This is a genomic window from Streptomyces sp. NPDC004667, from assembly GCF_040609475.1.
In the GTDB taxonomy this organism is placed as follows: Bacteria; Actinomycetota; Actinomycetes; order Streptomycetales; family Streptomycetaceae; genus Streptomyces.
Genome location: NZ_JBEXKC010000011.1, coordinates 1 through 114,472, shown reverse-complemented (window position 1 = coordinate 114,472; position 114,472 = coordinate 1). Strand labels below are relative to the sequence as shown.

Below are 114,472 nucleotides of genomic sequence, written 5' to 3'. Positions count from 1 at the left end.
CGGGCAGGCCCCCCCGCGCGGGCCCGCGCCCGTCCCGGTCGACGTGCCGCCGAAGCAGATCCGCGTCCAGGTGGAGAACGGGACCCGGATCGACGGGCTCGGCGGGCGCGTGGACGCGGCCCTGCGCGCCACCGGCTTCGACACCACCCAGGCCCCGGCGGCCGGCGCCAGCCGCGAGGTCCGGCGCACGGTGATCGCGTACGACCCGCGCTGGGACCGCACGGCGCGGACGGTGTCCGCGGCGCTGCCCGGCAGCGAGCTGCGCGCGGTCGCCGGACAGGGCCGCACGGTGTTGGTGATCGCGGGCACGGACTTCGGGAAGGTCGTGCCGGTGCGGGCCGAGGACCCGTACCAGGGCGAGTTCGGCGTGGTCACCGGGGACCAGGTGGTCTGCGGGAGCTGAACCCCGGCGGTCTCAGCCGGTCCGCTCCAGCAGGGACACGTGCAGTCCGCGCACCTCGGTCGTCGAGGCGACCCGGTAATGGGCCTTCAGCGCCCGGACCTGCTCGGCCGGCAGCCGGTTGTACGGGTCGTCCTTGCCGGTGTCGCGGGTGACGAGCCAGATCCGCCGGGTGTCGCCGAGGCACTGCTCGGGCCGCTCGCACTCCTGCGGGAAGAGGTCGTCCGCGTCCAGCGCCGAACGGGCCGCGAACACGTCGCGGAGGTGGACCCGGCCGGGCAGGTAGTACTCGATCTGGAAGTCGACCATGTACACCCGGTCGGCTCCGCGGACGGGCACGAACCCGTCGCCGGGCCGGTAGCCCTGCGCGATGACCCGCGCAGCCGCCCGGCCGTCGGAGGTCTCCTTGGCCTGCTCGGTCCGCAGGTGGCGCTGGTCGGGCACGCCGAGCAGGATCAGCGCGGCCAGCCCGGCCGCCCCGGCCGCGCGGGGCTTCAGGGCAGCCAGTCCGGCGGCCGCCAGCACCGCCCAGGCGGGCACGGTGAACAGGACGTAGCGGTCGATGAAGTACGAGGTGGCGCCCTGCGAGACCAGGTAGACGGCGACGATCGGCACCGCGCCCAGCAGCAGCAGCTCCACGGCGGGCCGCCGGCCCCGGCTCCAGGCCAGCGGCAGCAGGGCCAGCGCGGCGATGCCGAGCCCGACGAGCGGGGAGGCGAAGAGGTTGTCCCACAGCCCCGCGATGTCCCGCAGCCGCGGGGTCTTGATCCAGCTGATCTGCCGGCCGACCTGCTCACGTCCCAGCAGCACCAGCGGAATCACCGGCAGCAGCCCGGCGACGACCGCCAGGGTGAAGGAGAGCACCGTGCGCCCGCGCCGGTCCCGCCACCAGCGCAGCGCCACGACCATGGCGTGCGGCAGCAGGAACAGCAGGGCCACCATGTGCAGCAGCCCGGCCAACGCGACGGCCGCGCCGTACCCGGCCCAGCGCGCCGGGCCCGGCCGCTCCAGCGCCCGCAGCAGCAGCCAGGTCGCGGCCGACACGGCCAGGACGACGAAGGCGTACGAACGGGCCTCGGTGCCGTACCGGGTGACGACGGGCAGCAGCGCGAACAGCAGCCCGGCGAAGACGGCGGTGCGGCGGTCGAACAGGGCCCGCGCGGTCAGCACCACCAGGGCGGCGGAGCCGGCCATCGCCAGGGCCGAGGGCAGCCGGAGCATCGCCGCGGAATCCCCGAACACGGAGACCCAGCCGTGCAGCAGCAGGTAGTAGAGGCCGGAGACGGCGTCGACGTGACCCAGCATCGCGAGCAGCTCGCCGGTGGAGCGGGAGGCGGCGTTCCAGCTGGCCAGCTCGTCGCGCCAGAGCTGCGGGGTGCCGCCCCGGAAGGCGGTGACCGCGAGGGTCAGCAACGCCGCCCACAGCCAGTCGGGCCCGGCCTGCCGCCGGCCACGCGGGCGGGCGGGGGCGGACGGGGCCGCGGTGGTGGTCTGGGTGGCAGTCGGCATCAGGGGTTCTCCGCGGCAGGGCCGGTCGAGGGGCAGGCCGTCGCTCGGGCGGAGCAGCCGGACGTCGACGGACCAGTCTACGGGGCCCCCGTAAGGCGCGGGTATGCCCCGGAGCCCGTACGCGAAGGGCCGGCGGCGGGCAGGCCGCGCGAGCAGGCGGCGGAACGGCGGCGGCGGAACGGCGGCGGCGGGACGGGCAGTGGGGGACGGGCAGTGGGCGGCCGACGGCCGGGTCAGTCGTCGAGGCCCTCGGCGGCGCGGCGCTCGCGCAGCTCGGTGATCGCCTGGCGGCGGGCGAGCCGGTGGGTGCGACGGATCTGCGCCTCCTGGTAGCGGCGCTCGTCCTGCTCGGTCTCCGGGATCACGGGCGGGACCTGGCGGGGCTTGCCGTCGGAGTCGACCGCGGTGAAGACGAGGTAGGCGCTGCCGACCTGGGTGGCGGGGGTGGACTCGTTCCACCGCTCCGCGAGGACCCGTACGCCGATCTCCATCGAGGAGCGGCCGGTCCAGTTGCACTGCGCGCGGGCGTGGACCAGGTCGCCGACCCGGACCGGGGCGAGGAAGGCCATCTCGTCCATCGACGCCGTCACGGCGGGCCCGCCCGAGTGCCGCCCGGCCACCGCGCCGGCCGCGTCGTCCACCAGCTTCATGATCACACCGCCGTGCACGGTACCGAGGAGGTTGGTGTCGTTGGCGGTCATGATGTGGCTGAGCGTGGTCCGGGAGGCCGAGATCGGCTTGCCCGCGGGCACCGACGGTATTTCTGTCATGGAGCCACCATAAGTGGGTACCGCAGGCATCAGCTCTGCAACAGCCGCGGTACGAAGCGTCCACCTGGGTGTCGGGCGGCCCGCCCCGGCAGGCATTCTTGTGCGCATGAGTGACTGGGACGGGTGGAACGGCGAGCGCGACGCGCGCGGCCGCCGCGATGACGGGTACGGGCGCGGCAGCGGGCAGCAGCAGCCCGAGGGCGCGCAGCGGATGCGCCACGTCCAGCGGCAGCCGCAGCCGCCGCAGCGCCCGGCCCAGCCGCCGCAGCGCCCCGGCCGGCCGCCGGTCCCCCCGCAGGGTCCGCCGCAGGGCCGCCCCGGCCACGGAGTGCCGCCGCAGCAGACGCAGGGACCGGACGCGTCGTACGACAGCGGGTACAACACCGGCCAGGTCTACGGCCGGCCCGCGGGCCCCGGCGGTCCGGCGGGACCGGGCCGCCCCGGGCGGCCGGGCGGCCCCTCCCGGCCCGGCGGCCCCGGCGGCCCGGCCGGCCCGGCTCCGGACTGGCGCAGGCGGATCAAGATCGGCTCCATCGTGCTGGTCTCCGCGCTCCTGGTCACCTCCATCGGCACCTACTTCTGGGCCGACTCCAAGGTGCGCCGCGAGGTCGACCTCTCCAAGGTGATCGAGCGCCCCAAGGAAGGCGACTGCACCACGTACCTGATCGTCGGCTCCGACAGCCGCGAGGGCATGTCCGACGAGGAGAAGAAGAAGCTCCACACCGGCTCCGCCGAGGGCAAGCGCACCGACTCCATGATGGTCCTGGCGAAGTGCTCCAGCGGGAACACGATGATCTCGCTGCCGCGCGACTCGGACGTGGAGATCCCCTCCTTCGTCGGCTCCCAGTCGGGCAAGAAGTTCCCGTCCCAGGGCCGGCGGGTCAAGCTCAACGCGGCGTACGCGGAGGACGGACCGGAACTGCTGGTGCGGACGATCGAGTTCAACACCGGGCTGCACATCGACCACTACGCCGAGATCGGTTTCGCCGGGTTCGCGAACATCGTGGACGCGCTGGGCGGCGTGGAGCTCGACATCGAACAGGGCTTCAAGGACGAGAAGTCGGGCGCCGACTTCAAGGCGGGCCGTCAGACCCTCAACGGCGAACAGTCGCTGGCCTTCGTACGCACCCGGTACGCCTTCGCCGAGTCGGACCTCCAGCGGACCAAGAACCAGCAGAAGTTCCTGTCGGCGCTGGCGAGCCAGGCGGCCACGCCGGGCACGATCCTCAACCCCTTCTCCCTCTACCCGGTGATGGGCGCGGGCCTGGACACCCTCGTCGTCGACAAGGACATGGGGCTGTGGGACCTCGGTTCGATGTTCTTCGCGATGAAGGGCATCACCTCGGGTGACGGCGTGTCGATGAACATGCCCATTTCCGGCCAGAAGGGCGGCAACCTCGTCTGGGACAAGGCGAAGGTGCAGCAGCTGGTCAAGGAGATCCAGAACGACCAGAAGGTCACCGTCCGGGGGCAGTGAACCGGCCGCGCGGCAGGCGCGGGACGGGGTGCGATGAAGCACGTGCTGTGGACAGTGCGATGGTTTCTCGTAAGACTGAGGCGGCCCATGCCACGGGGGGGATGCCCGGCTGGGTCCCACCGTCCGGCGCGGCCCTCAGCACGTCCGGGCACGCGTCCGTCCTGCCCGTGGAGCGTTCATGTCCTTGCACCCGTCCCCCCACGTCCTCGGCGACCGACGGGAAGACGGCAGACCCTCGGCCTGGCCCACCCTGCCCCGGCCCGCCGGGACCGCCCGGTCCGCCGGGGCCGGCGGGGCGGCACCGGCGGACCGGCCCCGGCTGCGGATCCTGGACGGGCTGCGGATCCTGGCGGCGGTGCTGGTGCTCATGCACCACTACACCCGCCAAGAGGTGTGGGGGCGCGACGCGTTCGGGTGGCTGACCGTGGTCGGCCGCTACAGCTGGATGGGCGTGGAGCTGTTCTTCATGATCAGCGGCTTCGTCATCTGCATGTCGGCGTGGGGCCGGCCGCTGGGCTCCTACCTGCGCAGCCGGGTGATCCGCCTCGGACCCGCGTACTGGTTCTGCGTACTGCTCACCATGGGCGTGCTGCTGGCGGTCGGCAAGCCCTTCGGGGGCACCGGGCCGGGGCTGAGCCAGGTCCTGACGAACCTGACGATGTTCCAGACCCCGCTGGGCAGTGCCGAGCTGGACCCGTCGTACTGGACCCTCTGGTCCGAGCTGCGGTTCTACCTGATCTTCGCGGCGGTCGCCTGGACCGGCCTGACGTACCGCAAGGTCCTGAACTTCTGCTGGATCTGGACGGTCGCCTCCCTGCTCGCCCCCGGTTCCGGGCTGCCGATCCTGAACGTCCTCGCGAACCCCACCTACTCCCCGCTGTTCATCTCCGGCATCTGCTTCTACCTGATCCGCCGTGAGGGGCCGCGCGCGGGCGAGCCGTGGGTGCTGCTCGCGTTCTCCTGGCTGCTGACGCAGCGCTGGCTGAACGACATCGTCCACTGGAACACCGTCAAGGGCGACCGGCTGTCCTGGGAGATGTGCCTGCTCGTCGTGACCCTGTGCTACGTGGCCATGGCCGCCGTGGCCCTGGGATGGCTGGACCGGATCGACTGGCGCTGGCTGTCGGTCGCGGGCGCGATGTCCTACCCGCTCTACCTGTTGCACCAGCAGATCGGCGTGACGCTGCTGCGGATGTGGCGGCAGGACGTGGAGCCGTGGACGCTCCTGCTGTCGGCGACGGCCGTGATGCTGCTGGCCTCGTGGCTGATCCAGCGGTTCGTGGAGCGGCCGGCGGCCCGGCGGCTCAAGCGGTTCCTGGAGAGCCGGCCGGCCGGACGGACGAAGGCCACGGGCGAGACGCCGTAGGAGGCCCGCGGACACGCGAACACGCGGACACCCGCGGACACGAAGGAAGGGGCACCCCCTCGGGGGTGCCCCTTCCTTCGTGCTGCTGCTTGCCTACGCCTACTTGCCGGCGCGGGCGCGGAGCTTCCACGGCATGGCGATGGACTCCAGCTGGACGGCCAGGTTCATCTTGGACTCGCCGACGGTGCGGTCCTCGAAGTGGATCGGGACCTCCATCACCTGGAAGCCGCGGCGCAGGGCCTTGAACTTCATCTCCACCTGGAAGCTGTAGCCGGCACTGCCGATCGACGCGAGGTCGATCGCCTTCAGCGCGTCGGCGCTCCACAGGTTGAAGCCGCCCGTGATGTCGCGGACGCGGGTGCCCAGGATGGTGCTCGCGTAGGCGTTGGCCCAGCGGGAGAGCAGCTTGCGGTGCGCGCCCCAGGCGTCGGAGAGGGTGCCGCCCGGCACGTAGCGGGAGCCGACGACGAGACCGGCGCCGGTGGAGCGGGCGACGCCCAGCATCTCGGCGATCTTGCCGGCCGGGTGGGAGCCGTCCGCGTCCATCTGGAGCACGTACTCGGCGCCGTCCTCGACGGCCTTGGCCATGCCGGCGGCGTAGGCGCGGCCGAGGCCGTCCTTCGCCGTGCGGTGCAGGACCGACATGCGCGGCTTGCCGTCCTCGGTGAGGAAGCCCTCCGCCAGCTCGTCGGCGATCTTGCCGGTGCCGTCGGGCGAGGAGTCGTCGACGATCAGCAGGCGCAGGCCCGGCTGGTCGAGACCCATGAGCAGCTCCACCATGCCCGGCAGGTTGCCCGCCTCGTTGTAGGTCGGCATGACCACGGTGAGCGGGGTGTGTGCCCAGGTGTCGGGGAGCTTCGTGGTTGCGACGTCGGTCGCGCGGGGAGTCTGCTGCTCGCCTATCACAGGTTGTGCCTCACTGAAGTTGGTCACCGGTCGGAGGAGAAGCGGACGGCGGCGTCGGGCAGTTCAGCCTCGCACCACACCCGCACCCCTGCGCGAAGTTCGTTGTCGGCCCCTACGACGGCACCGTCACCGACGACCGCGCCGTTCACCACCGTGCGCGAACCCACCGAGGCGCCGGCGCCGATGAGGCTGGCGCTCACCACCGTGTCCGGGCCGAGGGTCGCACCGTCCAGCACGATCGAGCCCTGGACGACCGCGCCCGATTCGATCCGGGCGCCGGCACCCACCACCGTACCGCCCGACAGCTTGGCTCCGTCCGCCACCACCGCACCCGGGAGGACCAGGGCCTCACCGCGGGGGCCGGGGACGGCCGGGGAGCTCACGATGCCGCGCACGAGGTCGGCCGAGGCCTGCACGAAGGACTCGGGCTTGCCGAGGTCCAGCCAGTAGGTGTCCTCGGTGACGCCGTGCAGCCTGGCGCCCGAGTCCAGCAGACCGGGGAAGGTCTCGCGCTCGACGGATACCGGTCGGCCGGCCGGGATGGAGTCGATGACGCTGCGGCGGAAGACGTAGCAGCCGGCGTTGATCTGGTCGGTGATGATCTCTTCGGGGGTCTGCGGCTTCTCGGTGAAGGCCAGCACCCGCCCCTCGGAGTCGGTGGGGACCAGGCCGAAGGCGCGCGGGTCCTCGACCCGCACCAGGTGCAGGGAGACGTCGGCGTCGGCCGCCTGGTGGGACTCGACCAGGCCGGCGATGTCCAGGCCGGTCAGGATGTCGCCGTTGAAGACGAGGACCGGCGCGTCCGGTCCGCCGGTCAGCCGCTGCGCGGCGTTGCGGATGGCACCGCCGGTGCCCAGCGGCTCGTCCTCGACGACGTATTCGAGGGTGATGCCGAAGTCGGAACCGTCGCCGAAGTAGGGCTCGAAGACCTCGGCCAGGTAGCAGGTGGCCATCACGATGTGGGTGACACCGGCGGCTGCGGCCCTGGCTATCTGGTGGGCGAGGAAGGGAACGCCGGCCGCGGGAACCATCGGCTTGGGGGTGTTCACCGTCACGGGGCGCAGTCGCGTCCCCTGCCCGCCGACCAGCAGGATCGCTTCCGTCATTGTTTTCTCCCCAACCGGTTCGGGCGTACGAAGGTTCAAATTTAGCCCATCCGGGGACATGCCAAGGCCGTGGGCGGGCCCCGCGGGGACCCCCACGGCCACGTTCCGGTTACGGGCGGACGGCCGCGCGGAGACGGGCGGATTGCGGCACATCGGACACCCCTGCGCGCGGCTGTCCTCTATATATGAGGACACATCACGCGCGCCCGCCCACCTGGTGGACCATCACCGCTGGTCAGAGAGGTGCGCCGGACGCGGCCCGGCCTGATGGCACGACGGGCGCCGGCGAACCCCTCCGTAACGGATCCGGTGCACAAGGGTGCTCCGCCCTCCCCGGTTGACGGCCGGTTGTTCCGAACCTGTCGGCAACCCGTTACGAACCCTTGCCCGTTCTCCACGCGGAAGGCCCCCGACGGGACGCCGGGGGCCTTCCTGTGCGCGTGCCCGTGCGGGACCGCTACGGCAGGTTGCGGGCCATGACGATCCGCTGGACCTGGTTCGTTCCTTCATAAATCTGCGTAATCTTCGCGTCGCGCATCATCCGCTCGACCGGGTAGTCGCGGGTGTAGCCGTAGCCGCCGAGGAGCTGGACGGCGTCCGTGGTGACCTCCATGGCGACGTCGGAGGCGAAGCACTTGGCCGCGGCGCCGAAGAAGGTGAGGTCTTCCTTGTCGCCCCCGGCGGAGACGCGCTCCGACTTGGCGGCGGCCGAGTAGGTCAGCTGGCGGGCGGCCTCGATCTTCATGGCCATGTCCGCGAGCATGAACTGCACGCCCTGGAAGTCGCCGATCGGCTTGCCGAACTGCTTGCGCTCCTGGACGTAGCCCTTGGCGTAGTCCAGCGCGCCCTGGGCGATGCCGAGGGCCTGGGCGGCGATGGTGATGCGGGTGTGGTCGAGGGTCTTCATCGCCGTGGCGAAGCCGGTGCCCTCGGCGCCGATCATGCGGTCGGCGGGGATGCGGACGTTGTCGAGGTAGACCTCGCGCGTCGGGGAGCCCTTGATGCCGAGCTTCTTCTCCGGGGCGCCGAAGGAGACGCCCTCGTCGCCCTTCTCCACGACGAAGGCGCTGATGCCCTTGGAGCGCTTCTCCGGGTCGGTGACGGCCATGACCGTGTAGTACTCGGAGACGCCGGCGTTGGTGATCCAGCGCTTGACGCCGTTGAGGACCCAGAAGTCCCCGTCGCGCACGGCGCGGGTCTTCATGCCGGCGGCGTCGGAGCCCGCGTCGGGCTCGGAGAGCGCGTAGGAGAACATCGCGTCGCCCTTGGCCAGCGGGCCGAGGTACTTGGCCTTGAGCTCCTCCGAGCCGGAGAGGATCACCGGGAGGGAGCCGAGCTTGTTCACGGCCGGGATCAGGGAGGAGGAGGCGCAGACGCGGGCCACCTCCTCGATCACGATCACGGTGGCGAGGGCGTCGGCCCCGGCGCCGCCGTAGGTCTCGGGGACGTGGACGGCGTGCAGGTCGCTGGCCACCAGGGCGTCGAGGGCTTCCTGCGGGAAGCGGGACTCCTCGTCGACCGCGGCGGCGAACGGCAGGATCTTCGCCTCGGCGAGCGAGCGGACGGACTCGCGGAGCATGTCGTGCTCCTCGGCCGGGCGGTACAGGTCGAAGTCGGCAGAACCCGCCAAGACTCTCACTCCCCATGTGTGATGCGTGATGCTAACTACCGTTAAGTAACCGAAATCTTAGTGTCCGGGGTCCCGTCGGCGATATGTACGGCGCACGTGAGCTGCGTGACAGAGGGATCCGCCGGGGAACGTCCCCCCTGCGGGGCACGACTATGCTCGGTGGCCGCAAACGGCCCCGCACCTCTGGAGCACCCATGGCCCCCCTCAAGATCACTGTGATCGGCACCGGCTACCTCGGCGCGACGCACGCCGCCGCGATGGCCGAGCTGGGCTTCGAGGTGCTCGGACTGGACGTGGTCCCGGAGAAGATCGAGATGCTGGCCGCCGGCCGGGTCCCCATGTACGAGCCGGGGCTGGAGGAGTTGCTCGCCGCGCACGTCGCCGGGCTGCCGGGCTCCACGGGCCGGCTGCGGTTCACCACCTCCTACCAGGAGGCCGGTGAGTTCGGCGACGTCCACTTCGTCTGCGTGAACACCCCGCAGAAGCACAACGAGTACGCCTGCGACATGTCCTACGTCGACTCCGCGATGGCCTCGCTCGCCCCGCACCTGACGCGCCCGGTGCTGGTCGTCGGCAAGTCCACCGTGCCGGTGGGCTCGGCGGAGCGGCTCGCGGCGAAGCTCGTGGAGCTGGCCCCGGCCGGCGCGGACGTGGAGCTGGCCTGGAACCCGGAGTTCCTGCGCGAGGGCTTCGCCGTCCAGGACACCCTGCACCCCGACCGGATCGTCATCGGCGTACGGGGCGAGCGCGGCGAGAAGGTGCTGCGGGAGGTGTACGCGACGCCGATGGGGGAGGGGACCCCGCTGGTGGTCACCGACTTCCCGACCGCCGAGCTGGTCAAGACGGCGGCCAACTCCTTCCTCGCCACCAAGATCTCCTTCATCAACGCGATGGCCGAGGTCTGCGAGGCCGCGGGCGGTGACGTGGTCAAGCTGGCGGAGGCCATCGGCCACGACGAGCGGATCGGCGCGAAGTTCCTGCGCGCGGGGATCGGCTTCGGCGGCGGCTGCCTGCCCAAGGACATCCGGGCCTTCATGGCCCGGGCCGGCGAACTGGGCGCCGACCAGGCCCTGACCTTCCTGCGGGAGGTCGACTCCATCAACATGCGCCGCCGCGGGCACATGGTGGAGCTGGCCCGCGACGCGGTCGGCGGTTCCTTCCTCGGCAAGCGGGTCGCCGTCCTCGGTGCCACCTTCAAGCCCGACTCGGACGACGTGCGTGACTCGCCCGCGCTCAACGTCGCCGGGCAGATCCACCTCCAGGGCGGGCAGGTCACCGTCTACGACCCGAAGGGCATGGACAACGCCCGCCGCGTCTTCCCCACCCTCGGCTACGCCGACTCCGCGCTGGAGGCCGCCCGCGGCGCCGAGGTCGTCCTGCACCTCACCGAGTGGCGCGAGTTCCGCGACCTGGACCCCGCGGCCCTCGGCGAGGCCGTCACCGACCGCCTGATCCTCGATGGACGGAACGCCCTGGACGCGGAGCGGTGGCGGGCCGCCGGCTGGACGTACCGGGCCATGGGGCGGCCGCACGCGTAACCCCGCCCCCGACGGACGGAGTCCGGCGCAGCGACGCGAAGCCGCCGAGGCCCCCCGGGGCCGAGGCGCGCGAGCGGCGCGTGCGGAAGGGGACGGACGGAACGCCCTGGACGCGGAGCGGTGGCGGGCCGCCGGCTGGACGTACCGGGCCATGGGGCGGCCGCACGCGTAAGGGATTTGGGGGGGTACGGAGGCTGACCTGGGCGTATCCCCCTACCCCGTTTCGGCCGCTCGCACCCAGGTAAGTGGAATAAATGACTGGGTAGACTTCGGGCCGATGACCACGACCAGCAGCCCCCCGACCAAACCCACCGCATCTGCGACGGCGGCGCCCGCCACGCGTGACCGGCGGGGATCCTTCGAAGCAGCCATGCGAGGACGCGGAGCCCTTTGGGGCATCGCGGGCTTCTGGCTGGCCAGTCGGGCCGCGATGCTCTGGATGCTCGTCAACGACTTCTTCAGCTCGAACGTCGTACGGGTAGAGATCACCGCGACCTATCACAACTGGTACAACGTCCTCGTCACGTGGACGATGCCGCACAACGACATCATGTGGCAGTACCCCCCGGCGGCCGCGGCGATCTTCCTGTCGCCCGACCTCCTGCCGTTCCTCACCTACTTCCAGGCCTTCGTCGCCCTGACGGTGCTCTGCGACGCGGTGGTCCTCGTCGGCCTGATGCGCGCCGCCCGCCGCGACGACGGCAGCATGGCCGGCGCCGTCCTGTGGCTCGTCACGCTGCCGATGCTGATGGCCACCCCGTTCGCCCGCTACGACGTCCAGGTCACCCTGCTCGCCGTGGCCTCGCTGCTGTGCCTGCGCTACCGCCCGAAGCTCGGCGGGGTCATCGCCGGCATCGGCGCCATGGTCAAGGTGTGGCCGCTGCTCACCCTGCTCGGCACCCCGCGCGGCAAGTCGACGCGCGAGGCCTTCATCGCCGCCGCGCTCTCCTGCGTCGCGCTGCTCGCCGTCTTCGCCGCGCTGTTCCGCGACACCCTCGGCTTCCTGGGCAACCAGGGTTCCCGCGGGGTCCAGGTCGAGTCCCTCGGCGGCAGCGCGCTGATGGCGGCCCGGCTCGTCCACCTGTGGCCCGGGAAGATCAACTTCCAGTACGGCGCCTTCGAGTACGTCGGCCCGTACGTCTCCAGCATCGCGCGGGCCTCCCTCGCGCTGACGGTGATCGGCTTCCTGCTGCTCCTGCTGTGGCGCGTGAAGGCGAACCGCTGGTCGACGGCGACCCCGTTCGACGCCGCGCTCTGCGCGATCATGGTGTTCACGGTCACCAGCCGCGTCATCAGCCCGCAGTACATGATCTGGCTGCTCGGCCTCGCGGCCGTCTGCCTGACGTCCCGGCACACCACCCAGCGGCCGATCGCCTGGCTGCTCGTGGTCGCCACCGCGCTCACCACGCTGATCTTCCCGGTCTGGTACGGCTCGGACATCCTGACCAACTCCACGCTCGGCACGATCCTGCTGTGCACGCGCAACGGCCTGCTGCTGTACGCCACGGTGTGGTCCGGCCTGCGTCTGTGGAAGGCGACCGTGCTGCCCAAGAGCAGCCTGGCCGCCGAGTCCGTCTAAGGACTTCTGCGGTGCTGTGCGGCGCGGGCCGTGAACTCCGCGTCGCGCAGCACCCTCTGGGCGTTGCCCCAGGTCAGCTGGGCCAGGTCGGACTCCGGCCAGCCCCGCTCCAGTAGTTCCGCGAGGAGTCTGGGGTAGCCCGAGGGATCGGTGAGCCCCGCCGGACGGGGTGTCGCCCCCTCGGCGCCGAAGGCGGCTCCCAGTCCCACGCACTCCGGGCCGGCGACCGCCCGCAGGTGGTCGAGGTGGTCCGCCACCGCGTGCAGGGAGTCCCCCGTCCGCGCGGTGTCGAAGGTGACCATCGCCAGACCGCCGGCCGCCCTCAGTGCCAGCAGCACCTCGTCGGTGACGTTGTCCGGGTGCGCGGTGAGCGCCGCCGCCCCCGTGTTCGAGACGATCACCGGTGACTTCGACGCCGCCGCGAGCTGACAGGCCGCCACCGGCGGGCAGCCCGTGAGGTCCAGCAGCATCGCGAGCCGGTTCACCTCCTTGACCACCTCGTGGCCGAAGGCCGTCAGCCCCTCCCGCGCCCAGGGCGCCCCCGCCGGCGCGAGGATCCGTACGCCCAGCGCGTGGAAGGCCCGTAGCGCGCCGAGGGAACCGGTCAGCGTACGTCCGGACACCGGGCCGAGGAACGAGGCGATCCGGCCGCGGTTGCGGGCGTCCAGCATGTCGTCGGCGCTCAGCCCCAGGAGCAGGCCGTCGGGATAGCGGCGGACCAGGGCGAGTGCCACGTCGATCAGTTCGAGGGTGTCGGAGACGACCTGGTCGGCCGGCCCGCCCTCGGTGGCCCCGCCCTCGGCCGCCGCGCCCCGGCGCGTCCGGTCCGGCGGCACGAGCAGCGACCAGAACTGGGCTCCCACTCCCCCGGCCCGCAGCCGCGGGATGTCGGTGTCGATGCCGGTGTCGGGGGTGTCGATGTCGTGGTACGGGCTGTGGCGCAGGGTCCGGACGAGGCTGTTGCAGCCGTCGGCCACGGGATGTACGGCGAGCAGCGCGGTGGCCCGCTCCAGGGCGCCGGCCACCGCCGCGGGGGCGGACGCGTCCTCGACCCCGGCGGAGCCGGGGCCCACCGGGAGGCTGGGGGCGGCGTGCGGGTCGTCCTGCAGGTCGGCCATGGCGTTCGCTCCGGTCTCGGCGGCAGCGGGAGGGGAGGAGATGGTGGTGGTGCCACCGTGACATGTGGGGCGGCCGGGACGCCCGGCGGATGTGGCGTTCGGGTGGAGGAGGGTGTGGAAAGGGGCGGGCCGCGGGGTGGGACCCCGCGACCCGCCCCCGGTGGAGCGTCAGAGGTGGGCGTTCGACGGCCCCCGGGACGCCGAGAGGCCGCGGGCCACGCCCTCGGCGTCGCGCAGCGCCCGTACCGCGTTCGACCAGGTCAGCTTGGCCAGGTCGGCCCGTGACCAGCCGCGCGTGAGCAGCTCCGCGATCAGGTTGGGGTAGCCGGCGACGTCGTCCAGTCCGGACGGGGTGAAGGCGGTGCCGTCGTAGTCCCCGCCGATGCCGATGTGGTCGACGCCGGCCACCTCGCGCATGTGGTCCAGGTGGTCGGCGACGGTGGCCGCGGTGGCCACCGGGCGCGGCCGGCCCGCTTCGAAGGCCCGGTGCAGTTCCATCGCCCCGGGTGAGGTGTCGAGGTGGTGGAAGCCGTGGGCGCGCAGGTTCTCGTCGGCCGCCGCGGTCCACTCCACGGCTGCGGGCAGGATGAACTTCGGCACGAAGGTGGCCATCGCCACGCCGCCGTTGACGGGCAGCAGCTCCAGGACGTCGTCGGGGACGTTGCGCGGGTGGTCGCAGACGGCCCGTGCCGAGGAGTGGGAGAAGATCACCGGTGCCGAGGAGACGGCGATCGCGTCGCGCATGGTCGTCTCCGCCACGTGCGAGAGGTCCACGAGCATGCCGACGCGGTTCATCTCGCGGACGACCTCGCGGCCGAAGTCCGTGAGCCCGCCGTGGCGGGGCTCGTCGGTCGCCGAGTCCGCCCAGTCGATGGTGTCGTTGTGGGTGAGCGTCATGTACCGCACGCCGAGGCGGTGCAGGGCGCGCAGGGTGGCGAGCGAGTTGTTGATGGAGTGGCCGCCCTCGGCGCCCATCAGGGAGGCGATCCTCCCCCGTTCGCGGGCCGCCTCCATGTCGTCGGCCGTCAGCGCCCGCACCAGGGTGTCCGGGTAACGGTCGATCAGCTGGCCGACCGCGTCGATCTGCTCCAGGGTGGCGCTGACCGCCTCGTCGCCCGCGAAGTCGGAGCGCACGTACACGGACCAGAACTGCGCGCCGACCCCGCCGGCGCGCAGTCGGGGGATGTCGGTGTGCAGGTACGCGGACTGGTCGGCGCCGATGTCGCGCCGGTCCAGGTCGTAGCGGACCTGGTTGCGCAGCGCCCAGGGCAGGTCGTTGTGCCCGTCGACGACCGGGTGCTCCGCGAGCAGGCCGCGCGCCTCCTCCAGGCGCTGCGCCGCGCTCACTTGCCGAATCCGAAGGAGTCCGCGCCGGCGACCTTCGTGCGCAGCCGCTTGCCCTTCTCGGTGGCCTGGTCGTTCAGCTCCTGCTGGAACTCGCGCATCCGGGCGAGCAGCTCCGGGTCGTGCGCGGCCAGCATCCGTACGGCCAGCAGGCCCGCGTTGCGCGCTCCGGCGACGGAGACGGTGGCGACGGGGACCCCGGCGGGCATCTGGACGATCGAGAGGAGCGAGTCCATGCCGTCGAGGTACTTCAGCGGGACCGGGACGCCGATGACGGGCAGCGGGGTGACCGAGGCGAGCATGCCCGGCAGGTGGGCGGCCCCGCCCGCTCCGGCGATGATCGCCTTCAGGCCGCGGCCGGCGGCCTGCTCGCCGTACGCCACCATCTCGCGGGGCATCCGGTGGGCGGAGACCACGTCGACCTCGTACGGGATCTCGAACTCGTCCAGTGCCTTGGCGGCGGCCTCCATGACCGGCCAGTCGGAGTCCGAACCCATGACGATGCCGATGACGGGACCTGCGGTAGCGGTGCTCATGCGGTGATGGTTCCTCTGAGGTAGCCGGCTGCGTGACGTGCGCGCTCCAGCACATCGTCCAGGTCGTCGCCGTAGGTGTTGACGTGGCCGACCTTGCGGCCGTGTTTCACGTCCTTGCCGTACATGTGGATCTTCAGCTGGGGGTCGTGGGCCATGCAGTGCAGGTAGGCCGCGTACATGTCGGGGTAGTCCCCGCCGATCACGTTGGCCATGACCGTCCAGCGGGCCCGGGGGCGGGGGTCGCCCAGGGGGAGGTCCAGGACCGCGCGGACGTGGTTGGCGAACTGGGAGGTGACCGCGCCGTCCTGGGTCCAGTGGCCGCTGTTGTGCGGGCGCATGGCCAGTTCGTTGACGAGGATGCGGCCGTCGGTGGTCTCGAACAGCTCCACGGCCAGGTGGCCGGTCACGTCGAGTTCCTTGGCGATGCGCAGGGCGAGGGCCTGGGCCTCGCCCGCGAGGGCCTCGGAGAGGTTGGGGGCGGGGGCGATCACCGTGTCGCACACGCCGTCCACCTGGATGGACTCGACGACGGGGTACGCGACGGCCTGGCCGTGCGGGGAGCGGACGATGTTGGCGGCGAGTTCGCGGACGAAGTCCACCTTCTCCTCCGCCAGGACGGGGACGCCCGCCCTGAACGGGGCCTCCGCGTCCTCGGGCGTGCGGACGAACCACACGCCCTTGCCGTCGTATCCGCCGCGCACCGTCTTGAGGATGACGGGGAAGCCGCCCACCTCTTGTGCGAAGGCCGCCGCGTCCGCCGGATCGCGCACGATCCGGTGGCGGGGGCTGGGCGCGCCGATCTCGTCGAGCTTGGCGCGCATCACCCCCTTGTCCTGGGCGTGCACCAACGCGTCGGGCCCCGGGCGGACGGGAATGCCGTCCGCTTCCAGGGCCCGGAGGTGTTCGGTGGGCACGTGCTCGTGATCGAAGGTGATCACGTCGCAGCCGCGCGCGAAGGCGCGCAGTGTCTCCAGATCGCGATAGTCGCCGATGACGACGTCGCTCACGACCTGGGCCGCCGAGTCCTGTGGGGTGTCACTGAGGATCTTGAATCTGATGCCGAGGGGGATACCCGCCTCGTGGGTCATGCGGGCGAGCTGTCCGCCGCCGACCATGCCGACTACCGGGAACGTCACCACTCCAGGGTATCCGGCGGTATTCCGCCATCCGGACACGGCCTGGCGCATACCCGTGCGCCGGGCCGTGTGCCGTGCGTCGCAGGGGGTGCCAAGGCGCGTACGGAGCCCGGGGGCGACACTTAACATGTCGGGGTTGACGAAATCGAGTGACGCTCCAGCGCGGGGCGGCTACGACGGACAGGGACTGAAGGATCACATGGGTACGTCGAACGCAGCACCGCTGTCCGAGCGCTTCCGCGGTCTCGCCCGGGAGGCCATCAAGTTCGGTGCGGTGGGCGGGCTGGGCGTCCTCGTCAACTTCGGCGTGTTCAACCTGCTGCGGAGCACGACCGACCTGCAGATCGTGCGCGCGAACGTCATAGCCATCGTGGTGGCCATCGTCACCAACTACATCGGCTTCCGCTACTTCACGTACCGCGACCGCGACCTCGGCGGCCGTCGTCGCGAGATGATCCTCTTCGTGCTGTTCAGCGTCATCGGCATGGTCATCGAGAGCGGTGTGCTCTACGTGGCCACCTACGGCTTCGGCTGGGACAGCTCGCTGCAGAACAACGTCTTCAAGTTCCTGGGCATGGCGATCGCCACCGTGTTCCGCTTCTGGTCCTACCGGACCTGGGTCTTCCAGGCCCTGCCCGCGCCCGTGGCGCCCTCGCTGATCGTCGAGCAGCGGGACGGCCACGAGGCGCCGGCCGCGGCCCTCAGCCCGGAGCCGGCCGCGCCGGCCGCGAAGTAGCCGATCCCCGGAAGGCCGCGCCCGTCGCGGCGCGGCGCCCGCTGTCGGCACGGCGCCCAGCCCACTGCCGGCCCGGCTTCCCGTCCCGGTCCGGCCGGTCAGCGGACCGTCGGGTGTTCCGGCTGGGTCCGCTGCGGCGCGGTACGGCTGAGGAACAGCGCGAACACCGGCGGCTGGCTCTGGAGCAACTCCAGCCGGCCGCCGTCGGCCTCCGCGAGGTCCCGGGCGACCGCGAGGCCGATCCCGGTGGAGTTGCGGCCGCTGATCGCCCGCTCGAAGATCCGGTTGCCGAGGTCCGGGGGGACGCCGGGCCCCTCGTCCGTGACCTCCAGTACGGCCTGGTTGCCGGTCACCCGGGTGCGCAGCGCGACGGTGCCGCCGCCGTGCATCAGCGCGTTCTCCACGAGGGTCGCCAGGACCTGGGAGACCGCCCCGGGGGTTCCCACGGCCCGCATCCCCGTCTTCCCGGAGCGCACGATGGCCCGCCCGGCGCTGCGGTAGGCCGGCCGCCACTCCTCCACCTGCTGCTTGACGACCTCGTCCAGGTCGAAGGGGACCGCCGATCCGGTGCGCGGGTCCCGGGAGTTCGTGAGCAGCCGCTCCACCACGTCCGTGAGCCGCTCCACCTGGGTGAGGGCGATGGTGGCCTCCTCCCGTACGGTCTCCAGGTCGTCGGTGACCGTGATCTCCTCCAGCCGCATCGACAGGGCCGTCAGCGGGGTCCGCAGCTGGTGGGAGGCGTCGGCGGCGAGCCGGCGCTCGGCCGTGAGCATCCGGCCGATCCGCTCCGCGCTGGAGTCGAGCACGTCGGCGACCCGGTCCAGCTCGGGGACCCCGTAGCGCTTGTGCCGGGGCCTCGGGTCGCCCGATCCCAGCCGCTCGGCCGTCTCGGCGAGGTCGGTGAGCGGGGAGGCGAGCCGGTTGGCCTGGCGCACGGCGAGCAGCACGGCCGCGACGACCGCGAGCAGGGCCACCGCCCCGACCACCGCCAGGGTCCGCCCGACCTCCTTGGTGACGGTGGCGCGGGACTCCTCGACGGTCACCACCTCGCCCTGGTCCCCGCGGGCGGTGCCCCGGATGACGCTGTCGGGGATCCGGTCGCCGACCTCGACGACGGGCCGGCCGGGGATGGAGATGCGGGCGTAGGTGCCCAGGTCCAGCTGCTCGGCGAGCGCGGTGGGGTCGACCGGCTTGTGCTCCAGCGCGTCCGCCTCGACGGTGCCCAGCAGTCGCAGCGCCTCGGAACCGATGCGGTCCTGGGCGCTGCTGGTGATGGTCCTGGTCTCCACGATGACGAGGGAGACCCCGAACACGGCGATCACAACGAGCACCACGGCGAGCGTGGAGTTGATCAGGCGGCGGCGCATGGCTTGGAGGATGTCCTAGGGAGGGGTCTCAGCTCTTCTCGAAGCGGAAGCCGACGCCCCGGACGGTGGCGATGTAGCGGGGGTTCGCGGCGTCGTCGCCCAGCTTCTTGCGGAGCCAGGAGATGTGCATGTCGAGGGTCTTGGTGGAGGACCACCAGGTGGTGTCCCAGACCTCGCGCATCAGCTGGTCGCGGGTGACGACCCGGCCGGCGTCGCGGACCAGGACGCGCAGCAGGTCGAACTCCTTGGCCGTGAGCTGGAGCTCCTCCTCGCCCATCCAGGCGCGGTGGGACTCGACGTCGATGCGCACGCCGTGGGTGGCGGGGGCCTGGGCGGCCTCGTTGGCGCCGCGCCGCAGCAGGGCCCGGACGCGGGCCAGCAGCTCGGCGAGCCGGAAGGGCTTGGTCACGTAGTCGTCGGCGCCGGCGTCGAGGCCGACCACCGTGTCCACCTCGTCGGCCCGGGCGGTGAGGACCAGGATGGGGAAGCCGTGACCCTCGGCGCGCAGGCGCCGGGCCACCTCCAGGCCGTCCATTCCGGGCAGTCCGAGGTCCAGGACGACGAGGTCGACGCCGCCCTGCAGTCCGGCCTCAAGGGCGGTGGGGCCGTCCTCCCGTACCTCGACCTCGTAGCCCTCCCGGCGCAGGGCGCGGGCCAGGGGTTCCGAGATGGATGCGTCGTCCTCGGCGAGCAGTACACGCGTCATGTGGGTGATGGTAGTCCGCGGCGGCTGCCAGGAGGTGCTTGCCCGCACACCCCTCTCGAACTGGGCTTATGAACTACTAACGGCCTTCGAATATGACGAAACGGTTCCCTGGAAGCCTGTGATCCATCTCTCAAGTCCTTCCATATGCCGCAGTGTCCTGTCGTATGGTGGCGAGACGCCTGATGCACTACCCAGGGGATCTTTGTGCCGAAAAGCGAGCCAAGGACCTCAAATTCTGCTCTGGTCGGTTTCATCCGGCCCAGATGACAGTGAATGACCTGTGGGCCGGGCCCTGAGCGCGATGCTGCGCACAGGGCGTGGATCCCGGTGACTGCTGTTCCTTCGTCTCCCGACCGGAGCCGAGACCCCAGGGCGTGGGGTGGGACACCCGTCTGCCGGTGCCGGCCACCCCCCACCGGGCGCTGAACAGCTCACGAAGCCGAGCGTCCCGAGCAAGCAAGGATCGACCATGGCTTCCAGCCTGACGAAGGACTCGGCGACCCCGGCCGCCGAGAAGACCTTCTTCGGACACCCCCGTGGCCTGGCCACTCTCTTCATGACCGAGATGTGGGAGCGGTTCTCCTACTACGGCATGAGGGCCCTCCTCGTGTACTACCTGGTCTCGGGCGGCGCCGACGCCGCCACGGGCAGCCAGGGCGGCGGTCTGGCGATGACCGCGGCCACGACCACGGCCATCTACTCCGTGTACGTCTCGATGGTCTACCTCATGGCCATGCCCGGCGGCTGGTTCGGAGACCGCGTCTGGGGTGCCCGCAAGACGGTCGCCATCGCCGGCTTCGTGATCATGGCTGGTCACCTGTCGCTGGCCGTCCCCGGCCAGGCCATGTTCTTCGTCGGTCTGATCCTCGTCGCGGTGGGCTCCGGCCTGCTGAAGGCCAACATCTCCACGATGGTCGGCCACCTCTACGACGGTCCCGAGGACCCGCGTCGTGACGGCGGCTTCACGCTGTTCTACGTCGGCATCAACCTCGGCGCCTTCGTCGCCCCGCTCGTCGTCGGCACGGTCGGCAAGGAGCACAACTGGCACCTGGGCTTCGCCCTCGCCGCCGTCGGCATGGGCCTGGGCCTGACCCAGTTCCTGCTCGGCACCAAGCACCTGAGCCCGAAGAGCAGCGTGGTCCCGAACCCGCTGTCCCCGCAGGAGCGCAAGGCCGTCCTCACCAAGGTCGCGATCGCGGTCGTGGGCATCGCGGTCTTCTACGGTGCCGTGGTCGCCCTCGGCGCCTACACCCTGAACTGGGCCCTGGTCCCGCTGACCCTGGCCGGCCTGTTCATCCCGATCGCCGTCCTGACGCGCATCAAGCGCGACAAGGACCTGTCGGGCGCCGAGCAGTCGAAGATGACCGCGTACATCTGGTTCTTCATCGCCGCTGCCGTCTTCTGGATGATCTACGACCAGGGTGGCTCCACGCTGTCCCTGTTCGCGGACGACAAGACCGCCGACACGGTCCTCGGCCTCGGCTTCTCGGCCACCTGGTACCAGTCGCTGAACCCGCTGTTCGTGATGGCCCTGGCCCCGGTCTTCGCCTGGCTGTGGGTCTGGCTGTCCCGCAAGAACCAGGAGCCGAACACCATCGTGAAGTTCGCGATGGGCCTGGTCCTGATCGGCGCCTCGTTCTTCGTCTTCATCGTTCCGATGGGCATGGCGGGCGACGGCACCAAGGTCTCCCCGATGTGGCTGGTCTCGATCTACATGATCCAGACCATCGGTGAGCTGTGCGTCTCCCCGGTCGGCCTCTCCGTCACCACGAAGATGGCCCCGCAGAAGTACGCCTCCCAGATGATGGGCGTCTGGTTCCTCGCGGTCACCGCCGGTGACTGCATCACCAGCCTCCTGTCCATCGGTGGCGTGGACCTCAACGGCACCTGGGTGATCGCCTTCCAGGCGCTCGCCGCGGTCCTGGCCGGCTTCGCGGTCTACACGTACCGCAAGAAGGTCCAGGTCCTCATGGGCGCCGTGCACTGACGCACCCCCGCCCCGTACGACGCAACGGCCCGGCACGCCCTTCGGTGTGCCGGGCCGTTCCGCGTGTGCGGACGGGGTGGGGCTAGCGGGTGCCGCGCAGGCGGCGCCAGGGGGTGAGGGTGAAGACCGCGGCGCCGAGCAGGATCACCGTGCCGGCGACGAGGGCGAGGGCCTTGACCCCGCCGGTGTTCTCGGCGCCGGTCTCGGCGAGGCCGCCCGCGGCGCCGGAGGTCCCGGAGGTGCCGGAGGTGCCTGCCGTGGTGGCGCCGGTGGCGCCGCCCTGCTGGGCGGTGGTGTCCAGCTCCAGGGAGACCGCGCTGCTGGTGGCCTTGCAGGGCACGTTGATCGGGGTGGAGCCGGGGGCCATCGTGACGTCGATCGTCAGCTGGCCGGGGCTGAGCGTGGTCTTGCCCGTCTTGCCCGGCTTGTAGGTGCCGGTCATGTCGCTCAGGCTGACCGGGGCCTTGTCCGGGATCGGCTCCGCGTTGGCCGGGCCGGTGACCTTGACGGAGCCGCTGTCGGCGCCGCCCAGCGTGATGTCCATCGAGGGCTTGAGGGCTCCGGCGGGCAGGGCCATGGGGGACGCCATGGCCCCCTTGGCGGTCTTGACCGTCAGGTCGTAGCCGCCGCCGTTCTTCTTGGCGCTGATCGTGACCGGGGTCTTGATGCCGCCCGGGACCACCGCGCCGCAGTCGTAGGCGACCTCGACGGCCTTGCCCGGGAAGTCGGTCTGGCCGCCGCTGCCGCCGGTGGTGGATCCCCCGGACGTGGTGGAACCGCCGGTGGTGGTCGAGCCGCCCGTCGTGGTGGAACCGCCGGTCGTGGTGGAACCGCCGGTGGTCGCGCCGCCGGTCGTGGTGCCACCCGTCGTCGCGCCACCCGTCGTGGTGCCACCCGTCGTCGCGCCGCCCGTCGTGGTGCCGCCGGTGCCGCCGCCGGCCGTCACGTCGATGGTGGCCCCGCCGCTCACCTCACCCGTCGGCGCGCACTTCGTGACGAAGGTGCCGAAGGGGAAGGTGATCGCGACCTCGTACCTGCCGGGGGTCAGGCTGATCTTCCCCGCCTTGGTCAGCTTCACCTTGCCCTTCATGACGGACATGACCATCGGCGCCTTCTTGGGGATCTCGGGGTTCTTCTTCTCCCCCACCACCTTCAGCTCGCCCATGCCCCCGCCGAGCGCGATCCAGCCGGTGGGCTGGACCGCGTCCTTCGGGATCACCATCAGGTCGGTGTTGTTCGAGGCGGGCTTGACGGTCTCCCAGGACACGTCGACCTCGTCCCCGACCTTCGCCGTGGCCGGCGCCGTGATCCTGGCGGTGGTCTCGCCCTCCACCGGATCACCGCCGCCGGCCGGCGGCACGCACCTGACCTTGAACGTGGCGTCGGCGGCCTGGGCGGGCGAAGCCGCCATGGCGATACCCGCGCCGCTGAGCAGCAGCGCGACCACGGCCGCGCTCACCCTCCGTTGGGTCTTCACGAGTGTCCCTTCGTCGTCGGACTGTGATCGGACGGTGCGGATGTCTGTGGGGCGCGCGGTGGGCCCGCGCCGGGCTCCAACCCCGGCTCGGGCTGCGGCTCCGGGGTGAACCAGGGCAGGACCGGGGCGGGGCCGGCCGGGGGCGGCCCCGCCGGCGCCTGTTCCCGTACGCCGGGGATCCTCGGCAGCCGGGCCGTCACGGCGGAGGCCGCGTGCCGGCGGCCCCCTCCGGGGGCGGCCGTGCGCGGGCGGACCCGGTCGACCAGGGCCATGCCGAGCCGGAAGAGGGCCGTCGGGATCACCAGCAGGAGCAGGGCCCAGAACAGCAGCACCCCGTACGGGCGGTCGACGCCCCACGGCTGGGTGGCCAGGACGGTGTCGCCGTACTTGAGGGAGACGGCGTAGTCACCGTGGGCGCCGGCCGGGAGCTCCACGTCCAGCGCGACCTCGGCCTTGCCGCCGGGCGCGATGGTGCCCTTCCAGCGGGCCTCCTCCCACGTCGGGGCGAACACCCCGTGGGCGGTGCCTAGCTGGAAGACCGGATCCTTGACGGGGGCCGAGCCGAGGTTGCCGACGGTGACCCGGAACTTCCTGGCGGGCGGCGCGCCGAACCAGGTCAGCACCCCGTCGTCGCCGGTGAGGCGGACCCCGGTGAGCATCGCGAGGCGGGCGGTGCCGGACTCCGCGGGCAGGTCGGCCACCGGATGGTCGGTGATCTTCAGCGGTACGGCGACGGTGGACTGGTCCCCGTTGACGGAGGTCACGTTCACCACGCAGGGGCACGGCTTGGGCGGGGCCACGACCGGCAGCCGGGCCGCGAAGCGGCCGTCGTCGCCGACCGCGACGGCGACCCCGTCGGCGTTGGCGCAGCTGTTGGTGCCACCGATCATGTTCTGGCCGCAGACCAGCAGCATCACCATGGTCCTGGCCCGCCAGCCGGTCCCGTCGACGGCGAGCTCGGTGCCCTTGGCGGCCTCCTGGAGGGAGAGCGTCACGGCGGGCTTGCCGGTGTCGGCGGCGGCGGGCGCCGCGGCCGGGAGCAGCGCGAGGACGGCGAGGCCGGCGAGCGCGGCCAGGAGGGACGCGACGCGGGCGCGGCGGCGGGGCGCGGGACCGCGGTTACGGCCGGGGGTGCGGCCGGGGGTGCGGCCGGGGGTACGGCCGGGGGTGCGGCCGGGGCTGGGGTTCACCTGGACGCTCCCGTCAGCTCGGGTTCCGGTGCGGGCGCCGCCGCGGTCGCGGGCGGCTCGGGGGGCCGTGCCCGGCCGGTGCGCCGGGTCCGTACGAGGAGCAGCGCGGCCGTCGCGAGCGTGCCGAGGGCGATCAGCGCGGCGCCCAGCCGCACGGCGCTCCCCCCGGGCAGGAGCCACGCCGACGCGCGGGCGGTGGCCGGTGCGGCGCCGGGGGCGGTGACCGTGAGGGTGAGGGCGACCCGGTCGAGGGCGGGGGCGCCGGGCCAGGGTTCGCTCAGCTCGACCCGCCGGCCGGGCAGCAGCTCGACGGGCACGGCGTGGGCGCCCCGGCCGGGGACCTCGCCGAAGCGTCCTTCGGCGCGGACCGCGAGCTCCGGGGTGAGGGCCACGTTGCCTCGGTTGACCAGCGCGTACCGGATGACGGCGGAGGCGCCGGAGCCGTGCACGGCGACGTCCTCGACGGTGAGGGCGGCCAGTGCCGGGCCGCCGACGCGCAGGTGGACCCGTACCGCCGCCTCGTGGCCGGCCTCGGTGGCGATGACGGCGGCGGGGTGGTCCCCGGGTGCGGCGGCGGGCGGCACGGTGACGGTGAAGGGGACCACGGCGCGGGTGCGCGGCGGGATCTTCACGGTGGTGGCCGCGCCGAAGCTGATCCAGGAGCCGGCCCCGGCTCCGACGCCGGCCGCCGCCGGTGCGCCCTCCCCGGCCGGGCGGACCGCGAGGGCGCCGTCGGGGGTGTTGTAGGCGTCGGCGCCGCGCAGGGTGAGCGTCCGTTCGCGGTCGCCGGCGTTGGCCAGGGTGAGGCGGTCCTCCAGGACGGCGCCGGCGGCGCCCGCGAGGTAGAAGTACGGGCGCGGGGGGCCGGGCCGCCCGGTGGCCGGTTCGGCGGTCCAGCCGGGCTCGTCGGCGGCCGCGGCCGGGGCGCCGTGGAGGGCGGCGGCGGCGAGCAGCGCGGCGCCGAGCCGGGTGAGGGTGTGGAGCACGCGCATGGCCGGGGCCGCTCCGTTCAGGGCCGGGTCTCGCCGGCCCGGCGGCCGCGCCGGGTCAGCCAGAGCGTTCCGGCGGCGCCGGTGAGGAGCACGGTGGCGCCGAGGGTGCCGAGGGCGAGGGCGGAGTCGGCGGGTCCGGTCTGCGGGAGGGTGTCGCCGGTGGGCGGGGCGGGGTCCTGGGCGGGGTCCTGGGCGCCGCCCGTGCCCGTCACCTGGAGTTCCAGGGAGGGCTTGGGGCTGTTCCCGGGGGTGCAGGTGGTGGTGGTGCCCATGGCCTTGATGGTGAGGACCCCGGCGGTGAAGGTGACCTTGCCGCTCTGCTTGGGGGTGTAGGTGCCCGAGAGGTCGCTGATCTTGATGGGGGTGTTGGCGGGCACGGCCTCGGAGTTGGGCGGGCCGGAGACCTGGACGGTGGCCTTCTCCGCGCCGTCGGTCTGGATGACGGCGCTGGGGGTCATGGCGCCCTTGCCCAGCTCGATGGGGCTGGAGGAGACGCCCTTCTGGAAGGACATCGTGAGCTTGTAGCCGTCGCCCTCCTTGACGGCCTTGATGTCGATGGGCGAGACCGCCGACTTGTCCCCGATGGGGGTCTTGCAGTCGTACTGGACGTCGACGACATCGGCGTGGGCCGCGGGGGCGGCGAGCAGCACCGTCGAGCCGGCCAGCGCACAGGCCAGCGCGAGCGCGGTGGAACGTTTCCGGTCGGACACCTTCGTCTTCCCCTCGGGCCACAAGTTACTGACGACACATCAGATTGGTGGCTCAAGGTACGCCCGGGACCCTGCGGAGGGAAGACAAAGGACGGCCCGGTTCGGCGGCTCCCCTGACGTGCCGTTTCCGGCCGTTTCCGGGGCGGGCGGGGCGTAGGGCAGCGGGGCGGGCGGGGCGTCAGGCGGCGCGTACCCCCCGCTGCCAGACGGCGGAGACGAGCGGGACGCCCGGCCGGTAGGCGAGGTGGACGTGGCTGGGCGCGTCCAGGAGCGCGAGGTCGGCGCGGGCCCCGGGGCGGATCCGCCCGATGTCGGTGCGGCGCAGCGCGGCGGCGCCGCCGGCGGTGGCCGACCACAGGGCCTCGTCGGGGGTCATGCCCATGTCGCGGACGGCGAGCGCGATGCAGAACGGCATGGAGCTGGTGTAGGAGGAGCCGGGGTTGCAGTCCGTGGACAGGGCGACGGTGGCGCCCGCGTCGAGGAGCCGGCGGGCGTCGGGCCACTGGGCGCGGGTGGAGAACTCGGCGCCGGGCAGGAGCGTCGCGACGGTGGTCGCGGCCGCCTGGGCGAGGGCGTCCACGTCGGCGTCGGTGAGGTGGGTGCAGTGGTCGGCGGAGGCGGCCTCCAGCTCCACGGCCAGCTGCACGCCGGGGCCGTACGAGAGCTGGTTGGCGTGGACGCGCGGGATCAGCCCGGCGGCGGCGCCGGCGGTGAGGATGGCGCGGGCCTGGTCGCCGTCGAAGGCGCCCTTCTCGCAGAAGACGTCCACCCAGCGGGCGTACGGGGCGCAGGCGGCCAGCATCTCGCCGGTGACGAGGTCGACGTAGCCGGCCGGGTCGTCGGCGTAGTCGGGGGAGACGATGTGCGCGCCGAGGTAGGTGACCTCCTCGGTGTGCGCGGCGGCGATGCGCAGGGCGCGGGCCTCGTCGGCGACGGTGAGGCCGTAGCCGGACTTGGTCTCGAAGGTGGTGGTGCCCTGGCGGCGGGCCTCGTCGAGGTGGCGCAGCAGGTTGGCCTCCAGCGCTTCGTCGCTGGCGGCGCGGGTGGCGGCGACGGTGGTGCGGATGCCTCCGGCGGAGTAGCTGCGGCCGGACATGCGGGCGTTGAACTCGGCGGTGCGGTCGCCGGCGAAGACGAGGTGGGAGTGCGAGTCGACGAAGCCGGGGATGACGGCGCGGCCGGTCGCGTCGAACACGGTGTCGGCGGCGGGGGCCTTGTCCGCGGGGCCGACCCAGGCGATGGCCTCGCCGTCGATGACGACGGCGGCGTTCTCGATCAGGCCGAGGGGTGATCCGTCACCGAGGGCGGGGTCGTTGGTGACGAGGCTGCCGATGTTGGTGATGAGGGTGGTGGTCATGGGTTCCTCTCGGGAGGTTCGTTTCCCCCACCCCGCCCCTTCCCGAAACCGGGGCTCCGCCCCGGACCCCGTACGGGCGCTGCGCGCCCGGTGCGCTCAAACGCCGCGCGGGCTGGAATTTCGCTGCGCGAAATCCAGCCCCGCCGGCGTTTGAGGCGCGGGGGCCCGGGGGCGGAGCCCCCGGAAGCGGGGTCCGGGGTTGCTGCCCCGGTTTCGGGAAGGGGCGGGGTGGGGGAGTTGCAGGCGTCAGCCCCGGACGGCGGCGATCGCGGAAGCCAGGGCACCGGCCACGTCCCCGACCAGGGTATGGACTCCGTCGCGGACCACGTGCCGGCCGCCCACCACCGTGTGCCGCACGTCGGCGGCCGAGGCGGCGAAGACGGCCGTCTCGGCGCCGAGGCGGGGCAGCGGCCCGGCGGTGCGGACGGTGTCCAGGGCGATGGTGGTGAAGTCCGCCAGGGCACCCACCTCCAGACGGCCCGCGTCGGGCCGGCTCAGGGAGGCGTGGCCGTCGGCGGTGGCGGCCGTGAGCAGGGCGTTCGCCGTCCAGTGGCCGCGCGTACGGCTGCGCAGGCGCTCGTTCAGCTCCATCGCCCGCGCCTCCTCCAGCAGGTCGATCACCGCGTGGCTGTCGCTGCCCAGGGACAGCGGGCTGCCCGCGCGCTGGAGCCGGCCGGCCGGGCCGATGCCGTCGGCGAGGTCGCGTTCGGTGGTCGGGCACATGCAGGTGCCGGTGGTGGTGCCGCCGAGCAGGGCGATGTCGGCGTCGGTGAGGTGCGTGTTGTGGACGCCGGTGGTGCGCGGGCCCAGGACTCCGTGGTCGGCGAGGAGCTGCGTCGGGGTGCGGCCGTGGGCGGCCTGGCAGGCGTCGTTCTCCGCCGTCTGCTCGGACAGGTGGACGTGCAGCGGGGCCTGCCGCTCCCGCGCCCAGTCGGCGACGGTGGCCAGCTGGTCGGCCGGGACGGCGCGTACGGAGTGGATCGCCGCGCCGATCAGCGCGTGCTCGCGGGGCTTGAGGGCGGAGACCCGATCGGCCCAGGCCTCCGCGGTGCCGTCGGAGAAGCGCAGCTGGTGCGGGTTGGGTGCCTCGCCGAAGCCGGCGGCCAGGTACGCGGTGTCGAGGAGGGTGATGCGGATGCCGGCCGCCGCGGCCGCCTCGATCAGCGCCTCGCCCATCGCGTTGGGGTCGGCGTACGGGGTGCCGCCGGGGGCGTGGTGGACGTAGTGGAACTCGCCGACGTCGGTGATGCCGGCCAGCGCCATCTCCGCGTACACCGCGCGGGCGAGGGCGAAGTAGTTCTCGGGGGTGAGGTTCTGGGCGACCCCGTACATGACCTCGCGCCAGGTCCAGAAGGTGCCCGAGCCGACCTGGACGACGGAGCGCAGCGCCCGGTGGAAGGCGTGGGAGTGCGCGTTGGCCAGGCCGGGGACGGTGAGCCCGCGCAGCACCTCCGCCCCGGGGGGCGGGGCGTCCACCCCGGTGCGCAGTCCGGCGACGCGGCCGTCGGCGCCCGCGTCGAGGGCCACGCCCGGCTCGACGTGGGTGCCGAGCCAGGCGTGCTCCAGCCAGTACGTCTTCAGCGGCATGCCAGGCCTTCCAGTACGTCGGCGAGGGCGAGGACGCCGGCCACGCAGTCGTCCTCGGCGGCGAACTCCCTCGGGGAGTGGGAGACCCCGGTGGGGTTGCGCACGAACAGCATCGCGGTCGGGACGGCGGCGGAGAGGATTCCGGCGTCGTGTCCCGCCCCGGTGCCGAGGACGGGGACGCTCCCGCCGAGGATCCGGTTCAGCTCGTCGCGCAGGGCGTGCTCGAACTCGACGACCGGGGTGAAGGACTCGCGGACGACGGCGAGGTCGATGCCGTCCCGGTCGGCGTGCTCGCGGGCGGCCTTCTCGACGGCGGTGACGACCGTGTCGAGGGTGGCCTGGTCGGCGGCCCGGGAGTCGAGCCAGCCGCGCACGAGGGAGGGGATGGCGTTGACCCCGTTGGGCTCGACGGAGATCTTCCCGAAGGTGGCGACGGCCCCGGCGAGGGCCGCTTCCCGGCGGGCGGCGAGCACGGTCTGCGCGTACGTCAGCATCGGGTCGCGGCGGTCCACGAGGCGGGTGGTGCCCGCGTGGTTGGCCTCGCCGTGGAAGTCGAACCGCCAGCGGCCGTGCGGCCAGATCGCGGAGGCGATGCCGACGCGGTCCCCGGACAGGTCGAGGGCGCGGCCCTGTTCGACGTGGAGTTCGACGAAGGCGCCGATGCGGGCGAGGCGTTCGGGGTCGGCTCCGATGGCCTCGGGGTCGTAACCGGCCCGCTCCATCGCGTCGGGCAGGCTGACGCCGTCGCCGTCGCGGAGCTCGTACGCCTTCTCCTTGGTCAGCTGTCCGGCGGCGAGCCGGGAGCCGACGCAGGCCAGGCCGAAGCGGGCGCCTTCCTCGTCACCGAAGTTGGTGATGGCCAGCGGCCGGGAGAAGGAGGCGCCGCGGGAGCGGAGTTCGTCCAGGGCCGCGAAGGAGGACACCACGCCGAGGGGGCCGTCGAAGGCTCCGCCGTCCGGGACGGAGTCCAGGTGGGAGCCGGTGACGACGGCGTCGCCCGCGAGGGGGTCGCCGAGCCAGGCCCACTGGTTGCCGTTGCGGTCCACCTCGTAGGTGAGGCCGCGGGACTCGGCCTGTGCCCGGAACCAGGCACGGCAGTCGGCGTCGGCGCCGGTCCAGGCGTAGCGGCGGTAGCCGCCGCTGTCCGCGTGGCGGCCGATGGGCGCGAGCTCGTTCCACAGGGTGTGGAAGGAACCGGCGCCGCCCCCGGCCGCCGCCGCGGGTGCGGCGGCGGCGCGGGGGGCGGATGCCTCGGGGGTGGGGATCACGCGTCGCCCTCGCGCATCGGGACGCGCACGCCCCGCTCGTCGGCGACGGACTCGGCGATGTCGTAGCCGGCGTCGACGTGGCGGATGACGCCCATGCCGGGGTCGTTGGTCAGGACGCGGCGGATCTTCTCGCCCGCGAGCTTGGTGCCGTCGGCGACGGTGACCTGGCCGGCGTGGATGGAGCGGCCCATGCCGACGCCGCCGCCGTGGTGGATGGAGACCCAGGAGGCGCCGGAGGCGACGTTGACCATGGCGTTGAGCAGCGGCCAGTCGGCGATCGCGTCGGAGCCGTCGAGCATGGCCTCGGTCTCGCGGTACGGGGAGGCGACCGAGCCGCAGTCGAGGTGGTCGCGGCCGATGGCCAGCGGGGCGGCGAGGGTGCCGTCGGCCACCATCTCGTTGAAGCGCTCGCCGGCCTTGTCGCGCTCGCCGTAGCCGAGCCAGCAGATGCGCGCCGGCAGGCCCTGGAAGTGGACGCGCTCGCCGGCCATCTTGATCCAGCGGTGCAGGGACTCGTTCTCCGGGAAGAGCTCCAGCATCGCCTTGTCGGTCTTGTGGATGTCCGAGGCCTCGCCGGACAGCGCCGCCCAGCGGAAGGGGCCCTTGCCCTCGCAGAACAGCGGCCGGATGTAGGCGGGGACGAAGCCGGGGAAGGCGAACGCGCGGTCGTAGCCGGCCAGCTGGGCCTCGCCGCGGATGGAGTTGCCGTAGTCGAAGACCTCGGAGCCGGCGTCCATGAAGCCGACCATGGCCTCGACGTGCTTGGCCATGGACTCGCGGGCGCGGGTGGTGAAGCCCGCCGGGTCCTTGGCGGCGTAGTCGGCCATGTCGTCGAAGTCGACGCCGACGGGGAGGTAGGCGAGCGGGTCGTGGGCGGAGGTCTGGTCCGTCACGATGTCGATCGGGGCGCCCTCGGCCAGCATCTGCGGCAGCAGCTCGGCGGCGTTGCCGAGGAGGCCGATGGACAGCGGCTTGCGGGCGTCGCGGGCCTCGACGGCCAGCTGGAGGGCGTGGCGGAGGTTGTCGGCCTTGACGTCCAGGTAGCGGTGCTCGATGCGGCGCTCGATGGCGCGCGGGTCGACGTCGATGCAGATCGCGACGCCGTCGTTCATCGTCACGGCCAGCGGCTGGGCGCCGCCCATGCCGCCGAGGCCGGCGGTGAGGGTGATGGTGCCCGCGAGGGTCCCGCCGAACTTCTTGGCCGCGACGGCCGCGAAGGTCTCGTAGGTGCCCTGGAGGATGCCCTGGGTGCCGATGTAGATCCAGGAACCGGCCGTCATCTGGCCGTACATGGTCAGGCCCAGGTGCTCCAGGCGGCGGAACTCCTCCCAGTTGGCCCAGTCGCCGACCAGGTTGGAGTTGGCGAGCAGGACGCGCGGCGCCCACTCGTGGGTCTGCATCACGCCGACCGGGCGGCCGGACTGGACCAGCATGGTCTCGTCCTGCTTGAGGGTCCGCAGGGTGCGCACCATCGCGTCGTACGAGCGCCAGTCGCGCGCGGCCTTGCCGGTGCCGCCGTAGACGACCAGCTTGTCGGGGTGCTCCGCGACCTCGGGGTCGAGGTTGTTCTGCAGCATGCGCAGGGCGGCCTCCTGCTGCCATCCCAGGGTGCTGAGCTCGGTGCCTCGCGCGGCACGTACGGGGCGGGGTCCTGACATGGCGTTGCCTCCTCCGATGTTGGTCAATCTATTCACATCCTCTCCGGATGAATAGATCCAGTCAACAGCTGCGGCGGGGTCGGCCGGATGATGGGATGGCGGACATGGCCTCCCAGACGCCCGCACGGACACCCCGCCCGGACCCCGCCACCCTTCGTGACCTGGCCGTACGGGCCGCGGTGCAGCAGGGACTGCTGGACCGCGAGCCCGTGACCTGCCTCCTCGACGTGGCCGGGATCCGCGCCCGCGCCGCGTCCCTGACCGCCGCCTTCGACGCCGCGACGGCGCCCGGCACACCCGTCCTGCACACCTTCGCGGTGAAGGCCGCCCCCCTGGTCCCGGTCCTGCGGCTGCTCGCGGACGCCGGTGTCGGCTGCGAGGTGGCCAGCCCCGGCGAGCTCGCGCTGGCCCGGGCGGCCGGGGTCCCGGCGGAGCGGACGGTGCTGGACTCCCCCGCCAAGACGGAGGCCGAGCTGCGCGAGGCGCTGGCCCTGGGCATCGCCGTCAACGCCGACAACGCCCAGGAGCTGCAGCGCCTCGACGCGCTGATGACCGCCGGCCCGCCCACCCGGTCCCCGATCGGTCTGCGGATCAACCCGCAGACCGGCGCCGGCACCATCGACGCCCTGTCCACGGCCACCGCCACCTCGAAGTTCGGCTTCGCGCTGCGCGATCCGGGCGCCCGGGAGCGGCTCGTGCGCGCCTTCCTCGACCGGCCCTGGCTGACCCGCCTGCACACCCACTCGGGCTCGCAGGGGGTACCGCTGGCCCTGATCGCGCAAGGGGTCCGGGAGGTCCACGCGCTGGCCGAGGAGGTCAACGCGGCGGCCGGCCGGCGCCGGATCGACACCCTCGACATCGGCGGGGGCCTGCCGGTGAACTTCGCCTCCGACCAGCACGCCCCCAGGTACGCCGCGTACGTCGAGGCCCTGCGCGCGGCCGTCCCCGCGCTCTTCGACGGCTCGTACGGGCTGGTCACCGAGTTCGGCCGGTCGCTGCTGGCCAAGCAGGGCCTGATCCTGGCCCGCGTCGAGTACACGAAGGAGACCGGGGGGCGGCCCATCGCGGTGACCCACGCCGGGGTGCAGCTGGCGACCCGCACGGTGTACGCCCCCGCGTCCTGGCCGCTGCGGATCCTCGCCTACGACGCCAAGGGCGAACCGCGCACCGGCCCGCCGGTGGCCCAGGACGTCGCGGGCCCGGCCTGTTTCGCGGGGGACCTGCTCGCCACCGCCCGGGAACTGCCCCGGCTGCGGCCGGGCGACGTGATCGCCGTCCCGGACACCGGCGCGTACTTCTTCACCGCCCACTACGGCTACAACAGCCTCCCGCGCCCGTCCGTCCACGGTTTCACGACCACCCCCGGCGACGGGATCCGCTTCGCCCCGGCCCGCCCGGCGCAGACCCCGGCGGACCTCGTCACGGAGGCGGGGGGCGCCTTCCGCGACGCGCTGCTGTGAACCGTCCCCGGGCCGCCGGCCCGGGGGCGCACGGCGCCGCGAACGGGCGGCGACGGCCCCGATGGGGTGGAATGGGGGGATCCGCACGAGACCGGGGCGGACTCCGCGGCCCGCGCGCACCCGCCTACGCCGACGCGTGACGCGGCACGCCGGGGCCGCCGCCCCCGAGGAGGCCACCATGGCCGCCCGACCCACCCCCGTGGTCTTCATCCACGGCCTGTGGCTCCACTCCACCAGCTGGGAAGGCTGGGCCGACGTCTTCCGCGACGCGGGCTACGAACCGGTCCTGCCCGAGTGGCCCGGCGTCCCGCCGACGGTCGCCGAGGCCCGCCTGCGCGGGGACGACCAGGCCGGCGTCGGCCTCACGGAGATCGCCGACGCCCACGCCCGGGTCATCCGGGAACTCGACGCCCCGCCCGTCCTCGTGGGGCACTCCGTCGGCGGTTTCATCGCCCAGCACCTGCTCGGCGAGGGCCTGGGAGCGGCGGCCGTGGCGATCTGCCCCGGCCAGATCCGGGGCGTCAGGGCCATCGGCCCCGCCCAGGCCAGGTCGACGTTCGCGTTCCTGAGCAACCCCGCCAACACCCGGCGGGCCGTCTCCCTCAGCCCCGAGCAGTTCCGCTACGCCTTCGCCAACGCCGTCCCGGAACACGAGGCGGACGAGCTGTACGAGAAGTGGACGATCCCCAGCCCCGCCCGGCCGCTGTTCCAGCTGGCCCTCGGCAACTTCACCCCGCACTCGCCGGCCCGGGTCGACACCGCCAACCGGACCCGGGGGCCGCTGCTGCTGCTCTCCGGCAAGCTCGACCACACCGTCCCCGACATCCTGACCCGCTCCACCCTCAAGCGGTACCGGCACTCCGCGGCCATCACCGAGTACCGGCGCTTCGACGACCGGGGCCACTCCCTGACCGTCGACCACGGCTGGCCCGAACTCGCCGACGCCTCCCTCACCTGGCTGCGCCGCACCACGTCCCTGGCCGCCGCGAGCTGACCGGCCCGGCCGGACCCGCCGGACCCGCCGGGCTCACTCCACGAACAGCCCGCGCGCCACGGCCCGCGCGTCGAAGGACTCCAGCCGCGCCTGCGCGTCGGGCAGCGCGTCCGCCATGGCCTCCAGCAGCACCCGGCCCAGCAGCATCGGCGCGCACGCCGTGTCGAAGGCGAGCCCGGTGCCGACGGGGGCGGGGATCAGCAGATCGGAGTGGCGGGCGACGGGCGCGAACGCCGAGTCGGCGACCGTCACCGTCGTCAGACCGGACCCCCGCGCGTGCTCCAGCGCCTCCACCACCTCCCGGGGGTGGCGGGGCAGCGCGAAGCACAGCAGCGCCGAGGCCCCGGCGGCGGCGGCCGCGTCGATCCGGTCGGCGAGCATGGAGCCGCCCTCGTCGAGGAGCCGTACGTCGGGGTGCACCTTCGCCGCGAAGTACGCGAACCCGCGCGCCTGCGAGGACGCGGCCCGCAGCCCCAGCACCGGCAACGGCGCCGAGCCGGCCAGCAGCCGGCCCGCCTCCTCGACCGGCGCCGGGTCGGCGAGCATCGCCGAGAGCCGCCGCAGGTTCTCGATCTCGCCCTGGACGGCCTGCTGGTACTCGTTGTACGAGTCCTCGCGCACGGGCTCCGGCCTGCCGGCGGGCGCCACCTCGCGCAGGTGGCGGCGGAGCGCCGGGTACCCGTCGAAGCCCAGCGCCACCGCGAAGCGGGTCACCGACGGCTGGCTCACCCCGGCCAGCTCGGCGAGCTCCACGCTCGACAGGAAGGGCACCTCCGCGGCGCCGCGCACCATGCAGTGGGCGATCCGCCGCTGGGTCGGCGTCAGCCGGTGCCCCTCGAACAGCTTCTGCAGCCGTGCGGCCGGGCTGTCGCTCATGGCCGTCCCCTCCGTCCCGTCCCCGGTGAGATATTCAGTCACGGTGCACTCTGCATCGGGTTATGCAGGACGGCAAGCCGCGCCCGCGATCCGGGATACGGGGGCTACCCCCAGTGCCGGGGGCCCCGCCGGTTCCTACGGTGGGCGCATGACCGCTTCAGCCCACTCTCCGCAGGCCCAGGAGCTCGAAAAGGAGCTCGCCGCGACCCTAGACGCCCGGCGGGAGCTGGGGCCGGAGTACGAGGCCGCCCTGGTGGACTCCTTCGTCGAGAAGGTCGACACCCAGGTGCGGCGCCGCCTCGCCGAGGAGCGGCTGCGGACGGCGCGCGGCGGTCCCGGGGGCGCGGACTCGGCGGTGGCCGCCTTCGGGGAACGCTTCGGCTTCGCCGTCGTGACCCTGGTCCTCGCGATCCCGCTCTCCGCTATCGGCGCGGCCCAGGCGGGCATCGGCGGGCTGCTGGTGGCCTGGGCCGGCATCTGCGGGGTCAACCTCGCCCACACCGGGCGGCTCCGCCGGACCACCCGGGACCCCCTGGCCTGACCGGCCCCGGCGCCCCCTGGCCCTGACCGGACCCCGCGGGACACCGCCCGCTCGGCCCGCGCCCAACCCCCGGGGAGCCCTGGACCGAAGCCGCCACGGGCGAGTGAGCCGAAGGGGCGCGCCTGGGGAACGAGGTCGAGCGCGCGCAGGAAACCGTGAGGAACGAGCGGTTTCCGAGCACGCACGACCTCGTGAGCCAGGCATCGGCGCCCCGGAGGCGAACCGAGCCCAAAAAAAATAGCGCGGGGACCGCCGCACCCCCGGTTGCCCGGGGGGCGGGACGACGGCGGTCCCCGCGAGGGACACGGGCCGGGTCAGGGCCGTCCGCGTCCTTGGCGTCCGCGTGGTCCGGGAGCCGCTCCGGAGGCGCGCCGACGCCGTTCGTGGTGCCGGCGGGGTTCCCGGGTGTCCGGGGTTCCCTGCCGACGACCACCACTGTGCCGGTGCCGTGTTAAGCCGGTGCTGCCGTCACGTGTCGGGCCCGTACCGTTCGTGCGACAGATGGCTACTTCGCGCCCTTGGCGAGGAACGCCAGGAGGTCCTGGCGGCTGACGACGCCGGTGGGCTTGCCCTCGACGAGCACGATCGCCGCGTCGGCCTCGCCGAGCACCGCCATCAGCTCGGACACGGGCTCGCCGGAGCCGACCTGCGGCAGCGGCGCGCTCATGTGCTTCTCCAGCGGGTCCCCGAGGGAGGCCCGCTGCGCGAACAGCGCGGCGAGGAGTTCCTTCTCGACGACCGAGCCGATGACCTCGGCGGCCATCACGTCGGGGTGGCCGGCGCCGGGCTTGACGATCGGCATCTGCGAGACGCCGTACTCGCGCAGGACCTCGATGGCCTGGCCGACGGTCTCCTCGGGGTGCATGTGCACGAGGGAGGGGATGCCGCCCTCCTTGTCGGCGAGGACGTCGCCGATGCGCGCCGCCGGGCCCGCTTCCTCCAGGAAGCCGTGACCGGCCATCCACTCGTCGCTGAAGATCTTGCTGAGGTAGCCGCGGCCGCTGTCGGGCAGCAGGACGACGACGACGTCGTCGGGGCCGAGGCCCTCGGCGGCGCGCAGCGCGGCGACGACGGCCATGCCGCAGGAGCCGCCGACGAGCAGGCCCTCCTCCTTCGCCAGCCGGCGGGTCATCTGGAAGGAGTCCTTGTCGGACACCGCGATGATCTCGTCGGTGACGTTCTGGTCGTAGGCGGTCGGCCAGAAGTCCTCGCCGACGCCCTCGACGAGGTACGGACGGCCGGAGCCGCCGGAGTAGACGGAACCCTCGGGGTCGGCGCCGATGACCTTGACCTTGCCGCCGGACACCTCCTTCAGGTAGTTGCCGGTGCCGGAGATCGTGCCGCCGGTGCCGACGCCCGCGACGAAGTGGGTGATCTTCCCGTCCGTCTGGTCCCACAGCTCGGGGCCGGTGGTCTCGTAGTGCGAACGGGGGTTGTTCGGGTTGCTGTACTGGTCGGGCTTCCAGGCGCCGGGCTCGCGCGCGAGGCGGTCGGAGACGTTGTAGTACGAGTCCGGGTGCTCCGGGTCGACGGCGGTCGGGCAGACCACGACCTCGGCGCCGTACGCGCGCATCACGTTGATCTTGTCCATGGACACCTTGTCAGGGCAGACGAAGATGCACTTGTAGCCCTTCTGCTGGGCCACGATGGCGAGTCCGACGCCGGTGTTGCCGCTGGTCGGCTCCACGATGGTGCCACCGGGCTTGAGGGCACCGCTCTGCTCGGCGGCCTCGATCATCCGGACGGCGATCCGGTCCTTCACGGATCCACCGGGGTTGAAGTACTCGACCTTCGCAAGGACGGTGGCCTGCAGGCCTTCGGTCACACGGTTGAGCTTCACCAGCGGGGTGTTGCCGACGAGGCTGATCATCGAGTCGTGGAATTGCACCATGTTCTCCAGGGAGGGGACTCCACGGGTTCTCCGGGAGGTTTGGCCAGAGTATGCGGAAAGGGATTGGCCGACCGGCCGTACGGGGCAGGAAGGTCAACGAGGCAGGACAGGAAGCGAGGGGCTGAAGGGTGTCCAGGGCGAGAACGGCCCGCCGGATCGCGGCGGGGGCAGCGTACGGCGGGGGCGGACTCGGACTGGTGGGGGTCGCCGCGGTGGGGCTCGTACTGGCCGAGGTGCAGTTCGCGAAGCGGACGGTGGGCACCGGGCTGCCGGATCCGCCGCGCGCCGACGGGCTGTACGGGAGCGAGTTCTCCGGGCCCGAGCTGAGCCCCGGTCCGCTGCGGATGGGCATGCTGGGCGACTCGACGGCGGCCGGGCTGGGCGTGCGCCGGGCCCGCCAGACTCCGGGGGCACTGCTGGCGTCCGGGCTGGCGGCGGTGGCGGAGCGGCCGGTGGAGCTGCGCAACGTCGCGCTGTCCGGGGCCAAGTCGGACGACCTGGACCGCCAGGTGGGCCTGCTGCTGGACGGGGACGGCCCGCCGCCGGACGTGTGCGTGATCATGATCGGGGCGAACGACGTGACGCGGCGGATGCCGCTGACGCAGTCGGTCCGGTTCCTGACCGGGGCGGTGCGCAGGCTGCGGCTCGCGGGCGCCGAGGTCGTGGTCGGCACCTGCCCGGACCTGGGCACGATCGAGCCGGTGTACCAGCCGCTGCGGTGGATGGCCCGGCGGGTCTCGCGCCAGCTGGCCGCCGCGCAGACCATCGGCGTGGTGGCGCTGGGCGCCCGCACGATCTCGATGGGGGACCTCCTGGGGCCGGAGTTCGCGGCGAACCCGCGCGAGATGTTCGGCCCGGACTCCTACCACCCCTCGGCGGAGGGGTACGCGACCGCCGCGATGGCGATACTGCCGACGCTGTGCGCGGCGCTGGGCCTGTGGCCGGGGTCGGACCGGCTGGACGTCTCGCGGGACGAGGACATGCTGCCGGTGGCCAAGGCGGCGTCGGCGGCGGCCGGCGAGGCGGGCACGGAGGTCACCGCGGCCCGGGGCCCGTGGGCCCTGCTCAAACACCGCCGCCGCCGTCGCGTCCCCGCCGAGGAACTCCCGGACCCGGCCTCCCTCCCGGGCAACGCCTGACCCGGGCCGGGCCGCCCGCAGCCGGCCCGGGGCGCCTGAGCCGAAGGGGCACGCCGCTGTGAGCCCGGCATCGGCGCCCCGGAGGCGAAGCCGCCCCAAAAAGAGGGAGGCGTCACACGTCCGGGCCGGTGACCTCGACCGTACGGGGCGGTAACTTCGCTTGCGGTCCCGCAACGACGCACCCCTTGGAGTCCCGATGCCCGAAGCCGTCATCGTTTCCACCGCCCGCTCTCCCATCGGGCGCGCCGGCAAGGGGTCCCTCAAGGACGTGCGGCCGGACGACCTGACCGCGACGATCATCCAGGCCGCCCTCGCCAAGGTCCCCGAGCTGGACCCGCGCGAGATCGACGACCTGATGCTCGGCTGCGGCCTCCCCGGCGGCGAGCAGGGCCACAACCTGGGCCGCATCGTGGCCGTGCAGATGGGCATGGACTTCCTGCCGGGCACCACGATCACCCGTTACTGCTCCTCCTCGCTCCAGACCTCCCGCATGGCGCTGCACGCCATCAAGGCGGGCGAGGGCGACGTCTTCATCTCCGCGGGCGTCGAGATGGTCTCCCGCTTCGCCAAGGGCTCCTCGGACGGCCTGCCGGGCACCCACAACCCGCTGTTCGCCGACGCCGAGGCCCGTACGGCCGCCGTGGCGCAGAGCGAGGGCTCCTCCTGGCACGACCCGCGCGAGGACGGCCTGATCCCGGACGCGTACATCGCGATGGGGCAGACCGCCGAGAACCTGGCCCGCCTCAAGGGCGTGACCCGTCAGGACATGGACGAGTTCGGCGTCCGCTCCCAGAACCTGGCCGAGGAGGCCATCAAGAACGGCTTCTGGGCGCGCGAGATCACCCCGGTCACCACGCCGGACGGCACGGTCGTCTCGACCGACGACGGCCCGCGCGCCGGCGTGACCATGGAGGGCGTCTCGGGCCTGAAGCCCGTCTTCCGCCCCGACGGCCTGATCACGGCCGCCAACTGCTGCCCGCTGAACGACGGCGCCGCGGCGCTGGTCATCATGAGCGACACCAAGGCGCGGGAGCTGGGGCTGACCCCGCTGGCGCGGATCGTGTCCACCGGCGTCACCGGCCTCTCCCCGGAGATCATGGGCCTCGGCCCGGTCGAGGCGTCCAAGCAGGCCCTGAAGCGGGCCGGGCTGACCGTCGGCGACATCGACCTGTTCGAGATCAACGAGGCCTTCGCCGCCCAGGTCATCCCGTCCTACCGGGACCTGGAGATCCCCCTGGAGAAGCTGAACGTCAACGGCGGCGCCATCGCCGTCGGTCACCCGTTCGGGATGACCGGTGCCCGCATCACCGGCACGCTGATCAACAGCCTGCAGTTCCACGACAAGCAGTTCGGTCTGGAGACCATGTGCGTGGGCGGCGGCCAGGGCATGGCCATGGTCATCGAGCGCCTGAGCTGAGCCGCAGCGGAGGGTAGGGGCCGCCCCGAGGGACGAGGGGCGGCACCTGCCCGCAGCGGAGGCGAGGCCCAGCGCGACCACGAGCCCGAGCGCCTGAGCTGATCACGGGCCCGGGCGGCTGGGCCGATGCCGGTCGGGCCGGCGGCGGACCGGCCCCGGCCCGCCGCCGACCGCCGCCGACGACCACCCCGGACCGTAGCGGAGCGTAGGGGCTTCGTACGGCCCCAGCGCGGGCCCCCAGGCCCCGCAAGGGATCCTCTAGATCCATGCGCTGTACTGACGTCGAATCTAATCCGGTCGCGGCCGACCTGTGACCGAATCTCCCCCAGGATGTGACCTTTGTCCTGGGGGATCGGCATTTGCCCAGGTCAGACGCCATCCCCCCAAGGCCGTGAGGCCGAAAGACCTGTCCAATTCATGACGTAATGCACTGCACGCCATTCCCAGCACAGGACAAGCTGATGTAGGAAGTCGGGGGATCGAATCAATCAGGAGTTAGTCAGTGAGCGCCATGTCTCTTGCCCTGCTGCTGACCACGGCCGCTGCCACGGCCGTGGGCGCTGCTGCGCTGCACGCCGTCCACGGACTGCGCAAGCAGGTCACGGCCCTGCGCGGTGAGCTGACGGTGTCGGCACACCCGCGTGCCGCGACCGTCCCCCACGCCCGCACGGCCGGGACCTCCCCCGCCGCGGAGATACGAGCCGCCGTGGCCGAGGCCCTCGCCGAGGAGCGCGAGCGCGAGCTGGCCGAGGCGCGTGCCTTCTGGGCCGCTCAGGAGGCCCGCGACGCCGCCGACGCCCCCTCGCTGCTGGGCGGCCTGCCCGGCCTCGGTGAGGACGGCCCGGTCTTCCTGCCCCGGCAGGCGGACATGGTCGGCCTGGAGCCGGTCCTGGGCGACGACCTCGCCGACGAGTACCCGGAGGATTCGGCCGAACTGGCCGCGGCCCGCCGGCGCCACCCCTCGCACCCCGACTTCGTCCCGGTCCAGTCGCACCCGGGCGCCGACCACGAGCGCACGGTCAACCGCCTGGAGGAGCTCGCGGAGGCCCGTACGGCCCTCGCGGACGTCCGTCCGGGCCCCCTGGGCACCCTGGACGTGTACGTCTTCACGGACGGCACCACGCTGTGCATGACCCCGGGCCACCGGGAGACGGCGGAGCGCCTCGCGGAGGCCCTGCGTTCGGGCACGGCGCCCGTCCTGCTGGGCGGCTCGGGCATCTCCGGCGCCTACGCGCTGACCTTCTCCTGCGGCGACTCCGAGGACCCCGACAACAACGTCTACATCCTCGCGGACCGCGTCATCGCATCGCTCTGACTTCCGCCCGCTCCACCAGCGCCACGGCCTCGTCCAGCAGCTCGGACGGGGCCTTCGCGTCATCCCCCTCCCGCAGCGCGCCCAGCGCCTCGGCGAGGTCCAGCCCGGTCACCGACACCTGGTCCCCCACGACGAAGATCCCCGCGTCCGGCACGACCCGTTCCGGAGCCCGCCCCGAGGGGTCCTCGAGCCGCTGTGTCCGCAGGGCGAGCTCCCGGGCCAGGTCGAGCGCCTCGGCGGCGGCCCCGCGCTGGAGGCGGCTCTGCGGGGCGGCCCGCAGGCGGTCGGCGAAACGTTCCACGGCGTCCGTCAAGGGCGAAGTATCGAGCACGCGGCCGACCCTACGCGCCGCCACCGCACCATTGCCAACGGGCGAACTCTCCGGCACGGTGACGTGAAGGGAACAGCACGGCGATACCCCCGGAGGCGCCCATGTCCGTAGAGTTCTCCGAGCAGACCCACCGCAACATGATCGACAGAATCCCCCTGACCACCGGTCGTGAGATCTCCGACTGGCTCCGCACCGTCGACGAGGGCCCCTCCCTCCACCGGTTCGAGGAGAAGGTCAGCTGGCTGCGCGGCGCGCACGAGCTCTCGTACGGTCAGGCCAAGGCGATCATCCACGAGTACGACCTGCGCAGAGCCGCACGCCGGTTCGGCTGAGGCCGCCCCCCTCCACCCGCTCCACGACGCGGGAAGGCCCCGCGAGCGGACCGCTCGCGGGGCCTTCCCCGTGCTGTGTTGTGCTGTGCTGTGCCGTACCGTGCCCGGGGCGCGGTGCCCGCGGGCGGTCCGGCCGGGACAGGTCCTAGTCGTCGCCGGAGAGGATCTGGAAGAGGCGCAGCAGCTCCAGGTAGATCCAGACCAGGGTCAGGGTGAGGCCGAAGGCCGCCAGCCAGGACTCCTCGCGCGGGGCGCCGTAGGTCACGCCGTCCTCGACCTGCTTGAAGTCCATGGCGAGGAAGCAGGCGCCGAGGACGACGCCGAGGAGACCGAAGACGATGCCCAGGCCGCCGCTGCGGAAGCCGAGGCCGTCGCCGCCGCCGAACACGGCGAACAGGGTGTTCGCCAGCATCAGCAGGACGAAGCCGAGGGCCGCGGCCATCACGAAGCCGGTGAAGCGGCGGGTGACGCGGATCCAGCGCATCTTGTACGCGAAGAGCACGGCGGCGAAGACGCACATCGTGCCGAGCACGGCCTGGACGACCACGCCGGGGCTGATGTAGGTGCTGGTCACCATGCTGATGACGCCGAGGAAGACGCCCTCGAAGGCCGCGTAGCCCAGGATCAGCGCGGGGGACGGCTTGCGCTTGAAGCTCTGGATCATCGCGAGGACGAACGCGACGAGCGCCGCGCCGATGGCGAAGCCGTACGACTTGTTGACGTTCGCCGGGTCGACGGGAAGCGTGATCCAGGCCAGCGTCGCCGTCACGATCAGGGTGCCGAGCGTCATGGCCGTACGGCTCACGACGTCGTCGATCGTCATGGCGTTGCCGCGGACCGGGGCCGCCGGCATGCCGGTGGTGGGGTCGGTGGCGTAAGGATTCGTCGCGTATGGGTTGGTCGCGGTCCCGGCCTGGGCGTGCTGCGCCTCGAAGCCCGCGTAGCCGCCGTTGTCGCGGCTGAACCCCCGTCGCGAGAAGACCGGGTTACTGCTCCTCATCTCACTCCTCCATGGCCACCGTGCGCAGCCTTGTCAACAAGAGTAATGCGCTTGCAAAGAAAGCACCCTACTGCTGGAGGAGGATCTTAGGAGAGGACGCGTCGAAGCGCCGTGAATAACGGGAACGGCTGCGGAAGTGCCCGGAGCCGGACTTGAACCGGCACGGCCCGAGGGCCAGCGAGGTTTAAGCTCGCCGTGTCTGCATTCCACCATCCGGGCAAGGCGCAGCGGGCCCCCGTGAAAAAGCCTTGAACGCTGTGGCGAGCCTATCCGGATCCCCCTGCCGCTCAGACGGCCTTCTATCCGATGTTGTCTGATTTTATTGGTGATTGAGGGAGCGTCAGGGTCGATAAGTCACGGTCGGCACCGTTCCGGGCAACGCTCTCCCCCGCCACGGGAATGACGTAATTTCGCTGCCCCGCGCCACCCCGTCCGCCACCCCTGGCCACCCCCTGAGCACGCCCCCGACCACGCCCTGACCACGCCCCGGTCGCGCCCCCGGCCACGCACCCCGCCCTGCCCCGGCCCCGGCCCGGCCCCGTCGGTGCGGACCCCCTCCGGGACGGGCCGCGACGGCCGGCCCTCCGGGCCCCTGTCATACCAAAGGAGGAGGCGGACGCGCTCGCGATCAGACTCCAGTGGGCCGGAGAACGGGCACCTCGGCTGATCCCCGGCCCTGTTGGCGCGGTGAGGATGGAAGGGTCCCAGTCCCACCGCAGCAGCCGCTCGACAGGAGTCCTCCGTGACCGCCATGAACTACGCCCCGCACCACACCTCCCAGGCCGTGGCCGCCCGCGCCACGCAGCTCTCGAAGGTGTACGGCCAGGGCGAGACCCAGGTGGTCGCGCTGAACAACGTCTCCGTCGACTTCGCGCAGGGCCAGTTCACGGCGATCATGGGCCCGTCCGGCTCCGGCAAGTCCACCCTGATGCACTGCGTCGCCGGCCTGGACACCTTCTCCGGCGGCTCGGTCCGCATCGGCGACACCGAGCTCGGCTCCCTCAAGGACAAGCAGCTGACCCAGCTGCGCCGGGACAAGATCGGCTTCATCTTCCAGGCGTTCAACCTGCTGCCGACCCTGACCGCGCTGGAGAACATCACGCTCCCGATGGACATCGCCGGCCGCAAGCCCGACCGCCAGTGGCTGGACAACGTGATCGCCATGGTCGGTCTCTCCGACCGCCTCTCCCACCGCCCCACGCAGCTCTCCGGCGGCCAGCAGCAGCGCGTGGCAGTCGCCCGCGCCCTGGCCTCCCGCCCCGAGATCATCTTCGGCGACGAGCCCACCGGAAACCTCGACTCCCGCTCCGGCGCCGAGGTCCTCGGCTTCCTGCGCAACTCGGTCCGCGAGCTCGGCCAGACCGTCGTGATGGTCACCCACGACCCGGTCGCCGCCTCCTACGCGGACCGCGTCATCTTCCTCGCCGACGGCACCATCGTCGACGAGATGCGCGAGCCCACCGCCGACGGCGTGCTCGACCGGATGAAGGCCTTCGACGCCAAGGGCCGTACCAGCTGAAGCCGCGCCGCCCGGCGGCCCCCGCAGCCCTCCGCACAGACTTCCAGCCCCAGGACCGATATCCCATGTTCCGTACCGCCCTGCGCAACGTCCTCGCGCACAAGGCCCGGCTGCTGATGACGGTGCTCGCCGTCACCCTCGGCGTCGCGTTCGTCTCCGGCACCCTCGTGTTCACCGACACGCTCAGCAAGGCCATGTCCAACCAGTCCGCGAAGTCCTACGAGGGCGTCGCGGTCTCCGTCACCGACTACGGCCGCGGCCGCGGAGAGGACGGCCAGAAGCAGGGCGACCCCGGCATCGGCCAGCAGACCCTCGACAAGATCAAGACCGTCAAGGGCGTCGACTCGGTCTCCGGCCGCGTCCAGGGCTTCGCCGGCGTCGGCGACCGCGACGGCAAGCTGATCGGCAGCGGCTGGGCCAACGCCGGCGCCAACTTCGCCCCCGTCAAGGACGGCAAGGACCCGCGCTACACCTTCACCGACGGCACCGGGCCCGTGAAGGACGACCAGATCGCCCTCGACAAGGACAGCGCCGCCAAGGGCGAGTACCAGGTCGGCGACAAGGTCCGGGTCGCCACCAACGGCCCGGTCCGCGAGTTCACCCTCACCGGCGTCTTCACCACCGAGGACGGCGCCGTCAACGCGGGCGGCAGCCTCGTCCTCTTCGACACCAAGGTCGCCCAGGAGCTCTACCTCCAGCCCGGCTTCTACCGCGAGCTCTCCATCGCCGCCAAGGCCGGCACCGGCGCCGACCAGCTGCTCGCCGACATCAAGCCGCTGCTGTCCAAGAGCGCCGAAGCCAAGACCGGCGCCGCGCTGGCCGCCGAGCAGGCCAAGGCCATCGAGCAGGCCATGTCCGGCATGAGCACCGGCCTGCTGATCTTCGCCGGGGTCTCCCTCTTCGTCGGCATCTTCCTGATCTACAACACCTTCACCATGCTGGTCGCCCAGCGCACCAAGGAGCTGGCGCTGCTGCGCGCCGTCGGCGCCAACCGCGGCCAGGTCAAGCGCTCGGTCCTCGCCGAGGCCGGAGTCGTCGGCCTCGTCTCCTCCGTCATCGGCCTGGCCTGCGGCATCGGCCTCGCGGTGGCCATGCGCTCCGCGATGGGCCTCTTCGACGCCAAGATCCCGGCCGGTTCGCTGATCATCGCCCCGGCGACCGTCCTCGTCGCCCTGGTCATCGGCGTCCTCGTGACCATGCTGGCCGCCTGGCTGCCCGCCCGCCGGACCGCCAAGATCGCCCCGGTCGCCGCCATGGGCAGCGTCCACCTGCCGGCCACCATGAAGTCCCTGGTGCTGCGCAACATCATCGGCAGCGTCCTGGCCGTCATCGGCGTCGGCGTGGTCCTGCTCGGCGCCGGTCAGAAGAGCGAGGGCCGCACCACCATCGCCGCCGGCGCGTTCTTCCTGGTCATCGGACTGTTCGTGCTGCTGCCGATGCTGTCGCGCCCGGTCATCGCCGCGGTCCGCCCGCTGCTGGAGAAGGTGTTCGGCGTCTCCGGCAAGCTGGCCGCGCAGAACGCGGTCCGCAACCCGCGCCGTACCGCCGTCACCGCCGCGTCGCTGACCATCGGCCTCACCCTGGTCACCGCGATGTCGGTCATCGGCATCACCGTCGGCCAGGCCGTGGACCGGCTCAGCACCCAGAACATCAAGGCCGACTACCGGGTCACCATGGCCGGCGAGGGCATGAACCTCGACAAGTCCGTGCTCCCCGCCCTGGAGAAGGGCAAGGGCGTCACCGCCGTCTCCCCGAAGACCATGGAGATGGTCAAGATCGGCGACGGCCACCGCACCGTGAGCGGCGTCAACCCGGCCGCCCTCGACGCCGTGCTGAACGTCAAGACCACCGCCGGTGACCTCGCCTCCCTGGGCCAGGGCAAGCTGATGGTCTCCGCCAAGGAGGCCCAGAAGCGGGGCCTGTCGGTCGGCTCCACCGTCGACGCCCAGTACGACGACGGGCAGAAGGCCACGCTCCAGGTCGGCGCCCTGTACGACGGCAAGGACCAGCTGGAGGACTACGTCCTCGACAACAGGATCCTCGCCGCGCACAACGAGTCCCAGTACCTGCCCGAGGTGCTCGTCAAGGTCTCCGGCGGCACCTCCGCCGCGGGCCAGCAGGCCGTCGTCGACGCCCTCGGCAAGAACCCGGCCATCAAGGTCTCCGACAAGGCCGACATGCGCAACGAGATGGCCGGCATGATCAACACGGCCCTGAACATCATGTACGGGCTGCTCGGCATGGCGCTGATCATCGCGGTGCTCGGCGTGATCAACACCCTGGCGATGTCGGTCTACGAGCGCCAGCAGGAGATCGGCATGCTGCGGGCGGTCGGCCTCGACCGCGGCAAGGTCAAGAACATGATCCGCCTGGAGGCCGTGGTCATCTCGCTCTTCGGCGCGGTCCTCGGCATCGGCGTCGGCGTCTTCCTCGCCTGGGCCGGCGGCCGGACCATCGCGGGCTCCGTCCCGGGCTACGAGCTGGTGATCCCCTTCGACCGGATCGGGATCTTCTTCCTCCTCGCCGGGCTGGTCGGCGTCCTGGCCGCCATGTGGCCGGCCCGCAGCGCCGCCCGGCTGAACATGCTGACCGCCATCAAGACCGAGTAGCGGACGCGGCTCACGCGCGCGAAGGGCCCCGGGGCACGCCCCCGGGGCCCTTCGGCGTCCGGTCTCCCGGTCGCACCGCCCTACGTCGTCACGCGCCCCACGTACGCGTCCTCAGCGGCAGCCCCGAGGCCCCCGCGCCCCCGGGCCGCACCGCCAGGATCTGGTTGACCCCGAGCCGGGCGTGCTCGAAGCCGAGCGCGGAGGCCGCCATGTAGAGCAGCCAGACGCGGGCGCGGCCGGGCGAGGTGAGGCGTACGGCCTCCTCCCAGTGCTCCTCCAGCCGGGCCACCCAGGCCCGCAGGGTGAGCGCGTAGTGCTCGCGCAGCGCCTCCACGTCGCGGACCTCGAAGCCGGCCCGCTCCAGTTCGCCGACGGTCGTGCCGACCGGGGACAGCTCCCCGTCGGGGAAGACGTAGGCGTCGATGAACTCGTCGACCCGGTAGGCCTCTTCGTCGGCCTCCGGCGGACGCGCGATCTGGTGGTTGAGCAGCCGGCCGCCGGGGGCGAGCAGCGCGTGCAGGGTGCGGGCGTACTCGCGGTAGCGCTCGGCGCCGACGTGTTCGGCCATCCCGATGGAGGAAATGGCGTCGTACGGGCCGTCCTTGACGTCCCGGTAGTCCTGAACCCGGATCTCGATCCGGTCGGTCAGGCCCTCCTCGGCGATCCGCTTGCGGGCGTAGGCGGCCTGTTCGCGGGAGAGGGTGACCCCGGTGACCCGCACCCCGTACGCGCGGGCCGCGTGCAGGGCCATGGAGCCCCAGCCGCAGCCGACGTCGAGGAGCCGGTCGCCCTCCTTGAGGCCCAGCTTGCGGCAGACCAGGTCCAGCTTGTCGCGCTGGGCCTCCTCCAGGGTCCCGCCGGGGCTCCAGTAGGCGCACGAGTAGACCATCGAGGGCCCGAGCACGTGCTCGTAGAAGGCGTTGCCCACGTCGTAGTGGTGGCTGATGGCCTGGCGGTCGCGGCCCTTGGAGTGGACCGGCCCGCCCCTGCGGACCGCCTCCTCGGCGGGCGGCGCGGGCGCCGCCCAGGGCCGGGCCAGGGCCACGAGGTCCCGTACGGCGGCCCGGCTCGCCGGATCGCGGAGTAACGCGGCCGTCCCGGCGGCGCCGGAGGGCAGCGCGGGCAGGTGGGGGCGCAGGGCGGTGAGCTTGCCCAGGCCCGTGCGGGGCGCGGGCGTGGCGGGGGCCTCGGCGGGCTCCCGCTCCCAGAGCAGTCCGGCCACCCGGTCCAGGACCTCGAACAGGTCCCCGTCGACGGTCAGGTCCCCGGCGACCCAGGCGCGGGCCAGCCCGAGTTCCCCGGGCATCCACAGGACGCGGCGCAGGGCGCGCCGGTTTTCGATCACCAGGGTGGGGCCGGTGGCGGGACCGGCTTCGCTGCCGTCCCAGGCCCGTATGCGGATGGGCAGGGGGGCGCCCAGCAGTGTTTCGGCAAGAGCGGCCAGCCGCGGCGCGGCGTCGGTCATCGTAGGCACCTCCATAAGTTCCGACCGAACGGCCTACCCGTTTCGGGGGCGCGTCAATCAGAACCGGCACCGGGTACGCCGAAGGGGCCGCCCGCACCACGGATGGCGGGCGGCCCCTTCGGGGACGTACGGGTACTGCTCGGGTTCCTGCCGGCGGGTGCCGGGAGTCAGGAAGCCTTGGCCTTCTGGGCCGGAGCCGAGGCGGCGGCGGCCGGAGCCGGCTTGGCGGCCTCGTAGAACTCCTCGCGCGGGGTCTCCAGCGCTCCGAGGGAGACGACCTCGCGCTTGAGGAACATGGCGAGGGTCCAGTCGGCGAAGACGCGGATCTTGCGGTTCCAGGTCGGCATGGCCATGCCGTGGTAGCCACGGTGCATGTACCAGGCGAGCCGGCCCTTGAGCTTGATCTTCGTCTTGCCCATGACGATCATCGCGACGCCCTTGTGGAGGCCGAGGCCCGCCACCGCACCCTTGTTGGAGTGCGAGTACTCGGCCTGCGGGAAGCCCCGCATGCCCGAGATGACGTTGTCGCCGAGGACCTTGGCCTGGCGCAGCGCGTGCTGGGCGTTCGGCGGGCACCAGGCGTTCTCGACGCCGGCCTTGCGGGCGGCGACGTCCGGGACCTGGGCGTTGTCGCCCGCGGCCCAGATGTAGTCCGTGCCCTGGACCTGGAGGGTCGGGGCGGTGTCGACGTGGCCGCGCGGGCCCAGCGGCAGGCCGTAGCGGGCCAGCACCGGGTTGGGCTTGACGCCCGCGGTCCACACCAGGGTGTCGGAGTCGACCTCGAGGCCGTTCTTCAGCACCACGTGGCCGTCCACGCAGGAGTCCATGGAGGTGTTGAGGTAGATCTCGATGCCGCGCGACTCGAGGTGCTCCTTGCCCCAGGTGCCGAGCTTGGGCCCGACCTCGGGAAGGATCTTGTCGGCCGCGTCGACCAGGATGAAGCGCATGTCCTCGCGCTTGATCGTGGAGTAGTACTTCGCGGCGTCGCGGGCCATGTCCTCGACCTCGCCGATCGTCTCGGCGCCGGCGAAGCCGCCGCCGACGAAGACGAAGGTGAGTGCCTTGCGGCGGACGTTCTCGTCCGTCGTGGACTCGGCCTTGTCGAGCTGCTCGAGGACGTGGTTGCGCAGGCCGATGCCCTCTTCGACGCCCTTCATGCCGATGCCCTGTTCGGCGAGGCCGGGGATCGGGAAGGTGCGGGAGACGGCGCCGAGCGCGATCACCAGGTAGTCGAAGGGCAGCTCGTACGCCTCGCCGACCAGCGGCGTGACGACGGCGACCTTGCGGTCCTGGTCGATGGTGGTGACCCGGCCGGTGAGGACCTCCGCCTTGGGCAGCACGCGTCGCAGCGGGACGACGACGTGCCGAGGCGAGATGCTGCCTGCGGCCACTTCGGGGAGGAAGGGCTGGTAGGTCATGTACGACCGCGGGTCGACGACCGTGACGGTCGCCTCGCCGTAGCGCATCTTCTTCATGATGCGCTTGGCCGCGTACAGGCCTACGTACCCACCTCCTACAACGAGGATCCTGGGACGCTCCGTGGTGCTCATGGAATGAGTATCCAGCACCCCAAGGGGTGACGCTCGTGAGCCCCTTCACAAGGTGACACACACCCTCTGCTACACTGCGCGGCCCACGTGACCCAGATCATGAGGCGCAACGGGAACCGGAGTGGATCAAAAATCGTTGTTCACCCGTCCTGAACTGGCCTCCAAGGCCTGAACCGGACTGGACCACTGGTCTTCGTCCATACCTCTGATACGAAACCCGCAGCCCTACTTCTTCGCACAAACACACGGAGAAACGGCCTCGCGACCCCCGAGAACCCCTCGAAGGGCCCTTCCCGTGGCCCAACAGGCCTCTTTTCCTTGTGAAGAACTTCACGAAGTTCGTGCGGAGGAGGGGACTTTCGGCCTCCGCGAGCCCTCCGCCGGGCCTCCGCCCGGTCTCCGCTCGTTCCTCACTCGCCCCGACCACGACCGCCCCATCGGGCGGAACACGATGTTCAGCCACCGGCAGGACCAGGCGATGCCGTGCAGCATCCCCGGCGAACCCGCGCCGATGCAACGCCGGGCAGGTGCGTGTACACACTTACGCGTACACTGCCGTCATGAGTGAGAACGCTGTGACCGTGCGCGAAGCCCGTGCCCATCTCGCGGACCACATCAATCGGGCGGAGCAGGGCGATCCGACCATAATCACCCGTAACGGCGCCCCGGTGGCCGCCCTGGTCCCCATCGCGGACTTCAACGCGCTCGAAGAGGCGGCCGACGAACTGCTCGCCCGGGAGGCGGAGGCCGTGCTGGCCGAAGGCGGTCCGACCGTGACCATGGCCGAGCTGCTGGCCGACCTGTTCAGCGAACGGGGTGACGGCGCGGCGTGAAGTACGCGTTCCGGTTCACCACCGCGGCACAGCCGCAACTCCGGGCCATCGACAAGCCGGCCGCGATGCGCGTCCTCGCCGCGCTCACCGCGTTGGGGGACGACCCCTTCCGCGAGGACGCCGACATCAAGAAGCTCAACGGCCCCTCCGGCCTCTACCGACTTCGGGTCGGCAGCTACCGGATCGCCTACCAGGTCCTGGACGGCGAGCTCGTCATCCTCGTCGTCAAGGTCGGCGACCGCCGCGACGTCTACCGCGGTATCTGAGCACGCCGGCGGCTCCCCGGTCGGTCGACCGGGGAGCCGCCGGGCGGCGGTGCGGCGGGGCGGGGCCTCGGTCAGGCCGCGGACCAGGCGATGCCGTCGAGGATGTCGTGCTCCGAGACGACGACCTCGGTCGCTCCCGTCCGCTCCATGATCGCGAGCAGGACCAGGGCGCCGGCGCCGATCACGTCGACCCGGCCCGGGTGCATGACCGGGATCGCGGCGCGTTCGGCGTGGGTCGAGGCGAGCATGCGCTCGCTGATCTCGCGGACCCGCTCGTAGGGGATCCGGGAGTGGTGGATCGCCGACGAGTCGTACTCCGCCAGGTCCAGGGCGATCGCGGCGACCGTGGTCACCGAGCCCGCCAGGCCCACCAGGGTGCGCGCCTCGCCCAGCGGGACCGTCTCGGCGGCCAGGTCCAGGGCCGCCTCGATGTCGGCGCGCATGGCGGCGACCTGCGCGGCGGTCGGCGGGTCGGTGACCTGCCCGTCCACGACCAGGTGGCGCTCGGTCATCCGGACGCAGCCCACGTCCACCGAGCGGGCCGCCCGCACGTGCTCCTCGCCGACCACGAACTCCGTCGAGCCGCCGCCGATGTCCACGACCAGGAAGGGCCGCTCCAGGTGGGTGTGGCCGGTGAGCTCCCGGGTGGCGCCGGTGAAGGAGAACTCGGCCTCCTGGTCCCCGGAGATCACCTCGGGCTCCACGCCCAGGATGTCCAGGACGCCCCGGACGAAGTCGTCCCGGTTCTCGGCGTCCCGCGAGGCCGAGGTGGCCACGAAACGGACCCGCTCGGCGCCCAGCTCCTTGATCACCGCGGCGTACTCGCGGCAGGCCGCGAAGGTGCGCTCCAGTGCCTCAGGGGCCAGCCGGCCGGTCCGGTCCACGCCCTGGCCGAGCCGGACGACCGTCATCCGGCGGTCCAGCTCGACCAGCTCGCCGGTGGCCGGGTCGCAGTCCGCGACGAGGAGGCGGATGGAGTTCGTACCGCAGTCGACGGCCGCGACCCGGGTCACGCGTCGGCCTCCGCCTTCTTCTCCCCGCACGGGGTGACGCAGGCGCCCTTGGCCCACCACTCGGGCAGCATCGCCAGGGCCTCGTCGCCGAAGGGGTTCACGCCGGGGCCGGCGGCCAGCGAGTGGCCGACGAGCACGTGCAGGCACTTCACCCGGTCCGGCATGCCGCCGGCGCTGGGGAAGCCCTGGAGCACCTCGATGGCGTCGCGGCGCTCGATGTAGTCCTCGTGCGCCTTCTGGTAGGCCGCGGCGAGCTCCGGGTCCTCGGCGAGCCGGGCCTGCATCTCCTTCATCACGCCGTTGGCCTCCAGCGTGCCGATCGCGGAGGCCGCGCGCGGGCAGGTGAGGTAGTAGAGCGTGGGGAAGGGGGTGCCGTCGGGGAGGCGCGGGGCGGTCTCCACGACGTCCGGCTGGCCGCAGGGGCAGCGGTGCGCGATCGCGCGCAGCCCGCGCGGGGGGCGGCCGAGCTGCTGCTGGAACGCGTCGATGTCCGCGTCGGTCGGCTCGGTCCGGTCGGTCTGGGGCGGGGGCGTCTGCATGCCTGGAGGAAGTCTCTTCGTTCTCGTGGGTGGGTGCGGGGACGGGCGGGCGGTCTCACTCGCCGGGGCGGTCGGCCTTGTCGACGCCGTCCCAGACGTTGGAGTACCAGGGGCGGTCGGATCCCGACTGCCCGCCGCGGCGGTGTTCCGCGGCTCCGGAGCCGGGGTCGTTCATGATGTAGCCGACCTCCCCCGGACGCAGGAAGTGCAGGTGCCTGCGCGCCTGCTGCTCCGCGTAGGCGGGGTCCTGCCAGCGTGCCTTCTCGTCCCGGAGCTGGTCGAGGCGCTTGCGCGCGTGGTCGGCGGCCCGCTGCTGGTCCGCGATCTCCGAGCGCTGGGAGACGTACTGGCGCATCGGATACGCGAGGGCGACGACCAGGGTACAGAGGACGAGCACCAGCAGGGCCGCCCGGCCGGTGAGCCGGCTGCGCCGGATGTGCCGGCGGGACTGCGAGCGGTAGACGTGGGCCGCGGTGCGTTCGCCGAGCTCCTTGAGCCTGGTCGCCGTCGAGAAGGTGGAGAACCGATCCCGGTTCCCGGCCATGGTCCCGCCTCCCCTGGTGCGTACTACGCAATACGTCCCCGCACACGGTACGGGACCGAGTGCGGGGACGTACGGAGGCCAGCGCCGAAGGCGGTGATTAGCCCTTGAAGCGGGGGACGCCGAGCTTCAGGGCGTCAGCCCTTGAAGCGGGGGACGCCGAGCTTCAGGGCGTCAGCCCTTGAAGCGGGGGACGCCGAGCTTCAGGGCGTCAGCCCTTGAAGCGGGGGAACGCCGAGCGGCCCGCGTACACCGCGGCGTCGTCGAGGATCTCCTCGATGCGCAGCAGCTGGTTGTACTTGGCGACGCGGTCCGAGCGGGCCGGGGCGCCGGTCTTGATCTGACCGCAGTTCACGGCGACGGCGAGGTCGGCGATGGTGACGTCCTCGGTCTCGCCGGAGCGGTGCGACATCATGCACTTGAAGCCGTTGCGCTGGGCCATCTCGACGGCGTCGAGGGTCTCGGTCAGCGAACCGATCTGGTTCACCTTCACGAGCAGGGCGTTCGCGGAGCCCTCCTCGATGCCGCGGGCCAGGCGCTCCGGGTTGGTGACGAAGAGGTCGTCGCCGACGATCTGGACCTTGGCGCCCAGGCGGTCGGTGATGGTCTTCCAGCCGGCCCAGTCGTCCTCGAACAGCGGGTCCTCGATGGAGACCAGCGGGTACGCCTCGACGAGCTCGGCGTAGTAGTCGGTCATCTCGGCGGCCGAGCGGGACTGGCCCTCGAACTCGTACTTGCCGTCCTTGTAGAACTCGGACGCGGCGACGTCGAGCGCGAGCGCGATGTCCTTGCCCGGGGTGTAGCCGGCCTGCTTGATGGCCTCGATGATGAGGTCGAGCGCGGCGCGGTTGGACTCCAGGTTCGGGGCGAAGCCGCCCTCGTCGCCCAGGCCGGTGGAGAGGCCCTTGGTGTGCAGGACCTTCTTGAGGGTGTGGTAGACCTCGGCACCCCAGCGCAGCGCCTCGGAGAAGGACTCCGCGCCGATCGGGGCGATCATGAACTCCTGGATGTCCACGTTGGAGTCGGCGTGCGACCCACCGTTGAGGATGTTCATCATCGGAACGGGCAGCAGGTGCGCGTTCGGGCCGCCGAGGTAGCGGAAGAGCGGCAGGTCCGAGGCCTCGGACGCGGCGTGCGCGACGGCGAGGGACACGCCGAGGATGGCGTTGGCGCCGAGGGAGCCCTTGTTGTCGGTGGCGTCCAGGTCGAACATGGCCTGGTCGATCAGGCGCTGCTCGGTGGCGTCGTAGCCGACGAGCTCCGGGCCGATCTGCTCGATGACGGCGAGGACGGCCTTCTCGACGCCCTTGCCCATGTAACGGTTGGGGTCACCGTCACGGAGCTCGATGGCCTCGAACGCTCCGGTGGAGGCACCGGACGGAACGGCAGCACGGCCGGTGCTGCCGTCGTCGAGGCCCACCTCGACCTCGACCGTGGGGTTGCCTCGGGAGTCCAGGATTTCCCGGGCTACGACGACGTCGATGGAGGGCACGAGCATCTCCTTCTGGGATGTGACGCTGGGTGTGCGGTGGCGGGTGGCCGTGGGACGGCCTTGCCGACTAGAGCCTAACCGGCTCCGGGCACTGGGCCTGTCGCCGCCCGGGTCCTGGGACGAAAAAGGGCCCGAATACCCCTCTTCTCTGACATAAGACCCTCACCTGTTCGCCCTCGGCGGTATCCGCCGCAGGTCGGCGGCCGTGCACAACACACCGCCGCCCGGCGCGTGGGAGACGCGCCGGGCGGCGGGAAGCACTACGGGCCGGGCCCGGTGATGCGGTGTTACGCGGGATTTCAGCTGAGCTTCAGCTTCTGCCCCGGGAAGATCATGTCGGCGTCGTCGACGATGTCCTTGTTGAGGTCGAAGAGCTTCTCCCAGCCGCCCTGGACGCCGTTGGCCTGGGCGATGGTCCCGAGGGTGTCGCCCTCCTTGACCTCGTACGAGCCGTTGCCGGTCTTCACGGTGCCGGTCGAGGGGGCCTGGGCCTTCGGGGTCGACGGCTTCGCCGGGGCGGGCTTGGACGGGGTCCAGTTGCCGGAGCCGGAGCCGGACGCCTTGGTCTCGGTGTCGGCCTTCGGGGTGGAGGGCTTCGCCGGGGCGGGCTTGGCCGGGGCCGGCTTGGTGTCGGGCTTCGGCTTCGACGGGGTGGTGGTCGAGCCGCCGCCGTTGTAGGCGGAGTTGGACAGGCCGACGCCGCAGGACGGCCAGGCGCCCTTGCCCTGGCCCTTGAGGACCTTCTCGGCGATGGCTATCTGCTGCGACTTGGAGGCCTGGTTGGCCTGCGCGGCGTACGCCTTGCCGCCGTACGCGGCCCACGTGGAGGACGAGAACTGCAGGCCGCCGTAGTAGCCGTTGCCCGTGTTGATGGACCAGTTGCCGCCGGACTCGCAGGAGGCGACCTTGTCCCACTCGCTGACGGTGGCGGCGCTCGCGGAGCCCGCGGCCATCAGCGGGGCGGCGACGGCGACACCGGCGACACCGGCGAGCGTGACGATGCGGACGGCCTTGGAGCCGCGACGGTGCTTGCCCTTGCCGGAAAGCAGCATGGAGTTCTCCTCACCGACGCCTTCGAGGTGAGCTGTCGGGTTCGGGCGGATGAGTTGCCCGGTCACGTGTCGAGCACGTGGCTTAACCCCTAGCCGTTCGCGACCGTCTCTCAACGGCCTTTCCCGGCGCCTACCTTGGTTCCCCCGCTCCTGCCTTCGGCGCTTGCGCGACGACTGTTCCCTCCGTCCGCCGGCAGGATTCGGCGATGCGGTCGAAGGAGCCCGCGGTGGCGAGCGATTCAGAAGGTAGGCAGGTCTCTCCCCGATGTTCAACGCGCGACATCAGGGAGAAACCGGCCTACTTGCATTCCTCAAATGGGCGTTTTCGCAGGTGAGGGCGGGGTTTGCGGAAGTTCCGGAACGAGACACGCCAGTTGACCGGAAGAGACGCATGTCTCATTTACCGATAACGGACATTCAGGTCTTTCCGGATGCCCGAACTGCCCCTATTTCTTGGATAGATCCAGGTTCTGACCGGGCTTGATGAGGTCCGCGTCCCCACCGATGACCTGCTCGTTGGCCTGGTAGAGGGCGGTCCAGCCCCCCTTGAGCCCCTTGGCGTTCGCGATGTCGGTGAGGCTGTCGCCCGGCTTCACCGTGTACGTGGGGTCCGGGGTGCCCGACGCCGTGCCGGGCGCGGTCGCCACCTCGACGGCCGCCGGGCCGCGGTGCTTGCCCGCGCCCTCGCCCTTCTCCGCGGCCGGAGAGGTGGGGGTGGCGCCGGGGGTGGTCGGGACCGGGGAGGCCGTCGGGTCCACCGGGGCGGTCGGGCTGACCGGGGCCGTCGGGGAGACCGGGGCGGTCGGGTCCACCGGGCTGGTGGGGCTGACCGGAGGCGCGGTGGTCGGCGCGGTCGGGTCCGGGTCCGGCATGACGGGCAGTCCGGTGTTCGGGCCCAGCGGGTAGTCCGGCAGCCCGCTCGGGCTCGTGGACGGGGAGGCGCCCGGCTTCGCCGGCTGCGGGGTCGGGGCCCCGAAGTCGGTGGCGCGGCCGCTCGAACTGGAGTCGGGCACGGCGCTGTCCGGCCGGGTCGGGGTGGGGGCGACGGGCCCGCGGCGGTCGCCGGGGTCCACCTGAGGCGCAGGCCCCTGCTGGGTCAGCCCGGCCGAGGCGGAGCACAGCGGCCACGCCTGGGGGCCCTGGGAGGCCAGCACCGTCTCGGCGACGGCTATCTGCTGGGAGCGGCTGGCGAGGTCGGGGCGCTCCGCGTAGGCGAGTCCGCCCGCGTTCTTCCACTGCTCCAGGCTGAACTGGAGGCCGCCGTAAGCCCCGCTGCCGGAGTTGGCGCTCCAGGTGCCGCCGCTTTCGCAGTCGGCGACCTTGTCCCACGTGGCGGTGTCGGCGGCGCTCGCGTTCGTGGCGGCGAGCAGCGGCAGGGCCAACGCGGAGCCGGTGACTCCGGCGGTGACGACCAGGGCTGGTACCTGGCGGGGGCGTCTGTGGCGGCCGTTCCCGGGAAGCATGTGGCTGCACCTTTCGCATAACGGCGGGGTAACGGCAGAACCTAGCCGCCTTCGAACGGATGTCACAAGTTCGGGCCCGGGCTGACTTCCGGTCAGCCGATCGGTTTCCGCCGCCGGGTTGCCGGACCCCGGTGTTTCAAGGTGTGAAGCGGACCGGGAGGGTGCGCAGGCCCCGCATGATGAGCCCGCCGCGCCAGCGCAGGTCCGTAGGGGGAACGGCAAGTTCCAGATCCGGCAGACGCGTCAGCAAAGTCGCGAGCGCCGTCTGGCCTTCGAGACGGGCGAGCGGGGCGCCGAGGCAGTAGTGGATCCCGTGGCCGTATCCGAGGTGCTGATTGTCACTCCGGGAGAGGTCGAGGGTGTCCGGGTCGGCGAACCGGTCGGGGTCGCGGTCGGCCGCCGCGAGGACCACCAGGACGGGGTCCCCGACGGCGACGTCCTGCCCGCCGAGGGTCAGCGGCTCGGTCGCGAAGCGCCAGGTGGCCAGTTCCACCGGTCCGTCGTAGCGCAGCAGTTCCTCGATGCCGGTCTCCAGGAGGCCGCGTTCCCCGGCCGCGAGGGAGTCCTGGAGGCGTGCGCGCTGGTCCGGGTTCACGAAGAGGGCGTGCAGGCCGTTCCCGATCAGGTTGACCGTGGTCTCGAAGCCGGCGAACAGGAGGATGAAGGCCATGGCGGTGGCCTCCGCCTCCGTCAGGTGGTCCCCGTGGTCGCTCGCCCGGATCAGGTCCGAGATGAGGTCATTGCCCAGATCGTCCCGCTTGCGGTGGATCAGTTCCCCGAGATAGGTGCGGATCTGCTTCACGGAGCGGGCCACCCCGCCGCGCGGTCCCCCGCCGTGCCGGATCATCATCCCGGCCCAGTCGCGGAAGTCGTCCTGGTCCTCGCGCGGTACGCCGAGCATCTCGCAGATGGCGTAGATGGGGAGCGGGAAGGCGAACTCATGGATGAGATCGGCCTCCCCGCGCTCGGCGTCGCCGGCCTTCTCGACGATCCCGTCGATCAGGTGGTCGGTGAGCTCCTGCACGCGCGGGGTGAACTCGGCGACCCTGCGCGGGGTGAACGCCTTCGACACCAGCCGCCGCAGCCGGGTGTGGTCCGGCGGGTCGATGTTCAGCAGGTGCGTCATCAGCTCCGCCTTGCGCTCCCCCGGGATCCCGGTCTTCCCCTTGGCGTGCGCGGGTTCCGCGTGGTGTGCGGGGTTCTTGCTCAGCCGCTGGTCGGCGAGGGCCTGGCGGGCGTCGGCGTAGCGGGTCACGAGCCATGCCTCGACCCCGCTGGGGAGCTTCGTGCGGTGCACCGGGGAGTGCTCGCGCAGCCAGGCGTAGGCCGGGTAGGGGTCGGTCGCGAACTCCCAGTCGAAGAGGGTCGGCCCCTGGGAGGGGGAACCGTCGGCCGCGGGAGTGGAGGTCTGCTCATGCACCTGACGACGTTATCCCGGCCGGAAGCCATCATCCGATATGGGTGGTTCGTCGCGGCTGTCCGTAGATGGGCCATCGCTTGACCTCGACTTCCACGACATTCCTACTTTCGGATTTGTGGACGTGAGGATCTTGAAAAGCAGTTTCGCGGTGGTGGAGAGACGGGCCGAGCACGCGGTCAAGTTCTTCTACTCCCACCTCTTCTGGCACCACCCCGGACTCCGCGCCCTCTTCCCGGCCTCCCCCGAGGAGATGGAGCGCCAGCGCGACCGCCTCTTCGCCGCGCTCACCCACGTCGTCGCGCAGCTGGAGAGCGAGACCCTCCTCCCCTATCTACGCGACCTCGGACGCGACCACCGCAAGTTCCTCGTCGGCCCCGAGCACTACGCGGCCGTCGGCGCCAGCCTCCTCGCCGCCCTCGCCCAGACCTCCGGCGAGGCCTGGACCCCCGTCGTCGAGAAGGCCTGGACCGAGGCCTACCAGGTCATCGCCGACGCGATGACGGCCGGAGCCGCCACGAGCGCGGAGCCCCCCTGGTGGGACGCCGAGGTAGTGCGCCACCTGCGGTACGGAGAGGACATCGGCGTGCTCACCCTGCGCCCGCACCTCCCGCTCCCCTACCGGCCGGGCCAGTACGTCAGCGTGAGCAGCGAACGCGTCCCGAGGACCTGGCGCACGTACTCCCTCGGCAACGCGCCCCGCCCCGACACCACCGTCGACCTGCACGTGAGCCGCATCGAGGGTGGCCGGCTCAGCACCGCGCTGGTCCGTGACGTCCGGCCCGGCGAGCTGCTGCGGCTCGGCGCCCCGGGCGGCGCCCTGGTGCTGCGCCGCGAGGACCGGCCCGTCACCCTCATCGCCGCCGGCACCGGGTGGGCGCCGGTCCGGGCCATGCTGGAGGACCTGGTGGCGCACCCTCCCGATCAGGACGTGCGCCTCTTCGTGGTCGCCCGGGACGGCGCCCACCTCTACGACCGCCCCCTCATCGACGGGTACGCCGCCTCCTGCCGGTGGCTGTCCGTCACCTACATCACCCCCGCCCCCGGACGGCACCGCAACCAGGCCACCGGCCGGCTGGCCACCGCCCTCGGCAACCGGGCCCTGTGGCGGGAGCAGGACGTGCACCTCAGCGGCCCCGCGCGGTTCGTGGAGGAGACCGCCGGGCTCCTGGAGGAACTGGGCGCCCGCCCCGACCGGCTCTTCCACGACGCCGTCCCCGCCTCCGCCGCCGCGCGGACCCGGCCCCTGGGCTTCGGCGAGTGGTTCCTGGGCCGCCCCGAACCGCACTGGCACAACCCGGCGGGACGCGCCCCGCGCGACACCCGCTGAACCGGGCGCCGCCGTACCGCCTGGCGCGGTACCGCCTTGAGGCCCTACCGCCCGCGGCCCCGGGCCGCCGCGGCTCAGCCGACGCCCTCGGCCGCCCTGATCGCGTCCCGGTACGCGCGGGCCGCCGCGCGCAGCGCCGTCTCGGGGTCGGTCCCCGCCGCCTCGGCGCGCGCCGCCAGCGCGAGCAGTTCGTAGCCGACGCCCTCGCCCCGGGGCAGTTCCACGTCGATGCCGCCCGCCCGGACCCGGCCGGCGAGCTTGGCCGCGAGCGCGAGCCCCGGCTGGCCCAGCGGGATCCCGTCGGTGACCGACTCCCGCTGCTTCTCGACCGCCTTGGTGGCCTGCCAGTGCGCGCTGACGTCCTCGGGGGACTCGGCCTCGGCGTCCCCGAAGACGTGCGGGTGGCGGCGGACCAGCTTGTCCACCAGGTCCCCCGCGACGTCGTCGATGGAGAAGGCCGCCTCCACCGCCTCCCCTTCTTCTCCCTCTTCTCCCGCTTCCCCGTCCCCTTCTTCCGCCCGGCCGGCCTCCTCGGCGATGCGGGCGTGGAAGAACACCTGGAGCAGTACGTCGCCGAGCTCCTCGCGCAGCGCCGCGCGGTCGCCGTCCTCGATCGCCTCGACCAGCTCGTACGCCTCCTCGATGGCGTACTTCACCAGACCCTCGTGGGTCTGCCGGGAGGTCCACGGGCATTCGCGCCGGACCCGGTCCATCACCTGCACCAGGTCGAGCAGGCGCGCTCCGGGCAGGTCGTAGGAGCCCGGCAGCAGTTCCAGGTCGGGCATGCTGACGCGGCCGGACCCGGCCAGCCGGGCCAGTCCGTCCGTGAGCCGCTGGTCGCCCTCGCCGCCCGGGATCACCACGACCGTACGACCGCCCGCGCACGCGTCGACGAGCCCGTGCGCGTCGGGCACCTCCCGCGCCACCTCCACCCCCGCCTCGCGCAGGTACGGCAGCTGCGGGTGGCCCGGATCGGCGCACAGCACCAGGTCCGCGGCGCGCAGGGTCCGCCAGGCCGGCCAGGAGAGCAGGCCGGGGGCGACCCGGTGGCTGGCGGTCAGCAGGACGATCCGGCCGGGGCCGGCGCCGGCCTCGGCGCGGGCATCGGCGGAGGCGGCGGGGGCGGGTTCGGCGGTGTGGTCGGTCACCCTCCGAACCTACCTCCGCCCGCGCGCGTCAGGCTCCGGCGGGGCCCGCCTGCTCGGGGCGGGTCCGCTGGGTGATCCACGGGGTCTGCTGGTCACCGAGGATGATCTGCTGCGGGTCCCAGCTGCCGTAACGCGGGTTCACCTCGATGTGCAGGGCCTTCGCCGCCTGCCCGAGCTTGGCCAGGGCCTTGTCCTGGCTGCCGTAGTGCGCGAAGAGCTTGTCGCGCAGCAGCTTGAAGCGGGTGTCCGCCTCCAGCTGGTCCGGCGCCAGCTGCGCCTGCTGGAGCGCGGCCGCCGCGAGCTCCTTCTCCCCGCCCGCCTGCTGCAGCTGCGCCTTGCGGACCTCTTCGATCTCCCGGGTGTTCACGCTCAGGCCCACGTCGTCGGCGGCCCGCTCCAGCACGGCGGTCTGGATCATCTTGTTGAGTTTGAGGCGCTCCAGTCCGGCGGTCGCCTCGATGAGCTGCGCACCCTGCCCGGAACGGTTCTGCGCCGTACGGACGTCGTTGACCTGGGCCTGGAGCGCGGAGGTGGTGATGCGTTCCCCACCGACGACGGCCGCCGTGCCGGGGCGCGTCCCGCCCGAACAGGCGGCCAGGAGGGGGGCCGCCGCGAGGAGGGCGGCGGAGACGGAGAGCGCTGTGCGACGGTGCAAAGGAGCCTCCAGGGCCGGGAGATTGTGCGTCGGTGCACAAGGGCCGTGCGGTGATCGATGGTATGCAGTCAGGGTGGTACGGGCCACCGCTTCGACCAACGATTCGGGGGGTGTTGGGGTGCGAGTTCACCCCCCGGCCACCGCCCTGCCCACCGTTCCTGGGATGGTCGCTCCACCATGTCGACACAGCAGCTCGCCCCGCCCCGCGTCCCGGACCGTCCCGCCCCCTCCCCCGCACGCCGCTCCGCGCGGCGGGCCGGCCTGGTGGGGGCGGCGTTCGCGGCGCTGGTCACCGTCGTGGCCGTGTGCGGCGGGGACGCCGCCGCGCGCGTCTTCCCGTACGGGCACCGCCACCGCAGCGTCAACGACCTCGGCAACCAGTTCGTGCCGTTCCACGCGCACCTGTGGGACCTGCTGCACGGGCAGGCGCGGGGCGGTCTCCTCTTCAACTGGCAGTCCGGGTACGGGACCAGCTTCCTGCCCGATCTGGGGACCTATCTGACGAGCCCCTTCGCCGTGCTGGTGGCGCTGTTCCCGCGCCAGGACATCGACCTCGCGGTGTACGTGGTCACCGTGCTCAAGACGGCGGCCGCGGCGGCGGCGATGGCCTGGCTGCTGCGCACCCAGCGGCCGGGGCCGTGGTGGGCCGCGGGACTGCTGGGGGCCTCGTACGCGCTGTGCGGCTGGTCGGTGATCGAGGCCTCCTACAACCCGATGTGGCTGGACGGGCTCATCGCCTTCCCCCTGCTGTGCCTCACCGGCGAATGGGCGCTGCGCGGTCGGCGGCCCGTACTCGGGGTGCTGGTGGTGGCGGTGGGCTGGACGGCGAACTTCTACACCGCGTACATGGCGACCCTGGGCGCGGCCCTGGTGCTGGTGGTGCGGGTGGTGCTGACCCGGGAGGGCGTACGCGAACGGGCCCGGGTGGTCGGGCGGGCGGCGGGGACCGTGCTGCTGGGGATCGGGCTGGCCGCGCCGGTGCTGGTACCGCTGTTCCTGAGCTCGAAGCAGGCCTATCCGGGGTGGTCGCGCACGTTCGGTCCGGTGCCGTGGTCCGACCTGTTCGCGCGGCTGATGCCGGCGACGTACTCCTTCAACTCCCCCGCGGTGTTCGTGGGCACCGGGACCCTGCTCCTGGTCGCGGCGCTCCCCTTCCACCGGGCCCTGCCCGCCCGGACCCGCTGGTGGTGGGCGGGGCTGGTGACGGCGGTGCTGCTGTCGCTCCAGTGGGAGCCGACCCACCTGGCCTGGCACCTGTTCGCCACCCCGAACGGGAGCGCGTACCGGCAGACCTTCGTGCTGGCCGGGATCGTGGTGATCGCCGCCTGGACGGGGCTGGCGGCCGGACTGCCCTCCGGGCGGGCGCTGGCCTCGGGGGCCGCGGTGCTGGCGGCGGCCGGGCTGTGGGCGAGCGGCAGCGCCCTGACCACCACCTGGGGGTACGCCCTGTCCGCCGGCGGGCTGGCGCTGACGGCCGGGGCCTGGTGGGCGCTGCGCCGGCCGCGGCTGCTGCTGCCCGCCGCCGGTCTGCTGGCGGTGGTGCTGGTGGCGCAGGCCGCGGCGACGACGGCGTACGGCCACAAGGGCAAACTGGCAGGGCTGGACGACTACCCGTCCTGGAACGCGGCGCACACCCGGCGCGCCGAGGCCCTCGCGGGCGCCGACGGCTGGCCCGCGTACCGGACCGACGCGGGCCGGCCGGCGCTGTCCGGCAACGACCCGATGCTGCTGGGCGGCGAGGGCGGCTCGTACTACAGCAGCCACACCCCGGACGTGTTCACCCGCACGATGCAGGCGCTGGGCGCGGGCTGGACCTCGCGGGGCCGCAACGTGCAGAGCATCGACAACCCGGTGACGGACGCGGTGTTCGCGGTCGGCGCGCGCCTGAAGCCCGACGGCACGATCGCCCGCGCCGAGGTCCCGCCGCTGGTCACCGTCCACCCGGCGGGCCCCGAACCGGCGTACGGGGAATCCCCCTTCGCCAACCAGGAGCTGCTGCTGGGCGCGAAGGTCTACGAGGACCCGGTCGCGCCCGGCGTCTGCCGGGCGGGGACGGAGGCCTACCTGTGGGCCCCGGAGTACAACGCCACGGCCCGCCTCGCCGGTGGCCGCCCGTTCCGGCTGAACGGCAGCGCCCCCCGCAACCGGGCGGCGCTCCAGCCCCTCGGGCTCTCGCGCGGGCCCGCCTCCCGGCTGGTCTTCGACCGGCCCGCCCCGCCGCGGTGGGAGCTGTCCTGCCTGGACCGGCCGCGCCTGACGGCGGCGGTGTCGGCCCTGCGCGCCACGGCCGCCACCTCCGTACGGGTCACCGCCTCGGGCCTGCGCGCCACCCTGCCGCCGGGCAGTCGGGGCACGGCCGTGGTCGCGGTCCCGGCGATCGCTGGCTGGACCTGCGACGGGCGCCCGTCCCGGTCCCGGCTCGGCCTGCTGGCCGTCCCCCTGGACGGCCGCACCACCACCCTGACCTGCTCCTTCCGCCCCCCGGGCCTGGTGGCGGGCACGGCGGCGGCCGGCCTGTCGGCGCTGGTGGTGCTCGGCCTGGCGGTCAGGCGGCGGCGGACGCGGCGACCCGAGGGGGCCGGGCGTCCGGTCCCGGCCCGGGGTCAGCGCACCTGACCCAGCCACTGCAGGGTGCGGCGGACGTCCACCGCGAGGGGGTGGCCCGGTCCGTGGACGCGGTCCGTGTCGTACAGGAGGCGGACCAGGGTGTCGTGGGCCGCCGGGCGGTCGCCCAGCGACAGCAGCAGGTGCGCTATCCGGCGGCGGACCTCCAGGGGGAGCCCCGGATCCGGGTTGGCGTAGTGGTTCTCGAACAGGGGCAGCAGCGACCGGTATTCGGCCAGGGCCGCCGCCGGTTCGCCGAGCTGCTCCAGGCACTGCGCGGCGTCGTAGCGGAAGCGCAGTGCCTGCGGGTCCCCGGCCGGGAACTCGTCCGCGAGGCGCCGCAGTTCGGGCAGGGCCCGGCGGAACTGGCCGTCGTCCATCAGGGTGGCGGCGTACTGCTTGCGCAGCGAGCGGACCACCGGGGAGTGCTCGCCGTGCTCGGCGGCCGCCGCCGGGAGGATCCCGCCGAGGATGTCCACGGCCCGGGTGAGCTGCCCCTGGTCGAGCAGCTTGCGGGCCTCGTCCACCGCGCCGGGGATGTCCGGCCGGGGCGGCGCGGGCGGGTCGGCCGGCCGGGGCGGGACGACGGCGGCCCGGTCCGGCCAGGGCGCATGGGGGCGCAGGAAGGGGCGGGTGGGGTCGAGGGGGCCCGCCGGGGAGCGGCTGCCGCGGGCCGGGAGCAGGGGTTCGAGGGCCTCGTAGACCTCCTGTGCGGAACCGGGCCGGTCCTGCGGGTCCTTGGCGAGGAGGCGCAGCATCAGCGCCTCCAGCTCCGGCGGGATCTCGGGGCGCAGCGGACGCACCGGGGCCGGGGGCTCGTAGAGGTGGCGGTGCAGGACGCCGAGGGCGGTGGATCCGGCGAAGGGGACGTTGCCGGAGAGGAGTTCGTAGAGCAGCACGCCGAGGGCGTAGAGGTCGGTGTAGGGGCCGACGGCGCCGCCCATCGCCTGTTCGGGCGCCATGTAGGCGGGACTGCCGATCGGGGAGCCGGTGCTGGTGAGGCGGGTGGTGTCAGTGTCCATCACGGAGGCGACGCCGAGGTCCAGGACGAGCACGGTCCCGTCGGGCCGGATCATCACGTTGCGGGGCTTGAGGTCGCGGTGGACGATCGGCACCGCGTGCACGGCGGAGAGCACGGCGCACAGCTGCGCGACCACCGCGACCGCCCAGGGCCACGGGTACGGGTCGTGCGCGGCGAGGTGGTCGGCGAGGTCGGAGCCCTCGACGTAGCCCATGACGAGGTAGAGCTCGTCCCCGTCGTTGCCGGCGTCGTGGACGGTGACCAGCCCGGGGTGGTCGACCTGGGCGGTGACGCGGCATTCGCGCACGAAGCGGCGGCGCAGCTCCTCGGCGACGGTGCCGGGGCCGGCCACCCGGTCGGGGCGCAGCAGTTTGACGGCGACGCGCCGGTCCAGGCGGCGGTCGTAGGCCGTCCACACCTGGCCCATGCCGCCCTGGCCGAGGATGGTGGCGAGCTGGTAGCGCTCGCCGATCAGGCGTTCGCTCTCGGTCACCGGTTCGGGTCCTGGAAGGCCGTGCTGTTCGGGTCCTGGTAGGGGCCGCCGGGCTGCGGGGGCTGCTGGGGCCGCGGCGGGTGGGCCGGGCCCTGGCCCTGGCCCTGGCTCTGGCCCTGGCTCTGGCTCTGGCTCTGACCCTGGCCGGGGCCCTGGCGGCGCAGGAGCTCGCTGAGTTCGTCGAGTTCGGCGCGCACCTGCCCGAGGCGCGGCGCCGTCTGCGGGGGAACCTGCGGGGGCGCGGGGGCCGGGTCCCGCACGGGCGGGTAGCCGTAGGAGGGGGTGGTCTGCTGCTGCCCGCCGTACGGTGCCTGCGGGCCCGCCGGGTACCAGGGCGCGGCCCCGACGGCCGGGGCGGCGGGGCTCTTGTTCTCGTGGTGGCGGATATCGGCGACCAGGTGGTACACGCAGATCGCGAATCCCATGAAGATCGAGCCACCGGCGCCGAGGTTGCCCTGCCAGCCGTTGACCTCGGCCGTGGGGTCCATCTCGATGAGGGTGAGCCAGACGATCGACAGCACCCCGCTGATGACCAGCAGCGCCCAGTCCCGCCCCTTGCGGGTGAGGATCGCCAGCCGCAGCATCGACCCCCAGGCGAAGAACCCGCAGCTGAGGAGCGGCAGCGCCGTGAACAGCACGCGCAGCGTCATCTCGCCCCCGGAGAGGGAACGGTGGCCGTGGGGGCCGTGCTGCGGCGGGAGGCCGGGGCCGTGCATCGCTGCTCCTGACGAGGCGTACGGAAGGGTGCTGGTCTGAGCGTATACAGCCTTTCCGGCCGTCCGTGAGGGGAAGGCCCCAACCGTTGCAGGGTCGCAGCCCGGTCGGTCCGGGGTGACGGATCCGCCGGAGCGGCCGCCGCCGGAACCCCCTCCAGCCGTCCTCCGGGCCGCCGTGGTTACCCTCTGGGGTTCTGACCGATCCCAGGGGGGGACCCGTCTTGCGCACCACACCGCCCGTATCCGTGTCCGTGGCCGCACTCGCCTGCACGGCCCTGCTGGCCGCCACCGCCACCGCCTGCGGGCCGGAGTCCGCCGGCGCGGCGGCGCAGCGGACGCCGTCCGCCTCCGCCACGGCGCCCGACCCGCTCGCGGGCAAGGACCCGGCCGCCGTCCTGCGCTCCGCCTACGAACAGACGGATCTGGCCGCCTCCAAGGAGGCGACCTTCCAGCGCACCATCGGCGACCGCCAGATGAGGGCGGACCTGTCCTTCGAGGGCGACGGCACGTGCTGGGGCGCGGTCACGGTCTTCCGGGCCGGGGCGGGGGAGGTCCTGATGGAGGACGGCAGGCTCTCCTTCAGGGGCGATGCCGGATTCCTCCGGGACCACTTCGGGGACGCGCCCGTCAAGACCCCCGACACCGAGGACGGCTGGTTCGACGTCAGGCCGGGTGACCCCTCGGTCGCGCACCTCCTCGCCCTCTGCAAGGAGGGCTACCCCTCCCACGCCTTCCCGGCGGAGCGGACCGGCACCCACCGGGAGCCGGACACCCACCAGGACGGCAAGCCGGTGGCGGTGTTCACGTCGAAGGGGCCCGGCGGCGTCGAACTGACCGACCACGTGCTGCTGGAGGGCGAGCCGTACCTCGTCAAGCACTGGCAGCGGGGCGGCCCGGAGGCCGGCAGCGCCGAGTACCGCGCGCTGCGCCGGCCCGACGCCCCCGGCCCCGGCGCGTCCCGGTCCGGGGGCGCCGGGGCCGTGTCGCAGGCACCCTCTACGCTCGACGGCTGAGCCTGTTCGACTTTCCACGGGGGGATCCGAAATGCGCAGCCGTACGAAGACCAGCGCGGCGGCCCTCGCCGCCACGGCCCTGCTCGGCGCCGGCCTGACGGCCTGCGGGGGCGCTCCGGGCAGGGCCGCGTCCGTGGGGCGCGAGGCCCGTGCGGCGCAGGCCCCTTCGCCCTCGGCCCCGGGCGGGGCCCCGGCGCCCGCCCGCAGCGGCGGCCCGATCTCCGAACGGTCCGGGCAGGAGATCCTGACGGAGGCCTACGAGACCACCCGCAAGGCGGAGTCGGCGCACGTCAACGCCAAGGCCGACTACCAGGGCAAGCCGATGCAGATCGACCTGTCCCTCGACAAGCAGGGCCACTGCAACGGCGCCGTGCGCCTGGAGGGCATGGGCCGCCTCGACATCATCAAGTCCAGCGAACTGGTGCACTTCCGGGGCGACGCCGCCTACTGGCGGGGCGCGGCCCGGGAGCGGCACACCCCTCAGAAGCAGACGGACCAGATGGTGGCCGCGCTCGCCGACCGGTGGGTGAAGGTCCCCGTCTCCGACCCGCGGGCCGCGTCGATAACGGGCAGCTGCGACCTCGACAAGCTGACGGGCGACTTCGGCAAGGGCAGCCCGCTCGCCCGCAAGGGCCAGACCACCACCGTCGACGGCAAGCCGGCGCTGGCGGTCACCTCCCCGTCCCGGCAGGGCACGCAGACCGACTACGTCGCCACCGAGGGCAAGCCGTACGTACTGAAGTCGGCGGTCAGCGGGGACACCACCGGCGAGGCGCTGTTCTCGGCGTTCGACGTCCCGGTCGACACGGCCTCCCCGCAGGACTCCGACGTCCTGGACCTGTCGAAGATCGGCGGCCCGGCGGGCGAGGCCGTCTGACGGCCGTCCGGCCCGCCCGCCCCGTCAGACCCGCCCGCCCTGCCCGCCCCGTCAGACCCGTCAGACCCGTCAGACCCGTCAGGCGCGGGCCCGCCGCACGTGCAGGTGGCCGTCGAGGGGGAACTCGGGCGGCGCGGCGGGCAGGGTCGTCTCGAAGGCGTACCCGCTCTTGGCCGCGACGCGGCAGGAGGCCTCGTTGTCCTCCTGGTGCAGGAGGTCGAGGCGTTCCAGCCCGGCGCCGGCGAAGGTGGCGAACGCCCAGGCGGTGAGGGCCTCCAGGGCGCGCGGGGCGATGCCGCGGCCCCGCGCGGGCGCCGCCGTCCAGTAGCCCACCTCGGCGGACGGGCCGTCCGCGCCCGCCCGCTTGAGGACGGTGCCGGCCACCAACAGCCCCGAGTCCTCCTCCACCACGGCGAAGGCGAACCGCCGGCCCTCGGCCCAGTCCCGTCGGCCGTCCTCCACGAACATCAGCCCGTCGCGCTCGCTGTCGACCGGGTACCGGGTCCGGCGGCGCATCACCGGGTCCCGGTACGCCCCCCTCAGCGCGGGCACGTCCGCCTCCTCCCAGGGACGCAGCAGCAGGGCCGGGCGGTCCTGCTGCGCCGGGCAGCGCAGGGCGACGGAAGGGATCATCATCCGATGATAGGCAGCCGGGCCGGCTACGAGCCGAGGATCGTGGTGAGGAACTCCCCCGTCCAGGCCAGGAGTTCCCGCCCGACCAGCGGCTTCCCGCCGACCCGGGCCGTCTTCGGGCGCGGCACCAGCACCTGCGAGGTCGCGGGCTTGAGCACCGTCCCCGGGTAGAGCCGCTTGAGCCGCAGTTCCTGGGACTCGCGCAACTCCACCGGCCCGAAGCGGATGTTGGGACCCTGGAGGGTGATGTCGCCGACCCCGCAGGCCCGCGCGAGCATCCGCAGCCCCGCCACCAGCAGCAGGTTCTCCACCGGCTCGGGCAGCTTGCCGTAGCGGTCGGTGAGCTCCTCGCGCACCGCCTTGATGTCGGCCTCCGAGTTCGCCGACGCGATGGACCGGTACGCCTGCAGGCGCAGCCGCTCGCCGGGCGCGTAGTCGTGCGGGACGTGCGCGTCGACCGGCAGCTCGATCTTGACCTCCAGCGGCGGCTCCTCCTCCGCCCCGCCCTCGATCGCGGCCCGGTAGTCGGCCACCGCCTCGCCGACCATCCGGATGTACAGGTCGAAGCCGACGCCCGCGATGTGTCCGGACTGCTCGCCGCCGAGCAGGTTGCCCGCGCCGCGGATCTCCAGGTCCTTCATCGCCACGTACATGCCGGCGCCCATCTCGGTGTGCTGGGCGATCGTCGCGAGCCGCTCGTGCGCGGTCTCGGTCAGCGGCTTCTCCGGCGGGTACAGGAAGTACGCGTACCCGCGCTCGCGCCCGCGTCCGACGCGGCCGCGCAGCTGGTGCAGCTGGGAGAGGCCGAAGTTGTCGCCGCGCTCCACGATCAGGGTGTTGGCGTTGGAGATGTCGATGCCGGACTCGACGATCGTCGTCGAGACGAGCACGTCGAACTTCTTCTCCCAGAAGTCGACGACCACCTGCTCCAGGACCTGTTCCGACATCTGCCCGTGCGCGGTCGCGATGCGCGCCTCGGGCACGATCTCGCGGAGCCTGGCGGCGGCCCGGTCGATCGACTCGACCCGGTTGTGGATGTAGAAGCACTGCCCCTCGCGCAGCAGTTCGCGGCGGACGGCCGCGCCGATCTGCTTCTCCTCGTACGGGCCGACGAAGGTCAGGACCGGGTGGCGCTCCTCGGGCGGGGTGGTGATCGTCGACATCTCGCGGATGCCGGTCACCGCCATCTCCAGGGTGCGCGGGATCGGGGTCGCGGACATCGTCAGCACGTCCACGTTGGCGCGCAGCTTCTTCAGCTGCTCCTTGTGCTCGACGCCGAAGCGCTGCTCCTCGTCGACGATGACCAGGCCGAGGTCCTTGAACTTCGTCTCCTGGGAGAACAGCCGGTGGGTGCCGATGACGATGTCGACCGACCCCTCCTTGAGCCCCTCCAGGGTGGCCTTGGACTCGGTGTCGCTCTGGAAGCGGGACAGCGCCTTCACGTTGACCGGGAACTGGCTGTAGCGCTCGGAGAAGGTCCCGAAGTGCTGCTGCACCAGGAGGGTGGTGGGCACGAGGACGGCGACCTGCTTGCCGTCCTGCACCGCCTTGAAGGCCGCGCGGACGGCGATCTCCGTCTTGCCGTAGCCGACGTCGCCGCAGATCAGCCGGTCCATGGGGACGGACTTCTCCATGTCCTCCTTGACCTCGGCGATGGTGGTGAGCTGGTCGGGGGTCTCCGCGTACGGGAAGGCGTCCTCCAGCTCGCGCTGCCAGGGGGTGTCCGGGCCGAAGGTGTGGCCGGGGGCCGCCATGCGGGCGCTGTAGAGCTTGATGAGGTCGGCGGCGATCTCCTTGACCGCCTTCTTCGCCCGCGCCTTGGTCTTGGTCCAGTCGGCGCCGCCGAGACGGTGCAGGGTGGGGGCCTCGCCGCCGACGTACTTGGTGACCTGCTCCAGCTGGTCGGTGGGGATGTAGAGGCGGTCGCCGGGCTGGCCGCGCTTGGCGGGCGCGTACTCGACGAGGAGGTACTCGCGGGTGGCGCCCTGCACCGTGCGCTGCACCATCTCGATGTAGCGGCCGACGCCGTGCTGCTCGTGGACGATGTGGTCGCCGACCTCCAGGGTGAGGGGGTCGACGGACTTGCGGCGCCGGGTCGGCATCCGGCCCAGGTCCTTGGTGGCGGTGCGCTGCCCGGTCAGGTCGGTCTCGGTCAGCACGGCCAGGCGCAGGGCCGGGTCGACGAAGCCGTTGTCGAGGGAGCCGCAGGAGACGTGCACGACGCCGGGCTCCAGGGACGGCAGGTCGGCCTCCAGGCGGGCCGCGATGCCCTCGCCGCCCAGGACCTCCACGGTGCGGGCCGCCGGGCCGTGGCCCTCGGTGAGGTAGACGGTGTGCCAGCCGTCGGCGATCCAGCCCTTGGTGTCGGCGAGCGCCCGGGCGGTGTCGCCGCGGTAGGCCTCGGGGGCGCGCATGCCCAGCTTGAGGGTGTCCCCGCCGGCCAGGTCCGCGTCCTCGGCGGCGAAGGGGGAGACCGACCACCACATCATGCCGAGCTCGCGGGCGTGCTCGCGGACGTCGGCGATGCCGCGCAGCGAGGCCGCACCGACGTCGATGGGGGCCTCGCCGCCGCCGGCGGTGGCCGCCCAGGAGGCCATCAGGAACTCCTGGGAGGTCGCCACCAGGTCGGCGGCCCGGGTCCGCACCCGCTCCGGGTCGCAGACCACGGCCATGGCCCCGGCGGGCAGGACGTCGATCAGCAGTTCCATGTCGTCGACGAGGACCGGCGCGAGGGACTCCATGCCCTCGACGGCGATCCCCTCGGCGATCTTGTGCAGCAGTTCGCCCAGCTCCGGGTGGGCCTCGGCCAGGGCCGCCGCCCGCTCGCGCACCTCGTCGGTCAGCAGCAGCTCGCGGCAGGGCGGGGCCCACAGGCCGTGCTCGGCGATCTCCAGGGAGCGCTGGTCGGCGACCTTGAAGTAGCGGATCTCCTCGACCTCGTCGCCCCAGAACTCCACGCGCAGCGGGTGCTCCTCGGTGGGCGGGAACACGTCGAGGATGCCGCCGCGCACGGCGAACTCGCCGCGCTTCTCGACCAGCTCGACGCGTGCGTACGCGGCCGCCGCCAGCGCCCCGGTGACCTCGCCGAGGTCGGTGCTCTGCCCCTGGCGCAGGCTGACGGGCACCAGGTCCCCGAGCCCCTTGACCTGCGGCTGGAGCACGGACCGGATGGGGGCCACGACCACCGAGACGGGCCCGGTGGCCGGGTCGTCCTTGCTCGGGTGCGCGAGGCGGCGCAGTACCGCGATGCGGCGGCCGACGGTGTCGCTGCGCGGGCTGAGGCGCTCGTGCGGCAGCGTCTCCCAGGAGGGGTAGTCCACCACCCCGTCGGCCGGCAGCAGTGAGCGCAGCGCGGCGGCCAGGTCCTCGGCCTCGCGCCCGGTGGCGGTGACCGCGAGGACGGTCCGCTCCGTACGGGCGGCCAGCGCGGCGATCGCGAAGGGCCGCGCGGCGGCCGGGCCGACGAGGTCCACGTGCATGCGGTTGCCGTCCCCGGCCGCCGTGACCGCCTCGGCGAGGGCGGGGTCCCGGGTGACGGCGTCGAGCAGTCCGTGCAGGCTCATGAAGGCGGATTTCCGTCCTGGGAAGGGGCGTGGAGGGGCAACGCGAAGGACCCGACACGTGAACGGGCCGGGGGTTCCCACCCTACGACGCGGGTGTGACGCCCGCGCGGGGGATTCCGGCCTCCGCACGGGTGAGGGGCCGGAGCGGCCCGCTCCACCGCGGGATGACAATCTGTCCGTATGTCCACGTCCGGGAGCCCCCAGACCGCCGAGGAGCCCGCGGGCGGACCCGCCGCGCCCTCCCCGCCGGCATATGCCCGCCCGCCCGCCGCCGGGCGGGCCCGCCTGGCGGCCGCGGCCGTGCGAGGGGCCCCGTACGCGCTCGTCTGCGTGCTGTTCCTGGCGTACGCGACGCTCTCCGTCTGCCGCCACCGGCGGATGGAGGAGTCCTCCTGGGACCTGGGGATCTTCGAGCAGGCGGTCAGGGCCTACGCCCACCTCCAGGCACCGGTGGTGGACCTGAAGGGCCCCGGGGCCCTCGTCCTCGGCGACCACTTCAGTCCCGTCATCGCCCTGATCGCCCCGTTCTACCGGGTCTTCCCGGGCCCGGTCACCCTGCTGGTGGTGCAGGCGGCGCTGCTCGCGCTGTCCGCTCTGCCGGTGACCCGGGCCGCGGTCCGCCTCCTGGGGCAGGGCCGCGGGCTCGCGGTCGGGGTGGCGTACGGACTGTCCTGGGGAATCCAGCGGGCCGTCGACTTCGACTTCCACGAGATCTGCTTCGCGGTGCCGCTGCTGGCCTTCGCGCTGGAGGCGCTGCTCGCGCGCCGATGGCGGGCCGCGCTGCTCTGGTCGCTTCCGCTGCTGCTGGTCAAGGAGGACCTCGGGGCCACCGTGGCGGTGCTGGCCCTGGTGGTCGCCTGGCGGGCCCGGGCCGCCGACCGGCGGGCCGCGCGGCTCGCGCTCGGCGTCGCGGTGGCCGGGGTGGTGGCCGCCGTGGTGGTCTTCACCGTGGTGATACCCCACTTCGCCCTGGACGGGTACACCTACTGGGAGAAGATGGGCAAGGGCGGCGGTCCCTTCCAGGGGTACGGCACGAAGCTCGCCACCCTGGCCTGGCTGCTGGTGCCCACCACCGGGCTGCTGGCGCTGCGCTCCCCGCTGCTGCTGGTGGCCGCGCCCACCCTCGGCTGGCGGTTCCTGTCGAGCGACCCGTACTTCTGGTCCAGCGACTTCCACTACAGCGCCGTCCTGATGCCGGTCGTCTTCCTCGCGCTGGCCGACGCGCTCGACACCGTACGGCGCGACCGGCGGCCGTGGCTGCGCGCGTACGCCCTCCAGCTGCCCGCGGCCGTGCTCGCCGCGGCCCTCGCGCTGAGCGCGACCAGCCTGCCGCTGGCCCGGCTCGGGGAGCGGGAAACCTACCGCAAGCCCGCCCGGGTGGCCGCCGTGGAGAAGCTGCTCGCGCGGATCCCGGACGGGGTGGGGGTGGAGGCCGACATCGGCGTGCTGAGCCGGCTGACCTCGCGCTGCCGGGTCTTTTGGATCGGCAACACCCGGGGCGTGCTCCCGGCCTACCTGACCTTCGACAACTCCACCGGCTGGGCCGGGAAGGACCCCGTCGACTACGCCGCCCGGCTGCATCCGGGGTCGCGGTTCGTCCTGGTGGGCGAGGCGGGCGGGGTCGTCCTGCTCCAGCGGGTGGCCTGAGCCGGAAACGGACGTACGCCGGCCCCGGCCCGTCCTCTCGGACGTGCCGGGGCCGGCGCGCTTCCCCCGTGTTTCCCCCGCTCCCTCCCCCGTGCTCCCCCGTGTTCCCCCGTACGACCGGTCCGCGCCGACTACTCGCTCGCGATCGCGTTCAGTACGTTCATCCGCCCCGCCCGGAAGGCCGGGACCAGTGCGGCGAACAGGCCCACCAGGGCCGAGCCGGCGAAGACCCCGATGATCGTCGGCCACGGGATCTCCAGCACCTTCAGGCCCTGGAGGGCGAGGAGCTGCTGCGCGGTGGCGCCCCAGCCCATGCCGAGGCCCAGGCCCAGCAGGGCGCCGAAGAGGGCGATGACCACCGACTCCAGACGGATCATCCGGCGCAGCTGGCGGCGGGAGAGGCCGATGGCGCGCATCAGGCCGATCTCGCGGGTCCGCTCGACCACCGAGAGGGCCAGGGTGTTCACGACGCCCAGCACCGCGACGATGATCGCGAGTGCGAGGAGGCCGTAGACCATGTTGAGCAGCTGCCCGACCTGGTCCTTGAGGTCCTGCTTGTAGTCGGTCTGGTTGAGCACCTTGTACTGCGGGTACCCGGCCAGGGCCGCCTTGAGGGCCGGGTAGGCGTCGTCGGCCTGTCCCGGCTTCGCCTTGGCCAGCAGCATGAAGGGGCGGGCCAGCTGGTCGGCCGGAACGTTGGCCTCGGCGGTCGCGGTGCTGATGTACTTCACGCCCTTGTCGAGGTTGCCCTCGTCCGAGGTGATCGCGGCGACCTTGAGCCTGACCGTCTTGCCCCCGGTGAAGGCGACCGTCATCTCGTCGCCGACCTTGACGTGGTGCTGGTCGGCGTAGATCGAACCGACCGACATGGAGCCGGGCGCGTACGCGTCCTTGTGCGCTCCGGCGGTCATCTTGCGGCGCACGTCCTGGGCGTAGGTCGGGTCGGTGGCGCTCAGGCCGGTCCGCAGGCTGCTGCCGTCGGGCGCGGTGATCTTGGCGTCCACCTCGCGGTAGGCGGTGACGTGGTCCAGGCCCTTGGTGGCGCGCATGGCCTCCTCGGCCTGCGGCATGACCGGCTGTCCGGTCTGGGAGTCGACGATGTAGTCCGCGCCCACCGTCCGGTCGAGCTCGTCGGTGGCCGAGGCCACCATCGAGGAGCCCACCACCGACAGGCAGGCGACCAGCGCCAGTCCGATCATCAGCGCGGCGGCCGTGGCACCCGTACGGCGCGGGTTGCGCAGGGCGTTGCGTTCGGCGAGCCGGCCGACGGAGCCGAAGGGCCGCAGCACGGGGGCCGCGAGCACCCGGACCACCACTCCGGCCAGCAGCGGGCCGATCACGATGAAGCCGATGAGGGTGAAGAACACGCCCAGGGCCAGCCACAGCGATCCGACCGAGGCCTTCTCGGCGGCGGCGGCGAGGAACAGGGCCGCGCCGCCGATCCCGGTGAGGACCAGTCCGAGGACCGCGCGGACGGTACCCGCCTTGCGGTCGCCGGGGGTGCCGGCGTCGCGCAGGGCGGCCATCGGGGAGACCTTCCCGGCCCGGCGGGCCGGGATGTAGGCGGCGACCACGGTGACGATGATGCCGAGGAGCAGGCCGACGACCGGGGTCGTCCACTTCACGGTCAGGTCGCCGGTGGACAGGTGCATGCCCATCTGGCCCATGAGCTTCATCAGGCCGACGGCCAGGCCCACGCCCGCCGCGACGCCGGCGAGGGAGCCGACCACACCGAGCAGGAAGGCCTCGATGAGGACGGACCGGTTGATCTGGCCCCGGTCGGAGCCGATGGCGCGCATCAGGCCGATCTCGCGGGTCCGCTGGGCGACCAGCATCGAGAAGGTGTTGAAGATCAGGAAGATGCCGACGAGGAAGGCGATGCCGGCGAAGCCGAGCATCACGTACTTCATGACGTCGAGGAAGCCCATGTCCTTCTTGTTGTCGGCCGCGGCCTCCTTGGCGGTCTGGAGCTTGTACGTGTCCGCGCCGACCGCGGCCGCCACGTCCTTCTTGAGCTGCTCGTCGCTGACGCCGTCCTTGGCGGTGACGTTGACGTGGGTGAACACGCCGGTCGCGCCGAGGAGCTTGTCCTGCGCGGTGGCGGTGTCGAAGTAGACGATGGCCGCGCCCGGGTTGGTGACGGTGAAGGAGGCGATGCCGCTGATCTTCGTACGGATGTCACCGGTGACGGCGATGGTGCGCAGCTCGTCCCCGAGTGCCAGGTGGTGCTTCTCGGCGGTGTCGGCGTCGACCATCACCTCGGTGGGGCCGCGCGGGGCCCGGCCGGAGGTGATCTTCATGGACTTGAGTTCGTTGTCGGTCCAGTTGCCCGCGATGGTCGGGGCGCCGGTGCTCGACCCCATGTTCTCGTTCTTGGAGTTGACGACCGTGACGGCGGTCGAGAAGACGCCGCCCTCCGCGGACTTGACGCCCGCGGCCGTGCGGACGCTCTCCACGGCCGAGGCGGGCAGCACGCGCGGCTTGCCGCGGTTCTGGTTCTCCTCGCCCTCGCCCTCGGCCGGCGGCTTGGGGCTGACGGTGACGTTGGAGCTGGTGACCGCGAACAGCTTGTCGAAGGTGGTGTTCATGGTGTCCGTGAACACCAGCGTGCCGCAGACGAAGGCGACGGAGAGCAGTACGGCGATGGCGGAGAGCGCCATCCGCCCCTTGTGCGCGAAGAAGTTGCGACGCGCGGTCTTCATGACGGTCACGAGGTCCGCCCGCGCGCGTCGAAGTCCTTCATGCGGTCGAGGACCTGCTCGGCGGTGGGAGCGTACATCTCGTCGACGATGCTGCCGTCCGCCAGGAAGATGACGCGGTCCGCGTAGGAGGCGGCGACCGGGTCGTGGGTGACCATCACGATGGTCTGGCCCAGCTCGTCCACCGACCGGCGCAGGAAGCCGAGGACCTCGGCGCCGGCCCTGGAGTCCAGGTTTCCGGTCGGCTCGTCGCCGAAGATGATCGCGGGACGGGCGGCCAGGGCTCGGGCGACCGCCACGCGCTGCTGCTGGCCGCCGGAGAGTTCGGTCGGCCGGTGCTTGAGGCGGCCGGCGAGTCCGACGGTCTCGACGACCCGCTCCAGCCACTGCGGCTCGGGCTTGCGGCCCGCGATGTCCATGGGGAGGGTGATGTTCTCCAGGGCGTTCAGCGTCGGGAGCAGGTTGAAGGCCTGGAAGATGAACCCGATCTTGTCGCGGCGGAGCTGGGTGAGCTTCTTGTCCTTCAGGCCGGTGATCTCGGTGCCGTCGAGCTCGATCCGTCCGCTCGTGACCGTGTCCAGCCCGGCCAGGCAGTGCATCAGCGTGGACTTGCCCGAGCCCGAGGGGCCCATGATCGCGGTGAACTGGCCGCGGTGGATGTCCACGTCGACGGCGTTCAGGGCGACGACGCGGGTCTCGCCGGAGCCGTAGGCCTTGACGACCTCGCGCGCCCGGGCCGCGACGGGGCTCTGGCCGCCGGTCCCTCCGTGCCTGGTTTCGGTCATCGCCGTTGTCACGGTGTTCTCCCCCGTTGTGTTTCGTCTGCGCGCCCGAATGCGTCGCCGCCGTGAAGTCTGCGGTGCGGGGGGTGTCCGGCGCCCTGGTGCCCTTCGCCGTATCCACCGGGGGGTTAACCCCACCCCCACGTCCCCGTCCGTAGGAACCAGTTAAGGACGCCGGGGGTGCCTTCGGCCTCATCCGCCGGGACGAAAGCCCCCTGCCCCCTTGTGGGGAGACACCCCTAGGGGATGTCCGCCCTTCGGGCGATCCGGTGTAGGGGATACCGCGGATCGCACCCCCGGTGAGATGGTGATATCCGCCGCGAAGGGGGACAGGGTGGGGTCGGGGAAGAACGGGGCGGACGCCCACGGGCGGGGGACGCCGGCAGCGGTGGCGGGTCCGCCGGCAGGAAAGGTTCCCGCCAGTCCGACGGCCGCACCCGGAACGGCCGCACCCGGAACGGCCGGTCCCACGGCGGGCGGTCCCACGGCGGGCGGTCCCGCCGCGGCCGGTCCCGCCGCCGCGGCCGGTCCCGCCGCCGGGGCCGCTCCCGCGGCGGACGGCGCGCGGAGGCGCCCGCCGACCGCCGTCGTGGTCGCGCTGATGCTGAACATGGCCCTGGTCGCCCTCGACAGCACGATCGTCTCCACCGCCGTCCCCCAGATCGTCGGGGACCTCGGCGGGTTCTCCGTCTTCACCTGGCTCTTCTCCGGCTACCTCCTCGCGGTCACCGTCACCCTCCCCGTCTACGGCAGCCTGAGCGACACCCTCGGCCGCAAGCCCGTCCTCCTCTTCGGCACCGCCCTCTTCCTCCTCGGCTCCGTCCTGTGCGCGTCCGCCTGGAACATGGCCGCGCTGATCGCCTTCCGGATCGTCCAGGGGCTGGGCGGCGGCGCCCTGCAGAGCACCGTGCAGACCCTGGCCGCCGACCTCTACCCGCTCCGGGACCGCCCGCGCATACAGGCCCGGATGACCACCGTGTGGGCGAGTTCCTCCCTGATCGGCCCGGCCCTCGGCGGTGTGCTCGCCGCCTGCGCGGGCTGGCGCTGGACCTTCCTGATCAACGTGCCGCTCGCCGGGCTCGCCCTGTGGCTGACCGCCCGCCACCTCGTGGAGCCCGTACGCTCCCCCGGCCGCCGGGGCCCCGTCGACTGGGCCGGGGCCCTCGGCGTCTTCGCCTGCGGCGGGCTGCTGCTCTTCGCGCTGGTGCAGGGCGGGGTCGCCTGGCCCTGGCTGTCGGCGCCCTCGCTGGGGCTGCTCGGCGCGAGCGCCGCCCTGGCCGCCGTGGTGGTCCGGATCGAGCGGCGCGCGGCGCGGCCGATCCTGCCGGGCTGGGTGTGGCGCCGGCGCACCATCGCCGCCGTCAACCTGGCGCTCGGAGCCCTGGGGCTGCTGATGGTCGCCCCGATGGTGTTCGTGCCGACCTACGCACAGTCCGTACTCGGCCTCGGGCCGGTGGGGGCCGGCTTCGTGACGGCGCTGATGACCCTGAGCTGGCCCCTGTCGGCCGCCCTGTGCCAACACGTCTACCGGCGCATCGGCTTCCGCGACACCGCCGTCCTCGGCATGTCCCTCGCCGCGGTCGTCCTGTTCGCCTTCACCCTGCTCCCGTATCCCGCCCGGCCGTGGCAGCCCGCGCTCGTCATGCTGCTGCTGGGCGCCGCCCTCGGGCTGTTCCAGCTGCCGCTGATCGTCGGCGTGCAGTCCACGGTGGGCTGGGCCGAGCGGGGCACCACGACGGCCTCCGTGCTCTTCTGCCGCACCGTCGGGCAGAGCGTGGGGGCCGCGCTGCTGGGGGCGGTGGCCAACGCGACCGTCGCCGCCCGGCTGGCGGACTCCCCGGCCGCGGGGTCCCCGGAGCGGCTCGACGACGTGTCGCGGGCCCTGGCCGAACCGGGCTCCCTGGCCCCGGCCGCCTCGGACCACCTGCGCTCGGCGGTGGCGGCGGCCGTGGACCACATCTTCCTGGGCGCGACCGCCGCGGCCGTGGCCGCCCTGCTGGTGCTGCTGCTGGTGGCGCCGCGACGGTTCCCGGTACTGCCGGAACAGGAGTAGCCGCCACCGCCCAGACTTGTCATGCCCGGACCCATTGGGTGACCCTCTTCCCCAGGACCGCACCCTGGGGGACGACATGGCATCCGCACTCTGCGCACTGGCGTTACTGGCCGCGCTGGCCGGCCCCGTCGGCCTGCGCCTGTACCGCAGGCCCGGAGCGGTGACCGGCCGCGACGGCCGGCTCTCCACCTCCACCGCCCTCGCGCTGGCCTGGACCGTGATCCTGGTCTGGCTGCTGCTCGCGATCCTCGGGTACGGACTGACGGCGGGCGGCGGCGTCCGGTACTTCCACGGCCCGGACGGCCCCCTGTCCTCCCTGACCTCCGTCTACCTCCCGCTGCTCGGAGGCCCCTACGTGGCCCTGATCGCGGCGAAGACCGTCGTCGGGATGCGGGTGGAGAGCGGCACCCTGGCCAAGCCGGCCCCCAGGCCCACCGCCACCGGCCGGCGCCCGCTGCGCGAACTGATCGCGAACGACAGCGGCCGCACCGACCTCGTAGACCTCCAGTACGTGGCCCTGAGCGCCGTCACGATGCTCTACGTCGTCCTGTTCTTCCTCTCCGACGTACGCGCGGGACTCCCCCGGCTGCCGTCCGAGATCTGGGCCCTGACCGGCGCCCCGGCCGGGGCCTACCTGGTGAACAAGCTGGCCACCCGCGCCAACCCGGTCATCACCCACGTCGAAGCCGCCGACGGCCTGCTCACGGTGGAGGGCGGCGGCTTCGCCGAACCCCGCCTCACGGTGGACGACACCGCCCTGACGGCCACCCCCGACCCGGCGACGGGCGCCCTGACGGCCCCGCTCCCGGCCACGGCGAAGCCCCCGTTCACGGTGGTGGTCACCTCCCGCGGGCTGCGCAGCGACCCGTACCGCTACGAGCCGGCCGGGTAGCCCTCCTCCTCGGGGCCGATGCGGTTGACGCGCCACCCCTCGGGGGTCTCCGTCAGGGTCAGCGCCCCGATCCACTCCGCCCCGTCCGCCGGGTACTCCCATTCGTCGGGGTCCGCCAGCACGGCGGGCAGCTCCGCACGCGGGACCGGCTCGCCCGGCTGATAGCCGGGCGAGCCGTCGGGCGCGGTCCACGGCGCGACCCGGCGCACCTCCACCCAGCCCCGGTCGACGAGATCGAGCAGCATCGCGGCCAGCGCGGAGACCGGCAGCTCCTTGTCCTCCTCCGCCAGGTCGCCCCAGACCCCGGGCAGGATGTCGATCTCGAACGCGTTGATCATGAACGCCCGCCGGCTCTCGTCCAGCGCATCCCACTCACGGCTCACGCGCCGGCCTCCTTGTGGCGGGCGTAATAGCGGGCCACCCGGGCCCGGTTGCCGCAGACCGACGCCACGCACCAGCGGCGCCGCGGGTGCGCGGGGAGGAACAGCAGCACGCAGCCCTCCGCCTCGCACCGGCGCACCGAGGTCACCCGGGGGTCCGTCGCCAGCTCCGCCACCGACTGCGCCAGCTCCGCCGCCAGCCGCCGCGCCGGGTCGGCCGTCCGGCGCGGGGCGGCCGTCAGCCCGGCCCCGCCGGTCCAGGCCAGTTCGGTGTGCGAGGGGGCCGCGGCGAGGAAACCGTTCAGCGCGCGCAGCGCCCCGGCCGGTGGCGGGCCGCCGCGCCGGACGGCGTCCAGCACCGGCCCGGCCGCCTCCCGGACGGCCCGCACGGCGGACACCTCGGCCTCCCCCACCCCGCCGACCGGCTCCAGCCGCCCGGCCTGCTCCCCGATCCAGGCCGCGAGGCCCTCGGGGGCGTCGAGGAGCTCCCCCGCGTTCAACAGGTCCAGGGCGAGCGGCTCACCCACAAGCGGAAACGACACCATGAAACTAACTCTACCAACCCCCCTTGACCCATTAGCCACGCCTCCGCAAGACTAATGCCACCAAGCCACAAGGAGGCATGTGATGCCGATCCACCGCACCGTCGACGTCGACGGCGTGTCCGTCGCCTACCGCGAGAGCGGCCCCGCGAACGCCCCCGTCCTGCTGCTCCTGCACGGCTTCCCCACCGCCTCCCACCAGTTCGCCCGCCTGATGGACGCGCTCGGCGACACCCCGTACCGGCTGATCGCCCCCGACTACCCTGGCTTCGGCCGGACCGAGGCACCGGACGGGTTCACGTACACCTTCGACCGGCTCGCGGACGTCGTGGAGGGCTTCACCGACGCCCTCGGCCTGGACCGCTACGCGCTCTACGTCTTCGACTTCGGCGCCCCCGTGGGCCTGCGCCTGGCCGCCCGCCGACCGGACCGGGTCACGGGCCTGATCGTCCAGAACGGCAACGCGTACGACGAGGGCCTCTCGGACGCGGCCCGCGAGTTCGCCGGACTCGGCCGCGAGGTCCCCGGCAACGAGGACCGCGTCCGCCGCCTCTTCACCGAGGAAGGCACCCGCTTCCAGTACGAGACCGGGGTCGCGGACCCCTCGCTCGTCTCCCCGGACAACTGGACCCTGGACCTCCACTACCTCGGCCTGCCGGGCCGCGCCGACGCCCAGGCCGACCTGGCCTTCGACTACGCCAACAACTTCGCGCACTACCCCGACTGGCAGACCTGGCTGCGCACGGCCCGCCCGCCCCTGCTGGTCGTCTGGGGCGCGGGCGACCCCTTCTTCACCCCGGCGGGAGCGCAGGCGTACCGGCGCGACGTACCGGACGCCGAAATCCACGTCTTCGAGGGCGCGGGCCACTTCGCCCTGGAAACCCACCTCGCCACCATCGCCCCCTTGATCGCGACTTTCCTGACGAAGCACGTCTGAGCCCACCCCACCCCGACCGCAGGGCCGGCCGGACTGCGCCCGAACCAGGCCGGGGGCGGGGACGGGGTGGGGTGTCGTCCGGGACGTAAAACGTGATTTGTTGGCGCGCGGTACCGGCACACGACTGGAGGCCCGGACAGGGCGCCATAAATCATGCAGTCCCGGACGGCACCCCGCCCCGGCACCGCCCCCGGCCACCCCCGACCCGCCCGGCGAGGACACCGGCCCGACCAGGGCACCGCCCCGCCCCGGACACCCGCCCGGCCAGGGCACCCGCACTACCCCTCCGCCGGCGCCCGCCCCGTAAGCGCCGCCAGGCTGGACCGCACGTGGTTCATGTGGGCCCGCATCTCCTCCTGCGCCTCCTCGTGCTCCCGCAGGACCCGCTCCGTCTCCCGCCCCACCCGCTCCTCCCGCACCCGCGCCTCGGCGATCAGCTCCGCGGCCCGCGCCTCCGCGTCCTCCTGCCCGTGCCGCGCCGTCTCCTCCGCCTCCGCGAACCCCCGCCGCGCGTCCGCCAGCCGCGCCTCCGCCAGCCGCTCCTGCTCCGCGTTCCGCGCCTCCAGCTCCGCCTGGCGCGCGGCCAGCTCCCGCCCGGCCGCGTCCCACCGCTCCGCGTGCTCCTGCTCCCGCTCCGCGAGCAGCGCCTCCGTACGCCGCCGCATCTCCCCGAGCGCGGCCACTCCCTCCGCCCGCCGGCCCGCGGCGTCCTCCCGCGCCTCCGCCCGCGTCGCGTCGGCCTCCCGCTGCGCCCGCAGCAGCCCCTGCCGCGCCCGGACCTCGGTCTGCTCCCGCACGGCCTCCGCGTCGTGGCGCGCCAGTTCCGCCACCCGGTCGGCGTGCGCCTCGGCCGCGCCCTTCGCCTCCACCGCGTCGGCCCGCGCGTCACTGCGCAGGACCTCCGCCTCCTCCTGGGCGAGCGACAGGATCCGCCGGGCGCGCTCGCTCAGCTCGTCGTACGTCTGCGGGGCCAGCGAGGCGACGGCGACGGCCAGCCGCTCCGCCTCCGCCTCCATCCGCTTGGCCAGGACGGTCAGCCGCGCCACCCGTTCCCACGCCTCGTCCCGGCTCCCGGACAGCCGGGCCAGGTACCGGTCGACCTCTTCGGTCCGGTAGCCGCGACCTCGCACGGTCGAGAAACCCTGGGGTCCCTGAGGTGACATGGGTGCACTCATCCTGGAAGCGCCTCTCTCGCGGGGATTGCTGACAAGGATGCGTCATTTGGTGTCAGAAGCCGGAATGGCCGGGCCGGGACCCCGTTCGAAGGTCCCGACCCGGCCGTACATCCGATCATCCGATCAGAGGAGCCCGTCCCACATCTGCTCCAGCAGCACCGACCACCAGCTCTCCGGAGAGGCCAGCGCCGCACTGTCGAGACCCGCCAGATTCGCCTGGAAATCGACGGTCCAGCGGCCCGCCTGCTCCGGCGTCAGATGCTGCCTCAGGCGCCACATGTGGCCCAGCATCGCCAGCGAACGCGCGAACTGCGGCAGGCTCGAATTCACGAACTGCGGCGGTACGGGCGCCCCTCCGGGTCCGGCCTCCACCGGGACCGCCACTATGTGCGCGGTCCCGTACTGCACGCAGAGCGCCTTGCCGAAGTCGCTGCCGACCACCAGGTACGAACCCGCGTCGGACGCTGCCTGGACCTGCCGCTGCGCCGCCAGCTCGGCCAGCGTCGGCACCGGCTGGCCCGGCACGGCCTGCGCCCAGAAGAACGGCCCGAAGTCGACGGGCAGACCGGCCCACATCAGGGTCTGCGCCACGATCTCCGGCACGCCCTGACGGGACACCGCCCGCTGGTCGAAACGGAACACGCCCTGCGGCCCGAAGGCGCCGGCCAGTTCCTGCGCGATGGCGTCCATCGGGATGGCCGGCTGCAGCGGGACCTGCGGCAGCGGCGCCCGCACCGGAGCCGGACGCGCCGGCCCGTCGGCCACCTGGTGCAGCTCACCCTGATGGGTGAGCAGGTGCCGCATGCCCTGCTGACGTCCCGCGTGGTCGGTCCCGTACGGGGCCACGCTGGTGATCCGCACCTGCGGCCAGGTCTCCCGGATCATCCGGGCGCAGTAGCCGCCGGGCAGCTCGCAGGAGGCCAGCTCGGTGTGCAGCTCCAGCACCTGCTGCGGCGGCACGTTGAGCGCGCGGAGCTCGTAGAGGATCTGCCACTCGGGGTGCGGGGTACCGGGCGCCGAGCGGCGGATGATCTGCTGCTCGGAGCCGTCGGGCGCGCGGTAGCGCAGCACGGCCTGGTAGCCGGGTCCGACGGTGGGCGCGCCGGACGGGGCCTGGGGCTGCTGCGGAGCCGGACCGCGCGGCGGACCGGCGGGCGCGCCGGGCGGCGGGCCGGGCGGCTGCACGACGGCGGGCCCGGCGAGCATGGTCGCCGCGTGGTCGATCCCCCCACCGGGAGCACCGGGCGCACCGGGCGCGCCAGGAGCACCCGGCGCACCGGGAGCCCCCGGCGGTGCGGGCGGCGGCACCATGCCGGGCGGCGGCGTCGGCGGACCGGGCGGACCCGGCGGCCGGGGCGGCTGTACGACGGCGGGCCCGGCCAGCATCGTCGCCGCATGGTCGATCCCCCCACCGGGAGCACCGGGCGCACCGGGAGCGGCCGGCGGCGCGGCGGGAGGTCCCGGGGGACCGGGAGGCTGCACCACGGCGGGCCCGGCGAGCATGGTCGCGGCGTACTGCGCCCCGCCCCCGGGAGCACCGGGAGCACCGGGCGCACCAGGTGCACCAGGTGCACCGGGAACCCCCGGAGCCGGAACCGGCGGTACCGGCGAACCCGGCTGGCCCGGCGGCTGCGGCGGCTGCTGCTGAAGCGGCTGAGGCTGGTGCGGCGGCTGAGGCTGGTGAGGCGCCTGCGGCTGGTGCGGCTGCGGCGGCGACTGCGGCCGCCCCCCGCCCGCCCCCGGCGCCTGGGCCCGGCTCGTCGGCGCGTCGGCGATCCCGCCGGCCCCGTCCGGGATCCCCAGCGCCGGGGCGACCGTGGTCTTCGGCAGCTGGCTGCCGCCCGCCATCAGCGTGGTCTTGGCCTCCGGAGCCACCCCGGAGGGGGCCGACGGGCCGTCCTCCAGATCGGTGCCGGACAGCGGCGGCGCGAACACGGTGGCGGGCAGCGGCACGGAGGCCCCGTCCGCGCCGGAGTTCACATCGGTACCCGCCCACGGGGTGGACCCGGACGGCACCCCGCCGCCCGCGGCCGGCTCGTGGGGGGCCTCGCCCCCGCGCCGCAACGGCACCGGCTCGGCCCCGCCACCGGAACCGGAAGCGGAAGCGGAAGCGGCAGCCGGAGTCGGAGCCGGCGGGATCCCCGCCCGGTCCGCCGCCTCCTGGAGCCACTCCGGCGGGCTCAGCATGAAGGAGGTCTGCTCCGAGTCGATCCGCGGCGGCGGCACCGAGGCCTCCGCGGCGGCCGCCACGGCAGCGGCCCCGTACTCCTCCTCGTAGCGCCGGATGACCTCGCCGACCGGCAGCCCCGGCCACAGGGTCACCTCACCGCTGTCCCGCGCGATGACCAGCCGCTGCCGGCCCCCGCCGGACACCGGGCCGGCCGCCCGGTCCTCGGCCCACACCACGAAGCCCAGCCCGAACTCCCGTACGCGCACCTCCCGGTGCTGGTACGCGGGCACGTCCCCGTTGATCCATTCCTCGGCGCGCTCCTGCGCCTGCGCAAACGTCACCACGGCGTGATCACCCCTCACCCGGGGCGGCACCCGCCACCGGAACCGAACGCGCGAATCCGCCGTCCACCATCAGACCGGCCACCGTCTCCAGCTCCGGCGGGTTGCCCGCCAGGCGTTCGAGGAAGGCATCGAAATCGGCACCGCACGGAAGCAGCAACCGCTCCACCCGCTCCTGCACGGACCAGCCGTCCCGGTCGCGCGCGTCGTCGTACGGGGAGAACCAGACGGAGCCGACGCCCTCGCCCTTCACCTTCACCGCGAGCAGCCCGCCCTGGACGAAGGCCACGCACAGGTAGTCCTTGGTCAGGTGGTCCCGCAGGCACTTGTTGACGTAGACGAGGTCGTTGACCGCCGCCTCCTCGCGCACCGTGAAGAACGGCTGGTCGACCAGCAGCCCGAGCTCCACGAGGAGCCCCGCGCCCACCGGCGCGCAACCGCCCGCCGCCTTCAGGAAGCAGCGGTAGGCCTCGGGCAGCCGGTACCCGAGGTCCTCCTCGACCCCCTGCACCTGCTGTTCGGCCACGGACACCAGGTTCTTGGGCAGCCCGAGGTGCGCGGGGCGCACCTCCTGGAGGGGCCGGGTGCCGCGCTTGTCGTGGTCCACGGGCGCCGTCGCCAGGCCCGCGTGGTGCCGCAGCAACGCCTTGACCTCGACGGGGACCAGTTCCATCCGCCGCGAGCCCGCCACGTGGTGCCAGGTCCAGCCGTGCGGCGTGGCCACCGGTCCGACGGTGTCCCACAGCGCGTGGCCCGACGCCCGCATGGCGGCGTTGGCGGACACGAAGTCCGTCAGCCGCAGCTCGTCCACGCCGAAGCCCTCCGGGGGCTCGGCGATCTCCACTGCCGCGCGCGCGTACGCCGAGAAGTCGGGATGACCGTCCCCGCTCATCCGCACTCCGTGGGGATGGCGGGCGGCCCGGACCGGGTCCGGGAAGTGCACGACCTGCCCCGAGTAAGCGGCGTTGGGTGGCACGGCCTGCTGCCCGAGCCGACCTGTCGTCATGGCGGTAGCCCCCTGCTGGATCTGGCTGGTTCACCACAGCCTATGTGCTCGGGCAAGAGCGTCACCCGCCCATGCATCCCACGTGCGCGCGTGGGGCGGGAACATCCGAATTGATACGAATATTCGACCCCGCTTCCACACCACTGGGGACATTTGACAGGCTGTCCCCGCAGCACGGGGGCGTGCGCAACAGCGGCCACCACCGCGGTCACGGGAGGGAAGAAGCGACCATGCAGACGGCGACGACGCAAAACCTGGCGAGCCGCACGGACCGCGCGGAAGCGGCGGAGGCCGGCCCCGCCGGCGACCCCCGCCTGCGCTGGAGCAGCACCGACGGCCCCACCCCGCCGCCCGTGCTGCGCTTCCGAAGAGACGGCATCCTGCCCACCGTCGCCGCCGCGCTCTCGGTCCGCGGGGAGACCCTGACCGGGACCGCGGGCAAGGGCGACCGGCCGCCGGTGCTGCACCCGCTCGTCCAGGACTTCCTCGACACCCTCACCAGCGGCCAGCGGGAGCGGTTCACCGGCCGATGTCCGGAGGCGATCCTGCTCTCCCGCCACCTCACGGCCGTCGAGGGCGCCCGCAGCAGACGCGCCTCCCGCAAGCCGCTCACGGCGAGCGAGGCCCGGCGCTCCCTGAAGCAGTCCCGGATCACCGCCCGCCGCATCCGCGAGGACGGCGACCCGCTGCACGGCAGCTACGCTCCGCCCTGCCGCTCCTGCGACGCGCTCCTCACCCACTTCGGCGTACGCCCCGTCGACCTCACCCACCCCGAGTAGCCGCCATGACCGCCTCCTCCGCCTCCTACGACCGCTCCTCGGCGACCCGGTTCCCGGGCCCCGTGGACTCAGCGCTGCGCACCGCCGGATGGGAACCCGGCCGCTGGGACATCAAGCAGGCCGAGTACTGGGCCGACGCGCTGCGCGACCACACGACGCCCGCCGGGCACCGGCACAACGTCTTCCCGGCGGCCGTGGAGGCCTGGGCCGAGTTCGGCGGGCTGCGGGTGACCGCCCCCGGGCCGGGCCGGCAGATAGCGCCCGCCACGCTCCGCATCGACCCGCTGTCCGGCCTGCACCTGGCCCGTACCTTCGCCGACCTGGGACGGGCCCTGTCCACCCAGCTCTGCCCGCTGGGCACCGACGCCGACGGCGGCTCCCACCTGGCCATCGACCGCGAGGGCCGGGTCTACGGGATCGACCACACCGGTGACTGGTACCTGGGCTCCGGCCTCGACGAGGCCCTCACCCTCCTGCTGACCGGCCTCCAGCCGGCCCGCCTGACCACGGGCCCCTGACACCGGGAACCGCCGCGGCCCGACGGATCCCGAGGCCGCGGCGGCGGGACCGTCGGGAGCCCGCGTCGGCGGAACCCGGACGGCGTACTCCTCTAGCGGGAGGCCGGCAGCACGGCGGAGACCTTGAAGCCGCCCTCGTCCGTCGGCCCGGACACGAACACCCCGCCGAGCGCGAGCACCCGCTCCCGCATCCCGACCAGGCCGTTGCCCCCGCTGGGCAGACCGGGCTCGACCCCGTCCGCCCCGCAGGGCCCGTTCTGGACCTGCATGGCGACCTCGCCCTCCCGGTGCGCGAGCCGTACGACGACCCGCGCGCCCGGAGCGTGCTTGTGGCAGTTGGTCAGCGCCTCCTGCACCACCCGGTAGGCGGTCTGCTCCACCTCCGCCGGGTACGGCTCCCCCTCGCCGTGCACGACCATCTCGACGTTCATCCCGGCCGCCCGGGACTGTCCGACCAGCGCCTCCAGCTCGGCGAGGCGGGGCCCGTCCTCGAAACCCCCCGCGAGCGCCGGCGCCGCCTGCGCGGCCTGCCCGCGCACGGCCGGGCGGGGTTCGGGCCCCGGCGACCCGGCCCGCAGCACGCCGAGCATCTCGCGCAGCTCGGTGAGGGCCTGCCGGCCCATGTCGCCGACCAGCGCGGCGTTCCTGACGGCCTTGCCGGGGTCCTTCTCGGCCACCGCCTGGAGCGCCGCCGCGTGGACCACCATCAGCGACACCCGGTGCGCGACGACGTCGTGCATCTCGCGCGCGATCCGCGTGCGCTCCTCCGTACGCGCCCACTCGGCCCGCTCCTCGGCCCGGTCGGCCAGCAGCGACAGCTCCCGTTCGAGCGAGTCGGCGCGCTCCTGGAGGCTCTCCATCAGCCGTCGCCGGGCCCCCACGTACAGCCCGAGCAGCACCGGCGGCACGGTCAGCGCCACCGCCATGAAAGCGGACAGCACCACGACGAGCAGCCCGTCGGCCTCCACGTCGCCGCGGGTGCGCAGGTACGTCACCACGAAGGTCGCGGCGAGCGACATCGAGCCCAGCGTCACGGTGACCCGGCGGGGCACCTCGCAGGCGGCGAGGGTGTAGAGGCCCACCACCCCGAGCAGGAAGCCCATCATGGCCGGGGAGACGCCGATGCCGACGAGCACCACCGCCACCGGCCACCGCCGCCGCAGCAGGAGCGTGGCCCCCACCACGACTCCGAACGACACGCCCAGCGCGGCCGGGATCCCCGCCTCCCGGGCGAAGGGCACCCCCTCCAGCCCGCACTCCGCGGCGGACACCGCGGCGAGCCCCACGTCCAGGAGAGCGGACCTCCGCCGCTCCCACCACCAGGGCCCGTCGCGGCCCGTCCCCTCGCGCTCTTCCCCCGTACCGGTCATGCCGTCCAGCGTACGGGCGGCCCGTGCGGCGACCCCGGACATATCCGGGCGCGAGTACCGTCGCGGGGAGGGCGGGTGGTACGGCATAGTAGGGACGGCCAGCTTGATCGGCAGCGCAGAAAGTCCGATTCGGTCGGGTTTACCATCCCCTGTGGTGTAATTGGCAGCACTGAGGCTTTTGGTGCCTTATGTTCGGGTTCGAGTCCTGACAGGGGAGCTCAGCACGGGGAGCTCACAGCACGCGGGTCCTGACCTCCGGTCGGGGCCCTTTCGTATGTCCGCCCCCGGGAGTCCCCCAGAACAGGGGCACTTCGGCACCGGTATCCTTCCTGGGTCCACCCCCGAAGCCGAAGGGCACACCCGTGAGCGCAACCCGCCCGGCAGCCGTCGTCGTACTCGCAGCGGGTGAAGGCACCCGCATGAAGTCGGCCACCCCCAAGGTCCTGCACGAGATCTGCGGGCGCTCGCTCGTCGGTCACGTGGTCGCCGCATCCCGCGAGCTGGACCCCGCGCACCTCGTGGTCGTCGTCGGCCACGCGCGCGAGCAGGTCACCGCACACCTCGCCGGGATCGACGCCGACGTGCGCACCGCGGTCCAGCACGAGCAGAACGGCACCGGGCACGCCGTCCGGATGGCCCTCGAAGAGCTCGGCGGGCCCGTCGACGGCACCGTCATCGTGGTCTGCGGCGACACCCCGCTGCTGACCGGCGAGACCCTCGCGCAGCTCGCCGCCACCCACGGGGCCGACGGCAACGCCGTCACCGTGCTGACCGCCGAGGTCCCGGACTCCACCGGCTACGGCCGCATCGTCCGCGACCCGGCCACCGGCGCCGTGACCGCCATCGTGGAACACAAGGACGCCACCGACGCGCAGCGCGCGATCCGGGAGATCAACTCCGGGGTCTTCGCCTTCGACGGGAACCTCCTCGCGGACGCGCTCGGCAAGGTCCGCACGGACAACAGCCAGGGCGAGGAGTACCTCACCGACGTGCTCGGCATCCTGCGCGAGGCGGGCCACCGCGTCGGCGCGGCGGTCGGCGCGGACCACCGCCAGATCCTCGGCATCAACAACCGGGTCCAGCTGGCCGAGGCCCGGGCGCTGCTGAACGCGCGCCTGCTGGAGCGGGCCATGCTCGCGGGCGTGACGGTCGTCGACCCCGCCGGCACCTTCGTGGACGTGACGGTGACCTTCGGGCAGGACGCGCTGATCCACCCCGGCACCCAGCTGCTGGGCACCACGCACATCGCCGAGGGGGCCGAGGTCGGCCCGAACACCCGGCTCAAGGACACCCGCGTCGGCGCGGGCGCCCGCGTGGACAACACGGTGGCGGACGGCGCCGTGATCGGGGAGCAGGCGAGCGTCGGCCCCTTCGCCTACCTGCGGCCCGGCACGAACCTCGGCCTCAAGGCCAAGGCCGGCACGTACGTCGAGATGAAGAACGCGACGATCGGCGAGGGCACCAAGGTGCCCCACCTGTCGTACGTGGGCGACGCGACGATCGGCGAGTACACGAACATCGGCGCCGCCAGCGTGTTCGTGAACTACGACGGTGAACACAAGCACCACACCACCGTCGGCTCACACTGCAAGACGGGTTCGGACAACATGTTTGTGGCTCCCGTCACCATCGGGGACGGCGCCTACACGGCCGCCGGCTCGGTGATCACCAAGGACGTGCCGCCCGGCGCCCTGGCCGTGGCCCGTGGCCAGCAGCGGAATATCGAGGGCTGGGTGGCCCGCAAGCGCCCCGGCAGCGCGGCCGCGACGGCCGCGCAGTCGACGGGCGAGCAGGACTCCGGTCGCCCCTGAGGTGAACTGACCGGAAACGGCTACGCCCGCGACGGCGTACCGTGATAGGTGCACGCAATTCGGCTGGCTCACCGTGTGCGGGACGGACGCACACGGGGGCGAGCAGCTTTCCACACGTCTGAGGAGACAGTGCTGTGACCGGGATCAAGACGACCGGCGAGAAGAAGCTGATGCTCTTCTCCGGCCGCGCCCACCCCGAGCTGGCCGAGGAGGTCGCGCACCAGCTGGGGGTCGCCCTCGTGCCGACCAAGGCTTTCGACTTCGCGAACGGTGAGATCTACGTCCGCTTCCAGGAGTCGGCTCGTGGCGCGGACTGCTTCCTGATCCAGAGCCACACGGCTCCGATCAACAAGTGGATCATGGAGCAGCTGATCATGATCGACGCGCTGAAGCGCGCGTCGGCACGCTCCATCACCGTGATCGTCCCCTCCTACGGCTACGCCCGTCAGGACAAGAAGCACAAGGGCCGCGAGCCCATCTCGGCCCGCCTGGTCGCGGACCTGCTGAAGACCGCGGGCGCCGACCGCATCCTCACGGTCGACCTGCACACCGACCAGATCCAGGGCTTCTTCGACGGCCCGGTCGACCACCTGTCCGCCCTCAACGTCCTCGCGGACTACGTGGGCGCCAAGGTGGACCGCACCAAGCTGACGATCGTCTCCCCGGACGCCGGCCGCGTGCGCGTGGCCGACCGCTGGTGCGACCGTCTGGACGCGCCGCTGGCCATCGTGCACAAGCGCCGCGACAAGGACGTCGCCAACCAGGTGACCGTCCACGAGGTCGTCGGTGAGGTCAAGGGCCGCGTCTGCGTCCTGGTCGACGACATGATCGACACCGGCGGCACCATCTGCGCCGCGGCCGACGCGCTCTTCGCGCACGGCGCCGAGGACGTCATCGTGACGGCCACGCACGGCATCCTGTCGGGCCCGGCCGCCGACCGCCTGAAGAACTCCAAGGTCAGCGAGTTCGTCTTCACGAACACCCTCCCGGACCCCTCGGACCTGGAGCTCGACAAGATCACGGTGCTCTCCATCGCCCCGATGATCGCCCGCGCGGTGCGCGAGGTCTTCGAGGACGGCTCGGTCACCAGCCTCTTCGAAGAGCAGCAGTAACACCGGGCTGACCCCGGGCAGAGATCCTTTTGGGCGCGGCCTCCCGCGCCGGGTACACTCCTTGAGTTGCTCGGCGAGGGAGGCCGTACCCGTTTCACGGTACGGACGCTCCGTTATCGACGCGCTCTTCGTAGCAGGCCGTTCCGGCCGGGTGACCCAGTCCGTTCTTCCGTCACCCCACGAGGAGTGAGCATGTCCGAGGTCAAGCTTTCCGCCCAGCTCCGCGACACCTTCGGCAAGGGCTCCGCCCGCCAGGCCCGTCGCGACGCCCTGGTCCCCGGTGTCATCTACGGCCACGGCCAGACCCCGAAGCACGTCAACGTCGAGGGCCACGGCCTCCAGCTGGCGCTCCGCACCCCGAACGTCCTGATCTCCCTGGACATCGCGGGCGACGGCACCGAGCTGGTCATCCCGAAGGCCGTGCAGAAGCACCCGCTGAAGCGCTCCATCTCCCACGTCGACTTCCTGATCGTCAAGAAGGGCGAGAAGGTCACCGTCGAGGTTCCCGTCGTGACCGAGGGCGACCTGGCCGCCGGCGGCAACCTGCTGGAGACCCTGCTGGCGACCGTCTCCGTCGAGGCCGAGGCCACCCACATCCCGACCGAGATCACCGTCTCGATCGAGGGCCTGGAGGCCGGTGCCACCGTGCACGCCTCCGACCTGGTCCTGCCGGCCGGCACCACCCTGGCCGTCGACGCCGAGACCCCGGTCCTGCAGGTCGTCGCCCCGCAGGCCGAGGAGCCGGCCGCCGAGGCCGCCGAGGGCGACGAGGCCTGAGCCTCGCCCCACCCCCTCAGCAGTTGCTGACCGACCGCCGTCCGGCTCCACTGGAGCGGGACGGCGGTCGTCTTCGTTCCAGGCACTTAAGGAGCTTTTGATGTCGGACGACGCGGCACCCTGGCTGATCGTCGGTCTCGGGAACCCCGGACCGGAGTACGCCGGCAACCGCCACAACATCGGCTTCATGGTGGCCGACCTGCTGGCCGAGCGGATCGGCGGCAGGTTCAAGGCGCACAAGGCCCGCGCCCAGGTCGTCGAGGGCCGCATCGGCCCGCCGGGACCGGCGAACCGCCGGATCGTGCTCGCCAAGCCGATGTCGTTCATGAACCTCTCGGGCGGCCCCGTCACGGCCCTGCGCGACTTCTACAAGGTGCCGCTGGAGAAGCTCGTCGCGGTCCACGACGAGCTGGACATCGACTACCCGACGCTGCGCCTGAAGCTCGGCGGCGGGGACAACGGGCACAACGGCCTGAAGTCGATGACGAAGGCGATGGGCCCGGACTACCACCGCGTGCGCTGCGGCATCGGCCGCCCGCCCGGCCGCATGCAGGTCGCGGACTTCGTCCTGAAGGACTTCTCCTCGACCGAGCGCAAGGAGCTTGACTGGTTCGTGGACCGGTCCGCCGACGCCGTGGAGTGCCTGATCCAGGAAGGCCTGGAGCGGGCGCAGTCGACGTACAACTCCTGACCCCGCGTACGAGGAAGCCCCCGCCGTCGGCGGGGGCTTCCGTGCGTGCGGGGCGGGGCCGGGTCAGCCGGTGTTGCGCAGACCGGCCGCCACGCCGTTGACGGTGAGCAGCAGGGCGCGGGCCAGCAGCGGGTCCGCCTCCTCACCGCGGGCGGCCGCGGCGCGCTGGCGGGCCAGCAGGGACACCTGGAGGTAGGAGATCGGGTCCAGGTAGGCGTCGCGGACGGCGAAGGTCTGCTGGAGGATCGGGTTGGAGTCCAGGAGCCGCTCGCCGCCGGTGATCCGCAGGACCTCGCGGACGGTCAGCTCGTGCTCGGCCTCGATCCGGGCGAACACGTGCTTGAGGTCTTCGGGCACGAGCGTGTCGACGTAGTGGCGGGCGATCCGCAGGTCCGTCTTGGCCAGCGTCATCTCGACGTTGGAGAGGAAGTTGCGGAAGAAGTGCCAGCGTTCGCCCATCTCGGTGAGGGCCGCGTCCTGGCCGGACTCGCGCAGGGCCTTCAGGCCGGAGCCCACGCCGTACCAGCCGGGGACGATCTGGCGGGACTGGGTCCACCCGAACACCCACGGGATGGCCCGCAGCCCGTCCAGGCCCGCGCCCGAGTCGGGGCGGCGGGAGGGACGGGAGCCCAGGTGCAGGTCGGCGAGCTGGTCGACGGGGGTGGCCGCGAAGAAGTACGCGGGCAGGTCCGGGTCCTCGACGAGCTCCCGGTACGCGGCGTGCGCGGCGTCCGAGACGATGTCCATGGCCGCGTCCCAGCGGGCCAGGGCGTCGTCGGACTGGCGGGGCGCGGTGTGCAGGGCGGAGGCCTGGAGGGTGGCCGCGACGGTCAGCTCCAGGTTCTCGCGGGCCAGCGAGGGGACGAGGTACTTGTCGGAGATGACCTCGCCCTGCTCGGTGACCTTGATCTCGCCCTCCAGGGTGCCCCAGGGCTGGGCGAGGATCGCGTCGTGCGAGGGGCCGCCGCCCCGGCCGACGGTGCCGCCGCGGCCGTGGAAGAGGCGCAGGCGCACCCCGTAGCGGTGCGCGACGTCGCGCAGCCGGCGCTGGGCGCGGTGGATCTCCCACTGGGAGGTGGTGATGCCGCCGAACTTGGAGGAGTCGGAGTAGCCGAGCATGACCTCCTGGACGTCGCCGCGCAGCGAGACGAGACGGCGGTAGGAGGGGTCGGCCAGCATCTCGTCGAGGATGACGTCGGCGGCGCGCAGCTCGTCGGTGGTCTCCAGGAGCGGCACGATGCCGATCTTGGCCCAGCCGGCGTGCAGGTCGATGAGTCCGGCCTCGCGGGCGAGGACCGCGGCGGCGAAGACGTCGTCGGCGCCCTGGCACATCGAGATGATGTACGACTCGATGACCTCGGGGCCGAACTTCTCGAAGGCGTCCTTGATCGCGCCGAAGACGCCCAGGGTCTTGTGGCCGGCCGCGTCGAGCGGGGCGGGCGTCGGGGCGAGCGGGCGGCGCGAGCGCAGTTCCTTGGCGAGGAGCTTCTGCCGGTAGTCGCGCGGCATGTCGGCGTAGCGCCAGGACTCCTCGCCGAGGCGGTCGAAGAGCTGGCCGAGCGCGTGGTGGTGCGCGTCCGCGTGCTCGCGCACGTCCATGGTGGCGAGCTGGAGGCCGAAGGCGGCCAGGGTGCGGATGGTGCGGTCCATGCGGCCGTCGGCGAAGAGCGCGCCGCGGTGTTCGCGCAGGGAGGTCTGGATGAGGGTGAGGTCGGTGAGCAGCTCGGCGGTGCCGAGGTAGTCGCGGCCCTCCTCGTGGGGGATGCCCTTGGCGAGGCGCTCGCGGGTGTTGAGGAGCTTCTGGCGCACGCAGGTGGCCTTGAGGCGGTACGGCTCCTCGGCGTTCAGCCGCTTGTAGCGGGGACTGATCTCCGGGAGGCGCTCCAGGTCGGCCTGCAGGGAGGTCAGGAGCTCCTCGGTGGCGCCGGTGTAGCGGATGGAGTTCGACAGCAGGCCGCGCAGGAAGTCGACCAGTTCGAGGGCGTCGGTGATGCCGTGCTCGTGCTGGAGGATCAGCACGTCGCGGGTGACCTCGGGGGTGACGTTCGGGTTGCCGTCGCGGTCGCCGCCGATCCAGGTGCCGAAGGTGAGCGGGCGGGTGCCGGCGGGCAGCTCGACGCCGACGCGCTGGAGCTCGGCGGCGAGGTCCTCCAGGACGTCGCCGACGGCGCCGGCGTGCAGCTCGTCGAGGTAGTAGATGGCGTTGCGGGCCTCGTCGGCGGGTTCGGGGCGCACGACGCGCAGTTCGTCGGTCTGCCACACGAGGTCGATGTTCTCGGCGAGCCGCAGGTCGTGGCGGCGGCGCTCGCCGGCGCCGGAGACGGGCTCCTCCAGCAGGGCGGCGATGCGGCGCAGCTTGTTCAGGACGCTGCGGCGGGCGGCCTCGGTGGGGTGCGCGGTGAAGACGGGCCGGACGTTGAGGTTGCGGACCGTCTCGCGCAGGTGCTCGGGGTCGGCGTCCTTGAGCATGTCGGCGGTGCGCGCGAGGAGGCCGCCTTCGGCGGCGCGGTGGGCGCGCAGGTCCTTGCCGCGGTGCACCTGCTCGGTGACGTTGGCGAGGTGGAAGTAGGTGGAGAAGGCGCGCACCAGCTTGGCGGCGGTCTCCAGGTCGGTCTCGCCGAGCAGCTCCGCAGCGGCTTCGCCGTCGGTGCGCGTCAGGGCGCGTACTTGTTCGACGAGGTCGAGGAGGTCCTGGCCCTCCTGGCGTACGAGGGTCTCCCCCAGGAGGTCGCCGAGGCGGCGGATGTCCGCGCGCAGCTCGGCGTTCGCGGTCTCCGCGGAGGTGCGGGTGGCGGGGGCCTGGGCGGCCTGGTCAGCACTGCTCACAGGTGCGGCTCCTTGCAGTGTTCGAGCGCTACTGGGCTGTGGGCTCCCGGGGGGCGCGCGGTGATGGTGCCTACCGATGCACCGGTGCGCAGCCCGGGCTGCCCGTGCGGACCGCGCTGTCCGACGACACCAGGATAGGTGGCGCGTACTTGTGCCCCGGCAGCGCCGCCGCCGCGCCCCGTGCGCGCCGCCGCCGCGGCGCCGCGCGCGGGTCGGGAGGCGGGGAGGTGTGGTGTCGAGGTGTGGTGTGCTCCCTTGCCCCGCCGGGGACCTTTGCCATACTTACGATGCCGTAGGTTACGGGTCCGTAGGGTCCGTTCCGGCGAGCCTGCCGACTTCTCACCCCCCAGGGGAACCCCCATGACGATCGGTCCCGATCTGATCGAGGACGCGCCCGCGTCCTCCACTCCTTCCACTGACGCGGTGTCCGCGACGCGCGGCGGTGAGCAGAAGCGGTCGGTGGAGCAGATCGCGCTGCTGCTGTTCATCACCGTGCCCTTCCTGGCCCTGCTGGCGGCGGTGCCGCTGGCCTGGGGCCGCGGGGTGAGCCTGCTGGACCTCGGCCTGATGGTGTTCATGTACTTCCTGACCTGCCACGGCATCACGATCGGCTTCCACCGTTACTTCACGCACGGGTCCTTCAAGGCGAAGCGGCCGCTGCGGATCGCGCTGGCGGTCATGGGGTCGATGGCGGTCGAGGGGCCGCTGGTGCGCTGGGTGGCGGACCACCGCAAGCACCACCGCTACTCCGACCACGAGGGCGACCCGCATTCGCCGTGGCGGTTCGGCGAGACGGTGCCGGCGCTGATGAAGGGCCTGTGGTGGGCGCACATCGGCTGGCTCTTCGACGAGGAGCAGACCGACCAGCAGAAGTACGCCCCGGACCTGATCAAGGACCCGGCGATCCGGCGGATCTCGCGTGACTTCGTGCTGTGGACGGTGGTGTCGCTGGCGATCCCGCCGCTGGTGGGCGGTCTGGTGACGATGTCCTGGTGGGGTGCGTTCACGGCCTTCTTCTGGGGCTCGCTGGTCCGCGTGGCGCTGCTGCACCACGTGACGTGGTCGATCAACTCGATCTGTCACGCGATGGGCAAGCGGCCGTTCCGCTCCCGCGACCGCAGCGGCAACGTGTGGTGGCTCGCGGTGCTGTCCTGCGGCGAGTCGTGGCACAACCTGCACCACGCCGACCCGACCTCGGCCCGGCACGGTGTCCTGCGCGGCCAGGTCGATTCCAGTGCGCGGCTGATCCGCTGGTTCGAGCGGCTGGGCTGGGCCTCGGACGTGCGCTGGCCGTCCGGCGGGCGCCTCGACGCCCGGCGCAAGGAAAACACGACGAACGCGGCATGATGGGGGACGTGGCGATCGACGGCAGCAGCTCCAGCAACGACAAGCCCAGGCGAGGTCGCCGGGTCCGGATGACGGGCGCCGAACGGCGTCAGCAACTGCTGGACATCGGCCGCACCCTCTTCGCGGAGAAGGGCTTCGAGGGCACCTCGGTGGAGGAGATCGCGGCGAAGGCCGGGGTGTCCAAGCCGGTGGTGTACGAGCACTTCGGCGGCAAGGAGGGCCTCTACGCGGTGGTCGTGGACCGCGAGATGCGCCAGCTGCTTGACGGGGTGACGGGTGCACTGACGGCCGGGCACCCGCGGGAGCTGTTGGAGCAGGCGGCGTTCGCCCTGCTCGATTACATCGAGAACTACACGGACGGCTTCCGGATCCTGGTGCGGGACTCCCCCGTGGCGCAGTCGACGGGCACGTTCGCCTCGCTGATCAGCGACATCGCCACGCAGGTGGAGGACATCCTGGGGCTGGAGTTCAAGGCCCGGGGCTTCGATCCGAAGCTGGCCCCGCTCTACGCGCAGGCGCTGGTCGGGATGGTCGCGCTGACGGGGCAGTGGTGGCTGGAGACCCGCCGGCCGAAGAAGGCCGAGGTGGCGGCGCACCTGGTGAACCTGGCCTGGCACGGGCTGGAGAACCTGGAGGCCAGGCCCCGCCTGGTGGGCCACCGCAAGAGCTGAGCGCGGCCCCGGACGGTCACGAGAGCGCCCCGCCGCCGGGTTTCCCGGTGGCGGGGCGCCGTCCGTTCACCCCGGGCCGGGTCAGGTGTGCGCGGGGTCCGGCTCCAGGAACTCCAGCCGGTTGCCGACGGGGTCCTCGGAGTAGAAGCGGCGGTGTCCCGGGAGGTCGTCGTCCCAGACCACCTCGGCCCCGCGCTCGCGCAGTCGGTGCGCGTAGGCCTCGATGCCGGTCACCCGCAGTCCGGGGTGGGCCTTGCGGGCCGGCCGGAAGTCCTCCTCGACCCCCAGGTGCAGCCGGACCGTTCCGGCGGCGAACCAGCAGCCCCCGCGGGCGGCGAGGACGGGCGGTTTGGGGACCTCCTCCATGCCCAGCACGTCCCGGTAGTAGGCGCGCAGCGCGTCCTCGGAGCCGGGGGGCGCGGCCAGTTGTACGTGGTCGACGGCGCTCAGCACGGTCAGGCCTGCCTGCGGGCGACGGCGAAGACGCGGCGGAAGGGGAAGACGGTGCCGCGGGGGCCGGGCGGGTAGGCCTCGCGCAGTGCCTCCCGGTACTCGGCCAGGAAGCGGTCGACGGCCGGCCCGTCGTCGCCGAGGGTGGTGAGCACCGGCCGCAGCGCGGTGCCCTTGACCCAGTCGAGGACCGCGTCGGGCCCCTGGAGCAGCTGGTGGTAGGTCGTCTCCCACACGTCGGCGTCGCAGCCGAGCCCGGTGAGGCGGTCGAGGTACTCGCCGGGTTCCAGGACCTCGACGTGGCGCGCGCCGAGTCCCCCCAGCCGGTCCCGCCACCGCGCGGTGTCGCACAGTTCGGCGAGCAGCCGGTGGCTGGGGGCGGTGAAGTTCCCGGGGACCTGGAAGGCGAAGGTGCCGCCCGGCCGCAGGCCGTCGATCCAGCGCGCGAAGGAGCCGGGGTGGCCGGGCACCCACTGCAGGGCCGCGTTGGAGACGATCAGGTCGTACGTCTCCTCGGGCACCCAGCCGGTCAGGTCGCCGTGGCGGAAGTCGAGGCTGCCGCCGCCGGGGGTGGGTCCGGCGTACTCCTGTTCGGCGCGGCGCAGCATCTGCGGGGAGAGGTCGTAGCCCGTGATGCGGGCGTCGGGCCAGCGGCCGGTGAGCAGGGCGGTGACGTTGCCGGGGCCGCAGCCGAGGTCGGCGATGCGGGCGGGGGAGGTGGGGAGCCCGTCGACGCGGGCGAGCAGGTCGAGGAAGGGCCGTGCGCGGTGGCCGGCGTGCCGGAGGTACTGCCGGGGGTCCCAGGTGGGCGTCGGTGGCGCGGCGGCCTCGGACGCGGATGCGGGCGCGGCCTCGGACGCGGATGCGGATGCGGATGCGGCGTGACGTGCGTCCGGTGCGGTGTCGGAATGCATGGGCGGGCCTCCCTGCCGGTGGGCGGTCGGGGCCGGAAGCCGTTCCGGCCCCCTCCATGTCCTCATGGTCGGGCCGATATATCTCGATGTCAAGATTCTTGATTTGAAGAGACTTCACATCGACAGACCCCTTACACTGATCGGCATGGAGGACGAGGTCGACCGACTGGTCGCGGCATGGCGGCGAGAGCGCCCTGACCTCGACGTGGAACCGCTCGAAGTGCTCAGCCGCGTCAGCCGGCTCGCGCGCCACCTCGACCGCGCCCGCAGGCTGGCCTTCTCCGAGCACGGCCTGGAGCCGTGGGAGTTCGACGTGCTGACCTCGCTGCGGCGCGCGGGCGCGCCCTACCAGCTCTCCCCCGGCCAGCTGCTGACGCAGACGCTGGTCACCTCGGGCACCATGACCAACCGCATCGACCGGCTCGCGAAGAAGGGCCTGGTCGAACGGCTGCCCGACCCCAGCGACCGGCGCGGGGTGCTGGTCCGGCTGACGCCCGAGGGGCGCGACCGCGCCGACCAGTCGCTCGCCGGGCTGCTGGCCCAGGAACGCGCGATCCTGGCCCAGCTCTCCACGGCCCAGCGCGGCGATCTCGCCGGGCTGCTACGCCAGCTGACCGCTCCGTTCGACAACATCCCCGGATAGTTCGGCCGGACGCACCCCGGCCCGCCGCGCCAGCGCGACGGCGGCCAGCGTGGAGTGCACGCCGAGCTTGCCCAGCACGTTCTGCATGTGGGTGCGGACGGTGTGCGGGGAGAGGAACAGCCGGGCGGCCACGTCCTTGCGGCCCAGCCCCGCCACCATGCAGCGCAGCACCTCGTGCTCGCGCGGGGTCAGGGACTCCACGAGCCGTTCGCTGTCGCTGCGGTGCTTGCGCGCCGCGGTCAGCTCCCGCAGCACCCCGGTGAGCAGCGCCGGCGGCAGGTGGGTCTCCTCGCGCAGCACCCCGCGGACGACGGCCAGCAGCCGCGAGAGGGAGCAGTCCTTGGCCACCCATCCGGACGCCCCCGCCTGGAGGGCGAGCGCGGCCCGGCGCGGGTCGTCGCGCTCGGCGAGGACCACGGTGCGCACCCCGGGGTGGGCCACGCGCACCCCCGCGACCAGGGCGATCCCGTCGGAGACGGGCGGTGGCGGCGCGGAGCCGGCCTCCCGCTGGGCGGGCACGCCGGAGCCGGCGGCGCCGAGGTCGGCGTCGACGAGCAGCACGTCGAAGCGGCGGCCCTCGGCCGCCGCGCGTTCGAGGCAGCGCGAGGCGGCGGGGCCGCTGCCGGCCGCGGACACGTCCACGTCCGGCTCGGCCGCGAGCGCGGCTGCCAGAGACTCGGCGAAGATGCGGTGGTCGTCGACCACCAGAACCCGGATACGGACCACAAAACCCCCAAGGGTCGGGGAACGGACGACTACGGGTACGACGCCCGGACCGGGTGGCCCACTGCCGCCGCGGCCGCCGCCGCGACATCTGTGCACTACCCCGGACCGGACGCCGTACCCGGCGTGTCTCGACCCCTGAATCAACACCGGCCCCCACCGGTGTCACGCATCAGCGTAGAACGGGTCCTGTCTCGTGGTTGGCCGAATAGCAGAAGTTTTCCCAGGGATTTTCCCGTGGGAGGGTCCTCAACGGGTCGGCCGATGGCTTGAATTCACCTGTCCGCAAGGTCCTGGGGCGGATTTCCGACCGGGGTGTGCCACGGGCAGTTGCACGGGGGGCATTTCACCCGGCGTACGCACGCCTGGCGCCCGCGCGCGACGCCCGCACGCCGCGCCCGCCCGACGCACGCACGCCCCCGCCCGGGGTGCGGGCGGGGGCGTGGGAGGTGGCGGTGGCTCCGGGCGGGTTGCGGCGGGGCGCGGGGTGTGCCGCGCGCGTCAGGAACGCGTGGCGCGGGCGAAGTTCCAGGCGTCCGTCACGATGCGGGTGAGGTCCGAGCGGGTCGCGGCCCAGCCGAGGCGCTCCTGCGCGGTGCGCGCGGAGGCGACCAGTACCGCCGGGTCGCCGGCCCGGCGCGGGCCGACCGTCTCGGGGATGTCCCGGCCGGTGACCTTGCGGACCGTCTCGATCACCTCGCGGACGGAGAACCCGCTGCCGTTGCCGAGGTTGCAGATCAGGTGCTCGCCCTCCGCCGCGACGCGCAGCGCCGAGAGGTGGGCCTCCGCCAGGTCGGCCACGTGGATGTAGTCGCGCACGCAGGTGCCGTCCGGGGTGGGGTAGTCCTCGCCGAACACCGCGATGGACTCGCGCTCCCCCAGGGCCACCTGCAGGACCAGCGGGATCAGGTGCGTCTCCGGGTCGTGGCGCTCGCCGAACTTCCCGTAGGCGCCCGCCACGTTGAAGTAGCGCAGCGAGACGGCGGCGAGGCCGTGGGCCGCGCACTCTCCCGCGATCATGTGGTCGACGGCCAGCTTCGAGGCGCCGTACGGGTTGGTCGGGGCGGTCGCGGAGGTCTCCGTCAGCGGCCCGTCCACGGGCTCCCCGTAGGTGGCCGCCGTGGAGGAGAAGATCAGGCGGCGCACCCCCGCCTCCCGCATCGCGGTCAGCAGGGCGAGGGTGCCGCCGACGTTGTTGTCCCAGTACTTGCCGGGGTTGACCACGGACTCGCCGACCTGCGAGGACGCCGCGAAGTGCAGCACCGCGTCGTAGGAGGCGTCCAGGTGCTCCGCGGCGTCCTGGATGCGGGCGTTGACCAGGGTCGCACCCGCGGGGACCCCCTCGCCGAAGCCGGTGGAGAGGTTGTCGAGGACGGTGACCTCGTGGCCGGCCTCCAGCAGATGGGCGGCCACGACGCTGCCCACATACCCCGCCCCACCGGTGACCAGGTACTTGCTCACTCGCACTCCAACCTCTCGCGGACGCGCACGGGCGCGCGTGCACTGACTCTGACTTACCGGATTACACGCTTCCGGGGCAATCACCGTTCCGCCCGGCTCACCGCACGGCCGGGCCCTCCACCACGGACTCCACCACGGACTCCGACGCGGGGAACACCGCCCGGTCCAGCAGCCCGGTACGGGCGGCCAGCGCGGCGGCCTCCAGCCGGGAGCCGACGCCCAGCTTCATCAGCACCCGCTGCACGTGCGTACGCGCGGTGCTGGGCGCGATGGCCATCCCCGCGGCGATCAGCCGGGTGTCCTCGCCCTCGGCGACCCGCACCAGTACCTCCACCTCCCGGGGCGTGAGCAGCCGCAGCAGCCGGCTGCCCTCGTCGTCGGGCTGGGCGGCGGGGTTGAGCAGCTCGGCGAAGGCCCCCTGGAGCAGCTGCGGGGAGACCGCCGACTCCCCGGCCCGCGCCTTGGCAAGGGCACGCTCCACGCCCTCGATGCGCTCGTCCTGGCGTACGTAGCCGCAGGCGCCGGAGGCGAACGCCGCGGCGATCCCCCGCGGGTTCGGCACGGGCCCCAGGACCACGACGGCGATCTGCGGGCGCTCCCGCCTGATCCGCGCGACGGGCTCGAAGACCCCGGGCTCGGCGGGGGTGGCGGTGCCGAACAGGCACACCTCCGGGGCGCGGCCGATGACCAGTTCGGCGGCACCCGCCGTCGGCGCGGCCGCCGCGAGCACCCGGTGCCCGCGCAGTTTCAGGGCCGAGGCGAGCGCCTCGGCCAGCAGCCGGTGCTCGTCGACCACCATGACCCTTACGCCCATCAAGGCTCCCACCCCAGATCCTTCTGACCCGGCAAGCTACACGCTTGTTCGACGGAGCGTGCCGGTTACCGCGAGAAGCCCCCGGAAGGATTGACCTTCCGGGGGCTTCGGTTCGCTTCGGTTCGCTTCGGATCGCGTCAGTTCGCGACGAACGAGGCGAAGAGGTACTCCGGGTCGCCCTTGTCGGAGTAGGGCTTGCGCGCCATGGTGCGGGAGATGAAGAGGTGACCGTTGTGGTAGCGGTACTCCGAGTAGTCCATCGAGAAACTCGTCTCGATGCGCTGGCTCGTCTTCTCCGCCGGGTTCTGCATCAGCAGGGTCTCCTTCATCGTCTTGCCGTCGATGCTGACGACCTGGCCGCCCCCGTCGTACGGCGGGACCTTGTAGGCGATGATGTTCGGCCCGTCCATCCGCAGCGGGTACATGGTGTACCGCTCGCCCGCGTCGGCGCGGTCGGCCGTGGGCTTGCCGGTCTCCAGGTCGAAGGAGAGGATCTCGTTGGTGCGGCCGACGGAGGCCGAGCCCTGGTGCTCGTACGAGGGCAGGTACACCTTGCCGTTGCCCACGACCATGTTCGAGCACTGCTCGACCTCGGTGGCGGGGCACTTGGGCGCGTAGTTGCCGCCCGACAGCGCGATGTGGGACTTCAGCTGGCCGGCGTCGTCGACCACGAACAGGTCGCTGACGTTGGTCGCGTTCTTCGCGGTGTTGCCCACGTTGGCCGCGACGATGAGCGGCTTCGTGGAGATGATGCCCGCCCACTCGATGCCCGGCGAGAGCTTGTACGAGGACTTCGGCGCGCCCGTGACGGGGTCGAGGGACTGCGCGAGCAGGGTCTGGTTCGGGATCCGGCCGCACTTGCGCAGCACGGCGAGGGCCTCGCCGCCCGCGTAGCCGAGGTCGTAGCAGCCCTCGCCGTCGACCTTCGGGGACCACAGGGACTTGCCGTCGGCGAGGTTCCAGGCGGCGCCGCCGCTGAGACCGCCCGCGGCGACGGTCTGGCCGCTGAGGGTGACCTCGGTGAAGGCCACGGGCTTGTCGCCGCCGGTGGTGGACTTGGCGGTGGCCGACCACACGAGCTTGCCGGTGTTCAGGTCGATGACGCCGACCTGGGTGCACTGGGGGTACTTGTTGGAGTCGCTCGCCTGGGCCTCCTGGAAGAGGATGGCCGTCTTGTTGTCGCTGATGTGCTTGGTGGCGCCGCAGACGTTGGCGGGGAGCGGGAGTTCCCACTTCTTGCCGCCGTCGACGAGGTTGTAGCCGACCACCTTCGCGATGTCCGACTTGACGTAGGTGCTGTCGGTCAGCCAGGAACCGTCGACGGAGACCACGTCGGCCGGAGCCGGGCTCACCACGTTGACCAGCGTCTTCGACTTGGGGTTGGCCGGGCGCTTCTCCGTGCCGCCGCCCGCGGCCGCCGGGGGCTTGTCGCCGTCGGTGGCGCCGCCGGTGCCGTCGGCGGTCGGGTGGGTGCCGCCGCCCTTGTCGTCGTCGCCGGAGAGGTACCAGAAGCCGCCGCCGATGATGAGGACCACGGCCAGCAGGGCCGCGCCGATGATCATCAGCTGGCTGCGCTGCGTACCGCCGCCGGTGGGCGGGGCGGTCTGCGCCGGGGGCTGCACCGCGCCGGGCTGCGGGTATCCGTAGCCCGGCTGCGGGGGCTGCTGGGGGTAGCCGTAACCGGGCTGCGGCTGCTGCGGGGAGCCGTAACCGGGCTGCGGCTGCTGCGGGTATCCGTAGCCCGGCTGCGGCGGCTGCTGGGGGTGCGGGTATCCGTAACCGGGCTGCGGCGGTGCGCCGGCCGGCGGCGGGGCCTGCGGCTGCGGGGCGGTCGGGGGCTGGGCCGGCGGCTGCGGGGCGGTCGGCGGCTGGGCCGGCGGGGGCGCCCCGAAGCCGCCGCCGTTGGGCGGCTGGTTCGGCGGTGGCGGGGTGTTCGGGGTGCTCATCTGGGGTACTGCTGCCTCTCGGTCGGCGGCTCGGTGGACTCGTTCACTTGCCGAATGCCATCAGGAGCTTCTCGTCCTTGCCGTCGCCGTTCAGCCTGGTCGCCGACAGGAAGAAACGGCCGCCCTCGTAGGACCGCTGCGCGAACAGGAAGGAGCCCTCGATCTTCGCGGCGGGTCCCGAAGGCAGACTCAGGAGCACCTTGGGCTTGCCGTCGCCCACCGCCAGCGAGACGATCTCGCCGGGCTCGTCCACGGCGCCGGTCCGGTAGGCCGTCAGCTGCCCGTTCCCGGCCTTGAGCGGGATGTAGTTCCTCTTGTCCCCGGCCGCGGTGCGCCACTTGGCCTTGCCGCTGGCGAGGTCGAAGGCGACGATCTCGTTGTTGTCGCGCGCCTCGTCGCCCGTGGCCAGGTACAGGGTGTCGCCGTCGACGGCGGCGTCCCCGCAGTTCTGCAGGCCCTCGGAGGTGCTGGAGCCGCCGCAGTTGAGGACGAAGTTGCCCGGGGCGGACATGCTGGCGCGCTTCTGTCCGTCGTTGCCGAGGAAGATGACGGCGCGCTGTTTGGTGTCCCGGTTCGAGGCGTCGATGACGGTCGGGTTGACCGAGTACACGGCGTTGACGTCGTAGCCCTTGGGGAGCCGGTAGGACCAGGTCTTCTTGCCGGTCAGCGGGTCCGCGTCCTGGACCTCGGTGGTGCGGTCCGTGTCCTGGCAGGTGGCGACGCCGATCAGCTTGCCGTTGCCGGCGGCGTAGACGCGGGGCTGGCAGCCCTCGGGGCCGGAGCCGGAGAAGAGCCGCTCGCCGGTGCTGAGCCGGTAGGCGGAGGTGCCGGCCATCCGGTTGACGACGAGGGTGTCCGCGGTGAAGGCGAGCGAGGCGTCGATCTCCCTGTCGAAGAGGCCTTCCTTCTGGACCTGCTTCGTCCAGACCTCCTTGCCCGCCTTGAGGTCGATCAGCTTCATCTGGTCGCAGGTCGCGCTGTCGCCCGCGCCGTCCTTGACGATGACGACCGTCTTGCCGTCGGGGGTCACCTGGCCGGTGAGTCCGCAGACCTCGGTGCGGACGTCGAGCTTCCACTTCTCCTTGCCGTCGGTCACCGCATACGCGACGAGGCTCTTGTCGACGGTCTTGACGACGGTGTCGCCGACCACCCACTGACCCTTCGTCGGAATGCCGGCGCCGGGGCCCGTGAGCTTGGCGGTCTTGAGCCAGAGGGCCTTGTCCTCGCCGGGCTTGCGGCCCGCGTCGAGGTCGATCTGGTCGGACCCGCCGTTGCCGGAGCCGTCGCCCTTGTCCACGGACGGGGAGCCGGAGGGCTTCGGGTCGGCGGGCGTGGAGCCCTGTGCGACCGGCTTCTTCGGGTCCGCGCCGTCGCCCCCCGCGAAGGCGAACCAGGCGCCCGTACCGAGGACGAGCACGCCCGCGACGGCCGCGGCGATCACGACCGCCGTCCGCCGTCCGCGGGCCGGGCCGCCGGGGACCGCCGCGGCGGGGTACGTGACGGTGGGCGCGCCGGGCGGCGGGAAACCGTAGCCCCCCTGCGGGACCGTGGGGGGCTGCTGCGACTGCTGCGGCTGCTGCGGCGTCGGCTGCGTCGGCTGCTGCGCGTACGGGTTGGCGCCCTGCGGCGGGTGTCCGTAACCCTGCTGGGGCGGGCCCGGCAGATGACCGTAACCGGACGGCGTCGGCGGCTGGTTCGGCGGCTGGGGCGGCTCGGTCATCAGCGCATACCTTCGGCGTCGGGCGGTGTGGATCTGCGGATCGGCGGGCACGGGGCGGAAAGAACCGACTCTTTCTATCACTCGTGGCCGACATGCGACGGGCCGGTTCGACCCCTGTTCCCAAGGTCGGACCGGCCCGTGACTCCGCCGTTATCAGGCCGCTTGACGCCCCCCGGGGGCGTCTTCTCAGGCCTCCTCGGCCAGTTCCAGCCAGCGCATCTCCAAGTCGTCCCGCTCGGAGATCAGTTCGCGCAGCTCCGCGTCGAGCTTGGCCACCTTGTCGTAGTCGGTGGAGTGCTCGGCGATCTGCGCGTGCAGGTTCGACTCGCGGTCCGACATCTTGTTGAGCTGGCGCTCGATCTTCTGGAGCTCCTTCTTCGCGGCGCGCGAGTCGCCCGAGGAGGAGGACTTGGCGGCGGCCGCCGGGACGGGCGCCGGAGCGGCCGCCTCTACCATCCGCTGCCGGCGCTCCAGGTACTCGTCGAGGCCGCGCGGCAGCATCCGCAGGCTGGCGTCGCCCAGCAGCGCCATCACCGTGTCGGTGGTGCGCTCGACGAAGAACCGGTCGTGGGAGATCACGATCATCGATCCGGGCCAGCCGTCGAGGAGGTCCTCCAGCTGGGTCAGCGTCTCGATGTCGAGGTCGTTGGTGGGCTCGTCGAGGAAGAGGACGTTGGGCTCGTCCATCAGCAGCCGCAGGATCTGCAGCCGGCGCCGCTCACCACCGGAGAGGTCACCGACGGGCGTCCACTGCTTCTCCTTGGTGAAGCCGAACTGCTCGCACAGCTGGCCCGCCGTCATCTCACGGCCCTTGCCCAGGTCCACGCGGTCGCGGACGCGCTGGACGGCCTCCAGGACGCGCAGCGACGGGTCGAGTTCGCCGACCTCCTGCGAGAGGTAGGCCAGCCTGACCGTCTTGCCGACGGTGATGGAGCCGGCCGCGGGCTGGACCTCGCCCTGCGTACGGGCGGCCTCGGCGAGGGCGCGCAGCAGGGAGGTCTTGCCGGCGCCGTTGACACCGACGAGGCCGACGCGGTCGCCGGGGCCCAGGTGCCAGGTGAGGTGCTTGAGCAGGACCTTGGGGCCGGCCTGGACGGACACGTCCTCCAGGTCGAAGACGGTCTTGCCCAGACGGGCGTTGGCGAAGCGCATCAGCTCGGAGGTGTCGCGCGGCGGCGGCACGTCGGCGATCAGCTCGTTGGCGGCCTCGATGCGGTAGCGCGGCTTCGAGGTGCGCGCGGGGGCGCCGCGGCGCAGCCAGGCCAGCTCCTTGCGCATCAGGTTCTGCCGCTTCTGCTCCTCGGTGGCGGCGATGCGTTCGCGCTCGGCGCGGGCGAAGACGTAGTCGCTGTAGCCGCCCTCGTACTCGTGGACCTCACCGCGCTGCACGTCCCACATGCGGGTGCAGACCTGGTCGAGGAACCAGCGGTCGTGGGTGACGCACACGAGCGCGGAGCGGCGCTCCTGGAGGTGCTTGGCCAGCCAGGAGATGCCCTCGACGTCGAGGTGGTTGGTGGGCTCGTCGAGTACGAGGAGTTCCTGGTCGGCGATGAGCAGCTTGGCGAGCGCGATGCGGCGGCGCTCACCGCCGGAGAGGGGGCCGATGACGGTGTCGAGGCCCTGGCCGAAGCCCGGCAGGTCGAGCCCGCCGAAGAGCCCGGTCAGCACGTCGCGGATCTTGGCGTTGCCGGCCCACTCGTGGTCGGCCATGTCGCGGATGATCTCGTGCCGGATCGTGGCGGCGGGGTCGAGGGAGTCGTGCTGGGTGAGCACGCCCATGCGCAGGCCGCTGTTCTGGGTGACCCGGCCGGTGTCGGGCTCCTCCAGCTTGGCGAGCATCCGGATGAGGGTGGTCTTGCCGTCGCCGTTGCGGCCCACGACACCGATCCGGTCCCCCTCGGACACGCCGAGGGAGATGCCGTCGAGCAGGGTACGGGTGCCGTACACCTTGCTGACTGCCTCGACATTGACCAGATTGACGGCCATCAGACGCGCTCCAGGGAAGGGGTGTGGATCAGCCCCTCAGCCTAACCCTCCGGGCCGACCCCGACCGTTCCACCAGCCAGGCGCCCCCGACGGCCATGCCGATGGCGGCGGGCGCGGTGACCGGAAGGGCGATCAGGACGGCGCTGTGGCCCTGGAGGAGACCGCCGAGGCCGGTCATGGACAGGCCCAGGATCCCCAGCAGGCACAGGGTGATCCCGGCGGCGGCGAGGGGTCCGCTGCCGGGGCCTTCGTCGCGGACGGCATCGCCGACGGCGCCGCGGGCGGTCGCGCCCGGGGCCTCGAAGCGGCGGAAGCAGGCCACGAGGAGGGCGGTCAGGACCGCGGCGAGCAGGATCCGCACCGGCACCTGCGCCCACCAGGCGCCGGTGGCCGGCTCCGGGAGGGCCATGCCGAGCAGGAGCTGGCCCGCGTACACGCCGAGCATGGCGGTGAGGTGCCACAGGAAGGCGGTCATGGCGATCCCGTTGGCGGCGACGACCCCGTGCCAGACGCGCGGCCGGGCCAGCCAGGCGCCGGCGGGGCGGGCGAGCAGCTGGACCGCGCCGACCAGCCACATGCCGTGGCAGAGCAGGGCGAGGGTGGGCGGGGCCATGTTGGAGACCTTCTCGCCGGGCATCCCGACCATGGACAGCGGGTACGGGCCGAACGCCACCAGCAGTACCGCGCCGGCCAGTCCGGCGGCCCCGAGGAGGGCGGGCCGGGTGATCCGGCCGTCGGCGCGCAGGAAGCCGAGCTGGTGCACGGCCAGCCAGACGAGGGCGAAGTTCAGGAACTCCACGTACGGGACCCCGAGCGCGAAGCGCAGTACGTCGACCAGCGCGGCCGCCCCGGCAAGCGCGGCGAACGCGGCCCAGCCGTGGCGGGCGTGCAGCCTCAGCAGCGGCGGGGTGAGGGCGACCATGGCGAGGTAGATCCCGATGAACCACAGCGGCTGCGTGACGGTGCGCAGCGCGGCGCCGGTCAGCCGGCCGCCGCCGTGCCCGGCGAGCTGCACGGCCAGCGCGAGGGCGGCCCAGACCAGCACGAACACCAGGGTGGGCCGCAGCAGCCGGCGCAGGCGGGCGCGCAGGAAGACGGCGTACCCGGGCCGGCCGGGGTACCGGCGCTCCAGGGACCGGTAGGACAGGGCGTGGGAGAAGCCGCCGACGAAGAAGAACACCGGCATGACCTGCAGGGCCCAGGTGAGGACCTGGAGCGGGGGGACCAGGGCGAGCAGGTTCCCCATGCCGTCCCCGCTGACCGCGGCCATCAGCCAGTGGCCGAGCACCACGGTGGCGAGGGAGGCGACCCGGAGCAGGTCGACGTAGCGGTCCCGGGCGGTGGGGGTGGCCGCGGCCATGGCGCGCGCGCTGACTGTCATGCCCCCACGGTGGCGCGCGGCGCCGGGCCGCCGACAGGGCGCGGATACTCATCCGCGCCCTGAGTAGCCGCCGGTCAGGCGGGGAGCGCCGTCGCGCCGGGGGCCGGGGACGCGGTGATCCGGGTGGCCCGGCAGGTGCCGGACGCTTCGAGGGCCGCGGCGACCTTCGCGGCGGACTCCGGATCGCGGACCAGGAAGGCGGTGGTGGGCCCGGAGCCCGACACCAGCCCGGCCAGCGCCCCCGCGTCGGCGCCCGCCGCGAGGGTGGCGGCCAGCTGCGGGCGCAGCGAGAGCGCCGCCGGCTGGAGGTCGTTGACCAGGGCCGCGGCGAGCGCGTCCGGGTCGCCGGAGGCGAGCGCGGCGAGCAGCACCGGGGAGGCCTGAGGGACGGGTACGTCGACGCCCTCGGTCAGCCGGTCGAACTCGCGGAACACCGCCGGGGTGGACAGGCCTCCGTGCGCGACGGCGAACACCCAGTGGAAGGTCCCCGCCTCGACGGGCGTCAGCAGCTCGCCGCGTCCGGTACCGAGGGCGGCGCCGCCCACCAGGCTGAAGGGGACGTCGCTGCCCAGCTCGGCGCAGAGGGCGAGGAGCTCCTCGCGCGGGGTGTCCAGGCCCCAGAGCGCGTCGCAGGCCAGCAGCGCCGCCGCGCCGTCCGCGCTGCCGCCGGCCATGCCGCCGGCGACGGGGATGTTCTTGGCGATGTGGAGGTGCACGTCCGGGGAGATCCCGGCGCGGGCGGCGAGGACCTCGGCGGCCCGCGCCGCGAGGTTCGTGCGGTCCAGGGGGACCTGGTCGGCGTCGGGGCCGGCGCAGGTCACCCGCAGCGCGTCGGCCGGGGTCGCCGTCACCTCGTCGAAGAGGGAGACGGCCAGGAAGACGCTGGCCAGGTCGTGGAAGCCGTCGGGGCGGGCCGCGCCCACCGCCAGCTGGACGTTGACCTTCGCGGGGACCCGTACGGTCACCCCCGCGCGGGAGCCGGCCGCGGGGGCGCCCGTCGCGCCGGGGCCCGTCGTGGGGGCGCCCGTCCCGTCGGTGTCCACCGCGTCGGCGCCCGTCACGGCGGTGCCGGTCGTGGGGGCGCTCACAGCGCGGGCCTCTCGGCGGCGGGCTTGTGCTCGGCGATCGCCGCGAACTCCTCCACGGTGAGGGACTCGCCGCGGGCCAGCGGCGGGACCCCGGCGGCGACCAGTGCCGCCTCGGCGCCCGCGGCCGACCCGGCCCAGCCCGCGAGGGCGGCGCGCAGGCCCTTGCGGCGCTGCGCGAAGGCGGCGTCGACGACCGCGAAGACCTCCGCCTTGGTGGCGGTGGTCTTCACCGGCTCGGCGCGGCGCACGAGGGAGACGAGTCCGGAGTCGACGTTCGGCGCGGGCCAGAAGACGTTGCGGCCGATGGACCCGGCGCGCTTGACGTCCGCGTACCAGTTGGCCTTGACCGAGGGGACGCCGTAGACCTTGTTTCCGGGGCGGGCGGCGAGCCGGTCGGCGACCTCCGCCTGGACCATGACGAGGGTCCGCTCGATGGTCGGGAAGCGGTCGAGCATCGTCAGCAGCACCGGGACGGCCACGTTGTACGGCAGGTTCGCGACGAGCGCGGTCGGCGCCGGGCCGGGCAGCTCGGTCACCAGCATCGCGTCGGAGTGGACCAGCGCGAAGCGGTCCTTCTTGAGCGGCATCCGCGCCTCGATGGTGGCGGGCAGCGCGGCGGCCAGGATGTCGTCGATCTCGACGGCGACCACCCGGTCGGCGGCCTCCAGCAGGGCGAGCGTCAGCGAGCCGAGACCGGGGCCGACCTCGACGACCACGTCGTCCGGGCGCACCTCGGCGGTGCGGACGATCCGGCGCACCGTGTTGGCGTCGATGACGAAGTTCTGCCCCTTCTGCTTCGTCGGGCGTACGCCGAGGACCTCGGCCAGCTCTCGGATGTCGGCCGGGCCGAGGAGGGCGTCGGAAGGGGTCGCGGGGGGCTGCTGCTCTGCGGTGCTCACCGGTAAAGCGTCTCAGATCGGCCGGGTGATCCCGAGCCGGACCGGGTGTCCGCTCCGCGGTGGCGGTCCCGCCGTGGAGGGGCGGGCCGCGCGCGGGGGCGGAACCCGGCTCCCGGTGCGGCTCCTCGTGCCCCGTGGACGGGGTGGTGCGGGGCCGGCCGGGACAGGACATTGTCGACAAAGCGATACGGGCCGGGGGTCGCTTCGACGACCGACGTCAGTGGGTGAGCCTTCGCCCGCAGTGGGGCCAGGGACTCGCCCCCCGCTGCACGTAGAGCTTCTTCGCCCGGTACGTCTGCTCGCCGGCCGGGGCGTCCTGGGGGCGGCCGGTGCCGCCGAGGGCGTGCCAGGTCTGTACGTCGAACTGGTAGAGGCCGCCGTAGGTCCCCGAGGCGTCGGTGGCGGAGGGACGGCCCCCGGACTCGCACTGGGCCAGGGCGTCCCAGTCCAGGCCGTCGGCGCCCGCCACGGAGGCGGGCAGCGGCTTCGTGCCGAACTTGACGAGCTGGCCGACCGGCTCCCGCACGACCTCCTCGGCGATCCTGCGGGGCTCCTGGCGGACGCCGTTGACGGTGCGGAGCCCGTACGTGACGCGGCGCGCGCCGGGCCGGCCCGCGCGCTCGACGACCTCGGTGCCCGCGAAGAGGGTGTCGTCCTCGACGCGCTCGGTCTCGTACGGGATGTGCTCCTCGCGGACCTCGCGGGTGCCGGTGATGCGGAGCACGGTGACGGTCTGGCCGTCGCGGGGGAAGGAGTCGGGGGGCACGGAGGTGGTGTCCTCCCCGCGCAGGGTGATGCCGGCCTGGTCCAGGGCCTCCTGGACGGTGGCGGCGTTGGTGCGGATGGTGCGTTCGCGGCCGTCGGCCATGAAGGTGACGCCGCGTTCGGTGCGGACGCCCAGGGTGAGGCCGGAGCGGGGGACGGGCGCGGTGCGGGGGGCGGAGAGGTAGGCGCCCTCGACGCGGACGCCGAGCTGGCGCAGGGCGCCCTCGACGGTGGCGGAGGTCGTCCACACCTGGCGGCTGTGACCGTCGAGGGTGAGCCGCAGGGGCCGGCCGTAGCGGACGACGATCTGCTCGCCGTCGTCGAGGGCGGATTCCCTGGCGGGGGCGACGAGGTCGTGCGGTCCGATACCGAGGCCCTCGGCGTCGAGGAGGTCGTCGACGCTGCCGGCGAAGGTGTGCAGGGTGCGGGGGACTCCGTCGACGGTGAGGCGGACGGCCTTGTCGGCGGCGACGAAGGCGGTGGTGCCGCCCGCGAGGAAGGCGACGACCAGCGCCTGCGGCACGATGCGCCGCCAGTTGTCGCGGGCTGCGGCGGCGCTGCCGACGACCGTTCCCGATCGCCAAGATCGCCGCCAAGC

The 114,472-nt window shown here is 72.9% G+C and carries 94 protein-coding genes, 2 tRNA genes and 1 riboswitch (1 of these 97 cut by a window edge); of the genes, 36 read left to right on the top strand and 60 right to left on the bottom strand.

Annotated elements, in window-relative coordinates:
• Positions 1 to 403, top strand: the end of a protein-coding gene (locus ABZW32_RS09030) for an LCP family protein (RefSeq protein ID WP_356213350.1). It extends 980 nt beyond the left edge of the window; only the last 403 of its 1,383 coding nucleotides appear in the window; its start codon lies off the left edge, out of view; the stop codon is at positions 401 to 403.
• A gap of 12 nt (positions 404 to 415) precedes the next feature.
• Here the strand turns inward: ABZW32_RS09030 and ABZW32_RS09025 are convergent, their stop codons facing one another.
• Together ABZW32_RS09025 and ABZW32_RS09020 are read right to left on the bottom strand one after the other, a co-directional pair.
• Entirely contained in the window at positions 416 to 1,909 is a 1,494-nt protein-coding gene (locus ABZW32_RS09025; RefSeq protein WP_356213266.1) for a glycosyltransferase family 39 protein, read from the bottom strand.
• A gap of 233 nt (positions 1,910 to 2,142) precedes the next feature.
• Positions 2,143 to 2,679 (bottom strand): acyl-CoA thioesterase, encoded by a 537-nt coding sequence (locus ABZW32_RS09020; RefSeq protein ID WP_356213263.1) that lies wholly within the window; start codon positions 2,677 to 2,679, stop codon positions 2,143 to 2,145.
• Between the two features lie 106 nt (positions 2,680 to 2,785).
• Here ABZW32_RS09020 and ABZW32_RS09015 point away from each other — a divergent pair, with 106 nt between their 5' ends.
• Positions 2,786 to 4,156, top strand: a complete 1,371-nt coding sequence (locus ABZW32_RS09015; RefSeq protein WP_356213260.1) for an LCP family protein — start codon at positions 2,786 to 2,788, stop codon at positions 4,154 to 4,156.
• Between the two features lie 178 nt (positions 4,157 to 4,334).
• A complete protein-coding gene (locus tag ABZW32_RS09010) occupies positions 4,335 to 5,522 on the top strand; it encodes an acyltransferase (protein ID WP_356213257.1) in 1,188 nt (395 codons plus the stop codon).
• A gap of 99 nt (positions 5,523 to 5,621) precedes the next feature.
• On the opposite strand, the gene ABZW32_RS09005 is transcribed toward ABZW32_RS09010, so the two are convergent.
• From ABZW32_RS09005 to ABZW32_RS08995, 3 genes are all read right to left on the bottom strand, one after another.
• Positions 5,622 to 6,338, bottom strand: a complete 717-nt coding sequence (locus ABZW32_RS09005) for a polyprenol monophosphomannose synthase (RefSeq protein ID WP_356213348.1) — start codon at positions 6,336 to 6,338, stop codon at positions 5,622 to 5,624.
• A gap of 113 nt (positions 6,339 to 6,451) precedes the next feature.
• The gene (locus ABZW32_RS09000) at positions 6,452 to 7,534 is read right to left on the bottom strand and encodes an NDP-sugar synthase (RefSeq protein WP_356213254.1); all 1,083 of its coding nucleotides are present in this window, start codon (positions 7,532 to 7,534) and stop codon (positions 6,452 to 6,454) included.
• A gap of 457 nt (positions 7,535 to 7,991) precedes the next feature.
• On the bottom strand, positions 7,992 to 9,164 hold the full coding sequence (locus ABZW32_RS08995) for an acyl-CoA dehydrogenase (RefSeq protein WP_030011045.1): 1,173 nt from the start codon (positions 9,162 to 9,164) through the stop codon (positions 7,992 to 7,994).
• Positions 9,165 to 9,358: 194 nt separating this feature from the next.
• Between ABZW32_RS08995 and ABZW32_RS08990 the strand changes: the two genes are divergently transcribed.
• Both ABZW32_RS08990 and ABZW32_RS08985 read left to right on the top strand, forming a co-directional pair.
• Positions 9,359 to 10,702 (top strand): UDP-glucose/GDP-mannose dehydrogenase family protein, encoded by a 1,344-nt coding sequence (locus ABZW32_RS08990; RefSeq protein ID WP_356213251.1) that lies wholly within the window; start codon positions 9,359 to 9,361, stop codon positions 10,700 to 10,702.
• A 277-nt stretch (positions 10,703 to 10,979) separates the two neighbouring features.
• Positions 10,980 to 12,281 carry a glycosyltransferase family 87 protein gene (locus ABZW32_RS08985; RefSeq protein ID WP_356213248.1) on the top strand — a complete coding sequence of 434 codons (1,302 nt, stop codon included), beginning with the start codon at positions 10,980 to 10,982 and terminating at the stop codon, positions 12,279 to 12,281.
• Here the strand turns inward: ABZW32_RS08985 and ABZW32_RS08980 are convergent.
• From ABZW32_RS08980 to ABZW32_RS08965, 4 genes are all read right to left on the bottom strand, one after another.
• A complete protein-coding gene (locus tag ABZW32_RS08980) occupies positions 12,278 to 13,399 on the bottom strand; it encodes a membrane dipeptidase (protein WP_356213245.1) in 1,122 nt (373 codons plus the stop codon). The two genes, ABZW32_RS08985 and ABZW32_RS08980, sit on opposite strands and share 4 nt — an antisense overlap.
• Before the next feature lie 168 nt (positions 13,400 to 13,567).
• A complete protein-coding gene (locus ABZW32_RS08975) occupies positions 13,568 to 14,746 on the bottom strand; it encodes a dipeptidase (protein WP_356213242.1) in 1,179 nt (392 codons plus the stop codon).
• Positions 14,743 to 15,279, bottom strand: coding sequence for a 5-(carboxyamino)imidazole ribonucleotide mutase (purE, locus tag ABZW32_RS08970; protein WP_030231757.1), 537 nt, complete (start codon positions 15,277 to 15,279; stop codon positions 14,743 to 14,745). The genes ABZW32_RS08975 and purE overlap by 4 nt, the downstream gene beginning before the upstream one ends.
• Positions 15,276 to 16,415, bottom strand: coding sequence for a 5-(carboxyamino)imidazole ribonucleotide synthase (locus tag ABZW32_RS08965; protein WP_356213238.1), 1,140 nt, complete (start codon positions 16,413 to 16,415; stop codon positions 15,276 to 15,278). The genes purE and ABZW32_RS08965 overlap by 4 nt, the downstream gene beginning before the upstream one ends.
• 199 nt (positions 16,416 to 16,614) lie before the next feature.
• Between ABZW32_RS08965 and ABZW32_RS08960 the strand changes: the two genes are divergently transcribed.
• Complete coding sequence (locus ABZW32_RS08960) at positions 16,615 to 17,151, top strand: GtrA family protein (RefSeq protein ID WP_356213235.1); 537 nt, start codon at positions 16,615 to 16,617, stop codon at positions 17,149 to 17,151.
• Between the two features lie 98 nt (positions 17,152 to 17,249).
• Here the strand turns inward: ABZW32_RS08960 and ABZW32_RS08955 are convergent, their stop codons facing one another.
• Positions 17,250 to 18,518 carry an ATP-binding protein gene (locus tag ABZW32_RS08955; protein ID WP_356213232.1) on the bottom strand — a complete coding sequence of 423 codons (1,269 nt, stop codon included), beginning with the start codon at positions 18,516 to 18,518 and terminating at the stop codon, positions 17,250 to 17,252.
• A 28-nt stretch (positions 18,519 to 18,546) separates the two neighbouring features.
• A complete protein-coding gene (locus ABZW32_RS08950) occupies positions 18,547 to 19,224 on the bottom strand; it encodes a response regulator transcription factor (protein ID WP_030231763.1) in 678 nt (225 codons plus the stop codon).
• 469 nt (positions 19,225 to 19,693) lie between these two features.
• On the opposite strand from ABZW32_RS08950, the gene ABZW32_RS08945 reads away from it, so the two are divergent.
• Positions 19,694 to 21,211: an oligopeptide:H+ symporter gene (locus tag ABZW32_RS08945; RefSeq protein WP_356213229.1), complete on the top strand. Its 1,518-nt coding sequence runs from the start codon at positions 19,694 to 19,696 to the stop codon at positions 21,209 to 21,211.
• An 82-nt stretch (positions 21,212 to 21,293) separates the two neighbouring features.
• Here the strand turns inward: ABZW32_RS08945 and ABZW32_RS08940 are convergent, their stop codons facing one another.
• From ABZW32_RS08940 to hutU, 8 genes are all read right to left on the bottom strand, one after another.
• Positions 21,294 to 22,688 carry a hypothetical protein gene (locus ABZW32_RS08940; protein WP_356213226.1) on the bottom strand — a complete coding sequence of 465 codons (1,395 nt, stop codon included), beginning with the start codon at positions 22,686 to 22,688 and terminating at the stop codon, positions 21,294 to 21,296.
• The gene (locus ABZW32_RS08935; RefSeq protein ID WP_356213345.1) at positions 22,685 to 23,764 is read right to left on the bottom strand and encodes a hypothetical protein; all 1,080 of its coding nucleotides are present in this window, start codon (positions 23,762 to 23,764) and stop codon (positions 22,685 to 22,687) included. The genes ABZW32_RS08940 and ABZW32_RS08935 overlap by 4 nt, the downstream gene beginning before the upstream one ends.
• Positions 23,765 to 23,874: 110 nt before the next feature.
• Positions 23,875 to 24,870, bottom strand: coding sequence for a hypothetical protein (locus ABZW32_RS08930; protein ID WP_356213223.1), 996 nt, complete (start codon positions 24,868 to 24,870; stop codon positions 23,875 to 23,877).
• A gap of 17 nt (positions 24,871 to 24,887) precedes the next feature.
• Positions 24,888 to 25,580: an LPXTG cell wall anchor domain-containing protein gene (locus tag ABZW32_RS08925; RefSeq protein WP_356213220.1), complete on the bottom strand. Its 693-nt coding sequence runs from the start codon at positions 25,578 to 25,580 to the stop codon at positions 24,888 to 24,890.
• A gap of 178 nt (positions 25,581 to 25,758) precedes the next feature.
• Positions 25,759 to 26,937 carry an imidazolonepropionase gene (gene hutI, locus ABZW32_RS08920; RefSeq protein WP_356213217.1) on the bottom strand — a complete coding sequence of 393 codons (1,179 nt, stop codon included), beginning with the start codon at positions 26,935 to 26,937 and terminating at the stop codon, positions 25,759 to 25,761.
• Positions 26,938 to 27,183: 246 nt separating this feature from the next.
• Positions 27,184 to 28,524, bottom strand: a complete 1,341-nt coding sequence (locus tag ABZW32_RS08915) for a formimidoylglutamate deiminase (protein WP_356213214.1) — start codon at positions 28,522 to 28,524, stop codon at positions 27,184 to 27,186.
• Positions 28,515 to 29,705 carry an allantoate amidohydrolase gene (locus ABZW32_RS08910; RefSeq protein WP_356213342.1) on the bottom strand — a complete coding sequence of 397 codons (1,191 nt, stop codon included), beginning with the start codon at positions 29,703 to 29,705 and terminating at the stop codon, positions 28,515 to 28,517. Before ABZW32_RS08910 ends, ABZW32_RS08915 begins: the two co-directional genes overlap by 10 nt.
• Before the next feature lie 83 nt (positions 29,706 to 29,788).
• Positions 29,789 to 31,450, bottom strand: a complete 1,662-nt coding sequence (hutU, locus tag ABZW32_RS08905) for a urocanate hydratase (protein WP_356213211.1) — start codon at positions 31,448 to 31,450, stop codon at positions 29,789 to 29,791.
• Between the two features lie 104 nt (positions 31,451 to 31,554).
• Here hutU and ABZW32_RS08900 point away from each other — a divergent pair, with 104 nt between their 5' ends.
• Positions 31,555 to 32,910, top strand: coding sequence for a diaminopimelate decarboxylase (locus ABZW32_RS08900; RefSeq protein ID WP_356213208.1), 1,356 nt, complete (start codon positions 31,555 to 31,557; stop codon positions 32,908 to 32,910).
• 178 nt (positions 32,911 to 33,088) lie between these two features.
• Positions 33,089 to 33,904, top strand: coding sequence for an alpha/beta hydrolase (locus ABZW32_RS08895; RefSeq protein WP_356213205.1), 816 nt, complete (start codon positions 33,089 to 33,091; stop codon positions 33,902 to 33,904).
• 33 nt (positions 33,905 to 33,937) lie between these two features.
• Here the strand turns inward: ABZW32_RS08895 and ABZW32_RS08890 are convergent, their stop codons facing one another.
• Complete coding sequence (locus ABZW32_RS08890) at positions 33,938 to 34,780, bottom strand: MurR/RpiR family transcriptional regulator (RefSeq protein ID WP_356213203.1); 843 nt, start codon at positions 34,778 to 34,780, stop codon at positions 33,938 to 33,940.
• A 148-nt stretch (positions 34,781 to 34,928) separates the two neighbouring features.
• Here ABZW32_RS08890 and ABZW32_RS08885 point away from each other — a divergent pair, with 148 nt between their 5' ends.
• A complete protein-coding gene (locus ABZW32_RS08885; protein WP_356213200.1) occupies positions 34,929 to 35,321 on the top strand; it encodes a hypothetical protein in 393 nt (130 codons plus the stop codon).
• Between the two features lie 505 nt (positions 35,322 to 35,826).
• Here the strand turns inward: ABZW32_RS08885 and ABZW32_RS08880 are convergent.
• Complete coding sequence (locus ABZW32_RS08880) at positions 35,827 to 37,209, bottom strand: cystathionine beta-synthase (RefSeq protein WP_356213339.1); 1,383 nt, start codon at positions 37,207 to 37,209, stop codon at positions 35,827 to 35,829.
• A gap of 131 nt (positions 37,210 to 37,340) precedes the next feature.
• Here ABZW32_RS08880 and ABZW32_RS08875 point away from each other — a divergent pair, with 131 nt between their 5' ends.
• The 3 genes from ABZW32_RS08875 to ABZW32_RS08865 all read left to right on the top strand — a co-directional run bounded on the left by ABZW32_RS08875 (position 37,341) and on the right by ABZW32_RS08865 (position 41,083).
• Entirely contained in the window at positions 37,341 to 38,351 is a 1,011-nt protein-coding gene (locus ABZW32_RS08875) for an SGNH/GDSL hydrolase family protein (protein ID WP_356213197.1), read from the top strand.
• Between the two features lie 196 nt (positions 38,352 to 38,547).
• Entirely contained in the window at positions 38,548 to 39,768 is a 1,221-nt protein-coding gene (locus tag ABZW32_RS08870) for an acetyl-CoA C-acetyltransferase (RefSeq protein ID WP_356213194.1), read from the top strand.
• Between the two features lie 511 nt (positions 39,769 to 40,279).
• Positions 40,280 to 41,083, top strand: a complete 804-nt coding sequence (locus ABZW32_RS08865) for a hypothetical protein (RefSeq protein WP_356213336.1) — start codon at positions 40,280 to 40,282, stop codon at positions 41,081 to 41,083.
• On the opposite strand, the gene ABZW32_RS08860 is transcribed toward ABZW32_RS08865, so the two are convergent.
• Positions 41,067 to 41,414: a hypothetical protein gene (locus ABZW32_RS08860; protein ID WP_356213191.1), complete on the bottom strand. Its 348-nt coding sequence runs from the start codon at positions 41,412 to 41,414 to the stop codon at positions 41,067 to 41,069. The genes ABZW32_RS08865 and ABZW32_RS08860 overlap by 17 nt on opposite strands.
• Before the next feature lie 101 nt (positions 41,415 to 41,515).
• Between ABZW32_RS08860 and ABZW32_RS08855 the strand changes: the two genes are divergently transcribed.
• A complete protein-coding gene (locus ABZW32_RS08855; protein WP_356213188.1) occupies positions 41,516 to 41,746 on the top strand; it encodes a DUF4287 domain-containing protein in 231 nt (76 codons plus the stop codon).
• Between the two features lie 145 nt (positions 41,747 to 41,891).
• Here the strand turns inward: ABZW32_RS08855 and ABZW32_RS08850 are convergent, their stop codons facing one another.
• Positions 41,892 to 42,746, bottom strand: a complete 855-nt coding sequence (locus tag ABZW32_RS08850; protein WP_356213185.1) for a Bax inhibitor-1/YccA family protein — start codon at positions 42,744 to 42,746, stop codon at positions 41,892 to 41,894.
• A 137-nt stretch (positions 42,747 to 42,883) separates the two neighbouring features.
• Positions 42,884 to 42,965 (bottom strand) — tRNA-Leu (locus tag ABZW32_RS08845).
• Between the two features lie 532 nt (positions 42,966 to 43,497).
• Between ABZW32_RS08845 and ABZW32_RS08840 the strand changes: the two genes are divergently transcribed.
• Both ABZW32_RS08840 and ABZW32_RS08835 read left to right on the top strand, forming a co-directional pair.
• Positions 43,498 to 44,265 carry an ABC transporter ATP-binding protein gene (locus ABZW32_RS08840; RefSeq protein ID WP_356213333.1) on the top strand — a complete coding sequence of 256 codons (768 nt, stop codon included), beginning with the start codon at positions 43,498 to 43,500 and terminating at the stop codon, positions 44,263 to 44,265.
• 65 nt (positions 44,266 to 44,330) lie between these two features.
• Entirely contained in the window at positions 44,331 to 46,874 is a 2,544-nt protein-coding gene (locus tag ABZW32_RS08835; RefSeq protein ID WP_356213183.1) for an ABC transporter permease, read from the top strand.
• 88 nt (positions 46,875 to 46,962) lie between these two features.
• Here the strand turns inward: ABZW32_RS08835 and ABZW32_RS08830 are convergent, their stop codons facing one another.
• Both ABZW32_RS08830 and ABZW32_RS08825 read right to left on the bottom strand, forming a co-directional pair.
• Positions 46,963 to 48,339, bottom strand: coding sequence for a cyclopropane-fatty-acyl-phospholipid synthase family protein (locus ABZW32_RS08830; protein ID WP_356213180.1), 1,377 nt, complete (start codon positions 48,337 to 48,339; stop codon positions 46,963 to 46,965).
• A 167-nt stretch (positions 48,340 to 48,506) separates the two neighbouring features.
• Positions 48,507 to 49,889 (bottom strand): NAD(P)/FAD-dependent oxidoreductase, encoded by a 1,383-nt coding sequence (locus ABZW32_RS08825; RefSeq protein ID WP_356213177.1) that lies wholly within the window; start codon positions 49,887 to 49,889, stop codon positions 48,507 to 48,509.
• Between the two features lie 560 nt (positions 49,890 to 50,449).
• On the opposite strand from ABZW32_RS08825, the gene ABZW32_RS08820 reads away from it, so the two are divergent.
• Positions 50,450 to 50,722, top strand: coding sequence for a type II toxin-antitoxin system Phd/YefM family antitoxin (locus ABZW32_RS08820; RefSeq protein WP_356213174.1), 273 nt, complete (start codon positions 50,450 to 50,452; stop codon positions 50,720 to 50,722).
• Positions 50,719 to 50,988, top strand: coding sequence for a type II toxin-antitoxin system RelE/ParE family toxin (locus ABZW32_RS08815; protein WP_356213171.1), 270 nt, complete (start codon positions 50,719 to 50,721; stop codon positions 50,986 to 50,988). The genes ABZW32_RS08820 and ABZW32_RS08815 overlap by 4 nt, the downstream gene beginning before the upstream one ends.
• 71 nt (positions 50,989 to 51,059) lie before the next feature.
• On the opposite strand, the gene ABZW32_RS08810 is transcribed toward ABZW32_RS08815, so the two are convergent.
• The 7 genes from ABZW32_RS08810 to ABZW32_RS08780 form a co-directional block, all read right to left on the bottom strand.
• Positions 51,060 to 52,001, bottom strand: coding sequence for a Ppx/GppA phosphatase family protein (locus ABZW32_RS08810; RefSeq protein ID WP_356213168.1), 942 nt, complete (start codon positions 51,999 to 52,001; stop codon positions 51,060 to 51,062).
• Positions 51,998 to 52,540, bottom strand: coding sequence for a DUF501 domain-containing protein (locus tag ABZW32_RS08805; protein WP_356213166.1), 543 nt, complete (start codon positions 52,538 to 52,540; stop codon positions 51,998 to 52,000). Before ABZW32_RS08805 ends, ABZW32_RS08810 begins: the two co-directional genes overlap by 4 nt.
• Positions 52,541 to 52,595: 55 nt before the next feature.
• Positions 52,596 to 53,084 (bottom strand): septum formation initiator family protein, encoded by a 489-nt coding sequence (locus ABZW32_RS08800; RefSeq protein WP_356213164.1) that lies wholly within the window; start codon positions 53,082 to 53,084, stop codon positions 52,596 to 52,598.
• A gap of 208 nt (positions 53,085 to 53,292) precedes the next feature.
• Positions 53,293 to 54,579, bottom strand: a complete 1,287-nt coding sequence (gene eno / locus ABZW32_RS08795; RefSeq protein WP_030028493.1) for a phosphopyruvate hydratase — start codon at positions 54,577 to 54,579, stop codon at positions 53,293 to 53,295.
• A gap of 293 nt (positions 54,580 to 54,872) precedes the next feature.
• A complete protein-coding gene (locus ABZW32_RS08790) occupies positions 54,873 to 55,625 on the bottom strand; it encodes a transglycosylase family protein (RefSeq protein ID WP_356213162.1) in 753 nt (250 codons plus the stop codon).
• 2 nt (positions 55,626 to 55,627) lie between these two features.
• A riboswitch (cyclic di-AMP (ydaO/yuaA leader) is annotated at positions 55,628 to 55,797 on the bottom strand.
• A gap of 274 nt (positions 55,798 to 56,071) precedes the next feature.
• On the bottom strand, positions 56,072 to 57,088 hold the full coding sequence (locus ABZW32_RS08785; RefSeq protein ID WP_356213160.1) for a transglycosylase family protein: 1,017 nt from the start codon (positions 57,086 to 57,088) through the stop codon (positions 56,072 to 56,074).
• Positions 57,089 to 57,224: 136 nt separating this feature from the next.
• Positions 57,225 to 58,508: a cytochrome P450 gene (locus tag ABZW32_RS08780; protein ID WP_356213158.1), complete on the bottom strand. Its 1,284-nt coding sequence runs from the start codon at positions 58,506 to 58,508 to the stop codon at positions 57,225 to 57,227.
• Positions 58,509 to 58,629: 121 nt separating this feature from the next.
• Here ABZW32_RS08780 and ABZW32_RS08775 point away from each other — a divergent pair, with 121 nt between their 5' ends.
• On the top strand, positions 58,630 to 59,835 hold the full coding sequence (locus tag ABZW32_RS08775; RefSeq protein ID WP_356213156.1) for a globin domain-containing protein: 1,206 nt from the start codon (positions 58,630 to 58,632) through the stop codon (positions 59,833 to 59,835).
• A 74-nt stretch (positions 59,836 to 59,909) separates the two neighbouring features.
• Here the strand turns inward: ABZW32_RS08775 and ABZW32_RS08770 are convergent, their stop codons facing one another.
• Together ABZW32_RS08770 and ABZW32_RS08765 are read right to left on the bottom strand one after the other, a co-directional pair.
• The gene (locus tag ABZW32_RS08770; RefSeq protein WP_356213330.1) at positions 59,910 to 60,905 is read right to left on the bottom strand and encodes a MazG family protein; all 996 of its coding nucleotides are present in this window, start codon (positions 60,903 to 60,905) and stop codon (positions 59,910 to 59,912) included.
• Positions 60,906 to 61,011: 106 nt separating this feature from the next.
• Positions 61,012 to 61,638, bottom strand: coding sequence for a SurA N-terminal domain-containing protein (locus ABZW32_RS08765; protein ID WP_356213154.1), 627 nt, complete (start codon positions 61,636 to 61,638; stop codon positions 61,012 to 61,014).
• Between the two features lie 177 nt (positions 61,639 to 61,815).
• Between ABZW32_RS08765 and ABZW32_RS08760 the strand changes: the two genes are divergently transcribed.
• The gene (locus ABZW32_RS08760) at positions 61,816 to 64,254 is read left to right on the top strand and encodes a YfhO family protein (RefSeq protein WP_356213152.1); all 2,439 of its coding nucleotides are present in this window, start codon (positions 61,816 to 61,818) and stop codon (positions 64,252 to 64,254) included.
• On the opposite strand, the gene ABZW32_RS08755 is transcribed toward ABZW32_RS08760, so the two are convergent.
• The gene (locus ABZW32_RS08755; protein WP_356213149.1) at positions 64,242 to 65,756 is read right to left on the bottom strand and encodes a protein kinase; all 1,515 of its coding nucleotides are present in this window, start codon (positions 65,754 to 65,756) and stop codon (positions 64,242 to 64,244) included. The genes ABZW32_RS08760 and ABZW32_RS08755 overlap by 13 nt on opposite strands.
• Entirely contained in the window at positions 65,753 to 66,472 is a 720-nt protein-coding gene (locus tag ABZW32_RS08750) for a hypothetical protein (RefSeq protein ID WP_356213146.1), read from the bottom strand. Before ABZW32_RS08750 ends, ABZW32_RS08755 begins: the two co-directional genes overlap by 4 nt.
• A 221-nt stretch (positions 66,473 to 66,693) precedes the next feature.
• Between ABZW32_RS08750 and ABZW32_RS08745 the strand changes: the two genes are divergently transcribed.
• Both ABZW32_RS08745 and ABZW32_RS08740 read left to right on the top strand, forming a co-directional pair.
• Positions 66,694 to 67,485, top strand: a complete 792-nt coding sequence (locus ABZW32_RS08745; RefSeq protein WP_356213144.1) for a hypothetical protein — start codon at positions 66,694 to 66,696, stop codon at positions 67,483 to 67,485.
• A 31-nt stretch (positions 67,486 to 67,516) separates the two neighbouring features.
• On the top strand, positions 67,517 to 68,362 hold the full coding sequence (locus ABZW32_RS08740) for a hypothetical protein (RefSeq protein ID WP_356213142.1): 846 nt from the start codon (positions 67,517 to 67,519) through the stop codon (positions 68,360 to 68,362).
• A 78-nt stretch (positions 68,363 to 68,440) separates the two neighbouring features.
• Here the strand turns inward: ABZW32_RS08740 and ABZW32_RS08735 are convergent, their stop codons facing one another.
• Positions 68,441 to 68,998 carry a GNAT family N-acetyltransferase gene (locus tag ABZW32_RS08735; protein ID WP_356213140.1) on the bottom strand — a complete coding sequence of 186 codons (558 nt, stop codon included), beginning with the start codon at positions 68,996 to 68,998 and terminating at the stop codon, positions 68,441 to 68,443.
• A gap of 23 nt (positions 68,999 to 69,021) precedes the next feature.
• Entirely contained in the window at positions 69,022 to 72,558 is a 3,537-nt protein-coding gene (mfd, locus tag ABZW32_RS08730) for a transcription-repair coupling factor (RefSeq protein WP_356213137.1), read from the bottom strand.
• 180 nt (positions 72,559 to 72,738) lie between these two features.
• On the opposite strand from mfd, the gene ABZW32_RS08725 reads away from it, so the two are divergent.
• Positions 72,739 to 74,205: a DUF2079 domain-containing protein gene (locus ABZW32_RS08725; RefSeq protein WP_356213134.1), complete on the top strand. Its 1,467-nt coding sequence runs from the start codon at positions 72,739 to 72,741 to the stop codon at positions 74,203 to 74,205.
• Positions 74,206 to 74,336: 131 nt separating this feature from the next.
• Here the strand turns inward: ABZW32_RS08725 and ABZW32_RS08720 are convergent, their stop codons facing one another.
• Positions 74,337 to 76,916: an FtsX-like permease family protein gene (locus ABZW32_RS08720; protein ID WP_356213131.1), complete on the bottom strand. Its 2,580-nt coding sequence runs from the start codon at positions 76,914 to 76,916 to the stop codon at positions 74,337 to 74,339.
• Positions 76,913 to 77,701, bottom strand: coding sequence for an ABC transporter ATP-binding protein (locus tag ABZW32_RS08715; RefSeq protein ID WP_356213128.1), 789 nt, complete (start codon positions 77,699 to 77,701; stop codon positions 76,913 to 76,915). The genes ABZW32_RS08720 and ABZW32_RS08715 overlap by 4 nt, the downstream gene beginning before the upstream one ends.
• Positions 77,702 to 77,990: 289 nt before the next feature.
• On the opposite strand from ABZW32_RS08715, the gene ABZW32_RS08710 reads away from it, so the two are divergent.
• Positions 77,991 to 79,739, top strand: coding sequence for an MDR family MFS transporter (locus ABZW32_RS08710; RefSeq protein WP_356213125.1), 1,749 nt, complete (start codon positions 77,991 to 77,993; stop codon positions 79,737 to 79,739).
• A gap of 76 nt (positions 79,740 to 79,815) precedes the next feature.
• The gene (locus ABZW32_RS08705) at positions 79,816 to 80,631 is read left to right on the top strand and encodes a hypothetical protein (protein ID WP_356213122.1); all 816 of its coding nucleotides are present in this window, start codon (positions 79,816 to 79,818) and stop codon (positions 80,629 to 80,631) included.
• Here the strand turns inward: ABZW32_RS08705 and ABZW32_RS08700 are convergent.
• Positions 80,613 to 81,014 (bottom strand): hypothetical protein, encoded by a 402-nt coding sequence (locus tag ABZW32_RS08700; protein WP_356213119.1) that lies wholly within the window; start codon positions 81,012 to 81,014, stop codon positions 80,613 to 80,615. The genes ABZW32_RS08705 and ABZW32_RS08700 overlap by 19 nt on opposite strands.
• The gene (locus tag ABZW32_RS08695) at positions 81,011 to 81,556 is read right to left on the bottom strand and encodes an ABATE domain-containing protein (RefSeq protein WP_356213116.1); all 546 of its coding nucleotides are present in this window, start codon (positions 81,554 to 81,556) and stop codon (positions 81,011 to 81,013) included. Before ABZW32_RS08695 ends, ABZW32_RS08700 begins: the two co-directional genes overlap by 4 nt.
• 82 nt (positions 81,557 to 81,638) lie before the next feature.
• Here ABZW32_RS08695 and ABZW32_RS08690 point away from each other — a divergent pair, with 82 nt between their 5' ends.
• The gene (locus ABZW32_RS08690) at positions 81,639 to 82,490 is read left to right on the top strand and encodes an alpha/beta hydrolase (RefSeq protein WP_356213113.1); all 852 of its coding nucleotides are present in this window, start codon (positions 81,639 to 81,641) and stop codon (positions 82,488 to 82,490) included.
• Positions 82,491 to 82,768: 278 nt separating this feature from the next.
• Here ABZW32_RS08690 and ABZW32_RS08685 read toward each other — a convergent pair whose 3' ends face one another.
• From ABZW32_RS08685 to ABZW32_RS08675, 3 genes are all read right to left on the bottom strand, one after another.
• A complete protein-coding gene (locus ABZW32_RS08685) occupies positions 82,769 to 83,665 on the bottom strand; it encodes a DivIVA domain-containing protein (protein ID WP_356213110.1) in 897 nt (298 codons plus the stop codon).
• Positions 83,666 to 83,788: 123 nt separating this feature from the next.
• Positions 83,789 to 86,179, bottom strand: a complete 2,391-nt coding sequence (locus tag ABZW32_RS08680) for an SUKH-4 family immunity protein (RefSeq protein ID WP_356213107.1) — start codon at positions 86,177 to 86,179, stop codon at positions 83,789 to 83,791.
• Positions 86,180 to 86,186: 7 nt separating this feature from the next.
• Positions 86,187 to 87,182, bottom strand: a complete 996-nt coding sequence (locus ABZW32_RS08675) for an SMI1/KNR4 family protein (RefSeq protein WP_356213104.1) — start codon at positions 87,180 to 87,182, stop codon at positions 86,187 to 86,189.
• 230 nt (positions 87,183 to 87,412) lie between these two features.
• Here ABZW32_RS08675 and ABZW32_RS08670 point away from each other — a divergent pair, with 230 nt between their 5' ends.
• A complete protein-coding gene (locus ABZW32_RS08670; protein ID WP_356213101.1) occupies positions 87,413 to 87,961 on the top strand; it encodes a YwqJ-related putative deaminase in 549 nt (182 codons plus the stop codon).
• Between the two features lie 5 nt (positions 87,962 to 87,966).
• Positions 87,967 to 88,479 carry an SUKH-3 domain-containing protein gene (locus ABZW32_RS08665; protein ID WP_266839497.1) on the top strand — a complete coding sequence of 171 codons (513 nt, stop codon included), beginning with the start codon at positions 87,967 to 87,969 and terminating at the stop codon, positions 88,477 to 88,479.
• 92 nt (positions 88,480 to 88,571) lie between these two features.
• Here the strand turns inward: ABZW32_RS08665 and ABZW32_RS08660 are convergent, their stop codons facing one another.
• Positions 88,572 to 89,849 carry a histidine kinase gene (locus ABZW32_RS08660; RefSeq protein WP_356213098.1) on the bottom strand — a complete coding sequence of 426 codons (1,278 nt, stop codon included), beginning with the start codon at positions 89,847 to 89,849 and terminating at the stop codon, positions 88,572 to 88,574.
• Positions 89,850 to 89,994: 145 nt separating this feature from the next.
• On the opposite strand from ABZW32_RS08660, the gene ABZW32_RS08655 reads away from it, so the two are divergent.
• The 5 genes from ABZW32_RS08655 (at position 89,995) to pth (ending at position 94,240) form a co-directional block, all read left to right on the top strand.
• Positions 89,995 to 90,066 (top strand) — tRNA-Gln (locus tag ABZW32_RS08655).
• Positions 90,067 to 90,211: 145 nt separating this feature from the next.
• Positions 90,212 to 91,660, top strand: a complete 1,449-nt coding sequence (gene glmU, locus ABZW32_RS08650; protein WP_356213095.1) for a bifunctional UDP-N-acetylglucosamine diphosphorylase/glucosamine-1-phosphate N-acetyltransferase GlmU — start codon at positions 90,212 to 90,214, stop codon at positions 91,658 to 91,660.
• Positions 91,661 to 91,794: 134 nt separating this feature from the next.
• Positions 91,795 to 92,772 carry a ribose-phosphate diphosphokinase gene (locus tag ABZW32_RS08645; protein WP_030008898.1) on the top strand — a complete coding sequence of 326 codons (978 nt, stop codon included), beginning with the start codon at positions 91,795 to 91,797 and terminating at the stop codon, positions 92,770 to 92,772.
• 192 nt (positions 92,773 to 92,964) lie between these two features.
• Positions 92,965 to 93,549: a 50S ribosomal protein L25/general stress protein Ctc gene (locus tag ABZW32_RS08640; protein ID WP_356213092.1), complete on the top strand. Its 585-nt coding sequence runs from the start codon at positions 92,965 to 92,967 to the stop codon at positions 93,547 to 93,549.
• Positions 93,550 to 93,649: 100 nt separating this feature from the next.
• Positions 93,650 to 94,240 carry an aminoacyl-tRNA hydrolase gene (gene pth, locus ABZW32_RS08635; RefSeq protein WP_356213089.1) on the top strand — a complete coding sequence of 197 codons (591 nt, stop codon included), beginning with the start codon at positions 93,650 to 93,652 and terminating at the stop codon, positions 94,238 to 94,240.
• A 63-nt stretch (positions 94,241 to 94,303) separates the two neighbouring features.
• On the opposite strand, the gene ppc is transcribed toward pth, so the two are convergent.
• A complete protein-coding gene (gene ppc, locus ABZW32_RS08630) occupies positions 94,304 to 96,997 on the bottom strand; it encodes a phosphoenolpyruvate carboxylase (protein WP_356213327.1) in 2,694 nt (897 codons plus the stop codon).
• Between the two features lie 429 nt (positions 96,998 to 97,426).
• On the opposite strand from ppc, the gene ABZW32_RS08625 reads away from it, so the two are divergent.
• Both ABZW32_RS08625 and ABZW32_RS08620 read left to right on the top strand, forming a co-directional pair.
• Positions 97,427 to 98,413, top strand: a complete 987-nt coding sequence (locus ABZW32_RS08625; protein ID WP_356213086.1) for an acyl-CoA desaturase — start codon at positions 97,427 to 97,429, stop codon at positions 98,411 to 98,413.
• Positions 98,410 to 99,084 carry a TetR/AcrR family transcriptional regulator gene (locus tag ABZW32_RS08620; protein WP_285539054.1) on the top strand — a complete coding sequence of 225 codons (675 nt, stop codon included), beginning with the start codon at positions 98,410 to 98,412 and terminating at the stop codon, positions 99,082 to 99,084. The genes ABZW32_RS08625 and ABZW32_RS08620 overlap by 4 nt, the downstream gene beginning before the upstream one ends.
• A gap of 81 nt (positions 99,085 to 99,165) precedes the next feature.
• Here ABZW32_RS08620 and ABZW32_RS08615 read toward each other — a convergent pair whose 3' ends face one another.
• Together ABZW32_RS08615 and ABZW32_RS08610 are read right to left on the bottom strand one after the other, a co-directional pair.
• Positions 99,166 to 99,537, bottom strand: coding sequence for a VOC family protein (locus ABZW32_RS08615; RefSeq protein ID WP_356213083.1), 372 nt, complete (start codon positions 99,535 to 99,537; stop codon positions 99,166 to 99,168).
• A gap of 2 nt (positions 99,538 to 99,539) precedes the next feature.
• Positions 99,540 to 100,448 carry a trans-aconitate 2-methyltransferase gene (locus ABZW32_RS08610; protein ID WP_356213080.1) on the bottom strand — a complete coding sequence of 303 codons (909 nt, stop codon included), beginning with the start codon at positions 100,446 to 100,448 and terminating at the stop codon, positions 99,540 to 99,542.
• Between the two features lie 145 nt (positions 100,449 to 100,593).
• Here ABZW32_RS08610 and ABZW32_RS08605 point away from each other — a divergent pair, with 145 nt between their 5' ends.
• Complete coding sequence (locus ABZW32_RS08605) at positions 100,594 to 101,091, top strand: MarR family transcriptional regulator (RefSeq protein WP_030231940.1); 498 nt, start codon at positions 100,594 to 100,596, stop codon at positions 101,089 to 101,091.
• Here the strand turns inward: ABZW32_RS08605 and ABZW32_RS08600 are convergent.
• The 10 genes from ABZW32_RS08600 to ABZW32_RS08555 all read right to left on the bottom strand — a co-directional run.
• Positions 101,050 to 101,817 carry a response regulator transcription factor gene (locus ABZW32_RS08600; RefSeq protein WP_356213076.1) on the bottom strand — a complete coding sequence of 256 codons (768 nt, stop codon included), beginning with the start codon at positions 101,815 to 101,817 and terminating at the stop codon, positions 101,050 to 101,052. The two genes, ABZW32_RS08605 and ABZW32_RS08600, sit on opposite strands and share 42 nt — an antisense overlap.
• 498 nt (positions 101,818 to 102,315) lie before the next feature.
• Entirely contained in the window at positions 102,316 to 103,275 is a 960-nt protein-coding gene (galE, locus tag ABZW32_RS08595) for a UDP-glucose 4-epimerase GalE (RefSeq protein WP_356213073.1), read from the bottom strand.
• 97 nt (positions 103,276 to 103,372) lie between these two features.
• Positions 103,373 to 104,089, bottom strand: coding sequence for a response regulator transcription factor (locus ABZW32_RS08590; protein WP_356213324.1), 717 nt, complete (start codon positions 104,087 to 104,089; stop codon positions 103,373 to 103,375).
• Between the two features lie 137 nt (positions 104,090 to 104,226).
• Entirely contained in the window at positions 104,227 to 106,035 is a 1,809-nt protein-coding gene (locus tag ABZW32_RS08585; protein ID WP_356213071.1) for a PQQ-binding-like beta-propeller repeat protein, read from the bottom strand.
• 43 nt (positions 106,036 to 106,078) lie between these two features.
• The gene (locus tag ABZW32_RS08580) at positions 106,079 to 107,755 is read right to left on the bottom strand and encodes a PQQ-binding-like beta-propeller repeat protein (RefSeq protein ID WP_356213068.1); all 1,677 of its coding nucleotides are present in this window, start codon (positions 107,753 to 107,755) and stop codon (positions 106,079 to 106,081) included.
• A gap of 186 nt (positions 107,756 to 107,941) precedes the next feature.
• Positions 107,942 to 109,741, bottom strand: coding sequence for an ABC-F family ATP-binding cassette domain-containing protein (locus tag ABZW32_RS08575; protein WP_356213065.1), 1,800 nt, complete (start codon positions 109,739 to 109,741; stop codon positions 107,942 to 107,944).
• Positions 109,742 to 109,769: 28 nt separating this feature from the next.
• On the bottom strand, positions 109,770 to 111,122 hold the full coding sequence (locus ABZW32_RS08570; RefSeq protein WP_356213062.1) for an acyltransferase family protein: 1,353 nt from the start codon (positions 111,120 to 111,122) through the stop codon (positions 109,770 to 109,772).
• Between the two features lie 74 nt (positions 111,123 to 111,196).
• Positions 111,197 to 112,087: a 4-(cytidine 5'-diphospho)-2-C-methyl-D-erythritol kinase gene (locus ABZW32_RS08565; RefSeq protein WP_356213321.1), complete on the bottom strand. Its 891-nt coding sequence runs from the start codon at positions 112,085 to 112,087 to the stop codon at positions 111,197 to 111,199.
• 119 nt (positions 112,088 to 112,206) lie between these two features.
• The gene (gene rsmA / locus ABZW32_RS08560) at positions 112,207 to 113,109 is read right to left on the bottom strand and encodes a 16S rRNA (adenine(1518)-N(6)/adenine(1519)-N(6))-dimethyltransferase RsmA (RefSeq protein WP_356213059.1); all 903 of its coding nucleotides are present in this window, start codon (positions 113,107 to 113,109) and stop codon (positions 112,207 to 112,209) included.
• A gap of 217 nt (positions 113,110 to 113,326) precedes the next feature.
• On the bottom strand, positions 113,327 to 114,472 hold a 1,146-nt coding region (locus ABZW32_RS08555), incomplete at its 5' end, for a ubiquitin-like domain-containing protein (RefSeq protein WP_356213056.1).

Coding starts and splice junctions, on each gene's coding strand:
- ABZW32_RS08660 (WP_356213098.1), bottom strand. CDS start 89,849: ATGACCGGTACGGGGGAAGAGCGCGAGGGGACGGGCCGCGACGGGCCC.
- ABZW32_RS08640 (WP_356213092.1), top strand. CDS start 92,965: ATGTCCGAGGTCAAGCTTTCCGCCCAGCTCCGCGACACCTTCGGCAAG.
- ABZW32_RS08830 (WP_356213180.1), bottom strand. CDS start 48,339: ATGACCGACGCCGCGCCGCGGCTGGCCGCTCTTGCCGAAACACTGCTG.
- ABZW32_RS08805 (WP_356213166.1), bottom strand. CDS start 52,540: ATGCAGACGCCCCCGCCCCAGACCGACCGGACCGAGCCGACCGACGCG.
- ABZW32_RS08785 (WP_356213160.1), bottom strand. CDS start 57,088: ATGCTTCCCGGGAACGGCCGCCACAGACGCCCCCGCCAGGTACCAGCC.
- ABZW32_RS08955 (WP_356213232.1), bottom strand. CDS start 18,518: ATGCGCCGCCGCCTGATCAACTCCACGCTCGCCGTGGTGCTCGTTGTG.
- ABZW32_RS08895 (WP_356213205.1), top strand. CDS start 33,089: ATGGCCGCCCGACCCACCCCCGTGGTCTTCATCCACGGCCTGTGGCTC.
- purE (WP_030231757.1), bottom strand. CDS start 15,279: ATGAGCACCGCTACCGCAGGTCCCGTCATCGGCATCGTCATGGGTTCG.
- ABZW32_RS08605 (WP_030231940.1), top strand. CDS start 100,594: ATGGAGGACGAGGTCGACCGACTGGTCGCGGCATGGCGGCGAGAGCGC.
- ABZW32_RS08725 (WP_356213134.1), top strand. CDS start 72,739: ATGTCCACGTCCGGGAGCCCCCAGACCGCCGAGGAGCCCGCGGGCGGA.
- ABZW32_RS08670 (WP_356213101.1), top strand. CDS start 87,413: ATGCAGACGGCGACGACGCAAAACCTGGCGAGCCGCACGGACCGCGCG.
- ABZW32_RS09025 (WP_356213266.1), bottom strand. CDS start 1,909: ATGCCGACTGCCACCCAGACCACCACCGCGGCCCCGTCCGCCCCCGCC.
- ABZW32_RS08570 (WP_356213062.1), bottom strand. CDS start 111,122: ATGACAGTCAGCGCGCGCGCCATGGCCGCGGCCACCCCCACCGCCCGG.
- ABZW32_RS08855 (WP_356213188.1), top strand. CDS start 41,516: ATGTCCGTAGAGTTCTCCGAGCAGACCCACCGCAACATGATCGACAGA.
- ABZW32_RS08580 (WP_356213068.1), bottom strand. CDS start 107,755: ATGACCGAGCCGCCCCAGCCGCCGAACCAGCCGCCGACGCCGTCCGGT.
- ABZW32_RS08625 (WP_356213086.1), top strand. CDS start 97,427: ATGACGATCGGTCCCGATCTGATCGAGGACGCGCCCGCGTCCTCCACT.
- ABZW32_RS08960 (WP_356213235.1), top strand. CDS start 16,615: ATGGGTACGTCGAACGCAGCACCGCTGTCCGAGCGCTTCCGCGGTCTC.
- ABZW32_RS08675 (WP_356213104.1), bottom strand. CDS start 87,182: ATGACGACAGGTCGGCTCGGGCAGCAGGCCGTGCCACCCAACGCCGCT.
- ABZW32_RS08825 (WP_356213177.1), bottom strand. CDS start 49,889: ATGAGCACCACGGAGCGTCCCAGGATCCTCGTTGTAGGAGGTGGGTAC.
- ABZW32_RS08820 (WP_356213174.1), top strand. CDS start 50,450: ATGAGTGAGAACGCTGTGACCGTGCGCGAAGCCCGTGCCCATCTCGCG.
- ABZW32_RS08885 (WP_356213200.1), top strand. CDS start 34,929: ATGACCGCTTCAGCCCACTCTCCGCAGGCCCAGGAGCTCGAAAAGGAG.
- ABZW32_RS08990 (WP_356213251.1), top strand. CDS start 9,359: ATGGCCCCCCTCAAGATCACTGTGATCGGCACCGGCTACCTCGGCGCG.
- ABZW32_RS08870 (WP_356213194.1), top strand. CDS start 38,548: ATGCCCGAAGCCGTCATCGTTTCCACCGCCCGCTCTCCCATCGGGCGC.
- ABZW32_RS08740 (WP_356213142.1), top strand. CDS start 67,517: ATGCGCAGCCGTACGAAGACCAGCGCGGCGGCCCTCGCCGCCACGGCC.
- mfd (WP_356213137.1), bottom strand. CDS start 72,558: ATGAGCCTGCACGGACTGCTCGACGCCGTCACCCGGGACCCCGCCCTC.
- ABZW32_RS08835 (WP_356213183.1), top strand. CDS start 44,331: ATGTTCCGTACCGCCCTGCGCAACGTCCTCGCGCACAAGGCCCGGCTG.
- ABZW32_RS08705 (WP_356213122.1), top strand. CDS start 79,816: ATGGCATCCGCACTCTGCGCACTGGCGTTACTGGCCGCGCTGGCCGGC.
- ABZW32_RS08980 (WP_356213245.1), bottom strand. CDS start 13,399: ATGGCCGACCTGCAGGACGACCCGCACGCCGCCCCCAGCCTCCCGGTG.
- ABZW32_RS08735 (WP_356213140.1), bottom strand. CDS start 68,998: ATGATGATCCCTTCCGTCGCCCTGCGCTGCCCGGCGCAGCAGGACCGC.
- ABZW32_RS08985 (WP_356213248.1), top strand. CDS start 10,980: ATGACCACGACCAGCAGCCCCCCGACCAAACCCACCGCATCTGCGACG.
- ABZW32_RS08590 (WP_356213324.1), bottom strand. CDS start 104,089: ATGGGCGTAAGGGTCATGGTGGTCGACGAGCACCGGCTGCTGGCCGAG.
- ABZW32_RS08900 (WP_356213208.1), top strand. CDS start 31,555: ATGGCCTCCCAGACGCCCGCACGGACACCCCGCCCGGACCCCGCCACC.
- eno (WP_030028493.1), bottom strand. CDS start 54,579: ATGCTCGTGCCCTCCATCGACGTCGTCGTAGCCCGGGAAATCCTGGAC.
- ABZW32_RS08610 (WP_356213080.1), bottom strand. CDS start 100,448: ATGCATTCCGACACCGCACCGGACGCACGTCACGCCGCATCCGCATCC.
- ABZW32_RS09005 (WP_356213348.1), bottom strand. CDS start 6,338: ATGCCGACCTACAACGAGGCGGGCAACCTGCCGGGCATGGTGGAGCTG.
- ABZW32_RS08665 (WP_266839497.1), top strand. CDS start 87,967: ATGACCGCCTCCTCCGCCTCCTACGACCGCTCCTCGGCGACCCGGTTC.
- ABZW32_RS08575 (WP_356213065.1), bottom strand. CDS start 109,741: ATGGCCGTCAATCTGGTCAATGTCGAGGCAGTCAGCAAGGTGTACGGC.
- ABZW32_RS08800 (WP_356213164.1), bottom strand. CDS start 53,084: ATGGCCGGGAACCGGGATCGGTTCTCCACCTTCTCGACGGCGACCAGG.
- ABZW32_RS08945 (WP_356213229.1), top strand. CDS start 19,694: ATGGCTTCCAGCCTGACGAAGGACTCGGCGACCCCGGCCGCCGAGAAG.
- ABZW32_RS08750 (WP_356213146.1), bottom strand. CDS start 66,472: ATGCACGGCCCCGGCCTCCCGCCGCAGCACGGCCCCCACGGCCACCGT.
- hutI (WP_356213217.1), bottom strand. CDS start 26,937: ATGACCACCACCCTCATCACCAACATCGGCAGCCTCGTCACCAACGAC.
- ABZW32_RS09020 (WP_356213263.1), bottom strand. CDS start 2,679: ATGACAGAAATACCGTCGGTGCCCGCGGGCAAGCCGATCTCGGCCTCC.
- ABZW32_RS08890 (WP_356213203.1), bottom strand. CDS start 34,780: ATGAGCGACAGCCCGGCCGCACGGCTGCAGAAGCTGTTCGAGGGGCAC.
- ABZW32_RS08710 (WP_356213125.1), top strand. CDS start 77,991: ATGGTGATATCCGCCGCGAAGGGGGACAGGGTGGGGTCGGGGAAGAAC.
- ABZW32_RS08685 (WP_356213110.1), bottom strand. CDS start 83,665: ATGAGTGCACCCATGTCACCTCAGGGACCCCAGGGTTTCTCGACCGTG.
- ABZW32_RS09015 (WP_356213260.1), top strand. CDS start 2,786: ATGAGTGACTGGGACGGGTGGAACGGCGAGCGCGACGCGCGCGGCCGC.
- ABZW32_RS08760 (WP_356213152.1), top strand. CDS start 61,816: ATGTCGACACAGCAGCTCGCCCCGCCCCGCGTCCCGGACCGTCCCGCC.
- ABZW32_RS08690 (WP_356213113.1), top strand. CDS start 81,639: ATGCCGATCCACCGCACCGTCGACGTCGACGGCGTGTCCGTCGCCTAC.
- ABZW32_RS08840 (WP_356213333.1), top strand. CDS start 43,498: ATGAACTACGCCCCGCACCACACCTCCCAGGCCGTGGCCGCCCGCGCC.
- ABZW32_RS08930 (WP_356213223.1), bottom strand. CDS start 24,870: ATGCGCGTGCTCCACACCCTCACCCGGCTCGGCGCCGCGCTGCTCGCC.
- ABZW32_RS08620 (WP_285539054.1), top strand. CDS start 98,410: ATGATGGGGGACGTGGCGATCGACGGCAGCAGCTCCAGCAACGACAAG.
- ABZW32_RS08790 (WP_356213162.1), bottom strand. CDS start 55,625: ATGCTGCTTTCCGGCAAGGGCAAGCACCGTCGCGGCTCCAAGGCCGTC.
- ABZW32_RS08865 (WP_356213336.1), top strand. CDS start 40,280: ATGTCTCTTGCCCTGCTGCTGACCACGGCCGCTGCCACGGCCGTGGGC.
- ABZW32_RS09000 (WP_356213254.1), bottom strand. CDS start 7,534: ATGACGGAAGCGATCCTGCTGGTCGGCGGGCAGGGGACGCGACTGCGC.
- ABZW32_RS08850 (WP_356213185.1), bottom strand. CDS start 42,746: ATGAGGAGCAGTAACCCGGTCTTCTCGCGACGGGGGTTCAGCCGCGAC.
- ABZW32_RS08915 (WP_356213214.1), bottom strand. CDS start 28,524: ATGCCGCTGAAGACGTACTGGCTGGAGCACGCCTGGCTCGGCACCCAC.
- pth (WP_356213089.1), top strand. CDS start 93,650: ATGTCGGACGACGCGGCACCCTGGCTGATCGTCGGTCTCGGGAACCCC.
- ABZW32_RS08695 (WP_356213116.1), bottom strand. CDS start 81,556: ATGGTGTCGTTTCCGCTTGTGGGTGAGCCGCTCGCCCTGGACCTGTTG.
- ABZW32_RS08585 (WP_356213071.1), bottom strand. CDS start 106,035: ATGAGCACCCCGAACACCCCGCCACCGCCGAACCAGCCGCCCAACGGC.
- ABZW32_RS09010 (WP_356213257.1), top strand. CDS start 4,335: ATGTCCTTGCACCCGTCCCCCCACGTCCTCGGCGACCGACGGGAAGAC.
- ABZW32_RS08950 (WP_030231763.1), bottom strand. CDS start 19,224: ATGACGCGTGTACTGCTCGCCGAGGACGACGCATCCATCTCGGAACCC.
- hutU (WP_356213211.1), bottom strand. CDS start 31,450: ATGTCAGGACCCCGCCCCGTACGTGCCGCGCGAGGCACCGAGCTCAGC.